This window comes from Bacteroidota bacterium (assembly GCA_013360915.1).
Lineage (GTDB): Bacteria > Bacteroidota > JABWAT01 > JABWAT01 > JABWAT01 > JABWAT01.
Map to the genome: position 1 here is coordinate 56,606 of JABWAT010000004.1, position 110,318 is coordinate 166,923.

Sequence of the window (110,318 nt, forward strand, 5' to 3'; positions counted from 1 at the left end):
GCAGGAACCAGATAAAAGACGGGAGCCAGTTCAATATATACCAGCATGGGAAGGTCTGGAACCTGCATCTGAAGTCCGGCAGAACCCCTGATTCCCAAAGAAACACCCGACCCCGAAATCAGTTTGGCACCAACCCCGTAAAAGGCGGTCAACGGATCATTCCGGAGGTCAATCCATTTGTCATTGTGTTGTTCAATACCAAAGAACATCTGAGTCTGGGCATTTTTTCCCGATGTCAGTGCCAGTCCGGTATGAAACCCCAGATCGGATTTATCGGCAAATTTGGCAGACAGTCCAGTGGGTGAACCGAGCAGCGCCCCTGCCGACCAGCCGGGTTTCTGGGCATGGGCATTGCTGCAGATTGCAAAAAGAAAGGTAAACAGAAAGAGGGATTTCCCTGAGAAAATGGTCATGAGGGTCTCAATGTTGTTGAATCAATCCGATCGATCACCAACGGTCGTTTTTCCGGTTGGTGATGGCCAATGCTTACTGTGTTTCTTAACCGCGATATGATGGAATCGAGCCCGTCATCACTGGCGGCGTGAATGGTGAATAACGCATCGCCTTTTTTAACGGATTCACCTGTTTTCCTGTGAAGGGTCATTCCGGTCAACGGGTCAATCGGGTCTTCCTTCCTCATCCGGCCTGCTTTCAGCATGATGCCGGTCATTCCCACTTCTCCTGCATCGATTCCGGTGATGTAGCCTTCCTGGTCGGCGGTTACCTGAACCTGTACCGGGGCCTGACCCCGTTTTGCCGGATTTTTCAGATAGGATGAATCGCCGTGTTGCGCCTCGGTAACCCGAATCAGGACGTCCATGGCTTTCCCTGACCGGATGGCTTCCCGGCATAACGATTCACCTTCCTGCTGAGTTCCGGCTTTCCCGCCGAGGACCAGCATTGTTCCGCCCAGCAGGTAAGTGAGTTCCATGAGGTCCCCTCCATCGGCTCCATTGAGACAGTCGATGCATTCCCTGATTTCCAGCCAGTTTCCGACCTGCCAGCCGAGGGGTTCATCCATCCGGGTCAGCCAGGCAACGGTGGTTTTTCCAAAGCCCTGACCGATGGAAACCAGCCGTTCGGCCAGTTGCCGGGCATCGGCTTCGGTTTTCATGAAGGCACCTTTGCCGGATTTCACATCAAGAACCAGCGCATCAATGCCTTCGGCCAATTTTTTCGACATGATTGAACCGGCAATCAGGGGGATCGATTCCACCGTTCCGGTCACGTCGCGCAATCCGTACAATTCCTTATCAACCGGGGCCAGATCGCGGGTCTGTCCGATCAGCACGGTTCCCAGGCGTTTCAGCTGGGCCCGGTATTCATCCAGTCCCATCTGAGTTGAAAAACCGGGGATGGATTCCAGTTTGTCGAGTGTGCCGCCGGTATGCCCCAATCCGCGACCCGAAATCATGGGAACAGGGACCCCGCAGGCGGCCACCATCGGTGCAAGTATGATGGAGACTTTATCTCCCACGCCACCGGTACTGTGTTTATCAACCTTGATGCCCGGGGAATCGGACAGGTCGAGAACCACTCCCGATTCCATCATGCATCGGGTGAGATGTACCGTTTCCCGATCGGTCATTCCGCGGAAAAAGACAGCCATCAGAAAGGCCGACATCTGGTACTCAGGAATGTGGCCGGCCGAATAGCTTAAAATCAGCCATCCGATTTCATCGGGGGTCAGTTCGGCACCCGATCGTTTTTTTAAGATCAGTTCTACAGGATTCACAGGGTTCTGTCCGTTTTTTCGTCAGGCATGGTATAAATAAATGTGAAAGAAAACATGACCATATCGGCATGAACCGATCTGTTGATCTGCTCGGCGGTTCCCTGCCGGATCCTCTGATCGAACCGGGAAAACCGGTACTGAACCGAGAATCCCATGGTAAATTCACGGGTCAGAAACCGCTCGGTTCCGGTGGTCAGTGAAAATCCCGAGCCACTGAATCCATCCGACTGCTGATCGACCAGTTCAAAGATTCCGACCCCAAGTTCAGTATAGTACTGATTGCGTCCATACGGATTGAATTTGATCCGGAACGCACCGTGAAATCCATCAAAACCCGCTTGTTCGCTGTTGATGGTGGCCACCGGTTCGTTTGAATGACTCAGTGAAATGAATCCGGCATAGGCCGACAGGTAATCGGTAAACCCATAACCAACGCCGAGGTTAAAGCCAAAACCAGGCATGATCTTCGCCTCGGGAATGCGGATATCCCGGCTGATGGGAAACTGAAGAGCCGCATCGAACCGCAGCTTCAGCCCCGTGTGCTGCAAATCGGGTTTCAGACGCTCAAAGAGCAGGGCATAGGTTTGCCGCAGGCTATCCGCACCCGATTGCTGGGCCCGCAACTCGCCAACCAACGGTCCCGTGATCAGCAGAAACAAGGCCGGAAGCAGCAGGTGTTTCATCTGCGGATATTATTTAAACACCCGGGATCCGGGTTTGACCAACGGCAGATTGGTTTTGCACAGCGGACAGTCATCGGGTTGCCAGGCAATGGCATCGAGAGTCATGACCGAGAAGTACGGAATGCCAAAATCGGCCTTTCCGTTGCTTCGGTCCACGATAGAGCCGATACCCACCAGCGTTCCTCCCATCGGCTGAATCAGTTCCATCACTTCTTTCACCGAACCGCCGGTGGTGATGACATCCTCACAGATCAGAATCCGGTCCTCCGGAAAAATCTCGAATCCCCGCCGCATGGACATGACGCCGTTCTCGCGTTCGGCAAAGATGGTTCTCACACCCAGCTGACGGCCGGTTTCCTGCCCGACCACGATGCCGCCGATGGCAGGGGCAATCACCAGACTGATGTTGGATGGCCGGTAGTGGTCGGCAATGGCGTGACAAAGGGTGCTGGCATGAGATGGGTATTGAAGGACCCTTGCACATTGAAAGTATTGGCCCGAGTGTTTTCCGCTGGTGAGCCTGAAATGTCCGTCGAGCAAGGCGCCCGAGGAACGGAACATGTCTAAAATGTCGGTTTGTGTTGTCATAAATCCACAGGAATGGTGGTTTCAAAAGTATAGCCGGCTGGTGAAAAGGCCACACGGGCAGCGACCGGCTGAACGCCGGCCCTGACTGCCTGCCGCAGGGCAGATCCGTAAGCCGGATCAACGGAGTCTGCCGGGGAAAATACCCGGGCATCCGGACGGTTCACAAGATAGAACATGAGGGCTTTATTTCCCATCTGAACCAGGCTCATCAGAACCTCCAGATGCTGGCGTCCCCGTTCGGTCACCGCATCGGGAAAGGAACACCGTCCATCGGAATCACCCAATGTGGCATTCTTCACTTCAATCCACAGATCGGGGTGGTTTGCGGCGGTGGCCAGCCAATCCATCCGGTGATGGGAACCGGCCTTGACTTCGGGTCGGAACGTGGTGTACCCGCTTGTTTCACTGATCGGTCCCGATTGAATCAAGGTGCCGGCAAGTGCATTGGTCCGGTGAGTGTTGACGCCGACCCAGACCGAGCCGGTGTGGATGGCCTCCAGCGTCCATTTCAGTTTCCGGTCCGGATTGGGGGCAGGAACCACCGCGGCCAGTCTTCCGGGCTCATAGACCGAGGCCATGCTGCCGGTATTGACACAGTGGGCGGTAATGACCTCTCCATCGGTCAGCCGGATATCAATAAAAAACCGCTGATAGCGGCGGATGATTTCACCGGTTACCAGCGGTTCAGAAAAAGTGTGTAGCTTCAATTCAGACGAATGCAGATATCCTGAAGCAGCTTGATCTGATTTTCCTTGTCGATTTTCAGCTTTTCATAGTGGGTGTTCAGTGCAATGGTTTCGGCGTATGACAAATGCAGATAAATCGCGGCCAGGGATTTGTTGTTCTCAAGAAGAATATTCAGGATAAAAATGCGCTTGTGATAGTCGGTTGGAAGCGAGCTCAGGTCAACGGCAGGCAGCCGGACCGGACGATCAATCTGGTTGCTGGCCAGTTCAATCTCGATCTGACGGCTATTGGTGGCCTGCGCCGACTGCAGATCGGTGGTTTTTTCCACCAGAAACGGATACCGGATCATGGGAACGAGCAGGGGATACAGGTCCAGATTCTGATGTTCCATCTGCCAGGCAGACTGGAAATAGTCTCTGATGCGGCTGTCGTCGGAAACCGGCGGTAACCATTGTCTGATTTTTTCCAGGAATCCGGCCATAACTTCTCCTTACAAACAAATACGATTCAGGCTGGCAAAGGTAGCAAATCCGGTTGGATAAATAAACCCGGTCCGGTTCATGCCGGATCCACATCCACGATCAGCCGGGAAGCCGATGGCCAGTCTGAACGGGCGGTCTCCAGAATGGACCGGATCACCGGGGCCACCTGTTTGTTGACCGATACCTGCCGGGGAAGAAACAGAAGAATCTGCTGACGGTACCAATCGGATATGCGTCCCACCACCGGTTCGGCTGGTCCTCTCAGATCCGTGGCTGGAAAGGACCTGCTCAGGGTCTCCCGTAGCTGAGTGGCCAGTGTAAGGGCCAGACCGGCATCACGGGCTTTTACTTCGAACAGAATCAGCCGGCGGAAGGGGGGATATCCCAATTCCTTCCTCGTTTCTATTTCCGACCTGAAAAACGCATCAAAGTCATGACGGATCACGTCGCCGAATAACGGCTGGTCCCGGTCTCTGGTCTGAATCAGAACATCCCCCGGGATCCGGCCGCGACCGGAACGACCGGCAACCTGAGTCAGTAACTGAAAGGTCCGCTCAGTGGCCCTGAAATCGGGTGCATGCAATCCGCGATCCGCATCGAGAACTCCAACGAGGGTGACTTCGTGAAAATCGAGGCCCTTGGCAATCATCTGGGTACCCAGCAGAATGGCAGGAGCCGAGGCACGGAACTGATCGAGAAGAGCAGTGTGAGCTTTTTTACTGCTGGTGGTATCCTGATCCATCCGGATCACCGTGGTTCCCGGAAAGGACGCCGATAATACATCCTCAACCTGCTGGGTCCCGGCTCCGACCGGTTTCAGGTCCACCGATTGACAGCGTTCACAAACCGACGGAATGGCCGACGAGTAGCCGCAATAATGGCACCGAAGGTGATGTCCCTGCCGGTGCCAGACCAGGGTGATTGAACAATGCGGACAGCCGGGAACCCATCCGCAGTCACGACATTCAAGAAAATGGGAATATCCCCGGCGGTTCTGCAACATGATCACACTCTGACCGGCTGCCAGACGGGTCCCGACGGCTTCCTTCATGATTTCCCAGACAGGACCCCGGTCGGTCAGCTTCCGTTCCGGTAATTGAACGGTGGGTAAAGTGGCCGTATCGGCCCGGTTCTTCAGCAACAGCAGATGGTACTTTCCTTCCTGCGCATGCTGATAGGATTCAAAAGAGGGAGTGGCGCTGCCCAGAACCACCGTGCATGTATTCAGAAATCCACGGTAAACGGCTGTATCCCGTGCCTGATACCGGGGAGCAGGTTCATTCTGTTTATACGATCCGTCATGTTCTTCATCCACAATGATGATTCCCAGATTGGGAAGTGGTGCAAACAAGGCCGATCGCGGACCGATGACGATCCGGTGCTGACCCGCCAGAATCATACGCCACTCCCGGTAGCGCTCGGCCGGACTTCTGCGTGAATGCAACACACCGATCCGGGTGCCGAACACCACTTCAAACCGCCGGACGGTCTGCGGGGTCAGGGCAATTTCTGGAACGAGAATCAGTCCGGTCTTTCCCTGCCGCAAGGCCTCGCGCAACGCTTCGATGTACACCAGCGTTTTTCCCGATCCGGTAATGCCAAAAAGAAGAAAGGTTTTATACTCACCGGATTTCACCGATTCCCGGATGGCCTGAACGGCGGTGTGTTGTTCCTGAGTTAAGGTATAAGTGGGTGAAAGGGGTTCGGTTGGCTCCTCTTCTGCGGAAACCAGCCGCGATTCAAGGAAAACCAGTCCATCCTGTAGCCATGAGTCCAGCCGTGACCGCAGAAGTCCGAAGGATTTCAAAAGGGATTTCAGCGCAAATCCCTCCGGGAAGTCGGCTTGCCTTTCAATCAGATAATCCCGCAGCCGGCGCAGATTCCCCTGCCGCAGGGAGAGACCCGCCAGCCGTTCCGGCTCTTTAACTTTCAGAAAGTCGGTTTTTACACGCGTTCCGCGGGTCTGCAGTCTGGATTCTTCAGACAAGACTTTCTGTCTGATCAGCGTGGTCAGATGGGTGGCGGCGCCGGGAATTCCGGCCAGGGATTTCAGCAGGTCGGACCGGTTCCATTCTGGCTTTTCCCTGAAACGGGAAAGAACCACATCTCCCCAGCCCAACTCATGGTCGGGTGGCTGGAGCAACCGTATTTTAACAATGGGTCTGATGGAACTGTCGGGAGGGTAAAATGCCTGAAGCACTTCCCCGACCGAGGCCTGATAGTAGCCGGCCATCCAGCGGGCAAGGGCCAGTTGCTCGGCGGTCAGGATGGGTTCATCATCCAGCAGAGACTCCACGGATTTCAGTCCGCTTTCATCCCCCTCCGATACCGCCGTGACATACCCGGCAACTTTTCGCTTTCCGAAAGGAACCAACACCCGGTAACCGGCACGGATGAATGCACCAAAGGCACCTGGTGCATAGTCAAAGTCGGATTTTACCGGAATGGGAAGGGAAACAGTCAGTCGCATGAATTAAAGGTAAGGGCCGTCAGGCTGTGAAGCTAAACCAACCGGCTTCTGATTGAAGCATCAGGCAAAGGACAGGAGGGGAGATTGTTAACCAACAGGTACCGGTTCCGGGCAATGATCCGGTAAAGCCACCCGTTAAACGAACCGGGAAGCCACCGGCCGGCCAGTAACAAACGCCACCAGCCTTTTAATGTCCCGGCCACGGTCAGCACGGCCCCGGGTCCGGTTTCGACGGTTTCCTGCTCAGAACCCGGTGACCGGACCACCACCACCGAATCGGTTCCGGCCAATTGCGGATGGCGTGAAAAAACCGCTCTCATGGCCGGTCCGTCCAGCGGACTGATTCCGATCCTTTCCTTCCGGTCAGACCGGATCACCCACCGGATGAACCGGTTGCACAGCGGGCAGGACCCATCATAGCCGATGATCAGTTCAAACCGGGACGGATTCACCGTTTTCGTGAATAGGTAAAGAGAAATTCCTTTTCCTCGGCTGTCAGGGCGGCATACCCACCCTCGGCAATCTTGTCGAGAATTTCATCGAGGCGCTGCGCATCGGACTTCGCCTCACCTGAGGAAGGTTTGGTGTCGGATTTTCCGGTGCCAGGCATGTTATAAATCGGGGTTGGTCCCTTTTTAGGCGCACCGGCCGGTTGATTGACCGAGGCGATGAACTGTTTCCACCACCGACTGAAATCGCCGCCCTTCTGCCAGTATTTTATCAGGAAGAACCCGAATAACATTCCTCCGAGATGCGCAAAATGCGCCACATTCGACCCGGATCGGGTCAGTCCGCTGACAAGTTCAATGGCTCCGTAAATGATCACAAAATACTTGGCCTGAATGGGTATCAGAAAGGAGAAAAAGATGATACGGTTCGGGAACATCATCCCGAAGGCCAGCAAGACGCCATAGACAGCACCCGAGGCTCCCACCGTTGGCGCACCTGAGCCCGAGAGTGCCTGCACAATCAGCTGGATGACGCCGGCCCCGATACCAGTGATCAGATAAAAGGAAAGAAACCGTTTACTTCCCCAGTAATTTTCCAGTTCCACCCCAAACATCCAGAGTCCAAACATGTTGAAGAGAATGTGAAAGAAACCACCGTGCAGAAACATGTAGGACACCAGTTGCCACGGCCAGAAATAGGGGGTGTCGACTCCCCAGAGGGCAAACAGCATCAGGATGTAATTCCGGACTTCCCTGATCGCCAGAATGTCGGTGATGATAAAGACAGCCACGTTGATGATCAGCAGGTTTTTGATCACCGGGGGCATGTAGGTGAATCCGCCACCAAAGGGATTATACGGTTCTCGGTAACTCATAAGTAAAAAGGATTCCGTTCTGTTGGGGACTAAACATCCGAAAGGAAAAAAAGATTCACAAACGGGAAAAGAGTCGGGATGGAGTAAAAAAGGCGCCGGTGCCTCCCGGCACCGGCTTGATCTTTATCTGCGGCGATAAATTCCCGAGTTACCGCAAATAAAGAGGATTTACTTTTCGGTCAGGGCTGCAACGCCTGGAAGAACCTTTCCTTCCAGGAATTCGAGCGAGGCTCCGCCACCGGTCGATACGTGAGTCACCTTGCTGTCCAGTTTGGCTTCGGCAATGGCAGCTGCGCTGTCACCGCCACCGATAATGGTAACAGCACCTTTAGCGGTGATGTCGGCCAGCGCCTGGGCAATGGCAAAGGTTCCTTTTGCATAATTCGGCATTTCAAACACACCGGCGGGTCCGTTCCAAACCACTGTTTTGGCATCGGAAAGAACTTTCTGAACCGCTTTGATGGTCTCAGGACCGATATCAAGTCCCATCCATCCATCGGGGATTTCGGTGTATTTTACCACTTTGTGATTGGCTTCGTTCTTAAATTCATCGGCCACAACCACATCAACCGGCAGTAACAGGGTCTTGCCCTTGGCTTTGGCGGTATCGAGCAGATTTTTGGCCAATTCAATCTTGTCCTCTTCCACCAGCGATTTTCCAACTTTAAGCCCCATGGCTTTGTAGAAGGTGAAAATCATTCCACCGCCGACAAAAATGGTGTCAACCTTGTCGAACAGGTTCTGAATCACATCGATCTTGCCCGAAATTTTCGAGCCACCGAGGATGGCTACAAACGGCCGGACGGGTTTTTCAACGGCATCGCCCAGATATTTCAGTTCTTTCTCGATCAGGTAACCGGCGGCGCACTGTTTCAGGTAATGCGTTACCCCTTCGGTTGAAGCATGGGCGCGGTGCGCCGTTCCGAAGGCATCGTTTACGTACACGTCGCCATAGGAAGCAAGGGTTTTGGCGAATTCAGGATCGTTTCCTTCTTCCTGTTTGTAGAACCGCAGGTTTTCGAGCAACATAACCTCGCCGGGTTTTAGGGCGGCTGCTTTGGTTTTCGCATCATCACCCAGGCAGTCATCGGCCCAGATCACCGGCTGACCCAGCAGCTTGCTTAAATGCTCCTGAACGGGTTTGAGACTGTATTTCAGATCCTTTTTTTCCTTCGGGCGACCCAGATGGCTCATCAGAATGGCCGAACCACCCGAACTCAGAATCTTTCTGATCGTCGGAAGTGATTCCGCAATGCGGCGATCGTCGGTGATTTTCAGGTTTTCATCGAGCGGAACATTAAAATCCACCCGGACCAGAACCTTTTTTCCCTTCAGGTTCAGATCATTCAACGCCAGTTTCATGTTGTCTCCTCGGTTAAATCAAAATAAACAGATGCAAAGGTACAAAATGTCTTCCCGACTTGCCCCTGATGCCAATCCGGCTTAATGGAAGTTTAATAACGGGCAGTCAGGGTCGGGGAATCTCGAACAGATCGGTGACCCTGCAGTAAAAGTTGCCGGCCAGACGACCCACCGGACGGATCTGATGAAGATCCAGCCGGAAATTGCTGATAATCGGATCGGATACATGAATCATCTGCACTTCACCGATCACCACCGTTCCGCCGCCGGGCCCGTCATTCCCTACCGGAACCAGGGTTTTCAGTTTGCACTCAAAGCTGACCGGTGATTCGGCCACCCGGGGGGCTCGGACGGTCACCGAGGGAGCCGGGGTGAGACCTGATAACTCGAATTCATCGACACCGGGAGCCACTTCGGCCGAGGTCTGGTTCATTTCCTTCACAAAGGATTCCGACACCACATTGATCACATACTCACCCGTCTGCTCAATATTAATAAGCGTGTCCTTTTTGGAACCATCGGCACTGCGCCGGGTCGGACAGAAGATCAGGGTGGGCGGCATGGAAGCCCCGACTGTGAAAAAGGAGTAAGGGGCCAGATTCAGAATTCCATTCGGGTGTCGGGTGGAAACAAAGGCGATGGGGCGCGGAACCACACTGCCGATCAGAAGTTTGTAGGCTTCCTGCTGAGAAAGGGTTTTGGGGTCGATGATCATAACTGTGACCGTTTCTGTGGAAAAAATGCGACGGGAAGTGCACCGGTAAGCCGAATTCTGTTCCTGTCCGTCTCCGTCGCTGAAACCGGACAGGTGGTAACCATTTATCTGTTCACAGCATTGCTGCCGGAATCAAGCGGCCCACCCTGGAGCATCGGGCGAGCAGCCCTTAATCGCTCCTTTACTTGGCCTTGCTTCTGCCGGGGTTTACCGAGCTTCCGGTGTTACCACCGGAACTGGTGGTCTCTTACACCGCCGTTTCACCCTTACCCCGAGGTTATCGGGGCGGTTTGTTTTCTGTGGCACTGTCCATGACGTCACCGTCTCCCCGACGTTATCGGGGCGGCATGCTCTGCGAAGTTCGGACTTTCCTCCCCGGGTCTTTCACCGGAGCGGTTACCTGGCACACTTCCCATTCAAAGGTAGCGGATTGCCGGCTGACTGTCGATGGGTCAGGCGCCGAAGATCTTGTTGTAAAAGTCTTCAGAAACCACAATCCGGCCGCAATGTTCGCAATGAAACACCTTCACGGCTTTTTTTATCTCGGCCTGACGCTGTAGCGGAATGACTTTCCAGCATCCGCCGCAGGCACCCCGCTTAAGAGTGACGATTACCTTTCCATCACGGGCACCGCGGATCCGCTCGTACTGATCGAGCATTTTCTTTTCACACTTCTCCACGATCTTTTTCCGCTCGGCAATGATCACCCGCTCTTCATCTTTCGTGTCCCGGGTGATTTCCTCGAGCTGTTTCCGGCGTTCGGCCAGTTCGTTCTTCAGGCCCTCGATTTTGGGACCCGACGCTTCGATGGTGGTCTTGCTGGTTTCCTTCTGTGCCAGGGTGTCGGCAATTTTCTTCTCGGTTTCTTCGACAAACCGGCCCTGAGCATCAATTTCCTTGGTCAGCGCATCGTATTCACGATTGTTCCTGACTTCGAACTGCTGGCTTTTGTATTTCGATACCCTGGATTTCGACTGCTCGATTTCACCCTTCAGGAAGTCAACCTGATGATCGGCTTCCTTCAGGAATTTTTCAGCCTGACGAACACCCGTTTCGGCTCCCTCCAGTTCGGCCTCCAGGTCTTCAATCTGTTCGGGCAGATCGCCGCGTAGAAATTTTAGTTCGTCTAACTGGAGATCCAGTTTCTGAAGTTGTACCAGCAGTTGTAACTTTTCCAATGTCTCGTCCCCTTACTTGATTGTCATGACTGGATTGGTGTTAATCGTTGTTACCTGCACCGGCAAACCAGGAAAAGCCCTGGTCAGGGTGGATTTCAGTGGTTCTAAAACCACCGATTCGGTTTCGTAATGTCCGGCATCGATCAGACCGAAACGGTCGTCCGATTCAAAAAACTGATGGTATTTCAGGTCGGCCGTCACCAGACAGTCTGCACCCGCCTGACGGGCTTTGCCAATCAGGTCCGAACCGGCCCCGCCGCAAACTGCGACCGTTTGTATTTTCTGATCGGGATTTCCTGCATACCTTAATCCCGCCGATGGCAGGGTGTCCTTAATCTGCCGGGCAAAATCAGCCAGGGTAACCGGCGAGGGCAGCGTGCCGATGGCTCCTGCACCCGTATCGGTTGAATCATTACCGGTGGCCAGAATCTGATAAGCTGGTGTTTCATAGGGATGGGACCGCCGCAGAGCTTCTGTTACAGCAGATTCTTTCCAGACCGGATAAACCATTTCAAGCCGGATTTCCTGAACCGTTTCGGGTACCCCGGCGGTACCGATGGTTGGGTTGCTGTGCTCATCTCCGAGAAAGGTTCCTGTGCCCGCTGACCGGAAGGCACAGTTTGTATAGTGACCGATCCGTCCTGCACCTGCCTCTGAAAGGGCCCGCTGAACCTGGTCCACAGCACCTTCAGGAATGTAAACCTCCAGTTTCCGGGTCTGCCCCTTTCCGGGATCCAGTATTCTGATTCCGGAGAGTCCGAGTTGCCCGGCCAGAACAGTCGAAACCCCGCCGAAGATAAAATCGAGATTGGTGTGGGCGGCGACAATGGTCAGATGGTGAACCAGACAATTCCGGATGATGGTGGCGCGGGGGGAGGTGGAGTTGAGTCGGGAAATCGGGTTGAACAGGAAGGGGTGGTGGGCGATAATCAGATTTGAACGGGTCCGGATGGCTTCCTCAATTACCGGTGCGGTGACATCCAGACAGAGCAGGATTCCCGTTACCGGTTGATCCGGATCGCCGACCTGAAGGCCGATCCGGTCACCTGGCATCCCGATCTGCTCGGGAATCCAGTCATTCAGAAACTTAAGGACATCTCGTATTCCGGTCATTTAACCCCGAAAAAAAATGCACGGCTTCCCGTGCATTCTTTTGTGTTTGTGTTGTGCCCAAGAAGGGATTCGAACCCTTACACCGTCACCGGCACTAGACCCTGAACCTAGCGTGTCTACCAATTTCACCACCTGGGCATATTGAAAAGGACTACAAAAATAGGTCAGGCAGGTGATTGAGTCAACCCACTTGATCAATTTGTTGTAACCGCTTTCCCTCGTTCGGAAAATTCGTAATAACGTTCCGGAATGGCATTACGATTGTTCCTGAATCGGGTGACGGGTTCGGAGACAAAAATTTATTAAGAATATTTAAACATCAGAGACGTTTCGATGAAAATCCGGGCCTGAGAGTTGATTGGCCTTTCTGATTGTATACTTAAAGAAAATCTAACCGGATACTCCTTGAAAACTGGCACAGGCATTGTATCTTTGTTGCGATGGTCGTCGCTACTTAGCTGCTGCGGCGGCCTTCACACCTAAAAAAACCTCGCTTAAAAAGCCTACCTTATACTCGGGATCAAAAGTCGGGTTGTGCAATGCAACCCGACTTTTTTTTTACCCGTTTCTAAGCTTCCCTGCATTTTTTCCTGTCCGAATTGTGCAATCATTCGTCAAATCTCTTCCTTCCTTTTTAACTTAGGGAAACACCAATCAGTTTTCAGACTCTGGAAGGAAGATTATCATGGCAGAAAACGCAACGTTACAGCTCGGGGGTCAGTCTTTTGATCTGCCGGTGGTCACCGGTACGGAAAACGAAAAGGCCATCGATATTACCCAGCTTCGGGCCAAAACCGGGTATATCACCCTGGATAATGGCTACATGAACACAGGAGCCACTCAATCCTCCATCACCTTTCTCGATGGGGAACAGGGCATTCTGCGTTACCGGGGAATACCGATTGAACAACTGGCCGAACATTCCACCTTTGTCGAGACCGCTTTTCTGCTGATTTACGGAAAGTTGCCAAATCGTGAAGAGTTGAATAAATGGTCCCGGTCGCTGACCGAAAATTCCTATCTCCACGAGGATATGAAACACTTCTTCGATGGATACCCTTCCACTTCTCACCCCATGGCCATCCTGTCCTCCATGGTGAATACGCTGTCGAGCTACTACCCCATGGCTCTGAAGCCTGATCTGAATGAAGAGGAAAAGTATAAACTGTTCGTGTTGCTGCTGGCGAAGATGCGCACAATTGCTGCCTATTCTTATAAGAAATCGGTGGGTGAACCGTATATCTACCCGTCGGATGACCTGAAATATTGCGCCAACTTCCTGAACATGATGTTTGCACACCCGAGCCGCCGGTTCCGGATTGATGAAACGCTGGTTCGCGCACTCGACCTGATTCTGATTCTTCATGCCGATCATGAACAGAACTGCTCCACCTCGACCGTCCGGCTGGTGGGTAGCTCGAAAGCCAATCTGTTTGCCTCGGTTTCTGCCGGCATCTGCGCCCTGTGGGGTCCGCTTCACGGGGGTGCCAATCAGGAAGTGATCGATATGCTGATCGAGATTAAGGAACACGGCGGAAACGTGAAATCGTGGGTCGAAAAGGCCAAGGATAAAAATTCCGGATTCCGTCTGTTCGGATTCGGTCACCGGGTCTACAAGAACTTCGATCCGCGGGCCCGTATTATCAAGAAGGCTGCCGATGATGTGCTCGATGCTCTCGGAATCGATGATCCGCTGCTCGACATCGCCAAGGAACTGGAAGCTGCCGCACTGAGCGATCAGTACTTCATCGATAAAAAACTGTACCCGAATGTGGACTTCTATTCGGGCATTATCCTGAAAGCCATGGGCATACCGGTGAAAATGTTTACGGTGATGTTTGCCATCGGTCGTCTGCCCGGCTGGCTCGCGCACTGGAAGGAAATGGGTGAAGCCCCCGATTTTAAAATCGGTCGTCCCCGCCAGATCTACACCGGACCCAATCAGGTCGATTACGTGCCCATGGATCTGCGGTAACAAGGAAAACACCTGTTCTCAGCTCTTCGACTTTGTCATTGAGCTCAGTCGAAGTACCGATTAAGAACCAAAAATTTAAAACCCGGTGATGAGCCGGGTTTTTTTATGTAATTGCAGGCACCGGCCAGCCGACACCATTGTGAGCGAAGAACCCTTTAAGACCAATGTTGTTGTCTGAAGCCCGATTGATCGGGACGAGTTCAATTGTTTTCCGATCCGGAGTGCTACGAACAAATAAAAAATCGGCCGGCCGTGCAGGTTCCCGATCAAAGCCGCCGGATGTGAACTTTTCAGATGAAAAAGTATCCCTGCAGTGCAAACTACATTTGCAGGTTCCTTGTGTGACGGGTGCAAGAATAAAAATCCGCCCTTCTCACCTCCCCACCGAAACAACTTTTTCTGGCGGAACGAGAATTGGCTCGATTCCCCCTAATCTGAAACCCCGCCATCCACATTCCGTATGCCCGTCCTTTCACCTGATAGATGGATGCTGATGCGGGTACTTCTCCTTTTCTTTTTATTGCTTTTAACCGCCTGCACACCCGAGGTGCCTGTTACCGACCAGGAACGCCTTGCTTCACTGACTCCTTACCTGTCGCCCATCCGCAGCATCGATCCCACTGATGATGATTTCTCCGATCTGCAGCCCGTCAAGGACATTCTGAAGGATAAATCCATTGTTCTGCTCGGCGAACAATCGCACGGGGATGGTGCCACTTTTCAGGCGAAAATCCGGTTAATCCGGTTTCTTCATCGGGAAATGGGCTTTTCCGCCCTTGTCATGGAGAGCGGATTGGCAGATTGTGAACTGGCTGAACGGGCGATGAATGGCGGAATACCGGCCTGGGATGCCATGAGCCATTCTGTCTTCGATATCTGGACCGGAAGCAGGCAGGTCCAACCATTATTTGCCCTCATCGATTCCGCCCGGCAAGCCGGAAATCCAATCCGGTTGGCGGGCATGGATCTTCAAATCACCGGCTCTTTCGGCCGCGATTCGCTTAATCTGGTTCTGAACCGGTATTTCCGGAGCCAATCCCTGCCCGACACCCTTACCCGGCCGGTGCTCTCAGTTGTCGATTCCATGCTGATTCATAAACGTCCGGCAAAAAAGGTATCCGATCAGGCGGCAGACCGCTTTCAGGTTTCGGCTCAGCACGTATTGACCTTAACCGCTGCCGATTCATTGCGTTGGGAGCGCCAGGTTCTGAAAAGTTTTCTCACCTTCTTCCGGTTCAGCCGGCTTGCCGATTTTAACAAACCCGATCCTGCTATATTCAACCTTCGTGATCAGCAGATGGCGGACAACCTGAACTGGCTGATAAAATCCGGTCTGAAGGGTAGGAAAATCATGGTATGGGCAGCGTCTTCCCACCTTTCAAGAAACCGGCATCTGCTGATGGGACGCCAGGATCCCGATACGGCCATGATTCCCATGGGACATTTACTCTGGCAGATGCATGGTGAAAAGGTCTATTGTCTTGGGTTCTCTGCAGGTGATGGGAAAGTCGCCATCCGCGACCGGATTTTCTGGGACCTCGCCTTTCCGCAACCCGGTTCACTTGAGTCGGTCCTGATGGCATCACCCGGCCGCCATCTGTGGCTCGATTTTTCATCACTTCCCGATGGTCACTGGCTGCATCAGCCCTTGCGAGCCCGCCCTTATGGATACTCCGTCATGACCGGAAAATGGACGGGAATGATGGATGGCCTTTTCTTCATCCGGACGATGACACCCAGCACCGGAATTCACTGAAAAACTACAGGAACTCATTTTCATGATCACTCTAAATCAGGTTCGTTTTCTTTATGATCAGACACCCGTGGTGCGGGATGTGTCTTTGCACGTTCCCAAGGGATCCATCTTCGGATTTGCGGGTCCGAACGGAGCCGGAAAAACCACCACGCTTAAACTGATTCTGGGTTTGCTTCAGCCTGACACCGGTTCCATCCGGATCCGGAATCTCGATCTCGCCCATCACCGGAAGGAAGTGCTGTCAAAAACCGGCTCACTGATTGAAACGCCTTCCCTGTACCCGCATCTGACCGCTGCTGAAAACCTGGAAATTTCACGTCGTGTATACCGGGTCCCGGTGTCACGGATTGATGAAGTACTCAGTCTGACGGGCATTCATGCGGCAAAACATAAAAAGGTGAAGGCCTTTTCACTCGGAATGAAACAGCGGCTGGGAATTGCCCTGGCTTTGTTGCATGAACCCGACCTGCTGATTCTCGATGAACCCATCAACGGACTCGATCCGGGTGGGATTCTGGAATTCAGGGATTTACTGAAATCACTGGTGGAAGAAAAAGGAATGACGGTGCTGATTTCAAGTCATATCCTTTCCGAACTGGAATTGGTGATCACCCATGCCGGTATCATTTCCGAAGGAACCATCCGTTTTCACGGCACCATGGCTGACCTGCAGTCACTCAGCCGTTCCCGCTTGATTCTGGAGGTATCCGATCCTTCCTCTGCCGCAGAGATGATTGGTAAGATCACCCCGTGTTTTTCCGATCAGTCGAGGCTCATCATCCCCGAAGGAAGCCGGGAAATGGCGGCCCATCTGGTGCGCGAGCTGACCGCGGCCGGGCAGTCGGTTTATCAGGTCGTCGCCGATAAACCAAATCTTGAATCGGTTTTTCATGAACTAATCAGGAAGGATCCTGAACATGTCTGATTTTCTTACGCTGGTCTCCTGCGAGCTGATTAAACTGCGGCGGAATCTGGCTCTCTGGATGGTCGGAATTGCCCCCCTGTTTGTAGTGTCGCTTCAGGCGCTCATCTGGCTGAATTTGAAGGAAGGGCTTGGATTTGATGCCGACCTCTGGCTGACGTTTTTCTCCAACATTCTGTCCATCTGGAGCCTGTTCATGTTCCCGATGTTTACATCCCTCGTGGTGGCTTTGATTTATCAGTATGAACATACCACTGGTGGATGGCTCCGGACGGGAACGTACCCGGTCCCATCATGGATGATTCTTGCAGCCAAACAACTCTCTGCGCTGATTCTGCTGACCGGAAGCACCATTCTTCTGGTCGTTTTCACGGTGCTGGGTGGCTGGATCACCGGTTACTTTCACCCGGTGATTGAGATGCCCGCTCTTATTCCCTGGCCCGAGGTGCTGGTGCGGACTGCCAAAATCTGGTCAGCATCCCTCCTGGTGCTTGGTATTCAGAATTGGGTCAGTTTACGCTGGACATCCTTGTCGGTTCCCATCGGAACGGGAATTGGCGGCACCTTTGTCGCCTTGTTCGCCACCAGTTGGAAGTATGGCTATCTGTATCCATGGCTGCTGCCGCTCAACAGTATTTACGGAACCGATGGTCGTGATCAGATTGCCTTTCTGACCGGAGCCATTGGGGGAATGACGGTACTGATCCTGATGCTGATCACCGAACGCAATACCCGGAAAGGGTAGACGCGACCTAGTCACCGGGTTAGCGGGAAATGAGAGGGGATTGATGCAGACCGTGTCTGCGGTTATTTGGAATCCGCCTTCATGGGGGCGGGAAATGCGACCGTTTCCCTGCGCAGGAACAGATTTGAGTTAAATGAAAAAACCCGGTTCGTCACCGGGTTTTTTCTATTATCAATCACGGTCTCAGGGGGAAGCCGTCGGGCTTCTCATTTAAACCGGTCGAAGGCTTCCTTGGCTTTGTCATTCATGCCAAGTGCCGTATACACCTGCCCGAGAACGGTCCAGAAAACCACATCATCGGTGCGCGAGTCTTTGACTGCTTCCAGATAAGGAAGAGCCTTTTTGAAATAGTCGAGATGGCTCTTATCCTGAGCAATCTTTTCTTTTTTCTTACGATCCTTTTCTTTGCTGTAGGCTTCTTCAATGGCATCCTGACGCTTTTTACCTAACCGCAGATAGGCAACACCCAGGTTGTAGCTGGCTTCTTTGTAATCGGGACGGATGGCAAGGGCCCCTTCGAAGTATTTTACCGATTCTTCATAGGAATCCTTATTCAGCAGCAGAACCCCGACGTTGTACTTCATGACCTCATTGGACGGATTGGCGTCCGAAGCATCCATAAAGGCCTTCAGGGCATCATCGGCACGGCCTGCATCAATGTAAGTCTGAGCGATGGTCTCGTACAGGTAATTCTGGGTTACATATTTTGATGATTTATATTTCTCGAGAAATGCAATGGCTGAATTGTAGTCAGATAAATTCTTATAAGCCTGAACAGCCAGATTGAGGATGGCCTCATCTTCATGTTTTTTACCAATGTACGTCTGGACCGATGCAGGAACCTCGTTGTACAATTTAGCATTGAACTGAGCAATGGCAATGTACTGATAGGTCAGTGCTGAGTCGGGTTGAATCTCGGCTGCGATTTTAAACTTTTCAATGGCCTTCAGGTAGTTTTCCGGATTTTCCTCGGCAGTTTGAACCAGTTTGGTTCCATTGTTGATTTCGTTGGCCCAACCGTTCTGAATACGGGCTTCGGCATCCTTCTTTTGTTCCGGTTTGAAACCGACCTTCAGTCCCTCGCGGAAGGCAGCGGCCATTTTCACGGTTTCCTTCATATCATAAAGAATGATACCCTTGTAATAATAGGCTTCGGCATTGGTGGGATTTTTGGCAATCTCGGCATTGACCGAACTGAGCGCTTTATCCAGTTGTTTCTGCTGGATGTACAGTTTGGCGGATGTCATTTCCTTGGAACCGCCGCAGCCGTCGATGCCCATCATAAGGTATCCGGTTGCCAGAATACCCGTGGTGAGCAGGATGGATTTGAGTGTCATGAACAGTTACTCCTCGTGTTTGTCAGGTTAATTAAGATAATAGAGTTTTTTAGTCAGATGATCAACCGGGCTCCGAAAAAAGATCGGCGCCCCCTTTGGGTCGGGGTTTCAGTCCAAGCTGCTCACGGGCCAGCCGGGTGATTTCGCGTCCGCGGGCGGTGCGGACCAGATAGCCTTCCTGAATCAGGTAGGGTTCATACACTTCTTCAAGGGTGCCGGCCTCTTCGCCCACTGCCACGGCCAGAGAGTTGATCCCGACCGGTCCGCCCGAGAATTTGTCGTTCAGGGTGACGAGAATCCGTTTATCCATCTCATCGAGTCCGAGATGATCCACATCAAGGGCATTCAGGGCCATGTCAGCAATGGGCTTGTCAATGCGGCCTTTGCCCTTCACTTCGGCGAAATCGCGGGTGCGGCGAAGCAGACGGTTGGCGATACGGGGGGTTCCCCGGGAGCGTCTTGCAATTTCCATGGCGCCATCCGGATCGACCGGAACGCCCAGCAGTCCGGCTGACCGGTTGATGATCTTATAGAGAAGCTGATGATCGTAGTAATCCAGACGGAAGTTGATCCCAAACCGGGCACGAAGGGGTGCAGTGAGCAGACCGGACCGGGTGGTAGCTCCAACCAGGGTGAATCGGGGTAATCCGAGTTTCACACTGCGGGCATTGGGGCCTGCATCAATCATGATATCGAGCTGAAAATCTTCCATGGCCGAATACAGATACTCTTCGACCACCGGATTGAGACGGTGGATTTCATCAATAAAAAGCACATCGCCGGCTTCGAGATTGGTGAGCAGGCCTGCCAGGTCGGAAGGTTTATCCAGCACGGGGCCCGATGTTGAAACGATCCGGGCGTTCATTTCGTTTGCGATGATGTACGACAGGGTGGTTTTCCCCAATCCCGGCGGACCGAACAGCAGCACGTGATCGAGCGCTTCTCTGCGACGGCGGGCGGCGGTTACAAAGACCGTCAGGTTATCAATGATCTTTTGCTGACCGACAAAGTCATCGAACGATTTCGGCCTCAGGGCCGCTTCGGCATCTTTTTCCTGAGTGGAAACCGTTTTGTCGAGCAGGGGTGAAACAGACATAACCACAAAAGTCAGGTTTTTTAAATAACTTATCAAATCGAACCCGGTTTACTGTAATGATGTTTTAATCTGACACCCTTTCAGATACCATTTTAAATCGGGAAATTAGCTTCCTATCATTTTTGCCTATGTTCTATTCCAAAAAGACTGAATATCTCATCAGGGCCCTGCTGGTAATCGGTGATCCCTGGCCCGCCCCCACCTTTGTATCGGTGGAAACCATCCTGAAGCAAACCAAACTTCCCCGGGCCCTGACCCTCAAATTGCTGAATCAGTGCGTCAAACAGGGACTGCTCGAATCCATTATCGGGAAATCGGGTGGTTACCGTTTTCTTCGGAAACCCGATGAAATCACCCTGCTTGAAATCAAACTCCAGTTCGATCCGGCCAACCATTGGGATGGATGCGCGCTTGGACTTGCCTTCTGCTCAGAGGCCAATCCCTGTGCCCTTCATAATCAGTGGAAAGCGCTTCGTGAACCGCTGATCCGGTTTATTTCGGAAACCACCTTTGATCGTCTGATTGCCGAGTACCGCAAAAACCGCAGCCTGATCCCATCCCTCGTCCGGCTTCTTCCTCCGGGTTGACTTTTCCCGGCCCGGTTTCCCGATCTTTGCAGACCATCCGGCCAATTGTGTGTGTAATGGCAGGCCTTACTGGCTGCAAGATTTAAAGACAGGATTTCCTCTATGCGTTTACGATCCATTCCGGTGATCCGGATTGCTTTGTTCATTTGTATCAGTTCCGCCAGCGGGTTGCTTGCACAGCCAGTTGCGACCCCACCGCCAGCCACCCCCCTTTCCGGGCTGGATATCAGCATGCAATGGTTTCTGGGATATGTGGCCGGGACCGACAAACAGTCGGCAAAAGATGAGTTCCTGCTGAAACGTGGTTACGTGGATATCCGGAAAAAAATAGACGACACCTTTTCCGGTAAAATCACCACCGATATCACAGTGGATAAGGAAGGTGACGGTAAAGGCGATGTGGAAGTCAGGTTAAAGTATCTGTACCTGAAAATGAATCTGGAATCGATGGCGCTTTTTCACAAACCCTACCTGGAGTTTGGAATGGTTCACACTCCCTGGATCGACTTTGAACAATCGATCAACAGGTACCGGGTTCAGGGCACCATGTTTATGGAACGGGCAAATGTGGTGGGATCGGCCGATTACGGCATTGTACTGATGTCAATGCTCGGGGGCGAAATGGATGAAGAGTATCAAAGGACGGTTCAGTCTTCCAACGCAGGCCGGTGGGGAAGTTTTTCGGTCGGCATCTTTAACGGAGGCGGCTATCATGCTCTGGAAGAAAACGCCAACAAGACCGTTCAGGGCCGTTTAAGTCTCCGTCCGGTTCCTGATTATGTACCCGGATTTCAGGTGTCGGTTCATGGGGCGAGCGGCAGGGGGAATACCGAGTCAGCGCCGGACTGGCATTATCTGAGTGGGTTTCTTTCCTGGGAGTCGGCCTGGTTAACGCTGACGGCTGAACAGTTCTCGGGGAAAGGAACCTATGGCGGCGAGGTTGTGGAAACCGGACGTCCGAAAGATGCAGTTCCCATGATTGGTTATTCTGTTTTTGGCGATGTGAAACTGTGGGAAACCGGATTGAGTGTTTTCGGTCGTCATGATCATGTGGAAAAGTCGGGAACCCTGGTTAACGAAGAAAGCAACCGGATGATTACCGGCCTGGCCTGGACTTTTAAAAAGGGAAGTAAAATGATTCTGGATGTGGACCTGCTGAATCATTCGAAAGGTGCTGCCAAGGAATCCCGGCTGGCCGAACTGGTCATTGAACTGAGGTATTGAGGGATAAAACAAAAACGGCCAGTTTTCACCAGCCGTTTTTTGTAGCCTGTACGGGATTCGAACCCGTGTTACCGCCGTGAAAGGGCGATGACCTAAACCCCTAGTCGAACAGGCCGTTATGTCAAATCCAATCAGTGGGGTGAGCAATGGGAATTGAACCCACAACCTCCAGAGCCACAATCTGGCGCTCTAACCAATTGAGCTATGCCCACCGTGGTGTGTGCTCGCATGCCCGACAGGAGTCGAACCTGTAACCCTCAGCTTAGAAGGCTGATGCTCTATCCGGTTGAGCTACGGGCACAAAGGACTGCAAAGATAGATAACAAAAATTTCCGACGCAATACCCCTGGCCACGTGTGGACCGAGTGGTCGGGGTGCCGAGATTCGAACTCGGGACCTCCTGCTCCCAAGGCAGGCGCGCTAACCAGGCTGCGCTACACCCCGTTTTTAAAGGGAGCACAAAGATACGGGAATGATTTTTTTATGTCAATAGAATTTTTCAGTTCCGGAAATGATTCTTAAGTGGTTGTCATTCAATGAGTTAGGTGGTTTTTCGGGGTGTTTCATGCTCTCTTTGGCGATTGGTTTGCTTTGACTTTATGCCAAATCCCTTCTAATTTAGCAGGTTACGATGGAAAATTGTTTCCACTGAAAACGGGTTTACCAGATGTCCTTTTTCAAAAAGCTTCAGAATCCGGGCTCAGACCGGATGCCGGATCAGGAGCAGCCCCATGCGGGGAGCTTTGCGGAAGGGGTGAGTCAACCCAGGCCTTACCGGCCGGGTGAAGGTCCGGGCGCGGCTATAAAGCCGCCGGTGTTTAAGACCGGAAGAGAGTCGGGTTCCGACATCAACAAGGCCCTTGAGCAGGTGCTTTGGATTGTGAAGGAATCCCTTGATGTTCATTCGGTTTTTCTGTTCTGGGTGAACCGCAACCGGAAACAGTTTGTCCTGGAGTCGTCCATTACCGATTCGGGTGTTTTTTCGGCCGAGGAACGCCTTCCTTTTATAGAAGGTCAGTTTCTTCAGATGGTGGCAGACGGCCGGAAACCGGTGATCCGGTTCCGGTTAACGGCAGAAGAAGCCGCCCGGTGTGCAGGGTATTATTCCTTTCCCGAAAAGATTCAGTCTTTTGCAGGGGTGCCGGTCTTTTTCGGCGAGGAAGTCTGTGCGGTGTTCGGGGCAGACAGCCTGCGGGCCGACTGTTTTGGCGGCGAAGAATTGTCGGTCTTTAACCGGCTGGCCGATCTGGTGTCGCATCTGGTCTATATCTATTCCGGTAAAGATGATCTGGAATTTACCGGAAAGGCAGCACGGCAGACCAGTCTATATATGATAGAACTGGGTCGTGAGCGTGAAGTTTCCGGCATTATCCGCCAATTGGCGGAACTCATTGGTGAACTCATGGAGTTCTCCTATGCGGCCGTGGTCTGTTTTGATGAGGAAGGCCGTTTATCGGTTCAGAAATCGATCAGTCGCGGTGATCAGCCCTGGATTGAAGAGGGCAGTGACATTGCACTTGATCACAGCATCATTGGTGGCGTCATGCGATCGCTGCGCCCGGTGGTTCTGAAAAGCACCGAAGCCAGCCTGGATGGCCGGTACCGGTTTCATCCCGGCGAGGCCATTGCAATGAACAACAGCCTGCTGGCTGTCCCGGTTTTTTCGAACCAGAAATGCTATGGAGCTCTGTTACTGGAACATGAAGTGAGAGGGTGGTTCACCCATGCTCATGTTCAGGCACTTGAACAGACCGGTTATATGACGGGTCTGGCCATTGAAAATCTGTTACTGACCGCTCAGGTGAATCACCAGCGGATTTATGATGAAACAACCGGCTTGTACGGATTGGGATTTTTCACCGAACAGGTATCGGTCGAACTGGTACGGGCAGCCCGGGTCGGATATGACTGCTGTCTGGTCCTTTTTGAAATCGACCGGTTTGAAGAACTGGAATCGGAACACGGACCACTTATCGGAGAGGAAGCGCTCCGCTTGCTGGCGCGGATTCTGAATCTGAATCTGCGCAATTTCGACTGGCTTGGCCGTGTGGGCCCTGCCACCTTCGGGGCGCTGATGGTTCATACTGAAGCCAATTCGGCTCACCTGATTTCCGGAAAAATCAGGGAAAGTCTGGCCAGTACACCGGTTCGTCTGGACCGTACCGAGCTGGCTCTGACCGTCAGTGTGGGAATTTCGCGTTTTAAACGGGAAAAACCATCACTGGAAGCGATGATGACCGGCGCGCGCGCGGCCCTGGACCGGGCCCGTGAACAAGGCGGAAACAATATTAAAACCACCTGATCGGGGAAACCGGTCGGGATTGAAAAACTAAACTGAACGAAAATCCGGAAGGAATACAACCATGGCAAAGAACCAGTTTGCAGATAAGACCGCAAAGGCAGCTTCCAAAAAGAAAATCTGCCCGGTATGCAACTCAGAAATCACCCCGATCAAATTGATCAATGCATATAAAGATGATCGCAGCGGCGGTGTGAAATTCGGAGAGCGTTTCCACAAAGTCTGCAAGTGTAACGAAAAAGAAGTTTTCGCCTGATCGCGGCCGACCGGCATGATCATCGGTAAGGTTGTCGGAACCGTTTGGGCGACCCGGAAAGATCCCGGGCTGACCGGTATGAAACTGCTGGTAATACGGCAGGCCGATCTGCATTACCAACTGCAGGATAAGTTTGTTATAGCGGTCGACAGTGTCGGGGCCGGAGTGGGTGAAATGGTACTGGTCGCTTCGGGTTCTTCGGCGCGCCAGACTGACATCACCCGCAATAAACCGGTGGATGCGGTGGTCATGGCCATAATCGACAAACTGGATGCGGAGTGGACCTGAGTGTTTTACGCTGAGGTGATCGGATCCATCTGGGCAACCCGAAAGGATTCCCATCTGACCGGCAGCAAGATGCGGCTGATTCAACCCCTGACGTTTTCAGGTCAGAAGGACGGACAGCCGGTGATTGCAGTCGATACCATTGGTGCCAGCATCGGCGAACGTGTTCTGGTGGTGACCAGCAGTGAAGCGGTGATCCCCATGAAAGTGGACATGGCACCCGTCGATGCCTCCATCGTCGGAATCGTTACACGTGTGGATATGAGTGAAAGAGTGGATTAAGGGACTATGCGTCAGTTAAAAATCAGTAAACAGATTACCAACCGCGAAAGCGCCTCTCTCGACCGTTACCTTCAGGAAATCGGTCGGGTCGAGCTGCTGACCCCAGATGAAGAAATTGATCTGGCGGTCCGGATTAAAAACGGCGACCAGATCGCGCTTGAAAAACTGACCAAGGCCAATCTGCGTTTCGTGGTATCGGTTGCAAAGCAGTATCAGAATCAGGGTCTTTCTCTGGGTGACCTGATCAATGAAGGAAACCTGGGTCTGATTAAAGCCGCCAAGCGGTTCGATGAGACCCGCGGATTCAAATTTATTTCCTATGCAGTCTGGTGGATCCGTCAGTCCATTCTTCAGGCTCTTGCCGAGCAGTCCCGGATTGTCCGGCTGCCGCTGAACCGGGTAGGCGCTCTCAATAAAATCGGAAAGGCCTTCTCGAACCTCGAGCAGGAATTCGAACGGGAACCCAACGCCGAGGAGATTGCTGAACAGCTCGACATGACCCAGTCGGATGTGGCCGAGACCCTGAAAATTGCAGGAAGACACCTGTCGGTTGATGCACCTTTTGCACAGGGTGAAGACAACCGTCTGCTCGATGTTCTTGCCAATGACCACCAGCCGGCTCCCGATTCATCACTCGAAGTGGAATCCCTGAAAATCGAAATTGAACGGGCTCTCGGAAGCCTGAGTGAACGGGAAGCTGAAGTGATCCGTCTGTATTTCGGATTAAACCGTGAACATTCTCTGACACTTGAGGAAATCGGTGAACGGTTCAGCCTCACCAGGGAACGCGTCCGCCAGATCAAGGAAAAAGCCATCCGCCGGCTTCGCCATGCATCACGAAGCAAAGCGCTGAAATCCTATCTTGGGTAATCTGTTCTTCCAACGGGGCTGACCGATACCGGAAAGCCCCGGTTTTTTCCTTCCTGTCAATCCTCTCCTTCGGGATCCTTTTCAGCTCCACTGACTGATCAGCGGGTTATCTTTCCTGCGCCTTGCATGGCTTCCCTCCGATTGCCCATCCAGATTCTGGCCAGTAATATTGTATGATCATGACCCATGACCTTGTGCGGCAGGCCGCAGAACGATTAAAGCCATTCCTCGATCCAACGCCGGTCCTCCGGTCGGATTCCCTGACCAGACGGCTGGGTTCTCCGGTATTTATTAAATGTGAATTGTTTCAGCCATCCGGATCCTTTAAGATCAGGGGGGCCTTGAATGCCGTTTTATCGCTTTCTCCGGAGGAAGCCAGCCGTGGAGTGATCACCCATTCATCAGGCAATCATGGTACTGCCCTGGCGGTGGCTGCGGCCAGCCGTGGATTACCGTGCACCGTGGTAATGCCGCAAGCTTCACCTCAACGGAAAATCAATGCCGTCCGTGAAGCTGGCGCCCGTGTGGTTTTCAGCGGTCCGTCTGTGGCTGAACGGGAAGAAATCTGCCATGGTGAAATGGAGTCGACCGGGGCGGTCTTTATTCATCCCTCAAACGATCCAGGGGTCATTGCCGGGCAGGGGACTGCGGTTCTGGAATTGCTGACCAGTCAACCCTCCATCCGTACAGTACTGGTTCCTGTGGGAGGAGGAGGATTACTGGCGGGAACGATTCTGGGAATTCAGGCTTCCGGGTCGGAAACGGTGGTGGTGGCTGCCGAACCGGCACGCGCCGCCGATGCCTACCAGTCCCTGAAAACCGGACAGTTGGTTCCGGTCCAGGCACCCGATACCATTGCCGATGGGTTGCGGTCCCAGTTGGGGGATGTGAATTTTCCCATCATCCGTCAGGGAGTCGGACGGATAGTTCTGATTGAGGAAGACGAGATCAGGCAGGCATTGTCCTTTTGTGTGAATGAACTCCGTTTACTGGCCGAGCCATCCTCGGTGGTGCCACTGGCGGCTCTGCTAACCGGAAAAGTGGAAAGGGAGGAGGGCCCAGTGGGAATTATTCTCACTGGTGGCAATCATGCTCTGAAAGATCTTTTGGCCCTGATTTCCTGATCAGGGAACGACCCAGGTCCCCTGAAACCGGGAATCGGACCAGAGCCACTGTGCACGGAGGTGGCCATCCACTGACAGTTTCAGCCAATCAATTTCGGTGATAAGCACATCGATAATTCCGAGATTTTCCATGGCCTCGGGTATGACTTCCTGATAGGCATCCTGATAATGGGTGACGGGTGTTCCCGGTGAAAGCCGGGTACGGTAATTCAGTTTACTTTCCGGCTTCAGTTGTTCCCAGATTGTACGGATGGATTTGGTGGGAACTCTGAGGGAGGCAGTGCCCTGTACACGAACCTGAATGCCTTCCTGCATGTCCCAGAATACCAGACCCACATCGGGGAATTTCCTGATCTGATTCACCTTGACCGACCGGATGTCGGTATAAATTCCAAGCTGACGGCTGGCTTGTGACGATTCCCTCAGGACAACGGTGCGACCAACCGGTTGCCTGCCGTTAAAGGTGGTCAGAACCGGGAAATGGAAGGGATGCCGGGAAAAACTTGACCCGAATTCCAACGCCTCCCACACCTTCTGTAACCAGTGATTTAATTCTGCATCCGACGAGACCATGTGTTCCTTCCGACTGGTGAAAAAAAGATAAGGAAGGGTATTGGTTTGTTCAATGCAGTATATTTGCCTGTGAATTAAAATACGGTTACAGTTTACGGGGAACTTATGTCAACCTTCGCACGCTTAGGACTGTTCGTCAGCGCACTGATTATGAGTAGTTGTTCACAGACACCCACCTATCCGGAGGCTCAGCGCGGAGCTGTGCAGGATACCTTTTTCGGAACCATCGTCGCCGATCCCTACCGGTGGATGGAAAATCCGGCCGATTCATCCACCATGGCCTGGGTCGATGCCCAGAACGTCCTCACCCGATCCGTTCTGGATGGCAGCGGAAAGCGTGAGTCCATTCATTCCCGCCTGACCGGATTATGGAATTACCCGAAATTTTCTGCCCCATCCAAAAAGGGAAGCCGGTATTTCTTTTTCAAAAATGACGGACTTCAGAATCAGTCGGTTCTGTACTGGCAGAACGGACCCGGTGGTGAGCCTCAGGTTCTGCTCGATCCGAATAAACTGAGTGAAGATGGAACGGTTTCGCTTTCCCTTACCTCATTGTCTGAAGGCGGCGCCTATCTGGCTTATGGATTATCATCGGGTGGAAGTGACCGTCAGGAAGTGAAGATCCGGCGGGTAGCCACCGGAGAAGATCTTGAGGATGTGATTAAATGGTGTAAGTTCACCTCCATTGCCTGGCTTCCCGATAATTCCGGATTTTTTTATAACCGGTATCCCGAACCCGGCACAGTTGCCAAAGAAGATGAAAACATGTACAGCCGGGTGTATTTCCATAAACTCGGAACACCCCAGTCTGAAGATCAGCTGGTCTTTGAACAACCCGAGTTTAAAACCCGCGGGTTCAGTCCCATCATCACCGAAGATGGAAATTATCTGATTCTGTACGTCTGGGAAGGAACCGATCCCCGCAACCGTCTGTACATCCGCGACCTCAGAAACAACAAACCGTTTATTAAACTGCTCGATAAAAAAGATGCCAGCTATTCCCCGGTTCACAGTTCGGGCACTCTTTTATATGTGATGACCAATCTGGATGCACCCCGGTACCGGCTGGTCGCCATTGATCTGACCAAACCCGATCCGTCCCAGTGGAAAACGATAATCCCCGAACAAACCGAGGTGCTCGATAACATCACTGTGGTGAATAACCAGTTTATCGCCACTTACATGAAGGATGCCCGTCATCAGATCCGGGTTTTCTCAACCGAGGGAACCGGTATCGGTGAGATCGGACTTCCGGTTCCCGGAACCATCAGCCTGAGTGCCTCTCGATCAACCGATCGGGAAATGTTTATTACCCTGACGTCATTCACGTATCCATCCACCATCTTCCGGTACGATTTTATCGCCGGAGCCATGACCGTGTTCCGTCAGCCGGATATCCGGTTCGACCTGGCGGCTTATGAAACCAAACAGGTGTTTTACCCATCGAAGGATGGCACTAAAATCCCCATGTTCATCGTTTACAAAAAGGGACTCGATCTGAATGGTCAGAATCCGGTGCTGCTGTACGGCTATGGCGGATTTAACGTCAGCCTGACTCCCTCCTTTTCCATCGGACGGCTGGTCTGGCTTGAAGCCGGGGGTGTGTATGCGCTGGCCAATCTTCGTGGCGGTGGTGAGTATGGCGAAGATTGGCATCAGGCGGGCATGCTCGGGAAAAAACAGAATGTTTTTGATGACCTTCATGCCGCTGCAGAGTATCTGATTGCAGAGAAATATACCTCACCTTCCCTTCTGGCAATCAACGGAGGAAGCAATGGCGGCCTGCTGGTTGCAGCAGCCATGACCCAGCGCCCGGATCTGTATGGGGCGGTGGTTTGCCAGGTGCCGGTGATTGACATGTTGCGCTACCATCGCTTGTCGGTGGGTCATTACTGGATTCCGGAATATGGCAATGCAGAAAATTCCAAAGAGGAGTTTGATTTCATGATGGCGTACTCGCCATTGCACAACATCAGACCCGATGTGAACTATCCAGCAACCCTGATAACCACTGCCGATACCGATGACCGGGTGGTTCCGGCCCATGCAAAAAAATTTGCAGCAACCCTGCAGCACACCTACAAAGGAAAAAATCCGATCCTCATCCGGGTGGAAACCCGGGCAGGACATGGCGCCGGGAAACCCACTTCGAAGGTGATCGATGAAACGGCTGATATTTACACGTTCCTGTTTGACCGGTTTGGCATGACTTCCCCGGCGGTGGCTGAATGAGCACCATTCTGGTTACCGGCTGTGCCGGTTTTATTGGTTCTCACCTGACCGAAAAGTTGCTGGCAGATGGTCATGATGTGGTTGGGGTTGATAATTTCGATCCGTTCTACCCCCGCACCATCAAAGAACGAAACATGGCGGGATTCCACCAGAATCCGCGCTTTCAGTTTTTCGAAATCAATCTGGCCGATCCCGGTATGGTGAACCGGTTACCGGTTGATGAAGTGGATGTGGTGGTGCATCTGGCCGGGAAGGCGGGTGTTCGACCATCGATTCAGGATCCGCTTGGCTATATCGATGCCAATATAACAGCAACCCAGAATCTGCTGAACCGGATGCGTGATGGCAAACGGAATAAACTGGTTTTTGCTTCCTCTTCTTCAGTTTATGGAAACACACCAGAGACACCATACCATGAAGACATGGATGTGAGCAATCCGATTTCGCCATATGCTTTTACAAAAAAGGCGTGCGAATTGCTTAATTATACCTACCATCATCTGTATGGGATCGATATGATCAACCTGCGGTTCTTTACCGTCTACGGTCCCCGTCAGCGCCCCGATCTGGCCATTCACAAATTCACCCACCTGATCCGGACGGGTCGGCCCATTCCGGTTTTTGGCGATGGCAGCACGGCAAGGGATTACACCTTTGTGGCCGACACGGTGGATGGCATTTCCCGCGCCATCCGCTACGTAACCGATCACCAGTCGGTGTATGAAATCATCAATCTGGGAAATCATACCCCTGTTTCGCTTTCTGACCTGATACACCACCTGGCCCTGGCAACCGGGACCACGCCCGTCCTCGACCGGAAACCCATGCAACCCGGCGATGTGAACATCACCTTTGCTGATATTTCCCGTGCCAAATCCCTGTTGGGATATGACCCGAAAACCCAGCTTCAGGCCGGATTGAAGGTATTTGTTAACTGGTACGATTCGGTTTACGGCATGTAAAGCTTCACGTCCCGGTGTAAAGCGCGGCTTTACAGGCTTGTAAACCACGAACAGGCCGACCCTTCGTTTTTCCTGCTTCTGGTCCATTTCTGCCGTTTGGCACACCGTTTTCATTACAGTTGATCGTCTGTCAATAAACAAAGGAGACGATCATGAAAACGTTACTCAGCCTATCGCTGATTCTTGCAACATCCACCCTGTTTGCACAGGAACCCACCCCATCTGAAACCCTTCTGCTCAAAAAATCCCGCTGGGTCTGGGGTGCTGGTCTTGCTGTGTCTTCACTGCCGGTTGCCGATGCCGATTTTAAAATGGTGCTGAGTGATCTGCACTATGAGTATGTGTTTACCGAAATGAAACCGATCCTCGGAATGAAACCCGGATTGAACGTCGGGGTGATTGGTCTGAACGGGTTTATTCCCCTGCCCATGATGGAACTGACCGGTACCATCAATTATGGTGAGGGACTTGCCGGCCGTTTCGGGGTTGGCGGATTTTACGATGTGCTCATTGCCGGTCACTCGGGTTTGACGCTGAAGGCGGGTGTGTTATTTGATGATAAATATGAATTTGCGGTGATGAGTGTACCGGTTGGCGGTCAGCCGGTGAAACCGTATTCCGAGTTTATAGAAAATGGACCGGATATTGTTAAACTGCCATACTTCGCTCTGATGATCACGTTCCGCTGAGTGAGAACCAGAAATGATGAAAGGCCAATTTATGAACATCCGTAATGAATTTTCCATTTCGCCTTCTGGTCTGCTGGCACTGGTATTATTGATCTTGTCCTTCTTCCACCTGATTGCCTGTGCTCCCATGAGTGAAACCCGTCAGGACCTGACTGCCGGTTTAAATGGTGGTTTTGAAGTGTTTCAGGATGGTTTGCCGGTAAACTGGCAGGTGTATTCTCCCAAAACGGTTCCCGATGCAGAGTTTTCACTGCGACCCGATACCATCGAAAAAAGGGAAGGCCGTCAGTCAATCCGGTTCGATGTCGATCACTGCCGGTCGCTGGGTGGCCGGTTGTCACCTGGTCTTGCAACAGAGCTTCCTGTGACCCCGGGTGAAATGATTACCGTTTCTTTCTGGATGAAGCAAACCGGCGTGGTATCGATCAGGTCGGGCGCCGTATCTGCACACGAAGGACGCGTGACAGAAAAAATCCGGCAGAAAGGGAGCAGCAATCAGTGGGCCCGATACACCGTAACCGATTCCATTCCGGAGCCATTTACGACTTATCGGTTTGAACTGTCTGTTCTGGAGCCGGGAACAGTATATTTCGATGATTTCCGGATGGAACAACCCCAGCCGTCATTGAGCAAATAAACTGGTTGGCAATCTGATAAAGAACCGTTTACTTTCACAACCCGTATGAACGAAACACTTCAGCCACTTATTGAACAAACCAGTCCGGTCTGGTCGGTGGCAGCCATCGCCATAAATGGCTATCTGGCCGTTCTGATCCTGCTCATGAGTCCGGGGAAGGATTTGAACCGCCGGTTTGCCTTTCTTTCGGCCATTCTGGCTATCTGGAATCTGGGTTTACTCGGCGATACCCTGGGTTGGCATCCGGCCTTCCGGATTGTCATGTTTCAAAGCATCCCATGGATTGGTACCGCATCCTGGCTGTTTACGGTCCGGGTGATTCAATCACCGAAGCCACTCTGGATTACCGGACTGTTTGCGGGTTTATCGGCCGGATTGACGGTCTATGCTCTTTTACCCGGGATGGTGGATCCAGGTTCTCCGCAGTTTGGTGGTTTCACCCTGGTTCTCATGGGATGCCTGTACCTGATGATCGGTTCATCGTTGTGGGTTTTTATCAGAGAATACCGGTTGCTGACCGATTCTCGGGACCGCCAGATGTACCGCTGGTTAATGGTGGCTGGTCTGATTGGTCTGGTCGGTGGTTCTTCCGATCTGATTGTTCCGGGTCCCGCTTGGTGGGAAGCCGGGAATCTGGCGGTGGTTCTGACCTCGCTTATAATTGTCTGGGCCATGTTCCGCTTTCGCCTGTTCAGCACCCGGGGAAAAACTCCGGTCCGGAGGGTGATGCTGCTCTGGGTTGTTTTTCATCTGTTGCTGATGACCGGACTGGCCCTGATTCCCGAGCCTGAGGGCTGGTGGTGGTTTGTACTTGTTCCCGTTATCTGGATGAACACAGCGATCACCCGGCAGGTGTATGCCATGGAAATTCATGATGAAATCACCAGGTGGTTGTTCAAGGAAGCCTGGCGGCAGCAGTTGGCCATGAATGCACTGGACCGCCAACTGATCACGGTTCCTGCGTTCGAGCCGGTTATGTCCCTGTATCGCGAACTGGTTTCCAAACATGCCGGATTATCGGTTCTGGTGATTGGCTACCGGAATCAGGCAGGTGAATTCCGGTATCTGCCTGTATCTGGTTCTTCCCTGCAATGGAATCACCTGGTCTGGTCTGCCGGCACACCGCCGGTCTTTCCTGCAGATCTGACCGGTTCGGTTCCGGTCTGGTGGGTGCAGGTGGTGGAATATGAGACTGATACGTGGTATGTGGTGGTGGAAAAACCAATGCAGCGACGGTCCAGACTGCCGGTGAATGAAACAGTGCTTCAGCAGGCTACCGCCCGTCTGATTCCCTGGATTCAGCAATTGGATCTGTTGGAAAAGGCCGCCCGGCAGCAACGGTTGGCAAAACTGGGCGAGCTGGCCCTCACCCTGGCCCATGAAATCCGGAATCCGCTTTCAAGTATTCATCTGGCTGTCACCACTCTCAATATGGATAACCAGGAACGTTACCTTCCGATTATCCGCGAGGAAACCGACCGGCTGAACCGCCTGGTCGAATCTCTGATGCAATTCGGACGGCCGGTCCGGGCTGATCTGCATCCGGTTGCTTTGCGTGACCTGCTGACAAAGCTTGAACCGTTGTATCCGCAACTGGAAATCTCGGTTCCCTCCGATCTGATCATCCGGGCGGATGGATCCCTGCTTCTCCAATCCCTGCAGAACCTGCTGAACAATGCACTGGAAGCCGGTGGTCCCGGTGTCCGGATGGAAATCCATTCGGAAGGAGAGAACCTGATCGTCTCTGATTCCGGTCCCGGGATTCCACCCGGTCAGCGGGCCAGGTTGTTCGAACCCTTTGTCACGTCCAAATCAACCGGCACGGGCCTCGGACTGGCCCAATGCCGTCGGTATCTGGAAGCCATGGGAATGACCATCCGGTTGGATGACGGTCATGTTACAAAATGGATTATTTCGCTTTCTGAAAGGGCGCGCCTGTGAAAACAGAAAACCAGACACGTATGCGTCTGTTGTTGGCTGATGATGAGAAAAATCTGCGGTTGCTTTTATCTGATCTGCTGACCAAGGCCGGCTATCAGGTCGATACAGCCGAAAACGGAGATGAGGCTCTGCGAAAACTCGCTTCCAATCCGTATGATCTGCTCCTGACCGATCTGAAAATGCCGTATGTTTCCGGCATGGAAATTATCAGAGAACTCAGCACCCGTAAAGATGCTCCGGTCATGATCATGATGACGGCTTTTTCCACCGTGGAAGTCGCAGTGGAAGCCATGAAGCTCGGGGCCTTCGATTTTATCGTGAAACCCGTTGATCCCAATCAGTTGCTTCAGATTCTTGAAAAAGCATCGGCCGTTTCCAGTCAGCAGGCACCGGCCCGTCCTGTCCGGACCGGTACGGGCAAAAAGGTGGCTGGCCAGCTGGTGGGTGATTCACCTGCCATGACCACACTAAAGGACCTGATTGCCAGAGTCGCCCCCGTTGATGTTTCGGTTCTGATACAGGGTGAAAGCGGGACAGGAAAAGAATTGGTAGCCCGGGCCATTCATGCAGCCAGTGGTCGTGCCAGTGGTCCGTTTGTAGCCGTGAACTGCGCCGCTTTAAATGAGAATTTGATTGAAAGCGAGTTTTTCGGTCATGAAAAAGGGGCCTTTACCGGTGCGGCTGACCGCAGGATCGGCCGGTTTGAACTGGCCGATGGCGGCACCATCTTTCTCGATGAAATCGGGGACCTCCCCTTTTCGCTTCAGGCTAAATTACTGCGTGTTTTACAGGAGCGTCAGATTGAGCGGGTCGGCGGGGTTCAAACCATTCCGATCAATGTTCGGGTCATTGCTGCCACTTGCCAGGATCTCAAGAAAAAGCTTGTGGAAGGGACCTTCAGAGAAGATTTGTTCTTCCGCCTGGCAGTGTTCCCGCTGGTAACCCCGCCCCTCAGAAACCGGCCGGAGGATATTCCCGTTCTCACAGGCGTTCTGCTTGGCAAACTGGCCGGACAGTTGGGTGTGAAAGTCCCGCAGCCGGGGAAGAATTTTCTGGACAGTTTAGCCGGGTATCACTGGCCCGGAAATGTGAGGGAACTTGAAAATCAGCTGATGCGGTTGCTGATACTGCAGGCCGATAAACCGGAATGGAATGAGGCGGTTCAGATGGAAGGTGTGACCCAGAAATCCACCCCGGTAGTTTCGGAAGATGAACTGCTGGTCACCACACTTCGCAGGACCAATTGCAACATCAGTCAGACTGCCGAGAAATTGGGTGTCAGCCGTGTGACCATCTATGCCCGGATCAAGGCGTTACAGCTGAATCTTGCCGAACTCAGGGGGTAACCACCGAAAGGGCTGTTTCCCACACCCGAAGAAAGTTCTCTCCGAGAATTTTCCGGATGTCTGTTTCTGAATACCCGCGCCGCATGAGTTCGGCTACCAGATTGGGGTAAGTCGCAGCCGTTTCCAGGCCGGCCGGAAGGGTTGGTCCCACACCGTCATAGTCAGATCCCAGGCCAACGTGATCGATTCCAGCCAGCCTGACCGCATGATCAATGTGGTCGGCCACATCTGAAATGGTGGCTCTCGGGTATGGATTTTCCTTTTCCCATCGTGTCCGTTCTGCTTTCACGGCCGGATCATCGCGTTTGGTGATCGCATTTTCTTTTATAAAACGGTCGAGGTGTTCCCTGCGGCGGTCTCCGTAGGAATTTCCGGCCCTGGTCAGAAAATACGTTCCGAAATTGATCATGATAATGCCATCCTTCCGGGCCAGCGCCTTGAGCATGTCATCACTCACATTGCGTTCAAAACCCGGAGTGAAATGACGGCAGGATGAATGTGAAATGACAGGTGGGGCCTTTGTTTCCCGAAGGGCCTGATAAAAGGTGGAATCGGTGACATGAGCCAGATCGACGAGAATTCCCAACCGGTTCATTTCCGAAATAACCGTCCGTCCGAATTCCGTCAGGTCCCGGCCTGTCGGGGAAGTGTCGTATGATGAACCACCGATCTGGTTATGGGTTGCATGAGTCAGGGTAATGTACCGGACTCCCTTTTTATAGAAATACTCCACGTTTTCAGGATTTCCTTCAATCGGAGAGCCATTCTCCATACCAAGCGGAAGTGATATCAGTCCGTTGGCTGTGTTTGAACGGATATCGGCCGGAGATAAGGCTTTCGCAACCACCCCCGGGTTCCGGGTGATGACACTATCCACCAGACGGATCAGCAAATTGGCATGTTGGAAACTGGCTCCAGGGGTTTTCTGAAGTCCGGATGGCGTGTAAATCGACATGAATGGTGCATCCAGCCCCCCTTTCCGGGCAAGCGGAATGGAAAAATCGGAACAATTCCGACCGGTGATCATATCGGTTTCACGGTTGGATTCAATCAGACTTGGTGTGTCGATATGCCCGTCCACAATGATGGCTGATTGGCAGAGTGCGGTGGCTGCCGCCAGGTGAGTGGTATCGGGTTGAAAGCTGAATGATGAAAGCAGGAAAAGAAGAAACATGGGAAGGGTGTCTGAGTTGAAACCTTCCGGACCGGCAACCGGCCCGGAGGTTTAGAGGAAGTGAAAGATCAGAAAATAACCGAGACCCCGATATGCCAGGAGATGAAATCGGTTTCTGATTGCGTGTTTTTAGTGGTCCAGCTCGAGGTGTTGTTGTCGAAATAAATATCTGAGGCTTTATTCAGGTACTCGGCTGAATTGCCAAAGGTATTCTTCACTTTCAGGTCAACAAAAATGGCGCCTGGTTTGGGCAATTGCATGGAATTACCCTCATCCTTCCAGACCTGAAACAGAATTCCGGCACCGTAGCCTGAGCTGAAGGTCAGGTCATCCTGATTCGTATCACTGATGATCTCTTCATCCTTGTTCCTGTCTTTTACCGAAGTGACAGTGCTGAAGAAAGTTCCACCGATAAATCCTTCCACGTATGGACGGAACATTCCTTCCGGATACTGGAGACGGCCGACCAGATGGATCAGCAGGGCCTGATTGGTAATATCAACATCTGCGTTAACGGGAACGCCCTGAGGGCCGCCGAGTGAACGCTGAAACGATTCCCCGCCCCGATAGAGATATCCGATGTTTAATCCGGCATTGGCCCATCCCAGGCCTGCAAATCCTTCAATGGATCCACCCCACATGAGTTTGTTTCCGGTGGCTTTTTCGAATTCACCTTGTGGATTGCCGGCCATTCCGTTCAGTCCGACTGTAAATTGCTGGGCAGAGCCGGTGGTGAATACCAGAAGGGTAAAGAGCGATAAGATAATAGATTTCATGAGACACCTTTTTTAAAAATTGTTGCGAAGGTACCGACTAAATAGCCCGATCTCCAATAAACGGATCATTGTTACGACGAAAACAGGGGCCCGGTTACTCCGAATTGACAGTGGAGTTACTCATCTGACCGATTAAACCCCTACTTTTGTAACCATGAAAATAACCGGACTGACTTTATGCTGATCCGCCCAAGACGTAACCGTGCATCGGCCGGAATCCGTTCCCTGGTGCGGGAAACCACCCTCACCTGTTCCGATCTGATCATGCCCTTGTTCGTCATCGGCGGGACCAACCGCCGGGAACCCGTTCGTTCTATGCCGGGTATCGACCGGCTGTCACCTGACCTTGTGGTGGAGACCGCACGTGAACTAAGGTCACTGGGCGTTCCTGCGGTGGTGTTGTTCCCTGCCATCGAGGAGGAGAAGAAGGATAAAACAGCCACAGAAAGCACCAATCCGGATGGTTTGTACCTGAGCACCATCCGGTTGCTGAAGCGTGAAATTCCCGACATGGTCATCATCACCGATGTGGCAATGGATCCGTACAGTTCTGATGGACATGATGGGTTGGTTGCCGACAGCGGGGAAATTCTGAACGATGAAACGCTTGAAATCCTGGCCCGGATGTCAGTGGCACAGGCCAGGGCCGGGGCCGATATCATTGCTCCCTCCGATATGATGGATGGACGGGTGGAATACATCCGCCGGTCACTCGATGCGGAAGGCTTTACTGGTGTCGGCATTCTCAGTTATTCAGCCAAGTATGCGTCTGCCTTTTACGGACCGTTCCGCGATGCACTGGACAGTGCCCCGAAAAAAGGAGACAAAAAAACCTACCAGATGGATCCTGCCAACAGCCGGGAGGCCCTCCGCGAGGTGTTTCTCGACATCGCTGAAGGGGCAGACATGGTGATGGTCAAGCCCGGACTGCCTTATCTGGATGTGGTTCGCCAGGTGGCAGAAGAATCGGAAGTGCCGGTGGCGGTTTATAATGTATCGGGTGAATACGCCATGATCCGGGCCGCTGCCGCCAATGGCTGGCTCGATTACCGCTCCTGTGTGATGGAAACACTCACCGCCTTTAAGCGGGCAGGAGCCGATCTGATTTTAACCTATCACGCATTGGAAGCGGCCCGGTGGATAAACGGAAAAGTCTGACCATAGCCGGTGCCATGTCGGGCACCTCCCTGGATGCCATTGACTGGGCCACAATCCGGATTCCGGCTGATTTCCCCGATTCATTCATTGATATTCTTTCGACCTCATCCTGGCCGATTCCCGGCGAACTGAAGGAACGGCTCCGGTCCCTGGCGCTGGGGCAACCGGCTTCTGCCTCGGTTTTTCTTCATACCGAAGAAGCATTGACCGATGCCTATCTGGAGTCGTTGCAGGTCCACTTGTCAAAATCAGGAATCAAACCCGAGTTTCTGGCCTGCCACGGACAAACCATCTATCACGATCCGGCACCAGTCAACGCAGACCATCCTTACCGCGGCACCTGGCAGATACTCAATGGCCAGCGGCTCGCGCTTGAATCGGGAATACCGGTCATCTGGCAATTCCGGCAGGCCGATATGGCAGCCGGAGGACAGGGTGCACCGCTGGTTCCGGCGGTTGACCGTCTGCTTTTCAGCCGGTTCAAACCCTGTGCTGTGCTGAATATCGGGGGGATTGCCAATCTTACTTTCCTGCGCAGGGATGGATCGGTTACCGGTTTCGATTGCGGACCCGGGAACATGGTGATGGACTATCTGGCACGCAAATTCATGGACAGACCTTATGATGCCGGCGGAGATATTGCCTCCATCGGAAAGGTTCATCACGGTCCGCTCGACATGGCGCTGGCTCACCCATTTTTTTCCAGTCCGCCCCCGAAATCGACCGGCCGGGAACTGTTCAGCGATGACTGGATTGAGGAGTGGATGGATCACTTTCCGATGAAAACCCTTCCCGCCGATTATCTGGCCACCGCGGCCGAGTTGACGGCAAGGTCCATTGCCGATTCGGTCCGGTTGTTCGCACCCGAGGAACCCACCTGTCTGTTTGTTTCGGGCGGGGGAAGCCGCAATCCGTTTCTGATGAGAAGACTGATCCGGTTACTGCCCAATAATCTGTACCCCGATCCTACCGATTCGGCGGGTGTTCCGGCCGATTGGAAAGAGGCCATTGCCTTTGCCATTCTCGGTTGGATGAGAATCAATTCCATGCCGGCCAATCAGCCCGAGGTCACCGGAGCATCCCGGCCGGTGTTGCTGGGTGTGGTGACCAATTAACTATAATCCGACTTTTTTATGAGCTTTACTCCGATTTCACTGCAGGATGGTGGGGCCCTTACCCGCAAAATTCAGTCCTGGGTGCCTGCAGACCCTTCCATCCTTGTGGTGTCCCTTTCCGAGGAGGCTGCGGTCATCCGGATTCCTGAAGGTGATCACGTGATCACCGCCTCGGGACTGATGATTGAAGGAATTCATGCCGATCTGACCTACCAGTCCATGGCCCATCTGGGTTTTAAATCAGTTTCACGGGGCCTGGGTTCGCTGCTGGCAATGAACGGACAGGGTGAGTGGATCACACTGAATCTGGCCCTCCCGCGGAAAATCTCGCTCGAATTGCTCGAGGATTTTTTTTCGGGGGTTCGGGCAGCCTGCCGTGAATTCAGGCTGTCCGTGGCCGGGGTGAACCTGAGTCCGACATCGGCCAATCTGGTGATCGGTTACACGGCGGGCGGTAGGGTTTCGCCAGACCAGCTGATCAGAAAAGGGGGATGTGCTGCAGGTGATCTGATTGCAGTGACCGGATACCCGGGTCGCAGTTTTTCGGGACTGAAGGTGCTGCTGAGGGAGAAGGCCATTTATCTGTCGCAGCCGGAAGGATATAGTCCTTCTTTTCAGAATGAATCCTGGCTGATAGAAAGTTACCTGACTCCTCGTCCGCCTGTTTCCACCACCAGCTGGATGTCTGCCAATCAATTGAAACCCACGGCTATGGCTGGTCTTACCGAGGGATTGGCCGGGGGACTTTATCAGCTGATTTCTGCCTCGGGGTTGGGGGCTGATCTGGAAGAAAACCTCCTGCCTTCTCATGAACAGATCCGCGATCTGGCTACCAGACTTGGTGATGATGATCTTCAGTATGTCCTGTATGGCGGAGACGATCCCGGCCTGATCATGACCTTCCCTCCATCAGCGGCTGACAGGATTGAGTCCTGCGAAGATCTGACCGTGATCGGAACCATCACCTCTTCACATCAGCACCTGATGCTTGTCAATCCCATCGATGGTGCCCGTCCTGTCGATCCGATCGGGGGCTGGCAGAACGAATGAGTCCTCTGACCCCCTCTCATCCGCTGGCGGATACGTTCGGAAGATTTCACCATTATCTGCGGATTTCGGTGACCGATCGTTGTAACCTGCGATGCCGGTATTGCATGCCAGCCGATGGGGTTCCCCTCGTTCCCAAATCGGACCTGCTTACCTTCGAGGAAATCACGCAGCTGGTCGGGTGGCTTGCCGAAGCCGGAGTGTCAAAAATCAGACTCACCGGCGGGGAGCCCACTGTCAGAAAAGGCCTGCCAGACCTGCTGGGTCAGTTGAAGGCCATCCCCGGAATCAGAACATTGGCCATGACTTCAAACGGACTCCTGCTCGGCCCCGTTCTGGATCAATTGGTGGAAAACGGACTCAGTCAGTTGAATCTTTCTCTGGATGCCCTGTCACCGGCAGTGTTCAGAACCATCACCCGGCGGGAGGGTCTGGAAAACGTTCTCTCCGTGATTGATCGTGCTCTCAGCCTGAAGGAACTCGAAGTAAAAGTCAACATGGTGGTCCTCAGGGGAGTGAACGACCATGAGATTCCGGACATGGTTTCCTACTTCACAAAAAGACGTGCCGAACTCAGATTCATTGAATGGATGCCTTTTTCGGGCAATGAATGGACGGGGGACCTGCTGGTTTCAAAGTCGGAGATCCTTCAGCGGATTTCACAACTGGAACCCATTCAGCCGGTTGGATACTCGGATGCCGGAACCGGAACAGCCGACCAGTTTATCCTTCCGGAATCCGGACTCAGAATCGGAATCATCTCCAGCATGACCGACCATTTCTGTGCAACCTGTTCCCGTATCCGTCTGACTGCAGAAGGAATGTTTAAATCCTGCCTCTTTGAAAACAGCGAAATCGATCTGCGGACTCCTCTAAGAGCAGGTGCAACACGGCATGACATTCTGAATCTCATTTCACGGAAAATAAAAGAAAAAAAAGCCGCACACGGAGGCATGCACATGATTGCACAAAATCCTGGCCGCCCCATGGTAGCAATCGGAGGTTAAATGGCGGGCTTTTCTCATCTGAATGAACAAAACCGGCTTCACATGGTCGATGTGAGCGGGAAGCCCGATACCCATCGGCTGGCTCGGGCAACCGGAACCATTGATCTGGAAGAAGCATACACCGCGGCCCGTGATCAGCACCTGGCCAAAGGAGACCTGCTGACCACGGCCACCATTGCCGGAATTCAGGGAGCCAAAAGCACCTCCGGTCTGATTCCTTTGTGTCATCCGCTGCCTCTTTCCTCGGTCAGTCTCGACTTCCGGTTTTCCGATGAAACACGTCAGCTGACGGTGACTGCCACAGCCATCACCACTGGTAAAACCGGAGTTGAGATGGAAGCGCTCACCGCCGTGTCTGTTGCGCTTCTGACGGTTTTTGATATGTGCAAGGCCATCACACACCGGATGACCATTCATTCGATCCGCATCCTCAGAAAAGAGGGCGGACGGTCGGGAACCATGGACTTCACAGGAGAACAGCCATGACCACAACCCCGATCCGGGTGGCTCTGATCATTGTTTCCGATCGGGCCTTTTCGGGGATCCGTCCCGATAAAACGCTGCCGATTCTGCGGCCTCTCTTTTCCGAATCTTCGCGGTTTATCCTGACGGGGGAGCTGATTATTCCCGATCAGACCGAGCAGATCCGCAATGCCCTGGCCGGCCAGTGCGACCATGCCGATGTGATTTTTACTTCTGGAGGAACCGGATTGGCCCAGACCGACCGAACTCCCGAGGCAACCCTGTCAGTTTCTGACCGGATCGTCCCGGGAATTTCTGAATTCCTTCGCCGGAAATCCGAGGAGAAAACCCCTCACGCCATTCTCTCCCGGGGAGTGGCTGTGACCCGCGGAAAGTCACTGATTATCAATCTGCCAGGGAGTCCGGCCGGTGCAGCCGACTGCGTTCAGTGGTTGCTTCCCCTGCTTCCGCATGCGGTATCGCAACTGACCGGCAATCCCGATTTTCTTCACCCCTGATCTCCGATTTAACGGATATCTAATCCACCGACAGGTGGAACCCCTTGCATCACTTCCGGGTCGGATTGTAACTTCAACCCCGGATCCGGTAACCATATACCGGAGATATGCAATCAACAGGGAGGAAGATATGGTTACCATTCAATTAAACGAACAGGAAGTCGAACTGCTGCACGACATTTTTGAAAGCTATTTCAATGATCTGCGGATGGAAATTTCCCACACAGACCGCATGGAATTCCGTGATTATCTGAAAAGCAAAGAAGCCCTTCTGCGCCGGCTCATGAAAGAGCTCGAAGCAGACATGGCTAAAAAATAAATAAACGGGTAAGCCCCGCCCCCATCTCTCCGCCGGGTTGAAATCCCGTCAGATGGCAAACCATTCCTGTCGTGAGGTAATGGAATGTGGCTGACAATGGATTTCAACCCTTTTTTTTGCCTGGTTGAAACCGTTATCTGCACGTAATTGTTAACTTGTGCCAGATACAGGAAGGAATCCATGGCTGAATCCCGCAGGCTGATTATTCTGCCGAAAACCCCCGTCGAACGTTTCGTCCAACCATTTAACTACTTTTTCCAGGTGGAATCGGCCGGCGGTCTGTTGCTGCTGACCGCTGCGTTGGTGGCTCTGATCTGGTCCAACTCCCCATGGGCGGTTGCCTACCAGGATTTATGGCACATCAAACTGACGATTGGTTTTGGCGATTGGCAATTGAGCAAATTCCTGTATCTCTGGATCAACGATGCATTGATGGCCGTCTTTTTTCTGGTGGTTGGCCTGGAAATCAAGCGGGAATTACTGGTCGGCGAGCTGAATTCGCTTAAAAAAGCCTCCTTCCCTCTGACGGCAGCCCTGGGAGGAATGGTGGTGCCGGCTGCGCTTTTTACAATGCTGAATATCGGCACTCCCGGAGAGTCAGGCTGGGGAATTCCCATGGCCACCGACATTGCCTTTGCATTGGGTATTCTCAGTCTGGTTGCCCGCGGTGTACCGGTCAGCGTAAAGATTTTTCTCACCGCCCTTGCTATTATCGACGACCTGGGGGCCGTGATGGTGATTGCGCTTTTCTATACCGGAGACCTTCACATCCCCAGTCTGATCGGGGCCGGATCGGCCATGCTGGTTCTGATCCTGATGAACCGGGTGGGTGTCCGGAATCCTTCCATCTACTTTCTGATTGGCATGATCATGTGGTTCGCCCTGCTGAAATCGGGCGTTCATGCCACACTGGCCGGCGTCCTGCTGGCGACAACCATTCCTGCCAGGACCCGGCTGAACAGCACCGACTTCTCTTCGTCAATCGACAAACTGATTGGTTATTTCCGGAAGGCGGGGAATGAAGGATCCCATGTGATTCCCAATGCCGACCAGAATGCGGGTCTGGTGGCCATTGAAACCGCAGCCCGGGAATCACAAAGCCCCATGCAGCGGATGGAAAACCGTCTTCATCCGTGGGTGGTTTTTGTTATCATGCCCGTCTTTGCCCTGGCCAATGCAGGAGTGGCGCTACCATCCGATCCGATCGGCATGGTGTTGAGTCCAACCGGCCTGGGGGTAATCGCCGGCCTCTTTATCGGTAAACCGGTGGGAATCCTGCTGTTTACCTGGGTGGCTGTCAGACTGGGCTGGACTCAGTTACCCGATGGGGTCACATGGGCTCCCATTGTGGCGGTTTCTTTCCTGGCTGGTATCGGATTTACCATGTCGCTGTTTATCGGGAATCTGGCGTTCCCTGAAGGCTATCTGCTCGATGCGGCAAAAGCCGGAATCCTGATCGGATCCCTGTTGAGTGGTCTGGCCGGCTGGTTCCTTTTCCGGCGGATTTCTACCGGAAAGTGATCATCAGTGCACCACTGCCACCTTTGTCGGGGGGTGCGTTTCTGACCTGCTGTATATCGTGCCGGTAACGGCTTCTCAGCAGGTCCTCGATGGCCGGTTTGATTCTTGACTGAAATCCGGGAGAACCCAATCCTTTTCCGGTGATGATCATGGCCCGTCTGACCAGACGCTCCTCAATCAGTTTATCCAGGAATTCGATGGTCACTTCGATGGCAGTGCCCACTGTCATCAGATGAAGGTCCAGAACCGGCAACTGATTCGGTACAGTTACCACCAAGTCGGGTTCCTCTTTGCCGTCCTCTGGGTGATCCGGAACCGATTCCATCAGATTTTTCAGGTCTTCCTTGCTCAGATCCTTCTTTTTGGGCTGAAAAGTGGTTTGCTTGTATGATTCATCCCTGTTGCCCGGCGATGGAGGCAGATACCCCTCCATCATGGCCTTCAGATCCTGGTCCTCATCTCTTCCTGGTTTCATTGGTCAGTACCGCCGGGCCTCTTCGCACAATGCACAGGTCCAATACTTTCCCCGAGGGGGTTCCGGGTGGTCTTCCGATTCCAGAAAATCGTGCTTCCGGTGAAAATGCCAGGCTTCACACAGCTGGTTCCAGGCAGCCTTGTCTGATGGTGCAGCCTTGAAATCAAAAAAATCGTACTTCGGGTGGATCGACTTCACAAGCGCACCAGCCAGATCGGCCACATCCATTCCCAGTCGTTTCACATCTCCCTTTTTGTTCAGCAGCTTGTAGATTCCCGGTGTCGGTGTGGGCAGTTGTTTCCGTATCTCTGCTTCAGTCAGTGGCAACATGGTTGTTACTCCTCTAAGAGAAAATCGTCGCTGTAGTCAAAAAAGAACCTCACCGTCGCACGCATGCTGTTCAGATCCCCGACCGAAAACAACCGGAGCTCGCGGTTCTGCCGGTCCAGATTGGGGATAAGATCCATCCTCAGATCAAAACTGAACCAATTGTGACTTTCCGGCAGGTACAGAAAATTCATACCCAGAATGACCACCAGGGTCGGATTCCATTGCCGGTAAACCACCGTTTGTTTTGACAGCAGGGTCGTTCCCGGCTGACCGCTGATCGCTCGTGTAACTGTGTGTGTGCCTTCCTCTTCATGATAGGAGCCTCCGACGGCCAACCCGCCATAAACATACCTCAGCGGACCAAACGGGGACCGGTAATCGCTGTACAGGATGGAAAGAAGCAATTGATTCACATTCAGCGAGGCATCACTCACCTGACTTACAGTGGTGGTGGTATCCGATAACAGGACCTCAACCTGACGGGAAAAAACATAACTGGCATTCTGATTGAAACGCTGGTAGGAGTAGGATACCTCAGCCAGAAATCCGGACCGGTATTTGACACCCCCCAGAAACCCGAATCCCAAAAATCCGGGGTAACTCGATTTAACTTTTTCCTGAAGAATGGTTCCAAAATCGAAGTGAAAACCCAGAAACGGATGACCATACGCCGATGAGACCGTGAAAATCGGCTGCACAGGAGAAAGTTGATTCCGCCGCTGATAAAAATCGGTGGTATCCTCCCGGATTCCCTCTCTGGGAAAAACCAGAATCCGGGTCGAATCAGTGACCGGTTGCGCAGACAACACGGAGACAAACAGGCAAGAGACCATCAGCAACACAGATCGTTTCATACAGTAAAGATATCAAACAGCCCGATGGCTGTCAGGTTCAGACCGGAAAATTAGAAGGGCATTAGTAAATTAGATTTATTCCAAATAACTTGACAGAAAACGAAAACGTCCTTAACTTAGATTTGTTCTAAATAAAGGAAGTTATTCTTGAAACCAATTGCATTTGCAAGTGTTTTACTCATGGTTGCCGGGGTGGCATTTGCCCAGGGAACCACCTCCATCGGCGGATATGGAGAGTTACATTTCAACAAGAACACCTACTCGCCGGGCAAACCGGAAAAGGACAGGGTGGGACTCTTCGATTTCCATCGGTTTGTGCTGTATGTCGGTCATGATTTTAATGATTGGGTCAGTTTTAAATCGGAACTCGAACTTGAACATACTCAGGTGAAAAGCTCAAATTCCCAATCTGAAGTTGCACTGGAACAGGCCTTCATTGATCTGAAGTTTTCGAAACCCATCGGATTCAGGGCTGGTATTTTCCTCATTCCGGTGGGATTTATCAATGAATTTCATGAGCCAAACACATTTAATGGTGTGGAACGACCCTCGGTGGATCGTGTTCTGATTCCCACCACCTGGCGTGAGGCGGGCATCGGGATCTATGGTGAAGTGATGGAAGGAATCAGTTACCGGTTGTATTATGTTGCCGGTCTGAATCCGCAGAAAATGAATGAAAAGGGAATCCGGGATACCCGCCAGAGCGGGTATTATTCTCAGGCCGATGACATGGCGCTCACCGGTCGGATAGAATTCCTGCCCCTTCCCGAGCTGAAAACCGGCTTTTCCTTCTATACCAGTTCACTGGAATTGAATTCTGTATATGCAGATACCCTTTCCGGCTCCCGCTTTACCTTGCTGGAAGGGGATGTCCGGTACCAGGTGGGTGATCTGAGTCTGAAAGCCGTTGGGGTGTATTCCATGGTGAGCGAGGCGACCAAACTGGTGACTGAGCTGAAGAAAAACATCGGGGACTCACAGATGGGATACTACGTGGAAGCAGGATACAACATCCTGCCCGCTTTTCTGCCCGACAGTGAACAATCACTGACTCTGTTTACCCGCTTTGAAGAGTACAACACTCAGTATTCCCTGTCGGCCCCGGCTGTGAAAGTGGCCGGAACCGATGTAAATGAATTTACCGCAGGGATCACCTGGCTTCCGCATCCGAATGTCGCCCTGAAAGCCGACTATCAATGGATCGATGCAAGTGGTTCACCTGACATGACTCAAAAACTGAATCTGGGAATTGGTTATTATTTCTACTGATTGGATTGCACGACGACGACAACGACCGCGATACAAGGATCGGCATCCGGCTGTAAAGGCCGGGTGCCGGTTTGCGTTTATCCTTTGCTTGCTTTTATCCCCCCAATGGCTGCAGGCTGGTGCCCGGTTAACCCTGACCTATCAGGATCTGGCCCGGCAATCGGCTGAACGCATCGTGGGAGAGGTGAGCGGTTGGGAACTTGACTCATCGGGACAGGTAACGTTTATCCGGTTTAAATCGGGTGGGGAACCATACACAGCCTTTATCGATGAGGTGAAGGGGAAAACCCAGCTGATTACTTATCTGCTCCTGCTCAATGGTAGGGGTGAGGTGGTCGATGTGGATGTGCTGGTTTACCGTGAATCGTACGGCGGCGAAATTGACTACCCGGTTTTCAGGAAACAATTTGCAGGAAAATCCGGAACGGAACCTCCGGTCTGGAACCGGAACATCCGGAATATCAGCGGAGCAACAATATCCTGCCGGAGTATCACTGCCGGCGTGGCCCGCCTTCTGAAATTTAATCAATTGCTTCTGACGACGAAATGATGCTTATCCGCCAATGGCCGGCTGCCATACGCCGGTTTATTTTTATTTACATGCTGATCACCACCACCGGTCTGATGATTGGTCTGGCCTTCGTCCGGAATGAAACCAACCTGTCATCAGCCGGGATCAGAGAGCATTACAACGGGACCGATCCGCAGGATGATCTTAATGATGATATCAAATTTGAAAAATCGGCAAAGGATCTGTTGCTGACCACTCATAATCACATTCTTGGTCTCAGTTCGGTCTTTTTCATCACAGCCGCCCTGTTCTGGTTTACCGGTTGGTTCAGTGAAACCTGGCGTCTGGTGATTATGGCCGAACCCCTGGTGGCTCTGGTCACCACCTTCGGCGGCATCTGGGTGCTTCGGTTCATTTCGGGAATGGAGTGGATCACCTGGTTTATCATGCTCAGCGGACTTTCCATGTTTATCACCTTTGGTCTGATGTCGGTGGCTATCCTGACTGAAACGATCCGGAAAGGGAAGTCCGCGTGAACCGTCGCGATTTCCTGCGGTTGGTGGGTGTGGCCGGATTGTTGTTCCCGGTCGCGCGGGTGGCTTCAGGATGGGTTCCCGATGTACGGATTCATGGTGAGCGGCGGACGCTGGTGACCCGGCAGGTGTTTGTGATGGGGTCGGTGTTCCACTTTCACCTGCTCACTCCCGATGAAAAATCAGCCTGGCAGGATCTGAACCGGGTGGTAGCCCGGCTTCGATTTCTTGAATCGGTCTGGTCGGTGTATCTGCCAGAATCTGATCTTTCCAGATTAAATGCCTCTGCTGGCACTGATCCGGTTACCGTTGATTCATCCACCCGTCGGCTTCTTGAAACAGCAAAAGAACTGCATGCCCTGTCGGGCGGACTTTTTGATCTGACCGTTGAACCGGTGATGCGGCTTTTCGGATTTCGCAAGGATCCCGATCAGCTGATTGATCGGCCAACAGATAAAGAATTGGCCGCTCTGGAATCGGCCATCGGAATCGGTAATGTGGAAACAAAGGGATCTCTTGCTGCATTGAGGAACGGTATGTCGGCTGTGGATCCCGGCGGAATCGGATGTGGCCTGGCTTTGGATGAATCGGTATCCATGCTTCGGTCGGCAGGTCATGACCGGGCCTTCCTGAATTTCAGTGGCGATGTGTTTGCATTGGGTTCTGATCCGGATGAAAACGGGTGGGAAGTGGAAATTCTGAATCCGACCATCCCCGATAAGAATGAAATCCTCCGGATCCGTGATACAGCGCTTTCCACCTCGGGGGCGTATGAAAACCGACGGGGAAATGGTCTGGTCAGCTGGGGACATATCATCCATCCGCAACACCGCCGGCCCGAAGAACCGGTTCAATCGGTTACGGTCGTGGCAAAGTCGGCCACCATGGCCGATGGTCTTTCCACGGCTGCCTTCCTGAAACCCGACCTGCTTCCTGTCTGGAAGTCCTCGGGCTATCTTACCGACTTTTCCATCCTGCTCTGACGGATTCCGGTCAGATCCTGACCATCAGGCTTTTACTCATACCCGGGTACCAGGAACTGAACGAGCCATCGAGAATGCGGCGGCGTGATTCCTTCACCAGCCACAGATAAAAATGAACGTTATGAACGCTCGCCATCATGGGACCGAGCATTTCCTGCACCGAAAACAGGTGACGGATGTACGCACGTGAGTAAGTGCGGCAGGCATAACAGGTGCAGGATTCATCCATGGGACGTTCATCGTCGGTAAACTTCACATTCCGCATGTTCATCGTTCCCTGACTGGTGAACACATTGGCGTTGCGTCCATTCCGGGTCGGCATCACACAATCGAACATATCGACCCCGCGGGCAATACATTCCAGTATATTGGCCGGGGTTCCCACACCCATCAGGTAACGTGGCTTTTCGGCCGGTAATTTTGGCGTCACCCATTCAGTCAGCTCATACATGATGTCGGCCGGCTCGCCCACAGACAGACCCCCGATGGCATAGCCTTCAAAATCCATATCAACCAGCGTGCCCGCCGAGGATTCCCGCAAATCCTTGTAAATCCCGCCCTGCACAATGGGAAAAAGAGCCTGATGAAAACCATAAAGGGGCTCAGAGTCCCGGGCGGCAATCTGACAGCGTTTTGCCCACTTCATCGTGATGTCATTCGAGGTTTTTGCGTACCGGTGATCGCAGGGGTAGGGCGGACATTCATCGAGCACCATCATGATATCCGACCCGATGGCCCGTTGGGTTTCTATCACGTTTTCGGGAGTGAACCAGTGATAAGATCCATCAATGTGCGACTGAAACCTCACACCATCCGCCGTCAGTTTTCGCAATTCCGAGAGGGAAAAAACCTGATATCCACCCGAATCGGTCAGAATGGGTTTTGACCAGGCGTTAAACCGGTGCAGTCCGCCGGTTTTTTTTAAGATGTCGGTACCGGGTCTCAGATACAGGTGGTACGTGTTTCCGAGAATGATATCGGCTCCGGCCGCTTCCAGGTCGCGGAGCGGAACTCCCCGGACGGTGGCACGGGTGCCGACGGGCATGAAGATGGGGGTTTGAATGGTGCCGCGGGCGGTGGTGATTTCACCCGCCCGGGCCATGGAGCCCGGGTCGGTTTTTAAAAGGGAAAAGGAGAACAAATGGAAGCTTTCAGGAAAGATGACTTACTGTACCCCGTACTGATCGAGCAGGATCACGAATATGGCCATGGCAACCGCGCCCAGTTCCAGTTCGCGCTCGTTCACATTGTCGATGGTATCCATAGCCGAGTGATGATAGTCGAAGTAACGGTGTGAATCTGGCAAAAAACCGAATAATTGGGTGCCGGTATCACCAAGCGGTCCGATATCAACCCCGCCATAGCCCTTCACCAGTTTATCGGCTCCGATGTGCTCGAAGTATTTTGCCCAGGACTGATACTTTTGCACTTTGGCTTCATCCGCCTGGATGGAAAATCCGCGGGGGGTAAAACCGCCCCGATCCGATTCAATGGCTGCGATGTGTTTCTCGTTATTCCAGGTTGCCATGCGGGCGTATTCAATGCCGCCGATTCCACCCATTTCTTCTGCCATAAAAAGGACACCCCGAATCGAATGTTTGGGTTTGTACTCAATCTGACGCAGCAATCTCAGTACTTCAATGACCTGAACCGATCCGGCACCATTGTCATGGGCCCCTACCGATAAATCCCAGCTATCCAGATGGGCACCAACCAGAATGATTTCAGTGGGAAAGTCGGTACCGGTCAGTTCGGCAATCACGTTGTTTGAAATAACGGGATCATCCTTTTTACTCCTCAGATCAATCATGAGACGAACGGGTTTTTCTCCGCCGAACTTCGAAGCCAGACGGTCGGCATCAACAGGAGAAACGGCTACACAGGGAATGGGGGCAATGCTATCGGGAAACTGGGTCATGCCGGTCCGCGGATTGTCATCCGACACAGCAGTCATGGACCGCACAATGGCACCAACCGCACCGTAATACGAAGCCAGCGCCGGACCTCTGCCTCGTTGCTGGGCAGCCTGTCCGTAGGCCTGAAACGTATTGATCAGACCTTTGTCGAATTCGCCGTTGAAGAAGACGATTTTGCTTTCCACCCCACGTCCGATCGAATCGAGTTCGGCCAATGACCGGACCATTACAACCGTGTCTTCAACACCCCCGCCGGGTGTGCGTTCACTGTAACCGAGAGCGGTTACACTCAGTGTGTCGGTCTTCCAGTGCACCTTCGCAACGGCCACTTCTTTTCGTCCACGTGACCAGCGGGGAACCTCGACTGGTTGTTTCCAGACATAGTCAAACTCGTAAGACCGCATTTTTCTAACGGCCCATTCCACGGCACTGTCTGCACGGGCGGTTCCGGTCATTCTCGGTCCGATCTTTAACAGGTCCTTCAGGTCACTGTAGGCCCTTCCTGATTCCAGGCCCACTCTTGCCAGTTTGTGAGCCAGTGTCATCAGGCTGTCAGCCGTTTGACTAAAGGCAGGTAAGGCAAGTCCGGTGAGTAAAAGTCCGGCAACAATCCGTTTCATTTCAACCCCATTTCATTCAGTAAATAGTCTGCTTTTCCAATGGTCTTTAATACCCAGATCATGTAGCGAACATCCACACCAATGGACCGGCTGTAGGATTCACTCCAGGCATAATCATTGATGGTGGCTTCCCATGCTCTGTCAAAGTTAATGGCAACCAATTCTCCCCTTGAATTCATTACCGCACTACCCGAATTACCGCCCGTGGTATCGGTGTTGTACAGGATGGCGACCGGTGTCTGATGAATCGCCGCGGCGGTTCCGGTGGCATCTGGCTGGTAATAACCGAGAACCGATTCGGGTAGATTGAAATCAGGCAGCGTGTTTGCCTTTTCCAGAAGTCCCGAAATGGTGGTGACCGGGTTATACCAGGCACCATCGTAAGGTTCATATCCGCGTACTTGACCGTAGGTCAGCCGAAGGGTTCCATTGGCATCCGGAATAAAATTCTGTCCTTTCCAGTTTTGCTTGAGTGTCACCCAGCGGGCCTGGAGAGGAACCAAAGTCTGATCGGTCTTTTCACGGGTTTTCAGAATGTGCTGAATGGCCGGATCAAGCCAGGACGCATCGCGTACGATCGGGTGGCTGGTGAATGGTGTCAGAGGCCGTGTTCCCCGGATGGCGGCTATAACACTGTCCGGATGAAATGGTTCGCCGCCGGAAAACCACACTGCGGTCAGCGAATCAACGTTGGCTTCACGAAGCAGGGATGGGCGCCAGGAGGATGGAAGAACAGCCCCATCGGTCAGCAGCCGGCGGATGTACCGTTCTTCAAGCGGAAAGTGGAGCGTGGCCCGTTGTCTGGTCAGCTGAGCAGCCAGAGAGGCCCGGTTCGATTGCCGGTATAGGGCCGGCCGCAGTGAATCAGGCAATGTTTCTGCTGCATTCAGTCCCTGAATCAATCGTGCCGCGTTCAGATAAAAACTGGTCCGGTAAACCTGCTGGGCCCAGAAGGGGGCAATTCCCATGGATTCCAGCTGCCGGTAGAGTGCCGACATGGAATCGGCCAGCTGCCCGAACTGACCTTTCCTTGTTGGATCCGCATTGATAAAAGCCAGTAAGGCCTGTTCCTCGGCCCGTTTCTGATCGGTAAGGGCCAGCCGCCGGAGCCCCTTCAGCTGTCCATCCGACTTTTTCTGAACATTGGCCAGACTCTTTGCACGCGCACTCTGCTGAAGTTCCAGTGCAGGATTGGCGGCCCAAAGGGATTCCATCTGGTCAATCTGCCAGCGATAGAAATTGGCAATGTAGGGCAGTTCAATCCGTTCCTGTATGGAAACAAAGTCGGCGGGCTGATGCCGGAATGTGCGTCCCGGATATCCCATGATAAAAACGAAATCACCTTCTTTGGCCCCTTCCGGATTCACTTTCAGATGCCGGCGGGGTTTAAACGGAACCATGGGGGAGGTAGGATCGGCCGGATCGGAAGGAACCCAGGCCCTGATGAAGGAAAAATCACCTGTGTGCCGCGGCCAAACCCAGTTATCCGTTTCTCCGCCGAATTCCCCAATCGAACGGGGAGGAACATAAACCAACCGTACATCACGGATGACCTCGTAAAGAAACAGGACATAGACTTTACCCGGCAGCATATCCGATACCTGGGCGCTGAAAGACGGATTGGATTCCACCGCTGCCTTCTCCAACCGGGAAATGATTTCATTCCGTCTGGTATTCCGCTCTTCAGGATCGGTGATTCCCTGTAAACCCTTCAGAATCTCATCCGAGACATCCCGGTACCCGCGTGTGATCCGGACGGTGATTCCCCGGGCTGGTATCTCCTCTTCACGGCTTCCGGCGCGGAACCCGTTTGTTACCAGATCATTGTCAACAGTACTTGCAGACTGAACAGCATTAAACACACAGTGGTGATTGGTGACAATGAGACCATCGGCCGAGACAAAGGCCCCCGAACAGCCACCCACATTCACCAGGGCATCCACCAGACTGGATCCATCCGGATTGTACAGCTCCTTCAGATCCAGTTTCAATCCAGCCTTTTTAAGGTCCTTCCCGATCCGTTTCAGTTCACTTAACGGATACATGCCTTCCTCGGCAAAAGCAGGTCCGAGGATCAGCAGGGTCATGAGAATGGTGAAAAGCGGTTTCAAATTCAGTTTCCTCCGAAACAGCAAAGATATCCTTTTTTCGCTGTGTCTGAAAGACACAACCGATTCATGCCGTGTCCTGATTGGATTTTGTCTGAATCCGGAGGAAATTAGCCTCCTTTTTGAAACAGAGAGTCAGAGCACTATTCTGTTCACCTGTCAGGAGGATCCTTTGGAACACGGTCGGTATGGGCAGCCTTCAGGTTATCTGTATGCAGCCCTGGCCTTTTTGGTTTGGGGTTTGTTTCCGGTTTACTGGAAATTTCTTCTGCATGTACCGGCCACAGAAATTCTGGCCCACCGGATCGTCTGGTCATCGGCCTTTGTGGCGATCCTGCTGCTGATTTTCAGAAAAAAAGCATGGTTTGCCCCTCTTTCCTCGCTCAGGACTACCCTGGCATTAACCGGCGGAAGTTTGTTTCTGGGCTTTAACTGGTGGCTATACATCTGGGCGGTAAACTCGGGACAGATTGTGGAAACCAGCATGGGTTACTACATCAATCCGCTGGTCAGTATTCTCTTTGGAGTGGTCATTGTCCGGGAAAAGCTTTCCGGCCTTCAGTGGCTTGCGGTGGGTTTTGCAACAGCAGGCGTCCTGGTGATGACTCTGGTTTACGGACAGTTTCCATGGATTGCCCTCTCACTGGCAGTATCCTTTGCGCTGTATGGTCTGCTTAAGAAACTCGTGCATGTCGAGGCGCTTAACGGACTCCTGCTCGAAACGCTGACCCTCTTTCCGGTGGCTGCCGGCTGGCTGTTCTGGCTGGATGGAACCGGGCAGGGACACTTCCTGCGGACGGACCTGCTCACCGATGGTCTTCTGGCAGTGGCTGGCGTGGTCACGGCCCTTCCGCTGATCTGGTTTGCCGAGGCCATCCGGCGGATTCCCCTTTCCATGGTCGGATTCATGCAATACATCGGACCAACCATCGCTCTGATGCTGGGAGTGTTCGTCTATGGGGAGGATTTTGGTCCGGCCCGCCTTGCCAGTTTCTCCCTGATCTGGATCGGACTCGCTTGTTTCATCCTGTCTGTCACCGGTGTTCTGTCAAAAATTCCGGTTTTAAAGCGCTGGATCGGCTGATTACTAAGAAATATTTAATTTTTGCGACTGCTTATCAGTTGGATTTCAGAAAAATTGGTCCCATCTTGCCATCGACCGGGTAAGATGAAATGCCCTGTCACTGGTCCGGATACGGAAAAATGGCCAGCGAAGGATACTGATTCGGTTAAGCACGATCCCGTTCCCGCTACAACGCCCGCTTGATGACCAGTTCAACACTGAACAGATACGAAAGGTTATGATACTATGAAATTGTACGTTGGGAACCTGCCTTACAGTACCACCAATGAATCCCTGGCTGCTGCTTTTGAAGCGTATGGCGAAGTTATTTCTGCCAGCGTGATTAAAGATAAGCTTACCGGCCGTTCCAAAGGATTTGCGTTTGTTGAAATGAAAGATTCTGATGCCGGTTCTTCCGCTATTCAGGGTCTGAACGGCAAACCGTTCTCCGGACGGAACATCACCGTCAGCGAAGCTCGTCCGAAGGAAGAGCGTCCGGCTTACCGCCCCCGCTGATCGGTTACACCCATTGCTGATAGACATCCCCGTACCGTCCGGTTTCCGGTCGGTGCCGGGGATTTTTTATTTTACTCCGAACCGGTTCTGACCGGATGATATTCACCAACTGATCCCGCCAATCGGTTTCTTTTTCCACCCAGACGTCTGTCTGACCGCCGAACAATTCCCTGAAAACGGGAATGTCACTTAATATTACCGGTGTGTTCAGATGCAGGGCCTCCGCAACCGGCAGTCCGTATCCTTCATACAGTGAAGGAACCAACAAGGCTCTGGCCTGCTTCATCAGTGACCATATCTGCTCATCGGGAAGATAGCCAGTGAACCGGATGTCTGGGTCATTGGCAAAGCGAGCCAGATCCGGCCACTGATTTCCCGGTTCTCCGGCCATCACCAACCGGAAGCCTCCCCGGTCAGCCGCCTTCAGTGAGGTAAAAGCCCTCACCACTGCAAGCGGATTTTTCCGGGCATTCAGATTTCCGACAAAAAGCAGGTAAGGGTTGGGCGCCGGTCGCAGATCGGAGAACTGATCACTCCATTGGTAAAAATGCCCGGGAAGATCGGGGGGGATCACCCAAAGCCTTGCCGCAGTACCCGGAACCAGACCAGCGAGATCGTCTGCAGTGGTTTTACTGACACAAAAAAAGGCGTCCGCTTCCTTCAGGCTGCGATTTATGTGCCAGCGCAGAACGGGTTTTTCGGGAATGTGACGGTACCCGGGAAGCAGAAGGGCCAGGTCATGAATGGTCAGAACCTTGATCCGGGGCTGCAGTCCCGGATGAAAAACCGGGAACATGGCATTGGTGCCATGCCAGATATCGGGCTGGCGATCCAACCAGGGAAGCCACCAGGATCCCCATCGGGAGTGAAGCGGAATCGGATGGTGTGGAACCGGAGAGGCGACCATCAGGTCGCGGTGACTGACGGTTACCACTTCCGCGCGAACCCGGGGATCTGCTGCCAGTGCTTCCAGATGACTGAGGGTCACTTTTCCGATACCCGATAACCGGTGGGTCAGCGGCTGCCCGTCGAGCAGAACCGAGATCAAGGACTTCATGGGGTAAAAATAGCGATTCAAAGCCGGTTTTAATATTTTCGCCGGGCCGGCAGGATCGTTCTGATTCCGGGCAGCAAGGGGAGCTTTCTTGGATTGGTTGATGTGGGTATCGGTGGCACTTGGCGCTTTGTTGCTGGCAGGTGCCATCCTGAAAATCTGGGGATTTCTCCTACCCGATACGGTTTCCTGGTCGGATGAAGTCACTTCCAACCGGTTTTATCATGAACTGAAACCTCTTCTGTTCCAAACCGATTCCATGATGGCCTGGTTTCCCCATCGCCAGATGGCCAACCAGTCTCTGACCAGCCTTCTGATCAACGAAAAGGAAAAAACACTCACCGCCCGGTTCGGGAATCTGGTTCAGATTTATCAGGTCGAAAACTGGTCTGTTCAGCCGCCGCTTGCGCTTTCCCTTTCAACCCATTATCCGCTCGGTCCTTACCGGATCAGCTACCGTCTGGACCTGACCATCCGCAGCGATCGGGCAGGATCGGTGGTGTCCGTGGCTGAATCCTTCAGAATACCCGATCCGAACCTGAGAGTGGGGTATTTCCGGGTGCTCAAACCACAGTATATGGCCATGCATAGTGATCTGGTTCAGTATTGGAGCAATCCCTCATGATCTGCCGGATACTTTCCATTGCCGGGCTCTCTCTTTTGCTGCTGAGCGGATTTCAGTGTTCCCCTCCTTCCTATACCGAGAAGATTCACGTTTATTTCAATCAGGATTTTTCCATCAGGGTTCTGGCCACGGTTGAAACCAATGGCTATCAGCCCGTTTGGTCTGAAGAGGCCAAGGCCTATATAAACCGGTACCAGACGGTTCAGGACTCGCTGATGCGCCGTCATTGGGCTGTGGATGTCAGGAAACTGGATGGTCAGTGGGATGATAAAATCCGGATTTACGCGGTCGAGGGCATTTTCAGAAATGACTACGATTTCATGAACTACCTGGCTCCGGATAACCAGTTGTGGGACCTGATTCTCGGACGGAATGATTCCATCTGGCGTATTACGTTTAATCTGCGGGCTTACCGGGATGAACTGGCCAAATACGCCTGGGCCTATCAGGTGGTGTCGAGGGAAATTATCCGGTCTGGTAAAATTACCTTTACGGCTGCCGGAATCGATTCCTTCTATCTGGCAAAGGTGCAGCCCGCTGTAAAAAGAGAAAGCCTGGAACTTCAGACCATTGCTCACCGGGTGACCTGGGGAATTCTCTCTGAATCTGAACGGATCGTCATGCCGTTTAATCAGACCCTGTTCAGTCTGCAGAAATACCGGTTCCATGTGGGAGGCATGGCCTATGACATTTCCTCCCCGTATCTGCGCCAGGATGTGGATGGATCCCTGGTTTATTTTCCGTATCCTGAATACAGTGACAATGTGCTGAAGTATGCCATCTACTCTCCCTTTCGTCCCGATTTCGGATTGGAGCGGATCCGGGAAGCAGTTTATGAAGAGGTTCCGGAAATCATTTCATTCAAATGGAGACGGTACAAGCCCGGATCCGGGCTGGGTGATGCCGACCGTGTGCGGATCATCCCGGTGGGTGAGCCGGTGGCTCAATGAACCGGTTTGCCCAGCTGATCACCTTTGATGATCTGGTTCATTTCTCTCCCGATTTTATTGAAGCTCGAAATCTTGCCAACCGGGTTGCGCCATCCGGAATCTCTGTTTTTATCACGTCTGAACCCGGATGTGGTTCCTGGCAGCTGGCGTCCCATATTCACAACCGATCTGTCCGGCGATTAAATCCCATTCAGCTGTTTCAGCCTGATAAGCTGACCCCTTCCGGGCAGATCAGGCAGTTATTCGGATTCGAGGAGGCTGGGGTCCTCTGGCCCGGCCTGCTCGAACAGGCCGATGGAGGAACGCTGGTGATTGAACCGATCGAAGCGCTGGCGCCCGAAAGTCAGGTGAGATTATTCCGCGCACTCAATTCCCGGGAATTTGTTCCCGAAGGGTCCCAGGCCTGGCAACGGATGGATCTCCGGTTTATTGCCGTCAGCCGCTTCTCGCCGTCCGATGTCAGCCGGCTGGGGATGGTCAGGGACGAACTGCTTTTCCGCCTGGAGGGGGTGCCCGTCGGATTACCGGCCCTTCGTTTTCGGGTCCGGGATATCATTCCGCTGGCCCGTCGGTTTATGGATCGGCTGGCTGCAGAAAACGGGCAGGTATCCCGCAGTCCGGACCGGTCCGCAGCCGAGGCATTGATTGGTTACTCCTGGCCGGGCAATGACGAGGAATTGTTTCAGGTGATGGAACGGGTGATGACCCTCGGGGACCACACAACACTGAAGGCCTCCGATCTGGTGTCACCGGTGACGGGCCAGTCCATTTCTGCACCGGTGGTGAATACCGATGTGTTCACCATGGAAAATGACCGGCTGATTACCCTGAATGAGGCGCGGGAGTTCCTGTTCCGTAAAGCCATGAAACTGACAGGAAACAATGCCGATGAAGCAGCCCGGCTTCTCGGAATTGGCCGTGCCACGGCCTTCCGCATGCAGCGAAAAGAAAAAGGAGACGGCAAATGAACACCTTGTGGCTGGCAACCGGCAATCAGAAAAAAGTAGAAGAACTGCAGGCCATGCTCCGGGGAATGACTGTCACGATTCTGACAGTGCGGGATTTAGGACAATCATTTGAGGTGGAGGAAGATGGGGAAACATTCCAGGACAATGCCCGGAAAAAGGCAGAGGCGCTTGCCGCTTTGACGGGCGGATGGTGCCTGGCTGATGACTCAGGACTGGAAGTGGATGCACTGAATGGGAGACCGGGGGTCCGGTCTGCACGATTCGCCGGTGAGCCTGCATCCGATGCCAGGAACAATGAGCTTCTGCTTCGGATGATGCGTGAGGAATCCAACCGCCGGGCCCGGTTTCGTTGTGTTCTGTGGCTTACGGATGGTCAATCCCATTATCAGACTTCCGGCCAGATTCAGGGGACCCTGGCCCTTCATCCAGCCGGGTCTGGTGGTTTTGGATATGACCCGCTTTTTGTCCCGGATGGCTACTCTTCCACCTTCGCCGAACTGGGTCCGGACATAAAAAACACCCTCTCACACCGGGCAAAAGCCCTCAGGGAAATGCTCCCCATTCTAAGCCGGCTATTTGCATGATAGTCATGGTGGTAAGCGCTTCTCACCCATCTTATCATAATTCCTATAATATTGATAATCAATGTAATAAGTGCCTTCACATCCAGTAGTATCATAATGATACATTTTTGGGGATAAGTCCTGTTGTTTTAACTTGCCCCGTATTCTGTTTTCGTCTTACCTTCGTACTGCTTCTCAAAATTCCCCAAGGGAAAGCCGGCCGTGGCCGGATCATCGCAGGAAGCCTCATCCCGGTCTGAACCCGGCGGTTTATTTACAGGTTGGTGGATCGTTCCAGATTGGTTCCGCTGTATCCGGACTCAGGTGAGTTTTTGTCGCAATGCAAATCTGGAGTCAGGTGTTATGTCCGATTTTTTTAGTCCCCAGGACGATTACGAAGTAGGAGAAATGGTGTCCCCCGCCATTGAAGATGTTATTGACGCTCAGCCGGTCCGTGAAGGTCGCGGTCTGACGGTCCACCGCCGGTTCACCCGTGAAGGTGTGGATCCGTTCAACACTGTGGAATGGGAACTGCGGTCTGCAGTGATTGCCAACGACAAAGGCGAGGCGCTTTTCGAACAGAAGGATGTGGAAGTTCCGGTTTTCTGGTCCCAGACCGCGGTGAACGTGGTGGTTCAGAAGTACTTCCATGGCGCAGTGAACAGTCCTGAACGCGAAAAATCGGTCCGTCAGTTGATTAACCGGGTCACCCGCACCATTGCAAACTGGGGATCCGATGCCGGGTATTTCGCAACACCAGCCGACGCAGAGGCTTTTTACGCCGAACTGACGTACATGGTGCTTCATCAGATTGGCACCTTCAATTCACCCGTCTGGTTTAATGTTGGAATCGAAGCCAAGCCCCAGTGTTCGGCCTGTTTTATCATGTCGGTTGATGATACCATGGAATCCATCCTGACCAATGCCGTTCATGAGGGTCGTCTTTTTAAATGGGGTTCGGGAACCGGATCCAACCGATCAAAACTCCGGTCTTCACGCGAAGGCATTTCGGGCGGCGGGCGGGCCAGCGGACCGCTTTCCTTCATGCGTATCTATGATTCTGTTGCCGGATCGATTAAGTCGGGCGGAAAGACCCGCCGGGCTGCCAAGATGGAAATTCTCAATGCCGACCATCCCGATATCATGGACTTTATCAAGGCCAAGATGGATGAAGAACGGAAAGCCTGGGCCCTGATCGAACAGGGTTATGACGGTTCCTTTAACGGAGAGGCATATGCCTCGGTCTTTTTCCAGAATTCGAATTTTTCCGTCCGGGCCACCGATGACTTCATGAAAGCCGTTGAAAACGATGAACAATGGCAGACCACCGAGGTTTCTTCAGGTAAACCATCGGTTTCTTACCCTGCCCGCGACATGATGCGCGCCATCGCTGAGGGAACCCACATCTGCGGCGATCCCGGAATGCAGTTTGATACCACCATTAACAAGTGGCACACCTGCAAAATCAGTGACCGGATTCATGCTTCCAATCCGTGCTCTGAATACATGTTTCTCGATAATACCGCATGCAACCTGGCCTCCATCAACCTGATGAAATTCAGAAAACCCGATGGCCGTTTCGATGTGGATGCTTTCCGCCATGTGGTGGATGTGTTTATCACCGCTCAGGAAATTGTGGTCGATCCGGCCTCCTATCCGACACCTGAGATTACCCGAAACTCGAAAAATTACCGTCCGCTCGGGCTTGGTTATGCCAACCTTGGTGCGCTGCTGATGGCCAGCGGACTTCCTTATGATTCGGATGGCGGTCGTGCACTGGCTGGTGTGATTACTGCCATCATGTCCGGAGAGGCATATGCACAATCTGCCCGGATGGCCCGTGAGAAAGGAGCCTTCCGCGAGTATGCCCGTAACGCTGAGTCCTTTATCTCCGTGATTGAAATGCACCGCAATTCACTGTCCTCCATCCAGAAGAGTATGGTGGATAAGAAACTCATGGAAGCCGCCATCAATTGCTGGGACGATGCCCTGGTCATTGGAAAGGATGCCGGATTCAGGAATGCACAGGTGACCGTTCTGGCCCCCACCGGCACCATTGCCTTTATGATGGATTGTGACACCACCGGTATTGAACCGGATATCGCCCTGGTAAAATATAAAAAGTTATCGGGTGGCGGACTTCTGAAACTGGTCAATGGCACCGTTCCGCTGGCCTTGTCTGTACTTGGATATACCGAGGCAGAAATCAGACAGATTACCGATTACATCGATGAGAAGGATACGATTGAAGGAGCACCAGGAATCCGGGAAGAGCATCTTCCGGTCTTCGATTGTGCCTTTAAGCCGATGAACGGAACCCGCAGTATTCATTACAAAGGTCACATTCGTATGATGGCTGCGGCCCAGCCCTTCCTGTCTGGTGCCATCAGCAAGACCGTTAACATGCCCACCGAATCGACGGTGGAAGAAATCATGCAGACCTATATTGAGTCCTGGAAACTGGGCCTGAAAGCCGTTGCCATTTACCGCGATGGCAGCAAGCGCAGTCAGCCGCTGAATACGAGCATGGATAAAAAGGCCACTCAGCCTGCTGCCGGCGAACCGGTCGTGACGGCGGCCCGTCCGTTCAGACGCCGCCTGCCTGACGAACGGCATTCGGTTACCCACAAATTCAGTGTCGGCGGACATGAAGGATACATCACAGCCGGACTCTACGAAGACGGACAACCGGGTGAAGTCTTTATTACCATGAGCAAGGAAGGGTCTACCATTTCCGGATTCATGGATGCCTTTGCCACTTCAATATCCATGGCTCTTCAGTATGGCGTGCCGCTGAATGTGCTGGCGAATAAATTCACGCACATGCGGTTCGAACCTTCCGGGTTTACCGGTAACCGTCAGATCCCCATGGCTAAATCGATTATTGATTACATTTTCCGTTGGCTGAGCCTCAAGTTCATCCCACAGGAAAATCTGCCTGGTGAACCAACCATTACCAGTGCTGAGTATCATTTACCTGCGAAGAACGAACTCAACCATGTTCACGAAGTGCATTCTCAACTGGAAACCGAAGAGAAGCGTGTGTTTAAAGCACAGGCCGATGCACCTCCCTGTACCGAATGCGGAAGCATCATGGTTCGCAGCGGCTCCTGCTACCGGTGTCTGAACTGCGGGGCAACGAGTGGGTGCAGTTAAGGTTAAGAGTTAAAAGTTAGAAGTTAAAAGTAAATGCTTCATACCGATCTGGAGGTCTGGAAGCGATCAATAGAATTGGTAACCTCGGTATATAAATTAACCGAACAAATTCCTTCTGATGAACGATTTGGCCTGACGGGTCAAATCAGACGGGCGGCAGTCTCTGTTCCTTCAAATATTGCAGAAGGTGCCGGCCGTCTTCACAGAAAGGAACTGGTTCAATTTCTTAACATTTCAACCGGATCACTTTCAGAATTAGAAACACTTTTAATTATTGCGAGAAATCTGGGATTTATAAATCAAAATGAGATCCCTGCTGATGAAATAAACAGTATCAGGAAAATGCTTGTAGGACTCACAAAAAAAATTCAGAATCAAAATCAATTCTGAGTTTCAGAATGGTAATTGCGCACTCGTCTATAGCCAGGTGTTTAATTTCCCCAAACTTTTAACTTTTAACTTTTAACTGTATTTCCCAATTCATGGAACCCATACTGACACCCAATCCGAAAAGATTCGTGCTGTTCCCCATCCGGCATGACAAAATCTGGCAGATGTATAAACAGGCCGAAGCCAGTTTCTGGACAGCCGAGGAAATTGACCTGTCGCAGGATCTGACTGACTGGAAACGGCTGAATGCGGATGAACGTCATTTCATCTCGCATGTTCTGGCCTTTTTTGCTGCAAGCGATGGCATTATCAATGAAAATCTGTGTCTGCGCTTCAGCACAGAAGTACAGATTCCGGAAGCCCGGTGCTTTTATGGATTTCAGATCGCCATCGAAAATATTCATTCGGAAACCTACAGCCTGCTTATCGATACCTACATTCAGGATCCATCCGAAAAAGACCGGTTGTTCAATGCAATTCAGACCGTTCCTGCGGTGACGAAAAAGGCACAATGGGCTCTTAAATGGATCGACAGTCAGGAATCATTTGCAAAAAGACTGCTGGCCTTTGCGGCTGTGGAAGGGATCTTTTTCTCGGGCAGTTTCTGTGCCATTTTCTGGCTGAAGAAGCGCGGTCTCATGCCCGGTCTCACCTTTTCAAATGAACTGATCAGCCGCGATGAAGGACTGCACAGGGATTTCGCCGTTCTGCTGCATTCCATGCTCAACGAAAAACTGAGCAAGGAAACCATTTATAAGCTGATCGGTGAAGCAGTGGAAATCGAAAAAGAATTTGTCACCGATGCGCTGCCGGTTTCCCTCATCGGCATGAATGCCGCGATGATGAATCAGTACATCGAATTTGTAGCCGATCACCTGATTACGTCGCTCGGATTGCCTAAAAAGTACAATGCTGCCAATCCCTTCGATTGGATGGAACTGATTTCGATGCAGGGGAAAACGAACTTTTTCGAAAAACGGGTCGGTGACTACCAGAAAGCGGGAGTTATGGCCGATAAAAATGATATGACCTTTAGCCTGGATGAGGATTTCTGATGTTTGTAGTGAAGCGGGATGGACGGCGGGAAGAAGTCCACTTTGATAAAATAACAGCACGTATTAAAAAAATGGTCTACGGACTCGATCACCGGTATGTCGATCCGGTTCGGGTGGCCATGAAAGTGATTGAAGGGTTGTATGACGGGGTGACCACCGCCGAGCTCGATAATCTGGCAGCGGAAACCTGTGCATCGCTTACCACCCGGCATCCGGATTACGCCATTCTGGCGGCACGGATTGCGGTGTCGAATCTGCATAAGAATACCAGCAAATCTTTCAGCGAGACCATCGATAAACTATATCGGTATATCGATCCGAAGACCGGTGACGGGGCCTCGATGATTGCCGATGATGTGCACTCGCTTGTTATGCTGCATGCCGATGAATTCAATTCGGCCATCGTGTATGACCGCGATTTTAATTACGACTATTTCGGATTTAAAACACTCGAAAAATCCTACCTGTTAAAAATTGACGGAAAAGTGGTTGAACGCCCGCAGCATCTGCTTATGCGGGTCTCGGTGGGAATCCATAAAGCGGATATTGCTGCAGCCATTGAGACGTACAATTTACTATCGGAAAAATGGTTTACGCATGCAACGCCGACCCTGTTTAATGCAGGAACGCCCAAGCCGCAGATGTCCTCTTGTTTTCTGCTCACCATGAAGGATGACAGCATTGAAGGCATTTATGAAACCTTGAAGCAAACCGCACTGATTTCCCAGTCGGCCGGTGGAATCGGACTGTCCATTCACAACATCCGGGCCACCGGATCCTACATCAAGGGAACCAACGGGACTTCCAATGGAATTATCCCCATGCTGCGCGTCTTTAACAACACGGCCCGATACGTCGATCAGGGAGGTGGTAAGCGGAAAGGTGCGTTTGCGGTTTATCTGGAACCCTGGCATGCCGATGTGTTTGAATTTCTCGATCTGAAGAAGAATCACGGGAAAGAAGAACAGCGGGCCCGTGACCTGTTCTATGCCATGTGGATCCCCGACCTGTTTATGAAACGGGTTGAATCTGATGAGCATTGGTCGCTGTTCTGCCCAAATGAGGCAAAGGGACTTCCCGATACCTGGGGGGATGCATTCGAATCCCTTTATCTTCAGTACGAGAAGGAAGGAAAAGCCCGTCGGGTGGTGAAAGCCCGTGATTTGTGGTACCAGATCATGGAATCGCAGATCGAGACCGGCACGCCGTACATTCTCTACAAGGACGCCGCCAACCGGAAATCGAACCAGCAGAATCTGGGAACGATCCGGTCATCGAACCTCTGTACCGAAATCATCGAGTACACCAGTCCGGATGAAGTCGCAGTATGTAACCTGGCCTCTATTGCACTGCCCCGGTTTGTGAATGAGGAAACGCGGTCCTTCGATCATCAGAAACTGTATGAGGTCACCAAGGTGGCCACCCGGAATCTGAATAAGATCATCGATCTGAATTACTATCCGGTGGAAGAAGCCCGCCGGTCCAATTTCCGGCATCGCCCCATCGGTTTGGGTGTACAGGGGTTGGCCGATGCTTTTATCCTTATGCGGTACCCGTTTGATTCGGATGAAGCAAAAGCACTGAACCGCGATATTTTCGAGACGATTTATTTCGCTGCCTGTGAAGCATCCATGGAACTGGCAGGTCAGCATGGTCCGTACGAAACCTTTGCGGGATCCCCTGCCAGCAAGGGAATCCTTCAGTTCGACATGTGGAATAGTTCCCCGTCTGCACGATGGAACTGGGATAAGCTGAAGTCGGAAATTGTTAAGAACGGACTCAGGAATTCACTGCTTCTGGCACCCATGCCGACAGCTTCCACCAGTCAGATTCTGGGGAACAATGAGTGCTTTGAACCATACACCTCAAATATCTACTCACGCCGTGTGCTCTCGGGTGAATTTGCGGTGGTGAATAAACACCTGATGAAAGATCTGGTTGATATGGGAATCTGGAATGAAGGTCTGAAGAATAAAATTCTGGCCGGAAACGGATCCATCCAGCAGATCAGGGAAATTCCCGATGAGTTGAAGGCCTTGTACAAAACCGTATGGGAAATCAAACAAAAGGATCTGATTGACATGGCCGCCGACCGCGGGGCCTTCATCTGCCAGAGCCAAAGCCTGAATCTGTTTGTCGAAGCGCCCAATTTCGCCAAACTGACTTCCATGCATTTCTATGCCTGGAAGAAGGGTCTGAAAACGGGAATGTACTACCTGCGGACCAAAGCGGCGGCTGAAGCAGTGAAATTCACGGTGGATGCCAACGCCCTGAAGGAACCGGTGGCCGAAAAGGCATCCGAACCCGTCCACGCTCTGGCGGCGCTGCCGGTGGAAGATGAATCGGTTAAGGATAATTACAGTGATCTGGCCTGCTCCCTCGACAATCCTGATGCATGTGAATCGTGCTCGGGATAATGGCTCAGTTCACTGACTGACAAAAGGCGCCTGGTCCCCCACGAGGCGCCTTTTTTTTGCTGCGCCTATTCAAGTGATTCGGGTCCGGGTCGTGGGAAAAACAGTCCTCAGGTGGAAGGCTGTTCCCTGATGACATCCATTATCAGGGAACCGAAAGGATCAGCAGAGCGGAAGACGGGGATCGAACCCGCGACGTCCAGCTTGGGAAGCTGGCATTCTACCGCTGAATTACTTCCGCATGATCCGAAAATAGTCCCGGTAACCGTCTAATTCAAGCGATATAAACCCGGATTTACCCAATATTGAGAATGTAGTTGCAATATGCTGACTATGTGAGAATATTGTTCCCGTTGATCGTGTTTCGTATTTTCAGGGAAAATCAAGGACCAACCATGATGACCACCGACCTGACCACTTCGACTGACTTTATCCAACTGGAAGACCGCCTTGGTGCGCACAATTATCACCCGCTCGATGTGGTGATTCACCGAGCCGGGGGAATCTGGGTATGGGATGTGGATGGAAAGCGCTACATGGACTGTCTGGCCAGCTATTCGGCTGTGAATCAGGGCCATTGCCATCCTCGCATTCTCGACACTCTTCAGAAGCAGGCGGCCACGGTCACGCTTACTTCCCGGGCTTTCCGGAATGATCAGCTGCCGCTGTTATACCAGAAATTGCATGATGTCACCGGCATGACCATGTTTCTCATGATGAACTCGGGAGCGGAAGCCATAGAAACGGCTGTCAAAGCAGCCAGGAAATGGGGTTATACCCGTAAAGGCATCCCCGATAATCAGGCCGAGATTATTGTTGCAGCCAATAACTTCCACGGTCGTACCACGACGGTTATTTCCTTTTCAACCGAACAACAGTACCGTGATGGATTTGGTCCTTTCACGCCGGGTTTCAGAATCGTTCCCTTCGGTGATGCCGCGGCTATCCGTGAGGCAATCACACCCAACACCGCAGCCGTTCTGATCGAACCCATTCAGGCTGAAGCGGGAATCCTGATTCCACCCGATGGTTATCTGCGTGAAGTTGAAAGCATCTGCCGGGAAAATCAGGTTTTATTCATCGTGGATGAAATACAGACCGGATTCGGCCGGACGGGACGTCTGTTCGCCCATCAGCATGAAGGGGTGACTCCCGATATGATTGTGGTTGGAAAGGCGCTTTCGGGAGGATACTACCCGGTTTCGGCCGTACTGTCCACACCAGAGGTACTCGGTGTATTCCGGCCCGGGGACCATGGGTCCACTTTCGGCGGCAACCCGCTTGGATGTGCGGTTGCCTGTACTGCCATCGACGTAATTATGGATGAGAACCTGGTTGACCGCTCCCGTGAAGTGGGGGCCTACTTCCTTTCCCGGCTTCAATCCATCCGTCACCCGAAGGTGAAGGAGGTGCGTGGCCGTGGTCTTCTGATCGGATTTGAGCTGACACAAAAGGCCCGTCCGCTGGTACTGAAACTGCAGGAATTGGGTGTACTCTGCAAGGATACCCATGAGACCATCATCCGTTTTACCCCGCCTCTTGTGATTTCACGTGAGGACATTGACTGGGCCGTTGAGCAGGTCCGGATAGCCCTTCAGGACTTCTGAACAAAGCCGGATTGGTAACCTGGTTTCAGAAATTTCGTAGAAATCCCTATTTTTAAAGATTTTTAAGGGGATTTCATGCTTAGTTCGCATCGGATCGGGGTGATAGGTGCCGGGGTGATGGGTCAGGCCATGATCAACGGAATGATTTCGGCCGGGTTGGTAAAGCCAGAGCAACTCTGGGCATCGGTCCGGTCAGAAGCGAGCCTGGCCCGCGTTCAGCAGGGAAGTCCGGTGCGGGTGGTACGTGATTTCTCGGCAGAAATTTCCCAGACCACGATTTTCCTGATTTGCACCAAGCCACGTTATGTGGGACCGGTTCTCGAAACGCTGAAGAATTCAGGTCAGTTAAATTCAGACTCTCTGATTATTTCCATTGCAGCCGGCGTGACCATTTCCCGTATTCAGCAAATTATTGGTCCGTCCAGTCCCGTGATCCGGGCCATGCCAAATACACCCTGCCAGATCAATGAGGGAATCACCGTAATTTCTCCGGCGGCCGGCGTTACCGAGGCCCAACGGCAACTGGCCAAATCTATTTTCTCTGGTGTTGGTAAGGTGATTGAACTCGAAGAAATTCATATGGATGCCGTGACGGCTGTCAGCGGATCGGGGCCTGCCTATATTTTTCTGATGATGGAGGCGCTGGCCGATGGGGCGGTCCGGGTTGGAATTCCGCGCGATGTGGCCCTTCAACTTGTTTCACAAACCGTTCTGGGTTCAGCTAAAATGCTTCAGCAATCGGGAAAGCACCCTGCTGCACTTAAAGATGATGTCACCACACCCTCCGGAACCACCATTGCAGCCCTTTTGACCATGGAAGATGGAAAAATACGCTCGGTGCTGGCCCGGGCCGTCGAAGAAGCCACCCGAACTGCCCGCGGTCTGGCCGATCCGTATAAAAAGGATTAGGAATGTTCAGGTTTCTTCTGCTTTCTGCATTGGCAGGACTGTTTTCTTCTGCCTGGGCCGGATCCGATTCCACGGCGACCATCAGGGTTGGAAAGTTTTGGGTCATGGGAAATGACCAGACCGACTCCTGGGTGATTGAAAGAGAACTGCCTTTCCGGTACGGTGATCTGATCACCGAGGACGAACTGGAATTCACCCGTGCACGCATTGAGGCGACAGGCCTTTTTAACCGGGTGGTAATTGTGAAACGTCCCGGTATTCCGGTAGGATATACCGATCTCGAAATTCAGGTGACCGAGACCTTCTACCTGTATCCGGTGCCGGTGTTCGATTTTGTGGGTGGACGCTTTTCCGATATTAATTACGGTGGTGGGCTTATACACCGGAATTTCAGAGGAAATGCCGAAATTCTGGGGTTCACCGGCTGGCTGGGGTATTCGCCCGGATTTTCTTTCTATTATGAGAATCCCTGGATCGGTGGAAAAAGCAGACACTTTCTATCTGCAGAAATCAGCCGGTACTCTGCACCGTCCCGGACGATGACGTGGGCTTCGTTCGATGAGTACTGGTGGAAACTGAACCTCTTTGTCAAAAAATACACCAACCGGTACTTCTATCTCGGTCTCGGTCTTTCCGAAAATCATATCCGGCTGGCGACTGCTGAACCGGTAAACGGAAACGGTCCAACCGAATTCTGGTTTTTTGCTCCCTACCTGGAAGCCAGCTATGACAGCCGTGACTTTCCGGCTTATGCCCACCGGGGAATGCTTGCCAAGCTGAGGGTGACGAAAAACGGAATCAGCAATCCGGATATAAATAACTGGATGGTAGCCGTCGACGGCCGGTATTTTCTGCGGCTGGCTGAACGGCAGGCCATCGGGTTTAACAGCGCTCATCTGGTCACAATCGGTTCCCCCGAAGTTTTCCAGTATAATTATCTGGGTTACGAAAACCGGCTCAGAGGCTATTTTTACGATGTGGTTGAATCGAAAAACCTTACCCTTACTCAGGTTGAATATCGGTTTCCTGTCAGTAAAATCTGGTACATCAACCCCGGACTGGCGAACAGCACCACCGGACAGGCCACTGAAAACCTGAAGTTTGGTTTTTCGGGGACCTTGTTTGCCGCACATGCCATCAGCTGGGACTCACCCGACAATGTATCGGTGCGGAATACCCGCAGCGGATATGGTGCAGGACTGAACATTATTGTACCCTATCTGGAGGCCATCCGGCTGGAAGCGGCCTTTAATGACAAGGGAACGTTTAATGCGGTGTTTGCGCTTGGGGTATCTTTCTGATGGGGGGACTGGCATGTCTCCGTTCCCTGAGCAATTGAAGACAACCCTGTGTGACAATCCGGTTCCAGTGATGATAGGTCGCTGCCTCGCCGGGAGGTGAGGTGATCGGATTCCCGTTCAGGTCGGTCACCTGAGTTTCCTGCGTGCTCAGATTCAGAAAACTGATCTGATTGCCCCACAATACGGCATTGTAGTCATTGGTATTCCAAAGCGCCATTCCTGAATCGGGATGCACCCGGTTGAGGTCACGTCCCCATGATTGAACGGAAAAGGATCCTTCCATTAATCCCAGCACCGTTGGCATCAGATCGGGCTGACCCCCCGGTGTGGTAATAACGCTCCCGCTGACTGGTAGGACCGGGCCAGCAATTGCTGCAGGGATGTGAAAACGGGCGTGGGACAGCACCGGATCATCAAATTTTTTGGTATGATCAGCCACCAGGATAAACAACGTGTTTTTATAAAAATCCTGCTCGCGGATCCGCGAGAAAAACTCTCCCATGGCTGCATCGGAGTAATGGACCAGATTGTAAAAATACCCCCGATCCAATGAATCAACCCGGCTGAGTGGGACCAGATCGGGTGGCCGGGTAAAGGGCTCATGAGTGGTCAGAGTAAAAAGCACACTGACAAAGGGCTCCTTCAGCTTTCCCAATTCAACGGCGGCCCGGCGGAACATGGCGCGGTCACTCGCTCCCCAATGGTTTCCATAATCGGCCGGATCGAAATCCTGAACACCGATGAACCGGTTGAATCCGTTTGCCCTAAGAAAAGACCGCATATTATCAAAGTCGGGATCACCTCCATACAAAAACAGGGCATCTTCCCAACCCAATGGTTTCAGGGTAGTGGCTATGGTGGGAAAATGAGTCAGGGAGGTCACATGTTTCATCACCGAGCTTCCGCGGTAACCGGGAAAACCGGTGGTGGTTGAAAGAATTCCCCGGTTCGACCGGATACCGGTGGCATAAAACCGGCTGAAACGCATACCGGTGGCCGCAACACTGTCAAATACCGGGGTGACGTTCAGGGGATCTCCGTATGAACCGGTCATATCGGCCCGCCAGCTTTCCAGAACGATGAAAACAAGATTGGGCTTTCCTTTAATGGTTCCGTTGCCGGTGATCACCCGCTCAAGCGGATAGTCAGGTCCGGTTGGCTGATCGCCTGTTTGATGAAGACGGGACATGATTTCCCGAGATAGTTTTTCCCGGTCCGGTTCATAAACCGGGCCGTCGGGTTGCTCACGCCAGGCACTGACGAGGGTGAAAACCGGATTCAGTCCCAACTGATTGGCGAACTCATGATCAGAAAAGTAAGCATCGCCCCACTGTACAGGAACCGATCGCCAGGTTCCGCGGAAACCCAGAAAGACGAGTGAGGCAGTCAGAAGAAAAGTGCCGGCAGTAAGCCACGTAAAACGGGGCCGGGGTAACCCCTGCGGTTGCAAATTCAGCCAGCGATGCCGGATCCACCAGAATCCTGTTGCGAATGCTGCAAACAGAACCAGATAAGTCACCACCGGAAATTGTTGCCAGAGCATGGGAAGAACTTCGCCGGGTGAATCAAGATAATCAAATGCAAAATGATCAAGGTGGGTGGCAAAGAACTCGTAATACTTAATATCGGCCAGGGCCAGTGCAAAACCGGTAATGGCCAGGGTGGTGACCCAGCCTCTGGAAATCCTGAAAAAGAGCAGGGCGGTGCGGCCGACCGAAGAAAAAAGCAGCAAAACCGGAACGATGAGAATGGCCGAGACGAAAATGCTGTCGAACCAGACTCCGATGACAAAGGCTTTTACAAAATCGAAGCGGGGGATGCTGCCCCAGAAGGCAGAATGGAACAGAAAGAAGGCGACCCTGATTGCAGAAAAAACACCGAGAATGATCAGGTATTCCAGAATCAGGTAACGAAGAACACCCCATTCTGTACGGATGGTGTTCTTTAATGCCAAGGAATATCCTCAAGAAAGAAAGTTTTCAGATACATACTTTCAGGAATCTGCAACACCCAGGGATGGTCATCCGGCTGAAAGGTAATGGATTGCACGCGGAGAAGCCGGTTCACATCATTGCTGGCAATCCGGATGGCTTCAGCAAGCATGGGTTGGCTCAGATGGTAGGCACAACTTGAAACCACCAATCGGCCACCCGGTGTCAGGATTTTGAGTGCGCCATTCACCAGCCGCCAGAACATCCATTTTTCGTTATCGGCTTTGGCTTTCTTTTTTGCCATGGCGGGCGGATCGATAATGATCACCGTATATCGCTCAGAAAGCGTGGCTGCAGTTTCCAGCCAGGAAAACACATCGTTGGCTTCGAACCGGCAGGTATGAAAACCATTCAGTTCTGCATTTTTAATGGCCAGCCCGATGGCGGCCGGATCGAGATCCACGCCCAGGACACGGGCACCTGTCCTGGCAGCAGCCATGGAAAAACCGCCGTTGTAGCAAAACAAATCCAGAACACGGTCCTCAGAAGTAACCATTTTCCCCAGCGTTGCACGGTTATCCCGCTGATCGGCGTAAAATCCGGTTTTATGTCCGCCCAGCAGATCGGCATAAAACTTCAGCCCCTGCTCATCAACAATGACCGGGTCTTCGGGGGCCGAGCCCGCCAGAACGCCTTTCACCTGTTCCAGATCTTCATCGGCACGGGAAGGCATATCGGATCGTTCGATGACACCTTTGAGCCCGTAGTCAGACAACAGAAAACGGGCAACGGCCGCCTTGATCCGGTCGGTACCAGCCGTCCGTGATTGAAGAACCGCATAATCACCGATGCGATCAATGATCAGACCGGGACATCCATCTGCCTCGGCATGGACCCAACGCAGGGCAGAGGTATGGGAAACCAGTTCCTGCCGACGCTGAACAGCGGACCGGATTCTGTTAATCCAAAAATCGATGGTGGGAATAGAATCGTTTAATGTCAGCACTCTGACGCAGAGGGATGCCTTTGGGTTGGCATAGCCATAGCCAACAAACCCACCGGAATAATCCACGACCCGAACCAGATCGCCCGGACGGGGACGGCCTTCCCATCCGCCGGTCTCGTCGCGGAAAATAAACGGGTAGCCGTTACGGATTTTCTTTTCTTTTCCTTTTAAAAGGACTACCTGACTGAGGGGTGCGGAGTCATCGGTCATTCCCGAAGATACAATCGCGGCGGAAAAAACTGTGTCGGGTGGGTGTTAATAATACTCGTAGGTGTAACGAACCAGTTCGACCGGTTCATTTAAAACGGGATCGTACTTGATCCAATGAGTGCGGTTTCCGTGGTTATCGTAGGCAAAGGTTTCCTTGTTGTACATCAGCGAGCCAATGTCACCATTCTGGCGGGCAACCAGACCATCTGAGTTGTAGAAATTAACCCCGCGATGCTCAATGATGCCATCTTCCCGTTGTTTGGCAGTCAGAACCAACCGACCTTTCCGGTCATACCGGTAAACAACCTGCCAGGACAAAGTGCCATCGGGGAAATAGCATTCATCGGCGACTTTTTTCCCCTGATCATTGTACTGATAGGCGAAAATCTGACGAACCGTCCCTGAAGGAAAATAATCAAACCGTTCTGAAATCTGTCCCAGTTCATTCAGGTGAAGGATTTCCCGTTTGGTGATAAGACCACCACCTTCAATGGTTTTGACTTCCACTTTCTGATTGTCATCGGAGTACAGATAGGAGGTTTTCCAGAGAATGGTGCCATCCGGTCCGTAATAAACTGTTTCGGCAACCAGATTGTTGGATCCGTAACGGATGACCTCTGCATTCATGATTGTGCCGGTTTCATCGTACTCTGTATTGCGGATATGGCGACCGAGATCATCATAATTGAGAACAATCCGGGATTCGAGCAATTGATCCTGATTGTAGTACCGGGTTTCGATCAGTTGATGCAGGTGGTTGTAAATGTAATTGACCTGAGACCTGAGTTTCCCTTCCAGATTCAGTTTCCGGTGAATGGTGATGTTCCCGTGCGGATCGAAGTGCTGAATGTCGGTTAATAGTCCATTCTCGGAAGGGGTGCCAAACTGGTAGGCATGGGAATACTGATAAACCGTTTTGGCTTGACGGAGAGAGGATTCCCGTCCGGAATAGGTACTGTTTTCCAGTCCGGATGAACATCCGCCGGTGAAACCGGAGATAACCAGCAAGGTAAATAGGAGTCCGTTTAACGTTTTCATATAGGTTTCAACTGTCAAAGATACCAGTCTTGTGGTCTCCGCACTGTGACTCATCCGACAAGTTTCAGGGGCATCCCGATTAAACCGGACGGAAAGTGTTTTAAGGAAAACGATTCAGAAAGACCACCCGTTCCAATGGGACAGAAGTGGTTGGTAACCTTAATTAATTAAGTGATTGCGCCGATAGGCTTTATATTCTGAATTGCTGGTGGCATTTACAAGCCTCAGACCAGTTTCGGGACGATTTTTTACCAATCCTGTCAAGTCTTAACTGAAAAAAAATTAAAGGCGCAGATTGTAACCTTCCGGAAACGTTGACGTTAAAAGTGAAGTTTAACCACGAAACCGAAAGGATGATACATGCGTTTTCTGCTTTTTTCAGCGCTGACCCTGTGGGGAACGGTGGCCTTGGCCCAACCGGAATCCCGGATGATGCGGTTTCCCTCGGTCAGTCAGGACCAGGTAGTCTTTACGTTTGCCGGTGATTTGTACACCACCGGGCTTCAGGGAGGTCTGGCCCGCAAGCTGACCAGTCATTCCGGAGATGAATTGTTTCCGCGGTTATCTGCCGACGGAAAATGGATTGCCTTTTCCGGTCAGTATGATGGAAATACCGAGGTCTATGTGATTCCATCTGAAGGGGGTGACCCACGAAGACTGACTGTCACCGCCACATTGGGCCGCGATGATGTGGCCGATCGCATGGGCCCGAATAACCTGGTCATTGGTTGGGCACCCGATGACAAAGGAGTGCTTTTCAGGTCGCGTCTGAAGGAATTCAACGACTTTAAAGGTCAGTTGTTTCTGGCAAGTCTGACGGGTGAGATTCAGAAACAACTTCCGCTTCCCCGTGGTGGATTTGCAACCTACAGTCCCGATGGAAAACAGCTGGCTTACAACCAGGTATTTCGTGAGTTCCGTACCTGGAAGCGGTACAGGGGTGGTATGGCTGATGATGTCTGGATCTATGATTTCGGATCCAAACAAACGGTTAACCTGACTGATCATCCGGCACAGGATATCATTCCCATGTGGATCGGAGACAAGATCTACTTCCTCTCTGATCGTGATAAAAATTCACGGATGAACCTGTATGTGACCGATGTAAAAACCAGGACGGTTACCCAATTAACTTTCTTCACCGACTTCGATGTGAAATTTCCATCGGCAAATGCCGGGAAAATTGTATTCGAAAACGGTGGATTCCTGTATCTCCTGAACACAGCCGATTCAAAACCGGAAGCAAAAAAGCTGAACATCCGCATTCCGGATGACAACATCTGGGCTCGTCCGGCCTGGGAAGATGTCTCACGCACCGTGTCCAACTTTGAAATTTCTCCCGATGGAAACCGGATTATTCTGGGTGCCCGCGGTGATGTGTTCACCCTGCCGGTTAAAAATGGCCCCACCCGTAATCTGACCCAGTCTTCCGGAGTCCATGAACGAAACAGCAAATGGTCTCCGGATGGCAAATGGATTGCCTATGTTTCCGACCGCAGTGGTGAGGATGAAATCTATATAAAAGCACAGGATGGCAGCGGAGCCGAAATGGCGCTGACGTCGGGTGGATCCGTCTATAAATATGAATTTCTCTGGTCCCCCGATTCGAAAAAAATTCTCTATACGGACCGGAATCAGGTCCTGTCGGTGGTGGATGTTCAATCGAAACAAACCAAAACCGTTGCAAAGTCGGCCATCTGGGAAATCAGAGATTTTGCCTGGGCACCCGACAGCCGGTGGATCGCCTATGTGAATCCGGAAGTGGATATGATGAACCGGATTTTCCTCTACTCTCTCGATCAGGATAAAGCGTGGCCGGTAACCGATGGATGGTACGAGTCTTCGTCGCCTTCCTTCAGCCGTGATGGAAAATACCTGTTCTTTGTCTCGAACCGGGATTTTAATCCGATTTACAGCTGGACCGAATGGAATCATGCCTATCAGGACATGTCCCGCATTTATCTGGTCACCCTTTCTGCCGCAACCGACTCACCTTTTAAACCAAAAAGTGATGAAGTCGCAGTGAAGAAAGATGAACCAGCGGCCGGGAAGGATCAGAAGAAGGATGCCGGGACCGAACCTGTGAACGTCAAGGTGGATATTGATGGAATCACCGCACGTGTGGTGGCTCTTCCGGCTGCGGCTTCCGCTTACCGGAATCTGCAGCATGTGGGGACCCAGTTGTTTTACATCCGCCAGGGAAGCAAGGACTCACGTCCTGTCCTGATGGTTACCGATCTGAGCACCGAAAAGGAAACCCAGGTAACGCAGGCCAGCGGATTTGAACTGTCAGCTGATGGCAAAAAAATGCTCATCGGAACGGATGGAAAGTACCATGTCATTCCGGTTCCCTCGGGTAAAACCGATCTGACCGAGGCCGTGAGTCTGAGTGATATGAAGGTGCTGGTGGACCCGAAGGCGGAATGGATCCAGATTTTTAATGAAAGCTGGCGTCAGATGCGTGATTTCTTCTACGCTCCCAATATGCATGGGAACGATTGGAAGGCACTGAAAGAGAAGTACGGTTCGCTGGTTCCCCATGTGAGACATCGTAAGGATCTTACCTATATCATCGGGGAAATGATTGGGGAACTGAATGCCGGTCATGCGTATGTGGGCGGCGGTGACTACCCGGATGTGGATCGGGTCAAAACCGGCCTGCTTGGAGCAGAACTGGTCCGCGATGGATCGGGATATTACCGCATTGCGCGGTTGCTGGGCGGACAGAACTGGAGTTCCTCACTCAGGAATCCCTTACGTGAGATTGGAGTCGATGCCAGAGAAGGCGACTTTATCATTGAGGTGAATGGTGTTTCCGTAAAGTCGATGACGAATCTGTACACCTCACTGATCGGCACCGTTGGTAAGCAGGTCACGCTGACACTGAACTCGAAACCTTCTCCGGAGGGGGCCCGCCGGGTAGTGGTTATTCCCATTGGCGACGAGGCCGATCTGTATTACCATGACTGGGTTCAGACCAACATCAAAAAGGTGAATGAGGCCACCAATGGCAAAGTGGGATACATTCATGTTCCCGACATGGGTCCGGCCGGATTGAATGAATTTGTCAAACATTTTTATCCTCAGCTGACCAAAAAGGCACTCATTATTGATGTCAGAGGAAATGGGGGAGGCAATGTGTCGCCTATGCTGATTGAACGGCTGCGCCGCGAGGCGGTCATGATCAACATTGCCCGTAACGGGACGCCAAACGTGAATCCGGGAGACATGGTCTGGGGACCGAAAGTGGCGCTTGCTGATGAGTTTTCTGCTTCGGATGGCGACTTGTTCACCTACCGGTTCAAGGCACACGGTTTGGGTCCGGTGATCGGAAAGCGGACCTGGGGCGGAACGGTGGGAATCAGGGGCTCGCTTCCGTTTATCGATGGCGGATCGCTGAATAAACCCGAATTTTCACGCTATGACCTGGCAGGGAAAACCTGGATCATTGAAGGAACCGGTGTCGACCCCGATATCCGCGTGGATAATGACCCTGCACAGGAGTTTGCAGGAAACGATCAGCAGTTGAACAAAGCGATTGAAGTGATTCTGGATAAACTCAAGACGGAAGAAAAAACCATTCCGCCGGTACCTGAGTATCCGAAACGGTAATCCGGTCCGGGTAGTAAATAAAAAAGGGGCTGTTTTGCAGCCCCTTTTTTATTTCAGACTTCTTCTTCTTTCGCTTCCGGTTGTTCCTCGGTGGGCACCGACATGTATTCGTCGGTTACGTCGAGATTGCGGGCAACTGAAACCCCTCTGAAATCATTAAAGTGAATGGTTTTATCACCAACAATGGAAATGTGCATCAGATAGCGGAACATCCATTTGTAACGGGTTGAGAACACAGAGCCGGCGTTAAGGGTATCCGCCACCGAGGGATGGGTTCTGAGTTCAAGTTTCCGTTCGCCGGTGGTGGTCTTAAACCGCTGGATCCACCGTTCAATAGAAGTAATGGTATTCGATTTTGTCTGAACAACACCGGTACCGGCACACATGGGACAGCTTTCCGAGATGGTGTGCAGAACGGAAGGACGGATCCGCTGACGGGTAATCTGGATCAGACCGAATTCGGTCATGGGGACCACGTTGGTTTTTGCGCGGTCTTTCTTGAATTCCTTTTTCAGTTCGTCGTAGATTTTTTTCTTGTTCTTTTCATCCTGCAGGTCAATAAAATCGATTACAATGATGCCCCCGATATCGCGGAGACGAAGTTGACGGCAGAGTTCGCGGGCTGCTTCCAGGTTGGTTTTAAGCGAATTGAGTTCCTGTTCCTTCTTGGCGGCGTACCGTCCCGAGTTCACATCGATCACCACCATGGCTTCGGTTTGCTCGATGATGATGTATCCGCCCGACTTGAGCCATACTTTACGGGAAAAGGCACTTTCGACATCTTTCTCAATGCCAACTGCATCGAAAATGGGTGATTTGCCTTTATAATAGTAAATCAGGTCTTCTAATTGGGGAGCGGCCCATTTCACGTAGCTTTTAATCTGCTTATAGGCCTTCTTATCATCGATGACCACCCGGTCCACATCATCATTCAGCAGGTCACGGGTCATGGAGGAAATCATAGTCGCATCTTTATACACCAGCTGAGGGGCAACAGCCGTCTTCAGACCTTCCTCGATGGCTTTCCACTTATCCATGAGCATGGAAATATCCTTGCGGAATGCTTCCTCTTCCACGCCCTCGGCATTGGTTCGGATGATGGCTCCAAAGTTGTCTTCAAGCAGGTCACTGACAATGCGGCGCAGCCGTCTTTTTTCCTTGAAATTGTAAATCTTTTTGGAAACACCAATGGATTTTGAAAAAGGCATCAGGACAATGAATCGGCCCGCAAGGGTGATGTTGGTCGTGATTCTGGATCCCTTTTTGGCGATGGGCTCCTTGATGATCTGAACCAGGATTTCCTGGTCCTTCTGCAGATCGGGGATAAAGTCAGATTCCTGGCGGCTGGGTTTTCCGGTAGAGAGTTTAGGTTCAGCCGGTTTCTGTTCTCCGTCGGCCGGATCGTTATCGTCATCAGAAAAATCCATTTCGTCGCCGATCAGGGAGGAAAAGGAATCGGTGTTATTGGCGACATCAGAGAAGTGAAGAAATCCATCGATGGGTTGCCCGATGTTGACAAAGGCGGCCCGGATGCCAGGCATGACTTTCTGGACTTTTCCGAGATAGATGTCGCCGACGGTCCGGACTTTCTCGGGGGTTTCGACGCTGAGTTCGACCAGTTTGTTTTCTTCGGTGATGGCAATGCGCATTTCATTGTCATTCACGTTGATAAAGATTTCTTTTTTAGGTTTATACCTGTTTTGGTTCTGATAGGGGCGGTTGGATGGATACACGTATGGCTCCGTTAACAATGAACTGATTCCGGGCAAAGCCAGGATTCAGCATGGGTTGTGGTTAAGTTCCCGGCAGAAAAGTGCAGGGAAGGCGGCGTGTTGGAGCGGGGGTCGGGCCGGGTGATTCCCAACTGAGGAAGCCGGCTTGCAGATAAAGAACTAAAATGGGTCCGTCGCTGGTAGTCGCATGCGGCCCTTGGAAAAATTCCAGAATTTGTCAGGTCCCAGATCCAACACAGATCATAGAGAGAACAACCCGATTAAAGTCCGTACAATGACTGAGCTGGTTCTGCATCCCGTCACGTCTTGGAAAAACGCTGATGGATATGGTAAATCCGGCCTAAGCCGGATGGAACATCGGAGTTCCGGGAAGAGAGACCGCTCCGGGTCGTTATCTTTTTAATAATGCCAATACAATATACGGCGGGATCAGGTTAACAGTCAAACCAATAAAAAAAGTCCGGCCTTTCGACCGGACTTCCCAAAAACCAAAACCAGAGTCTGATTAATTAAAATCCAACCGAGGCTTCGATCATAATACCATTGAATTTGCCTTTGTACTTGGTATCGGTGGTGGCCCATTTATCGCCATAGTCCTGAGAGACATATTCGATCTTGGCCATGATGGCATCTGTCATGAACCAGCCAAGGCTGGCAGCGATACGGGAAACTTCAACTTCCTGTGTGTATTTGAAAGGTTTACCGGTTGCGGTATTGTAACGGGCACCAACCCAGAATTGTTCGGTGGATCCGAAGCGATAAACCACATCACCAGCGATCTGCATCCACTCGCGTTCTTCCAGTTGAGCAGTGCGGGTAGCAGAGTCAGCTTTGGTGGAAGTTGGGGTCAGAACCAGGGCGTTGTCAGCAGATTTAGAAGTACCGTTAGCGAATTCGATGTTTCCGAAGAGTTCCAGACCCTGGAATTTTACGAACGGGTTGATTACAAAAGCGGTCAGTTTGGAATCCAGGTTCGGATTGATCCGGCCGGAGGTGAATTGAGCGGTAGCAGAAGCTGCAGCATTTTCCAGAACATAATAGTAGTGGGAACCACCGCGGTCACCATCATACAGGGTACCGTTGGAAGCTTTTTCTGTCATATAGAGGGAACCAGTCAGACGAACACGAAGATCTTCGTTCAGTTGAGCATCATATCCACCTTTGAACAGGAATGCAGGAGCTTTGGTCTTCGGACCACCAACATCACCCTTGATTTCACCGTTGGTGACACCAACCAGACCGAGGAATCCACTGTGGCGGACCAGAACTTCGGCACCGATTTCGGTAGCAAATGCATCGAGAAGATAGTTTTCAACGAATGGGTTATAAACCACGTTACCGTTATCTGACCGACGGAATTGAGCATCACCGTAGTTAACCTGCATGTGACCAACACGGATGGTGGTGTATTCCATTACATCTTCTACAAAACCGAAAGGAAGGAAAGGAAGTTCATCAAACTGGATGAATCCGCCTTTTACCCATGTTTCCTGATGGTGACGGGCAGAGAGATAGGTGGTTACCGACAGACGAACACCTTTTGCAAGCTGTGCATCGACGTTCCAGTTGGCAACGGCTGTGTTGAAATCAGTACCGATTTCTTTCAGAGTTGTGGCTGCAACGGTTTGGCTGGCACCTGATTCGTGCTCGAGCATTTGCAGAGGTTGAACGAAGTTAAAGCCCATTCTCCAGCGGAGACCATCAAAATCGGAAGATGATTTCGGTGATTCGAACACATTGATACCAGACTTATCATAGGGTCTCAGGTTATCGATGGTTGCGTTTTGGGCAAGGGCTCCGGCAGAGGCCAGAACCATGGCGGCCCCGGCAAGTGCCAGGCGTAGGGTAGCTGTTTTCATGGTTGTCTTTCCTGTTTGTGTTTGGGTTATCGTATGCATAGTTGTTGAATTACTTCTTGTTGGCCATGACCATGTCGAATACCAGGGTAATGGCATCGCCGGTGGTGATGGAACCGAACATGAACGAAGGCGGGGTAACCTTGAAATCGGTCATTTTAAGTGCCTTCTCGCCCCGGATACGCAAAAAGTCGTTTTCGATTTCAGTGGCCACGCCATCCACAACCATGTCGCGCGTCGTGCCGGCGATGGTTACGGTGAAAAGGGCACTGATTTTCTTTGTAACGGGGTCGATTTTATTCAGCTGTTTCATTTTAAAGGTAATAACCGGGTGCTTTTCAGCCTTGAGGGCATCGTAGCAATTTCCATCCATGCCCGGTTTTCCGCTTTTCAGCGATTCAACTTTTACGGTGCCGACAAAATCGTTCAGGTTAACCAGTTTCTGGTCTTCCATTAATACAGATGCGACGGCTTCCACCTTCTCGGTTTTCATCTCCCAGTCGTGAATGGTCGATGTTCCCTTGATGGTCATGGTGCTTTGTGGCTGTGCTGTAAAGGCAGAAATGTAGGTGTATCCTGCCAGCCATACCCAGTAGCCGATTGAAATCATTGAGGTCATCATGTTGCTGTCTCCGCGTTTGTTTCTTGTACAGATGCAAGTTATCAGCTTTTTTTTTTAGGGGGGGTTAGATAAAAGTTAAGCCAAATCGGCAGAAAACAGGACAAAAAGGCAGGATAAAAAGACCCTAAAGTCCTTACTTATGATTCTCTAATGAAATAAAAACAAACAGCTTCTGGTGGATTAGAAACCGATTGAAAAAGGGTCATATACAGACAGAGGACTCTTTTGTATCTAAAAAATTTCTAATTAACCAGACAAATCGGAAGATTATCGGGAATGAAAGCCGATTTTTGAAGTGTTATCAGATGTAACCGATTTTCGTTTGGAATCCAGCATGAAACCTTATCACAACCTTCGTGACTACCTCGCTGCCCTGAAACAACGCGGGGAATTGGTCATTATTGACCGGCCGGTGAGTACCCGGTTAGAGATTACTGAAATCGCCGACCGGACGTTTAAGAAAACGAGACGGTCCCCGGCCCTTCTGTTTACCAACGTAACAGATCATACCATGCCGGTGGCGATCAACCTTTTCGGAACTGAAGAGCGGACCGCCATGGCATTGGGCGTTCAATCATTGGATGACATCGGGGGACGGATTGCCGACCTCACCCGTCCGGATCCTCCGAAGACCCTGATGGCCAAAATCAAAAAGGGACTTCAGTTTGCCTCTGTGCTGAAAAACAAGCCCAGGTTGGTTAAAGAGGCACCCGTTCAGGAAGTGGTGCTCACCGGTGAAGCCGTCAACCTTCACCGTCTGCCGGTTCTGACCTGCTGGCCCGATGATGGAGGCCCCTTTATTACTCTGACTGCGGTGGTTTCAAAGGACCCGGATTCGGGCCTGCGAAACATTGGTATGTACCGGGTCCAGGTGTTTGATGAAAAGACAGCCGGTCTTCACTGGCAAAGGCATAAAGGCGGAGCCGCCCACCATGAAAAGTACCGGAAGTCCGGCGGAAAGATGGAAGTGGCTGTCGTGCTTGGGGGCGATCCGGCTACTATATACAGTGCATCGGCTCCCCTTCCTCCTGTGGTGGACGAATGGTTTTTCAGTGGTTTTCTGAGGAAAAAACCAGTGGATCTGGTAAAATGCAAAACGGTGGATCTTGAAGTACCCGCTCAGGCAGAAATCGTTCTGGAAGGATATGTCGACCTGAATGAGCCACTCCGGATTGAAGGTCCCTTTGGTGATCATACCGGTTATTACTCGCTGGCCGATTATTACCCGGCCTTTCATGTTACTGCAATTACCATGAGGAAGGATGCCATCTATCCCACCACCATTGTCGGGGTTCCGCCAGTCGAGGATGAATTTCTGGGAAAAATCACCGAACGGGCTTTTCTGCCCCTCATGCAGGTGGTGCTGCCCGAAGTCAGAGATTATCATCTGCCAACCGAGGGTGTCTTTCATAATCTGGTGTTCATCTCTGCCAGGAAATCCTACCCGGCCCATGCCTGGAAAATCCTCCATGGCGCCAACGGACTTGGACTGATGATGCTGTCGAAAGTGATGATTGTGGTGGATGAGCAGGAGCCGGTGACCGATCCTGCCCATTGCTGGAAACTGGTTATGAAACATGTTCACTTTAAGCTGGATGTGGCACTCAGTCGTGGTCCGATTGATGCGCTTGATCACGCTTCACAATATTTTACCTACGCCGGAAAGTTACTCATCGATGCCACCCGCAAATGGGATGGCGAGGGCCGGAGTCTTTCCCGGGAACCCGAGGTGGCTGTTTCGGCAAGTCAGATTGAAGAGATAACCAGCCGTCTGCTGGCCATTCCGGGGGTTAAACAGATTCACTGGCCCTATCTGGTAGCCGGTCAGTCAGGCTCGGGCTCTCCGCTTTTTATTAAAATTGAGAAGTCAGTAGCCGGGGAAGGGCATCGGGTATTGGAGGCCGCCTTGTCGCTGAATAATGCCTGCGGATTAAACCGGTTTGTGGTTGTGGTGGATGACGTTGATGATGTGACCAATCCGTACGACTGCTGGTGGATTGCCCTGAATAATCTGGATCCGCTCCGTGATGTGGTGTTCAAAGATTTTCCGCTGCCTTCCCCGGGTTACCGGGTTCCTGGCTACTACCCTTCCGATGCCAGAATGGGTTGGGACAGCACCACCAAATGGCCTTCTGAGGGATTTACCCGTGAATGGCCGTGGAAGGTTAAAATGGACGACTCTGTGGTGAAAAAAGTGGATGAATGGTGGCCTTCGCTGGGAATAGACTGATCAGGTGCCAATCATCTCATCTGACATTTCATCAACGGTCATGTATTTTTAAGCCATGATCAAGCAGATTATTTCCTTCCTTTGCCTCCTGCCTTTGGTGTCGGCATGTGGAGTTTACAGTTTTACCGGTGCTTCCATTCCCCCTCATCTGAAAAGGATTGACATTCCGGTCTTTCAGGACAAAAGCAATTCGGGAATTCTGTCACTGAAAGAAACGATCACCGATGAGGTGACCAACCGGATTATCACTCAATCTTCTCTGGAGCTGGCTTCAGGTACTGGCGCTGATTGCCGCCTCTCGGCCAGCATCGTCAGTTATTCAAACCAGCCTTATGTGATAACACAGGGCGTGGCCTCTGCCACCAACCGGATCAGCATCCGCATACAGGTCACCTACCAGGATCTGGTGAAAAGGGAAACCATCTGGGAACAATCCTTCGATAGCTGGGAAGACTATTCAGTGGGAAACCGGTCTGCCGAAGAGGAGGCGTTGAAAAATGCGATCACCAAATTGTCTGATGATATATTTTCGAAGGTGGTATCTAACTGGTGACAGGACAGTTACGGTCCGGAATGATTTGAGCAACACGGCAGAATGGCTATATTGAACCTCTGAATGGGGTAAAGGAAACCAACAGGTATGACTGCAGATCAGGTCCAAACAAAAATTGGTCAGCTTGAACTGGCTATTAAATCGGAAAAGTACGACGAAGCCGAATCCATTATGAAGGAGTTCATGACGGATTTTCCTGACTACCACACCCCGCTGATTCTGTATATCAATCTTCATCCATATATCGATGTGAGCAATCCCTTGTATGCTCAGATTCTGGACCTGACCCGTCAATATCAGCAATTCCAGGATTTTCCGGCCGATCTGGTGCCGGCCTGGTATAAAAAAATCAGCACAAAAAACCTGAAACTGGCCTCAGATGAAGAGACTGCAGTCGCGGTGGAATCCTCTGAGACGGGAGAATCGGTGGATCTGGGTGATCAGGCCGATGTCATTGATCAGATGTTTCCTGAAACGGCTCCTTTCGAAGAAGAAGCCGAACCCGAAATACATCTGGTTGATCCCCATTCACTGGTCGAGGATGATGAAATCAGCGACGTGATTGAAGAGGAAGCCCCGGCAGCAGCCGCGGAGGAACATCCCCATGATCCCGATGATGAAATCATGATTGCATCGGAAACGATGGCTGAGATTTTTGCCCAGCAGGGCAAGTTTTCCAAGGCGATCAGGGTCTACGAAATGCTGATTCAGGAGGAGCCCGAGCTGGCGGATGAGTTCAATCAGCGGATTGGCCAGCTCAAGTCGCTTCAGGCTGCAAAATGACCCTCTGGCTGGCCAGAGTACTGTTCTTTACAGGAATTCTGGCGCTACCGGTCACCGGACGTACTCAGTCGGGATGGTCCATTGCCATTCACGGCGGAGCCGGCACCATACCTCTCACAACCCCCGATTCGGTTTCCCAACAGTACTATCAATCCTTGTTCCGGGCTCTTGAAACCGGCAGAGCGCTGCTCCAGAAAGGCTTACCGGCCATTGAAGTGGCCGAAGCAGTGGTGATGGTGATGGAAGATGATCCGCTGTTTAATGCCGGACGCGGATCGGTCTTTACCTCGGCAGGGACACATGAACTGGATGCAGCCATCATGGACGGCCGTACGCTGGCCTGTGGAAGTGTGGCCGGTGTTACAACCATCCGGAATCCCATCCGACTGGCCCGTTATGTCATGGAGAAAACCCCGCATGTGTTTTTTGCCGGCAACGGTTTAAAGGCTCTTGCCGATTCATCCGGATTGGAGCAGGTTGCTCCTTCCTGGTTCGATACCCCACGGCGTCTGAAACAATATCTCTCCTGGAAAGATCTGCAGAAAGGAACGGTTGGTTGTGTGGTCCGCGATCAGAAGAGAAACCTCGCTGCTGCCACTTCAACGGGAGGAACCACCGGAAAGCGCCCCGGGCGGGTGGGTGATGTGCCTGTAATCGGAGCTGGTACGTTCGCTGATAATCGGACAGCGGCCATTTCCTGTACGGGCCTGGGAGAACAATTTATCCGTCATACAGTGGCCCGCTCGGTGACAGCCCGGATGGAATGGGGGGGCCAGTCCCTGCAATCGGCCGCCGATTCGGTGGTATTCGGGGTTCTGAATCCGGGTGATGGCGGATTGGTGGCGGTATCAAGGGAAGGTACTATCGTTTTCAGTTTTAATTCGACCGGCATGTTCAGGGGAGCCGCCACATCGGAAGGCCGATTCGAAGCCGGCATCTGGAAAGAAATGATTTCACCGGCTGACAGGCCGGCTCATCAAAAGGAAAAGCAATGAAACGGGTTTTATTCGTCTGCCTCGGAAACATCTGCCGGTCACCGGTTGCCGAGGGCATTTTTATGCATAAGGTGCGGGAACGGGGGCTGGAGTCCCGGTTAACCGGAGACAGTGCCGGGACAGCAGGTTATCATATCGGGGAACCACCCCATACCACCTCCTCTTCTGTTGCTCGCGAATACGGTGTGGCGCTGAATCATCGGGCCCGTCAGTTTCAGCAGGCTGATTTTGAACGGTTTGATCACATACTATGCATGGACCGGTCGAATTATGAAACCGTCCGCCGGCTGGCCGGAACCACCCACCTGCAGTCAAAGGTCGGAATGATCGGTCAGTTTCTGTCTGGTCCGGTTCCCGCTCCTGTGGAAGGTGCTCCGGAAATCCCCGATCCGTACTACGGACCGGTGGCCGGCTTTCATGACGTTCACCAACTGCTTGATACAGCCACCTCGAATCTGATCACCCATCTTACCTCTGCTTCCTGATTAGATTGGTTTAATGATTGATAATCCCGACTATTTATTGTAAAAAGTCGGGATTGTTTTATTTCTTTTTCTCATTTCACCTGCTAAAACCCCTTCCATTCGAAACTTTTTAAGTCAATCTGGCGTACTATTGTCGACTTTAACAGGATAATAGTCGGGATTAATGGAAGACAAACGCACCGCAATCGTTCAGCAAGCGCTCAATCAGTTTATGGAAAACGGGTTATCGGCGACCTCGATGGAGGACGTGGCCCGGGCTATGAATCTTGGAAAAGCCACCATTTACCATTATTTCGACAGCAAGGACACTTTGTTCTGGGCTGCAGTGGATCTGGAAGTTTCCCAGATGGAGGAAGCTTTTCTGCAGGAATTGAAAAAAGAAAGGTCGGGTCGGGACAAGCTCTTCCGGTATCTGGACCTGCTCTTTACCAGAATTGAAGAGCGGTATGATGTAGCTGAGAAGCGGCTGAACTTCTGGCGCGAACTGGGTCCGAAGTACTTTGATGTGATTCAGCGGTTTTCGCGCAAGGAAGCCGAAATTCTTTCCGGCATTTTCATTTCCGGAATGGCAACCGGAGAGTTCCGGCAGACCGATCCGCTTAAACTGGCCACCATGGTCACTTCTCATTTGTGGGGATTGCATTTCTCGGTCCTTCACGGCAATTGCTTTGATGGATTTACGCATCCCGAAACACCTGCACTTCGCGAAAAAGCCCGTTTCTTTATCAATACAATTATCTATGGAATCAATCAGTCACGATCAATTACGGAGTAAAGCACCTATGAACCGATATCTGACAGGGACCGCCGTTCTTTTGACGGCCGTACTGTTATCGGCCCGGCCGGCCATGAGTCAACCGGTCAGACAACTTACCCTCCAGGAAGCCATTGCTCTGGCACTGGAAAAGAATCCAACCTTCCAGATCGCCAAAGCCGACGTGGAAAAGTCGGAAAGCCAGATCAGGGAAGCCTATGGTCTGGCCATGCCAACCATTGAAGGGTCCTTACAGTATACCCGCAATCTGAAAAAACCGGTGTTTTTTCTGCCCGACTTTAACAATCCAAACTCGGGTAAGGTGACTCCGATCGAAATCGGATCCAATAACTCTTACACAGCCAGTCTGAGTCTGACGCAGGCTTTGTTTTCAAAAACCGTCGGAACTGCTCTGGAAGTGGCCGAGGTGTATCAGGATTATACAACCGAGGGAGTCTCTGCCTCTAGGTCTCAGACCATACTGGATGTTAAAAAGGCCTATTACGGATTGTTGCTGGCCCGTCGCATGCAAACCGTTATCGGGAAAGTGTATCAGTTGACAGAGGCCAATTACCAGAATGTAAAAGCCATGTATGAACAGGGACTGGCCAGTGAATTCGACCAGTTGCGCATGTCGGTTCAGCTGGCAAACATGAAACCATCGGTGGTTCAGGCAGAAAACGGCGTCCGTCTGGCCGAACTGAACCTGAAAAACACCATTGGCATACAGGAAACGCCGGTTCCGGCGGATGACTTCGATTTTGCGGTTCTGCCCGATGATCAGATTCAGCGTGGTGAGGATGCTGCCATTCAACTGAATCCCACCATCCGCCAATTGCAATTTCAGAAAACGCTTCTCGAGAAAAACAAAGAAATCAAGGAAGCTGGTTACTGGCCCAGTTTATACGGATTCGGAACCTGGCAAACGCAGACCCAATCGGAGGACTTCAAATTCGGTTCCTATACATGGGTCGAATCTGCTTATATCGGACTGAACTTGTCCATTCCCATTTTCAGCGGATTCCAGACCACGGCCCAGGTTGAACAGGCCGATCTGGAAGTGAGGAAAATGGATCTCACCATTTCACAGGTTCAGAAAACGATCACTCTGGGTGTCAGGAATGCTGCTTTGAAAATGTCCGAAGCCCGTGAACGGGTCGAGGCACAGCAGGCAGCCATTGGTCAGGCAGAGAAGGCCTTGTCCATTGCAGAAATCCGGTTCAAGTCTGGAGTGGGTATGCAGCTGGAGGTTCTCGATGCTCAGGTGGCCCTCAGTCAGACGCTGACCAACCATGCTCAGGCCGTTTATGATTATCTCGTGGCCCGTGCCGACTGGGAACAATTGGTCGGTACCGGAAAGTAATCCTTTATCATCAAATAGTATATATAGAAAGAAATCTCCATGAAACTCTATGTTGTCAGTCTTCTTCTGCTGGTTACGACCAGTCTTTTCCTGAGTGGCTGCACTCAAACAGAAAGCGATGCCATCGTTCCTGAAAAAAACAATGAATTGCTGGTCGATGTAGCAAGGCCTGCGGTTGGTTCCCTCATTCAGGAGCTCAATTATTCAGGAACGGTTTCCGGTTCTGAGGAAACGGTGGTCCGGGCGCGCGTATCCGAGACGGTTCTGGCCATTCCTGTATCCATCGGACAGCAGGTTGAAAAGGGGGCCGTCCTTGTCAACTTCGATGTCAGTACCGGTTCGGTACAGTATGATCAGGCCAAATCAGGCTATGATCTGGCAGTAAAAACCTACGAGCGGTACAACAACCTGCTCAAAGCGGGTGCCATTTCGCAGCAGATGCTCGATGAAATCAAAGTGAATCTGGATGTGGCCGAGGCCAACCTGCGAAGCGTGAAAAACCTGGTGATGCTCGAATCTCCCATTTCCGGAACCATCACCGCCATTCATGTCAATGAAGGTGACTTTGTAACAGCCGGTTCTGCGGTGGTAACCGTGTCGAAATTGTCTTCGCTGAAAACCAGCATTGCCCTCAGTTCTGCCGATCTGCAAAAGTTGAAGGTTGGGACCCAGGTAAAAGTAAAGCTGACCGATGACCCGTCCGTCCTCTCGGAAGGAACCATTTATGAAATCGCCAAAGCTGCCGACCCGGCCACCCGGACTTTTGAAGCAAAAATCCGCTTGTCCTCTCAATCCGGTTTTCGTTCCGGGCAGTTTGTGGGAGTAACCATCTATATCAGCAACGGAGAGAAAACCCTGCTTTTGCCTGTCAACAGTCTGACAACCAAATTGGGCAAACAGGCCGTTCTGGTGGTTAATCCGGATAGTTCCCTGTCGGCTGTTCAGATAACCACCGGTTACCGGACCACCGAAACCGTATCGGTCCTTTCAGGTCTGTCACCAGACCAGAAGGTGGTCATCTCGGGTACACTTCTGCTCAAAGAAGGTGATAAAATCATTCCGCGGGAAGCGAAATAAAACGGTCTGAAAGAAAGAAAAGACGATGTCATTAGCAGAATTATCAATCAAACGACCGGTCTTTATGACCATGGTCACGGTGGCCCTGCTGGTTGTGGGGTTACTCGGATTCAGCCGGATGAAAATGGAGTTGTTTCCGAAGGTCGATTTCCCCATCGTGGTGGTGAATACGATTTACCCGGGTGCCGGGCCGGAACAGGTGGAAACGCAGGTAACCGCCAAACTGGAAGAAGTGATCAACTCGATTTCGGGTATCAAGCACATCACCTCGGTTTCACAGGAATCGTTCAGTCAGATTGTGGTGGAGTTCGATCTGGATGTCAATTCAGTGACGGCAGCGCAGGACGTGCGCGAAAAGGTTGCCACGGTTTTGAACAGTCTGCCCGCTGATATAGAAGATCCGATTGTGTTGCGGGTCGATCCGGCCGCCGCCCCCATCATGAGCATGGTGGTTTCTTCGGAGAAGCTGGATCAGCAGACCCTGACCGAATACATCAAACGCGTGATCAAACCTCGGCTCGAAACCGCTGCCGGAGTCGGGCAGATCAATCTCCTGGGAGGCAGTGAACGCCAGATCAATGTGAAGGTTAACCTTCAGAAATTGAATGCCTTCGGTCTTACCATGCAGGATCTGGCCATGAAAATTCAATCGGCCAATCTGGAATTTCCGGGTGGCCGGTTTAATGAAGGGAGCCGCGAGTTGCTGGTCAGAACCGCAGGCCGGTATCAGACCCCCGAGGACATGGAATCCCTTGTGGTGAAAACAGTTGGCAGTCAGGTGGTTCGCCTGGGTGATGTGGCCGATGTGGAAGATGGCATCGTTGAACCCCGTACGTATTCTGCTCTGAACGGTCAGGCCGCCATCGGGATCACGGTAATCAAGCAATCGGATGCCAATACGGTGGAAGCTGCCGGCGAAGTGAATAAGTTGCTGAAGGATCTGACTGCACAGGTTGAACGGGATGGAGTGAAAATCACGCTGGTCGATGATACCTCGGTTTACATCAAACAGTCCGTGGCGGCCGTTGAGGAAGACATCATCATTGGTGGTATTCTGGCGGTGCTGATTATTTACTTCTTTCTGGTGAATGCAGGTTCGACATTTATTGCCGCACTTGCCATTCCCACATCGATTATCGCCAGCTTTGGTTTCATGTACTTCATGGGCTTTTCGCTGAACTTCATGACGCTGCTGGCCTTGTCGTTGGCGGTTGGTATTCTGATTGATGATGCCATCGTAGTCATCGAAAATATTTACCGGCACCTCGATGACGGAGAAACCCGGGTGAATGCCGCCATAAATGCGACCAAGGAAATCGCACTGGCGGTCATGGCAACCACTTTTTCTCTGGTGGCTGTGTTTTTCCCGGTGGCTACCATGGAAGGCATCGTCGGGCGATTCTTCTGGCAATTTGGTATCACGGTTTCCATTGCCGTCATGGTGTCCCTGTTTGTGGCGTTTACCCTCACGCCCATGCTGTCGGCCCGTATTCTCACGAAGGAAACCCATCTGGGACCCGATTGTAAGTGGTATCAGAAACCGTTTTACTGGTTTAACCGGCTGTTTGACCGGCTGAACGATGCCTACCGGGGAACACTGAACTGGGTTCTCGGACATAAATGGATTACCATGGGAATTGCAACCATTGCCTTTTTAGCCGGTCTGCTGATTCCCACCTTCCTTGGCTCAGAATTTATTCCGAATCAGGATCAGGGTCAGTTTACTGTGACGGTGAAAGCCCCTCCGGGTACCAGCCTGAACCGGACCATTGAATATGCAGCGATGGTCGAATCCAAAATTAAAACGTATGACGGAGTCGCCAATACCTTTACCACCATCGGGTCACAGAATCAGCCGGTGAACATGGCCGATATTCTGGTGCTCATGAAGCCGAAAAAAGAACGCAGCATGGATGTATTCATGCTGATATTCAAGATGCGGAATGAGTTGAAGGATCAGATTCCCGGTGTGCAGCTCTGGTATGGATTGCCATCGGATGTGGGTCCGCCCCAGAAGCCCATCATGACATCTGTTCAGGGGCCCGATCTGGCTGTTTCCAAAGCAATTGCAGACTCGGTGATGGCCATTTTCAGAACCGTTCCCGGACTGGTCGATCTGGAATCCTCGCTCGAGGAAACCAAACCAGAAGTCCAGATACGACTGAAACGCGATGTGGCCGCCAACGCAGGTGTCGATGTTTATGCCGTTGCCTCGACGGTACAACAGATGATCGATGGCGTAAAGGTTTCTGATTTTCAGGAAGGAGATCAGCAGTATGAGGTTCGTCTGCAATTGCGGCCCGAAGACCGGGTGAATTACCGTGAATTGAATCAGGTGCTGATCAAATCCCATAACAAGGATGAATTTGGTCAGGATCTGTACATTCCGCTGTCGACAGTGGCCGACATTTCGGAAGGATACGGGCCTTCGAAGATTACCCGTTATGACCGTCAGCGCCAGATTGTGATTTCGGCTAACCTGGCTGGCAACCTGTTGGGGAATGCCGATGCAGAAATCATGAGCAAGGTAGAACGCCTGAAGGTGAACGGAACCATTCCCCCGGGATACTTTGTGGGATCGGTTGGAATGGCAGAGGCCATGGCCGAATCCTTTGGTTACATTGGAATCGCCCTGTTGCTGGCCATCATCTTCGTTTACCTGATTCTGGCCTCCCAGTTCGAAAGCTTTATCCATCCCGTGTCGATCATGGTGTCATTGCCTCTGTCGCTGGTAGGAGCCTTTCTTGGGCTTCTCGCATTCGGCAGCTCCATTTCAATCATGTCACTCATCGGGGTGATAATGTTGTTTGGTCTGGTGACGAAGAATGCCATTCTTCTGGTGGATTTCACCAATCAGTTGCGTCGGGAGGGATATTCACGCAACGAGGCGCTGCTGAAAGCGGGACCGATCAGGCTACGCCCGATTCTGATGACCACCTTTGCCATGATTTTCGGGATGTTACCAGTGGCTCTTGCGGTTTCGGAAGGATCTGAAACGCGGGCACCCATGGGACAGGCGATCATCGGTGGACTCATTACTTCAACGGCGCTGACCCTTCTGGTGGTGCCGGTGGTGTACTCCATGCTGGATGATATTTCTGTCCGGTTTGGTCGTCTGATCAAAAAAGACAAGTACGTGATCGAATCCGAGCCCTCCCGCGGGTTGCAGGAGGAAGGGCTTCCCTGAGCCTTTTCATTAATTTTCATTAAAAAGTCCGGCCCGTCCGGACTTTTTTATTTAAGAAAGTGCGTCACATCACATGTGTTTGATTGGGTAAGTCACTTTAAAACCCTCAAAATCCCTTGTTTTTGCATGTATTGTCAATATATGTCACGAAATAGGTGTGTGGAAGCCATTCTACAGAGGTATTGACAACAAATTTTTACAAATCTACCTTTACTCCCGTTAACATAATGAAAGCGCAACCGGATTCGGGCCTTTCTGATAAAATCGCAATCACCGGGTCTTTGCCCGGATCATGTTAAACGACATACAAGGAAGGTTCGCCATGAAAAAATGGTTCTTAGCACTTGCAGTACTGGTTACTCTGTTTGCCGGAGTCCAGGCTCAGAATCCATGGAACGGAAAAGTCGTTCTGCAGGGATTCTGGTGGAATTACTGGAACAACAATTACTCAAACGCCTGGGCTGACTATCTGACCGAACTCGCACCACGGCTGCGTGACAATGGTCTTGATGGAGTCTGGATTCCCCCCACACCAAAGAATGCCGGAACCAACAGCGTTGGTTACTCGGTATTTGATCAGTATGATCTTGGTGACAAATTCCAGAAGGGTTCTGTTACCACCCGTTTCGGAAACAAAGATCAATACCTCCGGTCGGTTGCTGTTATGAAGGCCAACGGACTTCAGGTCATTCAGGACGTGGTTCTGAATCACACCAGTGATGCCGGATCTGCCAACAGCGGAACCGGTGGTCAGGACCCCGAACCCACCTATTCCATGCGCAACGAAGGTGGTTATAAAAATTTCCGTTATGTTTCTTATGGCAAACCTGCCCCTGCAGCGTCGGTACCCGGAAACACTTCAGCAGAAAATGCCACTGAATACTGGGCCCGTTCAGGCCGCTGGTCAAAGAACTATACCAATTTCCATCCGAACCAATGGGTAAACTCAACCAGCGGTAACTGGGCACAAGGCGGCTGGGGACCCGATATCTGCTATCAGGATGCCCGTGCTTACGGTCCGTCGACCAATGCAACTGGTTTCAATCCTGCTCAATACAGCGATTACATGCGTACCGAAGCACGCAACTGGATCGTTTGGCTGAAGAAACAGACGGGCGTTGATGGTTTCCGCTGGGATGCTGTCAAACATTTCCCTCATTACATCGTTCAGGACCTCAGCTACAATGTTAAATACAATGCCGGCTGGGCCAACGGTGGTTCTGAAATGTTCAACGTCGGTGAATATGTCGGTTCCGCCTATGAAATGGATCAGTATATCAATGATGTGAAGTATTCGAACGGTGGATCGGAAGACATGATCGGAACCTTTGATTTTGCTCTCCGTGAAGGATTGTACGGCATTATCACCGGTGGTGGATTCTATGATCTGGGTTCCATTCCCGGAAAGCAGCAGGGCAACCGCTATCGCACGGTTCCTTTCGTCAACAATCATGATACATTCCGTCCAGCCAGTTTCAACGCCTCGGGTGATTATGCATCCTGGAACACAGGCGATGAATTGGCTCCTCACATTCATCCGGATGATCCACGTATTCAGGTTGCTTACGCCATTGCCATGTCGGTTGATGGATCCCCTCAGATTTTCTTCGAAGATTTGTTCAAGATCAATACCACCAAACGGTATACGCACCGTCCGACCAACACCACCGATCTTCCCACCCGTGATTATCTGGTAAACCTGATCTGGTGCCATCAGAAACTTAACTTCAAAGCCGGTGCCTATAAAGTCCGGTGGCAGGCTGGTGATGCGCTGGTTATCGAGCGTTCCGGTCGTGCCATCATTGGTGTGAATGATACCTGGAGCACCTGGCAATCTGTTACCGTTCAGACCGACTTTGGTGCCAACCGTGAGTTGAAGGACTATTCGGGCGCCAACAGCGGTACCATCTGGACCGATGGTTCAGGTCGTGCAACTATCTGGATTCCTCCCTGCGATGGTTCCAACATCCGCCGCGGTTATACCGTCTGGGCCCCTGTTGGTACCACCGGCGGATTTGCTCCTGCCGTTCGGACCACCACCCAGGAATGGGAAATGGCCAATGATCTCGGCGACAGCCATGCCTCTTCCCTGAAACAGGGTGGCGCACTTCCTGCCAGTTCACAGGCTCTGCGTTATGCAGGCCGTGTCTTCTCTGAAGGCGGAAAAACCATCACAGTTCAACTGTATCAGTCTGCTTCCCCTCTCAAGAGTGTGGCCATTCAGCTTTACAATGCCAGCGGCAGCAGTATTCTGAAGACCGTCACTGGTTCAACCAATCCGATTACCCTGACCTACACACCTGCGTCTACAGGTTACTATCAGATTAAGGTTCGGAATAACAGTTCGACCAATCCGTCACAAAAGGTGTGGGTAAAAGCCACCTACACTGCACCACGTGTGGTTGCCGTTGCCAGCTTTACCAAGGATGATGCCGATATGGGCATGACCGAAGGTGAAGACACCGAAGTGGCCAACAGTCTGTCGCTGAACCAGAACTACCCGAATCCGTTTAACCCGACTACGAATATCACCTTTAACCTGCCCTCCGAAATGGCAGTCAAACTGGTGGTCTTCAATGCATTGGGTCAGGTGGTTACCACGCTGGCTGATGAAACCATGCCATCCGGTACGCACACCCGTCAGTTTAATGCAGAAGGTCTGTCTTCAGGTGTGTATTTCTACAAACTCATTACCCCGGTTGGCACACAGAGCCAGAAGATGATTCTGACGAAGTAAACGTCTCCCCGGTATGTCGTTAAAAAAGGCGGTCCTCTGACCGCCTTTTTTGTTTCTGTTGGAACCAGACGGGACCAATTCTGAATTCAGGTGGTAACTTTCTACCTTTATTCACCATGTTTTACTGGCTTGAAATCACCGGAACTGTTGTATTTGCCATTTCAGGCGTGATGGCAGCTGCCGAAAAGCGGCTCGATATTTTCGGCGCGCTCGTTATTGCCTTTGTCACCGCACTGGGTGGGGGAACCATCCGTGATCTTCTCCTGAACAAGTACCCCATTTTCTGGATGGATCAGTCCCTGTATCTCTGGCTGATTCTCGGGAGCACCATTGCCGTCTTTTTTTTCGTGAGAAATCTTCAGCCGGTTTATCATTACTTTCTCATTCCGGATGCAGTCGGACTGGGGTTGTTCACCCTGATCGGAATTCAGAAGGCCGAATTATTGGGGGCGGTTCCCTCGGTCTGTGTGATTATGGGGGTGATTACGGCTGCCGGAGGTGGGATTATCCGTGATCTGCTTCTGGGCACGACTCCTGCTATTTTTCACAATCGCGAGATATATGCCACGGCCTGTTTTCTGGGTGCCGGTGTGTATTTTTCCCTTCAGAAAACCGATCTCTCCCCCGAATGGATCAGTCTGCTTACGATCGGAGCCATCACCTTAATCCGGTTGGCGTCTTTATATTTTGGCTGGCGGATGCCCCGCCTGAAAAAGGTAACCCGTGACAGTGGCTGATTGGGCTCTCCTGCTTCTTTTTGCGGGATGGCTGGTCGCCGTCTGGAAGTTTTTCCGGTTGCGGCAGGTCTGTCCGGTACCTGGCCAGCGTGGGACCGAAAAAGCCGTCCTCCTGCCCCGGGTGTCGGTGATCATGGCTGCCCGAAACGAAGCAGGTAAACTGGAACCTGCCCTGAAAAGCTGGCTGCTGGTTACCTATCCCGACCTTGAATTTATCTGGGTGGATGACCGCAGCACCGATGCCACGGGCGAAATCATGGAACGGCTGGCTGCTGCTGATAAGCGGGTTCAGGTGATCCGCAATCAGGTGCTGCCACCGGGATGGCTTGGCAAGAACCACGCACTTAGTCTGGGTGCCGCGAAGGCAACGGGTGACTGGCTGTTGTTTACCGACGCAGATATTCATATCAGACCCGATATGCTGAATCAGATTCTCACCGACGCCGAGCATCACAAGGAGGATTTTGTCTGTGCATTCCCAGCCTTTGTGGCCCGCCATCCGCTGACCATTGCCTTTAATCTGGCTTTTGCCGCAGCACTGGTTCTCAGTCAGCACATGGACCGGGTTCATCTGCCCCGAAGCAGGGCGTTTGCCGGTATCGGTGCCTTTAACCTGATCAGACGGTCCTTATATGAAAGGGTTGGAACACACCGTGCCTTTCCAATGGATGTGGCAGATGATATGGTGCTGGGCAAACTGGCCAAGCAATCTGGTGGTTCCTGCAGGCTTTACAATGCCCATCAGCACCTGGAAGTGGAATGGCAGGCCGATCATCCCTTGTCGGCCATGAAAGGAATTGAGAAAAATGCGTTTACCGGATTTGGTTACTCCTGGATCCGCATGATTGCAGGCTTATCGGCCTGGCTGTTTTTTACCTGCGGTCCGTTTCTGCTGTTCTGGCCGTCGCCCGGTTCGGCCATCCCGGTTATTCTTCTGATTCTCACTGCATTTTTTATCTACAATCCCTCCTTCCAGAATAAATCGGGCTGGTGGGGGCTATTGTTGCCGGTTGGTGCGCTGCTGGTTTCCATTGCCATCCTTCGGTCTGCCTGGGTAACCACCCGGCAACAGGGGATCCGCTGGAGGGAATCGTTTTATCCGCTTCACGACCTGAAATCGACCAATCATTTCTAATGATCACGTATCCTGTCGTTATTCACCACCTTTTTACTTCTGCCGGCCATGCCTACTTCGGGAATTCCACTTCCGAGCCGGGTCCCCATGCCATGACTTCGCATCCGTCGGTTTTTCTCGAAGTAGGAAAAGGGATTCCGGGAGACCGGTTTTATAACCGGAAACCCGACTATTCAGGCCAGGTGACCCTGTTTTCCATGGAAGTCTATCATGAATTGCTGGTTCACCTGAAGTTGACGGATAGGTCCCCTGAATTTTTCCGTCGGAATGTGTTAATCAGCGGAGTGCCGCTCAATGAGCTGATTGGTCTGGAGTTTGAAATAAATGGTATCCGGTTGTCCGGGTCCGGCCATTGCACCCCCTGCCGGTGGATGGATGATGGGTTTGCCCCGGGAGCGTGGACTTTTCTGAAAGGCCGGGGCGGACTTCGTTGCAGGATTCTTTCATCTGGTTATCTATCCACAGGCCCGGCCAATCTGATCAGTCCGGTTCACCTCAATCTGAACCAGGTGACCGATCCCATTGAAGGTCCTTCTTTGCCGTAATTGGCTTTCCGGGTAATCCAGAGGAACTCTTTAGCTGGAAAAATTAAGCGGTTTCTTACCCAATCCGGACTCTCTTATACCAGAAAGCATGCGATAGTCGGGCAAAACGCATTCCATTCCGGTGAAACGGTTGGCGAAATCATCGATTTTGAATATTTTTGCCCACTTTCACTTTCCGGAGCTGCCAGCGATACTTTGCTACCGACAGGATCCGGGCCAATAAGGGCCTGAATCACCAAATCACCTAATAAACGCTTACGTGGGTTTTAAACAGCATTTCAGGATCACCGTATCCCAACGGGTCGTGTTTGGTCTTTTGGCGGCAGCAACCGTTTTAGGACTCAGTTCCTGCATTCCACAGCAGGAAGCCGCTCAGCGACGTCTCGTCCCTGACTGGAACGATTTACCGGATCGCGGCCGGCTTTATACTGCAGATACCTCCCGGTCCGATACGGTTCCGCCGCCCCCGGTGCCTGTTCCTGCCGATTCGATTGTTACTTCCAGACCTGATTCCATGGTGGCTCCAACCGACTCCATTCTGGCCCGTCCCGATTCGGTGGTGGTTCCGCGTCAGAAAACCTGGGAAGAAAAACTCGCCGATTCGCTTCAGTTCACCACTGATTCCACTGCCCGAATTGAACAAATGACCTTCCGCCGACCGCAATCGTTTGTTCCGGATCCTGCGATGGATATACGGTACAATCTGTTTCTGTCCCAGCCGAACTCCATTCAGAAGAAAGTGGAAATCGACAGTTCTCTTTCTACTGTGATCATCAGGGAAACCATTGGTGACCTGACGTTGCGTGGTCCCATTGCCATGCCGTATGAAAACTATGTGAACGAGCGGTTTCAGTCGAATATCCGTTCTACCTGGACAACGTTGACAGGAACCCGTGTGGTCACAAAAAAGGCCGATGCCATTGAGGAATTGTTTTCAAAAATCACCAATGTGGATATCTACGTTCCGACCGGAGGCAGTGCCCTGTTCCGGACCATTTTCGGTCCCCCCAGAATCAACATCCGGGTCAATGGTTCCATTGATGTTAAGGCTGGTTGGGCCACCCGTTTTAACTCCATCAATGAATCGACTACAGGAACCGGAACAACCAACGATCCGGTATTTGACCAGCAATTTCAGATGAATGTGCAGGGCACTGTGGGTGATAAACTTCAGATCAGTGCAGATTGGTCAACCCAGCGGACGTTTGAATATGAAAACAGTCTGCGGGTGGTCTATACCGGGTATGAAGATGAAATTATCAAGAAGATCGAAGCCGGTAACGTTTCGCTGACCACTCCCAGTACCTATGTGTCGGGTTCTTCTGCATTGTTTGGTATCAAGTCCACCATGCAGATGGGCCCGCTGACCTGGACGTTTCTGGTTTCTCAGCAAAAGGGAAAAACCGAAAAACGATCCATTACCGGTGGCCAGCAGAAGAAGGAAATCAATATTCCGGTCTGGCAGTATGATTACGACCGTCACTTTTTTCTGTCCCGCTACTACCGCGAGTTTTATGAAAAGGCCTTTGTTCCCACCCTTCCTTCTCTTTTGCAATCGGATGCACCGATTATTCAATACGAAGTCTGGAAACAGAAAACCACCCAGGGGACTCCCAAGGAGGAACTGGAAGCTGTCGCCCTTTTAAAACTGGGAGAGAATCCAGGAATCAAACCAGGAGAACTGGTGGGTCTGCCCGGAGGTGATGGTCCGTTTACTGCCGACCAGCTAACACGCCTTCGTAACCGGACAGCCACTCCAATCGACCTGGGAATCAGTAATAAGGAGTATGCGATCGGTACCTTTATCAAACTGCAGGAAGGCACTGATTATGAAATAGACAAAGAAACCGGGATTCTGCACATCTATACACAGATCGAACAAACCGCGGCCATTGCTATTGCGTATGAAGTTCAGATTGCCGGATCAAACCAAACCGCCCGGATTGGGGACTTTGCCATTTCTGCTGGTCAGTCGGGTGAGCAAAGAAACCGGTTGGTTTTAAAACTGGTAAGGCCACAATCCCTGAATAATACGAATACCGAAGCCTGGGATCTGATGCTGAAAAATATCTACAGCCTTGGCAGTGCCGATTTTATTGAAGCAGATCTTGATTTGGATCTGACGGTTCTCGAGAGCAATCAGGCGCAACGTTCATTGCCAGGAAGCAATAACAACCTTCTCGATGTGCTTGGATTGAATGTCCAGGGGCCGAATGCCAGTCCGCAGAAAGATGATAAATTTGATTTCCGTCCTGGAATTACGGTTCGTCCCCGCCGCGGTGAAATTGTTTTTCCGTTTCTGGAGCCCTTTAATTCAAAACCACTGATTGATGAAGTAAACGCTTTGTCACTGCCGGATGATAAAAAGGAAGATTATCTGTTTTCCGAGTTGTATGACACCACCCAGCAGGCAGCAAAAATTTCTGATGATAAATATTACATCAAGGGATCGGTAAAAGGGTCTATCAGTGACCGATATACCCTTGGAGCCTTTAATCTGGTTGAAGGATCGGTAAAAGTACTCTCAGGCGGAATACCACTGGTACCGAATGTGGATTATGAAGTCGATTACCAATTGGGTTCACTTCAGATAAAGAACCGGGCGTATCTGACTCCGGGAAGTAATATCTCGGTGGAATTTGAATCGAATGATCTGTTTACCCTGGCATCTAAAAATTTCATCGGCTCGCGCTTTGACCTGGATCTGACCGATGATTTAAAACTTGGATTCAGTTGGTTGCGTTATTCCGAAAAACCGCTGACCGATAAGGTCAGAGTTGGTGAGGAACCCAAATTAAACAATATTATTGGGATGGATGGCCGATGGTCCACCGAGGCCCGATGGCTTACCCGTGCGCTGAATGTTCTGCCGGGGGTTAAAACCTCACAGGTTTCCGAGTTCAGTATCAGTGGTGAGGTGGCCCAGATTATTCCTGGACACCCCGACGAACTCAATACCACGCTCGATCCGGATGGAGTGGCTTATATTGATGATTTTGAAGGATCAAAAAAGGCGATTACCGCAGGTCTTAATTACACTTCCTGGAGTTTGTCCACAGTTCCTGATACCAGTCTGGTCGGATGGAAAAATCTGCCGGTGACCGATTTCAGAAAAGTCGATTCAACCCTGACCAATTACCGCGCCTGGCTGAAGTATTATAATGATTATGCCCGCCGGATTCCCATTCAGGATATCTGGCCCGATCGGTCTGTTTCATCCCGTGATAATTCCATCACACCGTTCGTGTTTGATTATCAACCGAAAAAACGCGGACCTTTTAATTACTCAACCCGGCTTGATCAGACCATTTATAATACCTCTGGCGAAACTTGGGCCGGAATTCAGAAGGCCATGCCTTCCTACATGACCAATCTGGCAGCCGAGAATATCGAATTTCTCGAATTCTGGTTCCAGGTAACCGACAATGAAACTTCTGCCATTTATACCGACACCAAGGGAGGATTTCTAAATATTGATCTTGGGTACATCAGTGAGGACATTTTACCCGACGGACAGTTAAATACTGAGTTGGGAATTTCCCAGCAACGGAACTCAACGGCAAGTACATGGGGCCGGCGGCCGATCAGCACCTCTGCTTCCCAATTCTCTGAAAATGATGATATCGGTCTGGATGGTCTTAAAAATGAGGAGGAAACAACCTTTTATAGTGCTTTCAGAGCTTCCCTGGATGCCATCGGAATCGATCCGGCCGAGAAGGAAAGAATTCTGGCCGATATTTCCGGTGATAATTATTCCTTCAACCAGGGAAGTTATGATTTTACCCGGATTAACGGATCGGAAAGCAATACAAGTGTCCAGGGATCTCAGGATCGTACTATTCCAGATAGCGAGGATATGAATGCATCAACCTTTCTGGATCAGGCCAATGATTATTACAACTACAGGGTTGCCATTCATCCCGATTCATTGAAAGCAGGTGTCGGTTACGTTGTCTCAGGAAATGAATCCAGTAAATGGTATCAGGTTCGGATTCCCCTTACAGAATTCAGAAAAAAGGTGGGAACCATTGAAAACCTCGGTGATATCCGTTATATGAGAATCTGGCTGGGCGGATTCGAAAATCCGGTATATATGCAATTTGCCACCATCGATTTTGTCGGGAATCAGTGGCTGATCACAAAAAATGAAAAAAATCAACGTGATAGTGTCCTCTCTGTTGCTGTAATCAACATCGAAGAAAATCCGGATAAATATAATTCACCTCCGGGAATTCAGCGGGAAAAAGACCGGACCCGTCCTGATGAAAATATTCAGTTAAATGAGCAGTCTCTTGAGATCTCAGCATTTCGTCTGGAAGATGGAATGGAACGTTCCATTCAGAGGAATATCGGTGGAAACACCGGAATGAACATTACCAATTACAAACGGTTAAAGATGTTTGTTCATGGCCCCGATGAAAACCCGACAGGGTCTGATACTCCCGTTTTATTCGTGGATACAACAAATTACGATGCCGAAGTGTTCATTCGGTTTGGATCAGACTCGAGAAGCTACTATGAGGTTGCACTTCCCCTTCATCCCGACAAGAGAAAAGGAGCAAGCGGACCTGCTACCTGGAGTCCGGAGAACACCTTCGATATTGATCTTGCCGCGCTTACTGCATTAAAAACCAGAAAAATTGCCGGAAGGGATAGTCTGATCGTCAGAAACCCGATTGGCTATCCGGCTGGTACAAGAATTTTGCTGAGAGGAACGCCAACCCTCACCCAGATCAAACAAATCAATATTGGTCTCAGGAATCCGGCAGGTAAAGGGTCGGCCTTGCCCTTGAATTTTTCGATCTGGGTGAATGAATTGCGGGTATCGGGTTACCGGGAAGAAACAGGTTGGGCAGCCAAGACTGCGCTTGGTGTCAAATTGGCTGATATCGGAACGGTGAATTTCTCCATTGAGCGCACCGATGCAGAGTTTCGTCGGGTGACCGAATCGATCAGTAACAACAAAGAGACCAGGACCAGTTGGTCAGTCGGTGCACAATTCGGGTTGGAAAAATTCCTGAATAATAATCAGGATGTGACCATCCCGCTCAGCATCAGACATTCCGAATCGGTTTCAGAACCAAAATTTCTGGCCGGTTCAGATATTCAGCTGAGCGAAGCTGCCAAACTGGATTCAAATGGGGCCCGGCTGATTGACCGTAATCGTACGGTCAGTGTTTCGAATGAGATTTCACTGAATGGAATAAAAAAGGTCAAACCTTCCGAAAATCCGTTGCTCCAGGCGACCATAGATAAAATCACCCTGGACTTTTCATACTCTAACGATTATTCCCGTTCACCACAGGAGGATTGGAGGCGGTCCTGGGACTGGAGATCGCGTGTGGATTACAGTTACCGGTTCGCACAGGATTTATACTGGGAACCATTTGCACCCTTAGAAGACCTGATGGGCAAAGATTATTTTCTTCTTGATGATGAAACGATAAAAACCTGGGCTGGTACCCGGATTTTTCTGAAGCCACAATCGATTGGTTTTGGTATGAGCATCAGTCGTTCAAGATCTCAGGTGAAATCAAGGGTGAAAGGAAAACCCGATGAACCCAGTTTGCAGTTTACCGCCAATCATTCTTTTAATCTGGCATTTCCCTTCACTCAGGATCTGACTTTTTCAATGTCGGGAAATACAGCTTCCACACTGCAGGATTTGTTAGTGGATACTGAAAATCAGGAACGGCCTGAAAGTGAAATTGTGGGGGATCTTTTTTCACGGATGGCCCGGCTTGATCTGGGGCGTGATTTGTCTTACACACAAAGCATCGGTCTCGGTTATAAAATTCCGGTGATTCGATGGGCCAACCTGACAACCTCTTATTCATCCCAGTACTCCTGGCGAAATCCCAACGCGAGTGCACGCGGGACGAGTACCAATTTAGGAAATTCTGCTGGTTGGGCCACTTCCTTTTCGCTGAGATCAAATATTGATCTCCGATCTCTCCTGTCGTCATCAGATGGTCCTGTTAAAGCAGGAAAGGAAGTGAAACGGGATTCTCTGGCAGCACATGAAAAATTGTGGAGTGATATTCAATCCATTGGTAAAATGTTCCTTGCTCTGGATGCAATCGGAATCAACTTCAGTCAGCAAAACAGTTTTACAACCAACGGACTGGCCGGACAGTCTGGATTTCTGAATTTTTATCCATTTAATGCAGACTGGTGGCCAGACGGATTTGGCTTTTATAAACCAAATGTGATCCGTGGCCCGGGGCTTGCATTTCAGTTGGGTTTGTCAAAGGATGCTGGTCCAAGACTGAGATATTTGGAAGGGTCATCAATCAAAGTCAATCCAACCGAAAATTTCTCTCAGTCCAATTCTCTGGATTGGCGTACCGGATTCCAGCCATTCGAAAATGTTAAAACAGAATTGTCATGGAAAGTGACCTGGAATTACTCGCAGGAAGCAAAATTGAATGCGTCCACATTCAATACAGAGCAGCTTACCAAGAAGGGAGGATTCACCCGTTCATTTATTTCCATTTTCGGAGATTTTAAAAGTATCCAGAAAAACATTCCGACCAACAAGGAAACCGGAAATTACATCACAGGAAACAACGAGATGGTGGCGGCCTTCCGCGATGGATTGGAATTATTTGGTTTGTCTGAGAAAATCACCAATGTAATGGGTCTTGGTATTTTTACAATACCGGGTGAATGGCAGGATCTGATTCCATTGCCGAACTGGACCATCAGTGTGACGGGTCTGGAAAAGTTTCCCTTGTGGTCCTCCTTTTTCAGGACGGTGACAATGAATCACTCGTACTCCGGTGACTATCAGACCAGTTACGGAATCCGACAGGATGCAGGAAAACCGTATGTGAATCCAAACAGTCCCTTAGATACCCTGTTTGTTCCAAGGAAGGAATTTCAGTCACCGCGTGTTTCTGAACGATTTGCACCGCTGGTCGGATTTACCTTCGCGTTCAACAAACCACTGACGGCCAGACTCAATTTTAATATGGCAAGGAATATTTCACTTTCCACCGTCAACTATCAGCTTAATACACAGAACACGCGTGAGCTTTCAGGATCCTTGTCTTACAGTCAGAGTGGTTCCACATTGCTTAATTTCTGGCCGTTTAACGGAAATACCCTGAAGAATGACATTGATTTGTCCATGACCGGGTCTTATGCTGTTGATGAAACGGTGATCGAACCGCTGACAGCCGATCAGGCCTCGGCGGCACCTCCCAGCGGAACCACACGGATTACCATTGAACCGAGGGTGGGATATGCAATTTCATCACGGGTGAATGCATCGGCCTTCTGGCGATACACCAATTCTAAACCCATTTCGGGATCGCTATCCTCTCCGGAAATCTCCGCTTCGGAAATCGGTGTGAATATTCACATCAGTATTCAATAATCAATCAGAAAAACTGTTTTCCAAATGGAAGACTGATGGTAAAGCAGGCGCCCTCTCCCGGTTTGCTCTCCAGTGTTATGATTCCGTTGTGCATTCTGATGAGTTCAGCAGATATGGAAAGCCCCAATCCGGATGAATGTTCGCCAGCCGTGGGGCGAGCAGATAATTTTTCAAACCGGCCGAATAATCGCTTCTGATCATCTTCAGAAAAGCCGGGTCCCTCATCCCTGATCCAAATCTGATATCCTGTTTCCACTCTGTTCAATCCAAGTTCAACCATTGAACCTGATGGTGAAAATTTGATGGCATTTGACAGAAGATTTTCCAGAACCAACTGAATTTTTGCCTCGTCAGCAAACACAGGTAATCTTGACCCGGCTGGCAGATGAAGCCGGACTGAAATCTGCTTCTTCTCTGCCATGATGTGGTTGGCTTCCGTTACAAACCGGAGTACATCGGGCAGATTAAACTCCGATTTGGTCAATTCCATCTTTCCATCCTCAATGGCAGTCAGATCCAGAAGGGAATTGATGGTTTGAACCATACGGATACTTGCCGACCGGATAAATTCTGCCCGTTGAATAACTGATTCAGGCTGATCGGATCTGGCAATGATCATTTCTGCTGTTGTGGTAATTGCTGTCAGCGGATTTCTGAGATCATGGGCTGCTATGCTGAGCAGCTGCGATTTCTGGCGACTTAAATCGAACAGGGCCTGGTTGGCCGATTCAACTTCCTGAGCATACCTCTCCAGATCATTTGTACGCTTTCCCACCTCTGCTTCAAGCATTTGTTTTTGTTTTTCAATTCTGCCGACCCGCAGAAAAATCCATCCTGTCAACCCTCCGGAAAAGAATAAGGCAGAAAGGGTGATAAACCACCAGGTTTGCCAGAAAAAGGGAAGAATGATAACTGGCACCGAGTGGACCGTTTCACCCCAGTCTCCGTCGGGATGTTTGGCTCGCAATTCAAACTGGTAAGTTCCTGGAGAAAGATTGGTATACTCCTTTTCCCGGGAATGCGAAAGTGGGGACCATGTTTCATCCAATCCGGACAGACGGTAGGAGAAGACGGTGGCTTCGGGAGCACGAAAATTTAACGCGGTGAACTCAAACCGAAGATTTGAAGTGCCAGGTGGCAGTTGTACCGGTACACCTGATTCCGTCAGCGTGTCGGGATGAAAAAACCGCTCATGATACACGGGTTCTGAGTGGCTGAATATGCGGGTAATCACCGGTCGGAACGGAGCAAGCGGAGTTTGTAATATCTGCCAATCGGCAACAGTAAGACCATCAACCAAACCGATCCAGAGACGTTGCAAGAAATCCAGGATGATGGAGGATCCGGTGGTCACTTCGTTTCCGCCAAGACCGTTCTGCCTGTTCAATCGTCTGACCACACGCCCATTAAATCTTGTCGGATCATCCGGTGCCTGAAATCGTAAAATATCCAGTCCTGTGTTGTGACCCACGATCAGACTGCTATCCGGACCGAACTGAACCGAGGTGCAAAACCCAGAGGATAATCCGTCCTTTACTGAGAAAACCGAATATTGGAAGGAATCTCCATCCGGAATGATTCTGATAAGACCAACGGAATTGGAAACGGCCCAGATGGTTCCATTTTTACTAACCGTCAGATCCCAGATACTCTGATCGGGAAGTCCGTCTTTTTTGCTCAGATTAGACAACCGGCCATTTTTCAGGAAGGAAATACCCGATGAGGGAGAGCAAGTCCAAATGCGGCCATCAGGACCGGGTGCAACCGAGTAGAAGGTATTGGAGGAAACACCTGCGTTTAGCCGGTACTCTTCGAAATAGGAGGCCTTTCCGGTTCTGTCCAGGCGAAAGGTCCATAATCCCTGACCAGTGGCGGCCCAATATGTCAGGTCAGGTGTGGCAACCAGATCGATCACGTTTGCTGCAGGAAGTCCTTCAACCGCATGAAATCGTGGATATTTGAAGAGATGAATTCCTCTGGAAGACCCCAGCAGAGTTCTTCCGGTTGGATCGGTATAGATTACCAGTTTCTCTGTGGCAGGAACTCCGGCAGATTCAGAGTACGATTTAAAATTCCGGGTCCCTTCTGTCAGCGAGATGTGGGTTACCACTTTATTGGTGACCGCCCAGACGCCTGATGAATCAGGAGAAAGAGAAAAAATGGTTTTCTCATTTTCGAATCCCGGGATCGAAAAATGCCGGATTTGCCGGGTGGTCAGTTTTGAAAATCCTGTCAGGTGTCCGATGTAAAGAATTGAATCAGGATCCACATACAAGGACCAGGGTTTTTCGTTGGCAAGACCATTGTCAACCGACCATTTTTCTTCAGTCACCAGGTTAAAATCGTCGTCAAACCGGAGCAGGATAATGCCATCGCCAAAAATCGCACATGAGACCAAACGATCCGACAGAAAAGCCAGATCATAGACATCGTGTCCGGCCAGAATGGGCGCTGAGTTAAATCTGCCTGACTGATTCCTCTTGAAAAAAACGCCTCCGCCCCGTGTCGCAACCCAGATATTTCCGGTTGGGTCCCGTCTGATTTTTTTAATCAGATGTTGCTTCCCGATTGCAGTCAGGTCGGGAGTGGTGATGTCGTGAACGGTACCATCCCGGGCAACAGCCAGTTTTTTTACTCCGTGGTTCCTGGTTCCTACGAGAAGCGTGTCCTTTGTCAGGGGTAAAACGGACAGGACCGATTGATCAGACAAACCACCAGGTAATGAATGTCTGATGAACTGGGTGCCATCAAAGACCGTCAGGCCGCCTTCGGAGGTGGCAATCCACATGCTTCCATCCTGGGCCCGGCTGATTTCCCACACAATGCCTGCTCCGATTTGCTCGCCCGAAGGATAATTTTTAAAACGAAATCCATCAAAAATTGAAATTCCTGAATCGGTACCTATCCAGATCTGTCCGTGGTTGTCTTCTTCAAGGCAACGGATACTGTTGGCAATCAGTCCGTCCGTGGTGGTTAACACCCTGAAACGGAAGCCATCGGTGATGGAAAGGCCGTTGTAGTTGGCTACCCACATGTATTGGCGGCTGTCCCGTAGAAAAGCCGTTACCGGTGAACCTGGTAAGCCGTGATCCTGATTATAATGAACAAATGGATAATGTTGCCCGAGGCTGTCTGGAAGGCAGGAAAAGGAAAAAGCCGTCAAGCAGATACAGAACCGATGAATGGTTCTGCGGATTAACTCCATGGGTAGTTGCCTGATGTTGTTGGTTGATATAAATAAAGCAAAGTATTTACCGAATCACAAGGACAGTCGGTTTCAATGGGTTGTTGAGTGTTAAGAGTGCTCTGCTGCCTTACATTTCTTGACATTCAACCTGATTGGAGATATTTTTGCCTTTCCTAAAATAATCAGGTACCCTTTGTTTGGCTGATTGAATATACGTGTGAAACAAAGGATGTCTGGTTTTGAAATTTTAGGGCTATAGCTTGAGCTGGGAGAGCGTCCCGATGGTAATCGGGAAGGTCAGCGTGGTTATGGTTCATAGGTAGTTGAAATTTTGGGGCTATAGCTCAGCTGGGAGAGCGTCCCGATGGTAATCGGGAAGGTCAGCGTGGTTATGGTTCATAGATAGTTGAAATTTTGGG

90 protein-coding genes, 6 tRNA genes and 1 other RNA gene (1 of these 97 cut by a window edge) are annotated in these 110,318 nt (G+C 51.5%); 58 read left to right on the forward strand and 39 right to left on the reverse strand.

Translation table 11 applies throughout. The features are described from left to right. The 15 genes from HUU10_07500 to HUU10_07570 form a co-directional block, all read right to left on the reverse strand. Positions 1 to 413, reverse strand: the 5' portion of a protein-coding gene (locus HUU10_07500) for a hypothetical protein (GenBank protein NUQ81443.1). Its footprint begins 49 nt before the window's first position; the window shows 413 of its 462 coding nt (coding positions 1-413); the start codon lies at positions 411 to 413; its stop codon lies beyond the left edge, outside the window. Further along, positions 410 to 1,735: a thymidine phosphorylase gene (locus HUU10_07505; protein NUQ81444.1), complete on the reverse strand. Its 1,326-nt coding sequence runs from the start codon at positions 1,733 to 1,735 to the stop codon at positions 410 to 412. The genes HUU10_07500 and HUU10_07505 overlap by 4 nt, the downstream gene beginning before the upstream one ends. Further along, positions 1,732 to 2,418, reverse strand: a complete 687-nt coding sequence (locus HUU10_07510) for an outer membrane beta-barrel protein (GenBank protein ID NUQ81445.1) — start codon at positions 2,416 to 2,418, stop codon at positions 1,732 to 1,734. Before HUU10_07510 ends, HUU10_07505 begins: the two co-directional genes overlap by 4 nt. Before the next feature lie 9 nt (positions 2,419 to 2,427). After that, entirely contained in the window at positions 2,428 to 3,006 is a 579-nt protein-coding gene (locus tag HUU10_07515; GenBank protein NUQ81446.1) for an orotate phosphoribosyltransferase, read from the reverse strand. Next, positions 3,003 to 3,713 (reverse strand): DNA/RNA nuclease SfsA, encoded by a 711-nt coding sequence (gene sfsA, locus HUU10_07520; GenBank protein NUQ81447.1) that lies wholly within the window; start codon positions 3,711 to 3,713, stop codon positions 3,003 to 3,005. The genes HUU10_07515 and sfsA overlap by 4 nt, the downstream gene beginning before the upstream one ends. Beyond that, complete coding sequence (locus tag HUU10_07525) at positions 3,710 to 4,174, reverse strand: hypothetical protein (GenBank protein NUQ81448.1); 465 nt, start codon at positions 4,172 to 4,174, stop codon at positions 3,710 to 3,712. The genes sfsA and HUU10_07525 overlap by 4 nt, the downstream gene beginning before the upstream one ends. A gap of 77 nt (positions 4,175 to 4,251) precedes the next feature. Further along, positions 4,252 to 6,645: a primosomal protein N' gene (gene priA / locus HUU10_07530; GenBank protein NUQ81449.1), complete on the reverse strand. Its 2,394-nt coding sequence runs from the start codon at positions 6,643 to 6,645 to the stop codon at positions 4,252 to 4,254. Between the two features lie 32 nt (positions 6,646 to 6,677). Next, entirely contained in the window at positions 6,678 to 7,097 is a 420-nt protein-coding gene (locus tag HUU10_07535) for a DUF393 domain-containing protein (GenBank protein ID NUQ81450.1), read from the reverse strand. After that, positions 7,094 to 7,969 carry a rhomboid family intramembrane serine protease gene (locus HUU10_07540; protein NUQ81451.1) on the reverse strand — a complete coding sequence of 292 codons (876 nt, stop codon included), beginning with the start codon at positions 7,967 to 7,969 and terminating at the stop codon, positions 7,094 to 7,096. Before HUU10_07540 ends, HUU10_07535 begins: the two co-directional genes overlap by 4 nt. A gap of 168 nt (positions 7,970 to 8,137) precedes the next feature. Then, positions 8,138 to 9,331 (reverse strand): phosphoglycerate kinase, encoded by a 1,194-nt coding sequence (locus HUU10_07545; GenBank protein ID NUQ81452.1) that lies wholly within the window; start codon positions 9,329 to 9,331, stop codon positions 8,138 to 8,140. A 106-nt stretch (positions 9,332 to 9,437) separates the two neighbouring features. Beyond that, entirely contained in the window at positions 9,438 to 10,046 is a 609-nt protein-coding gene (locus HUU10_07550; GenBank protein NUQ81453.1) for a flavin reductase family protein, read from the reverse strand. A 30-nt stretch (positions 10,047 to 10,076) separates the two neighbouring features. Then, an RNA gene (gene rnpB / locus HUU10_07555) (RNase P RNA component class A) lies at positions 10,077 to 10,458 on the reverse strand. A 40-nt stretch (positions 10,459 to 10,498) separates the two neighbouring features. Beyond that, positions 10,499 to 11,224, reverse strand: coding sequence for a hypothetical protein (locus HUU10_07560; GenBank protein NUQ81454.1), 726 nt, complete (start codon positions 11,222 to 11,224; stop codon positions 10,499 to 10,501). Between the two features lie 12 nt (positions 11,225 to 11,236). After that, a complete protein-coding gene (locus tag HUU10_07565) occupies positions 11,237 to 12,337 on the reverse strand; it encodes a Nif3-like dinuclear metal center hexameric protein (protein NUQ81455.1) in 1,101 nt (366 codons plus the stop codon). Between the two features lie 54 nt (positions 12,338 to 12,391). Continuing rightward, positions 12,392 to 12,475: transfer RNA gene (locus HUU10_07570), tRNA-Leu, on the reverse strand. 547 nt (positions 12,476 to 13,022) lie between these two features. Here HUU10_07570 and HUU10_07575 point away from each other — a divergent pair. The 4 genes from HUU10_07575 to HUU10_07590 all read left to right on the forward strand — a co-directional run bounded on the left by HUU10_07575 (position 13,023) and on the right by HUU10_07590 (position 17,735). Beyond that, positions 13,023 to 14,312, forward strand: coding sequence for a citrate synthase (locus HUU10_07575; protein NUQ81456.1), 1,290 nt, complete (start codon positions 13,023 to 13,025; stop codon positions 14,310 to 14,312). A 493-nt stretch (positions 14,313 to 14,805) separates the two neighbouring features. Continuing rightward, positions 14,806 to 16,068 carry an erythromycin esterase family protein gene (locus HUU10_07580; protein ID NUQ81457.1) on the forward strand — a complete coding sequence of 421 codons (1,263 nt, stop codon included), beginning with the start codon at positions 14,806 to 14,808 and terminating at the stop codon, positions 16,066 to 16,068. A 22-nt stretch (positions 16,069 to 16,090) separates the two neighbouring features. Continuing rightward, positions 16,091 to 16,993: an ABC transporter ATP-binding protein gene (locus HUU10_07585; protein NUQ81458.1), complete on the forward strand. Its 903-nt coding sequence runs from the start codon at positions 16,091 to 16,093 to the stop codon at positions 16,991 to 16,993. Next, positions 16,986 to 17,735 (forward strand): ABC transporter permease, encoded by a 750-nt coding sequence (locus HUU10_07590; GenBank protein ID NUQ81459.1) that lies wholly within the window; start codon positions 16,986 to 16,988, stop codon positions 17,733 to 17,735. Before HUU10_07585 ends, HUU10_07590 begins: the two co-directional genes overlap by 8 nt. A gap of 206 nt (positions 17,736 to 17,941) precedes the next feature. Here HUU10_07590 and HUU10_07595 read toward each other — a convergent pair whose 3' ends face one another. Together HUU10_07595 and ruvB are read right to left on the reverse strand one after the other, a co-directional pair. After that, the gene (locus tag HUU10_07595) at positions 17,942 to 19,072 is read right to left on the reverse strand and encodes a tetratricopeptide repeat protein (protein ID NUQ81460.1); all 1,131 of its coding nucleotides are present in this window, start codon (positions 19,070 to 19,072) and stop codon (positions 17,942 to 17,944) included. Between the two features lie 61 nt (positions 19,073 to 19,133). Further along, positions 19,134 to 20,168: a Holliday junction branch migration DNA helicase RuvB gene (gene ruvB / locus HUU10_07600; protein NUQ81461.1), complete on the reverse strand. Its 1,035-nt coding sequence runs from the start codon at positions 20,166 to 20,168 to the stop codon at positions 19,134 to 19,136. A 128-nt stretch (positions 20,169 to 20,296) separates the two neighbouring features. On the opposite strand from ruvB, the gene HUU10_07605 reads away from it, so the two are divergent. Next, positions 20,297 to 20,755 carry an Rrf2 family transcriptional regulator gene (locus HUU10_07605; protein NUQ81462.1) on the forward strand — a complete coding sequence of 153 codons (459 nt, stop codon included), beginning with the start codon at positions 20,297 to 20,299 and terminating at the stop codon, positions 20,753 to 20,755. A gap of 102 nt (positions 20,756 to 20,857) precedes the next feature. Further along, on the forward strand, positions 20,858 to 21,979 hold the full coding sequence (locus HUU10_07610) for a hypothetical protein (protein NUQ81463.1): 1,122 nt from the start codon (positions 20,858 to 20,860) through the stop codon (positions 21,977 to 21,979). Between the two features lie 42 nt (positions 21,980 to 22,021). On the opposite strand, the gene HUU10_07615 is transcribed toward HUU10_07610, so the two are convergent. From HUU10_07615 to HUU10_07630, 4 genes are all read right to left on the reverse strand, one after another. Continuing rightward, positions 22,022 to 22,094, reverse strand: a tRNA-Glu gene (locus tag HUU10_07615). 20 nt (positions 22,095 to 22,114) lie between these two features. After that, positions 22,115 to 22,191 (reverse strand) — tRNA-His (locus HUU10_07620). A 15-nt stretch (positions 22,192 to 22,206) separates the two neighbouring features. Next, positions 22,207 to 22,280, reverse strand: a tRNA-Arg gene (locus tag HUU10_07625). Positions 22,281 to 22,345: 65 nt separating this feature from the next. Further along, positions 22,346 to 22,423 (reverse strand) — tRNA-Pro (locus tag HUU10_07630). 223 nt (positions 22,424 to 22,646) lie between these two features. Between HUU10_07630 and HUU10_07635 the strand changes: the two genes are divergently transcribed. From HUU10_07635 to HUU10_07660, 6 genes are all read left to right on the forward strand, one after another. After that, positions 22,647 to 24,281 (forward strand): diguanylate cyclase, encoded by a 1,635-nt coding sequence (locus tag HUU10_07635; protein ID NUQ81464.1) that lies wholly within the window; start codon positions 22,647 to 22,649, stop codon positions 24,279 to 24,281. Between the two features lie 61 nt (positions 24,282 to 24,342). Then, entirely contained in the window at positions 24,343 to 24,534 is a 192-nt protein-coding gene (locus HUU10_07640) for a hypothetical protein (protein NUQ81465.1), read from the forward strand. A 15-nt stretch (positions 24,535 to 24,549) separates the two neighbouring features. Next, complete coding sequence (locus HUU10_07645) at positions 24,550 to 24,822, forward strand: EutN/CcmL family microcompartment protein (GenBank protein NUQ81466.1); 273 nt, start codon at positions 24,550 to 24,552, stop codon at positions 24,820 to 24,822. Next, positions 24,823 to 25,101, forward strand: coding sequence for a EutN/CcmL family microcompartment protein (locus tag HUU10_07650; protein NUQ81467.1), 279 nt, complete (start codon positions 24,823 to 24,825; stop codon positions 25,099 to 25,101). A 6-nt stretch (positions 25,102 to 25,107) separates the two neighbouring features. After that, positions 25,108 to 25,971 carry a sigma-70 family RNA polymerase sigma factor gene (locus tag HUU10_07655; protein ID NUQ81468.1) on the forward strand — a complete coding sequence of 288 codons (864 nt, stop codon included), beginning with the start codon at positions 25,108 to 25,110 and terminating at the stop codon, positions 25,969 to 25,971. A gap of 179 nt (positions 25,972 to 26,150) precedes the next feature. Further along, complete coding sequence (locus HUU10_07660; protein ID NUQ81469.1) at positions 26,151 to 27,095, forward strand: threonine/serine dehydratase; 945 nt, start codon at positions 26,151 to 26,153, stop codon at positions 27,093 to 27,095. On the opposite strand, the gene HUU10_07665 is transcribed toward HUU10_07660, so the two are convergent. Then, entirely contained in the window at positions 27,096 to 27,668 is a 573-nt protein-coding gene (locus HUU10_07665) for a pyridoxamine 5'-phosphate oxidase family protein (protein ID NUQ81470.1), read from the reverse strand. It abuts the gene before it with no gap. A gap of 150 nt (positions 27,669 to 27,818) precedes the next feature. On the opposite strand from HUU10_07665, the gene HUU10_07670 reads away from it, so the two are divergent. The 6 genes from HUU10_07670 to HUU10_07695 all read left to right on the forward strand — a co-directional run bounded on the left by HUU10_07670 (position 27,819) and on the right by HUU10_07695 (position 35,475). Next, on the forward strand, positions 27,819 to 29,900 hold the full coding sequence (locus HUU10_07670) for a S9 family peptidase (protein NUQ81471.1): 2,082 nt from the start codon (positions 27,819 to 27,821) through the stop codon (positions 29,898 to 29,900). Beyond that, positions 29,897 to 30,862, forward strand: coding sequence for a GDP-mannose 4,6-dehydratase (locus tag HUU10_07675; GenBank protein NUQ81472.1), 966 nt, complete (start codon positions 29,897 to 29,899; stop codon positions 30,860 to 30,862). The genes HUU10_07670 and HUU10_07675 overlap by 4 nt, the downstream gene beginning before the upstream one ends. 152 nt (positions 30,863 to 31,014) lie before the next feature. Further along, on the forward strand, positions 31,015 to 31,551 hold the full coding sequence (locus HUU10_07680; GenBank protein NUQ81473.1) for a hypothetical protein: 537 nt from the start codon (positions 31,015 to 31,017) through the stop codon (positions 31,549 to 31,551). A gap of 13 nt (positions 31,552 to 31,564) precedes the next feature. Then, on the forward strand, positions 31,565 to 32,188 hold the full coding sequence (locus HUU10_07685; GenBank protein NUQ81474.1) for a hypothetical protein: 624 nt from the start codon (positions 31,565 to 31,567) through the stop codon (positions 32,186 to 32,188). Between the two features lie 45 nt (positions 32,189 to 32,233). Further along, on the forward strand, positions 32,234 to 34,129 hold the full coding sequence (locus HUU10_07690; protein NUQ81475.1) for a hypothetical protein: 1,896 nt from the start codon (positions 32,234 to 32,236) through the stop codon (positions 34,127 to 34,129). Between the two features lie 20 nt (positions 34,130 to 34,149). After that, a complete protein-coding gene (locus HUU10_07695) occupies positions 34,150 to 35,475 on the forward strand; it encodes a sigma-54-dependent Fis family transcriptional regulator (GenBank protein ID NUQ81476.1) in 1,326 nt (441 codons plus the stop codon). Here the strand turns inward: HUU10_07695 and HUU10_07700 are convergent. Together HUU10_07700 and HUU10_07705 are read right to left on the reverse strand one after the other, a co-directional pair. Continuing rightward, complete coding sequence (locus HUU10_07700) at positions 35,465 to 36,649, reverse strand: membrane dipeptidase (GenBank protein NUQ81477.1); 1,185 nt, start codon at positions 36,647 to 36,649, stop codon at positions 35,465 to 35,467. The genes HUU10_07695 and HUU10_07700 overlap by 11 nt on opposite strands. A 68-nt stretch (positions 36,650 to 36,717) precedes the next feature. After that, positions 36,718 to 37,425, reverse strand: coding sequence for a hypothetical protein (locus tag HUU10_07705; GenBank protein ID NUQ81478.1), 708 nt, complete (start codon positions 37,423 to 37,425; stop codon positions 36,718 to 36,720). Between the two features lie 177 nt (positions 37,426 to 37,602). Here HUU10_07705 and hemB point away from each other — a divergent pair, with 177 nt between their 5' ends. From hemB to nhaA, 8 genes are all read left to right on the forward strand, one after another. Beyond that, positions 37,603 to 38,583, forward strand: coding sequence for a porphobilinogen synthase (gene hemB, locus HUU10_07710; protein NUQ81479.1), 981 nt, complete (start codon positions 37,603 to 37,605; stop codon positions 38,581 to 38,583). Further along, complete coding sequence (locus tag HUU10_07715) at positions 38,562 to 39,698, forward strand: anhydro-N-acetylmuramic acid kinase (GenBank protein NUQ81480.1); 1,137 nt, start codon at positions 38,562 to 38,564, stop codon at positions 39,696 to 39,698. The genes hemB and HUU10_07715 overlap by 22 nt, the downstream gene beginning before the upstream one ends. A gap of 18 nt (positions 39,699 to 39,716) precedes the next feature. Beyond that, entirely contained in the window at positions 39,717 to 40,748 is a 1,032-nt protein-coding gene (locus tag HUU10_07720; GenBank protein NUQ81481.1) for a thiamine-monophosphate kinase, read from the forward strand. Beyond that, a complete protein-coding gene (gene moaA, locus HUU10_07725) occupies positions 40,745 to 41,752 on the forward strand; it encodes a GTP 3',8-cyclase MoaA (protein ID NUQ81482.1) in 1,008 nt (335 codons plus the stop codon). Before HUU10_07720 ends, moaA begins: the two co-directional genes overlap by 4 nt. Then, the gene (gene moaC / locus HUU10_07730; protein ID NUQ81483.1) at positions 41,753 to 42,238 is read left to right on the forward strand and encodes a cyclic pyranopterin monophosphate synthase MoaC; all 486 of its coding nucleotides are present in this window, start codon (positions 41,753 to 41,755) and stop codon (positions 42,236 to 42,238) included. After that, positions 42,235 to 42,732, forward strand: coding sequence for a MogA/MoaB family molybdenum cofactor biosynthesis protein (locus HUU10_07735; protein NUQ81484.1), 498 nt, complete (start codon positions 42,235 to 42,237; stop codon positions 42,730 to 42,732). Before moaC ends, HUU10_07735 begins: the two co-directional genes overlap by 4 nt. 130 nt (positions 42,733 to 42,862) lie before the next feature. Further along, on the forward strand, positions 42,863 to 43,051 hold the full coding sequence (locus HUU10_07740; GenBank protein NUQ81485.1) for a hypothetical protein: 189 nt from the start codon (positions 42,863 to 42,865) through the stop codon (positions 43,049 to 43,051). Positions 43,052 to 43,231: 180 nt separating this feature from the next. Next, positions 43,232 to 44,572: a Na+/H+ antiporter NhaA gene (gene nhaA / locus HUU10_07745; protein ID NUQ81486.1), complete on the forward strand. Its 1,341-nt coding sequence runs from the start codon at positions 43,232 to 43,234 to the stop codon at positions 44,570 to 44,572. On the opposite strand, the gene HUU10_07750 is transcribed toward nhaA, so the two are convergent. From HUU10_07750 to HUU10_07760, 3 genes are read right to left on the reverse strand one after another with little or no spacing between them, the layout of a single operon-like run. Further along, entirely contained in the window at positions 44,559 to 45,047 is a 489-nt protein-coding gene (locus HUU10_07750) for a Smr/MutS family protein (GenBank protein ID NUQ81487.1), read from the reverse strand. The two genes, nhaA and HUU10_07750, sit on opposite strands and share 14 nt — an antisense overlap. A 3-nt stretch (positions 45,048 to 45,050) precedes the next feature. Then, positions 45,051 to 45,377: a hypothetical protein gene (locus HUU10_07755; GenBank protein ID NUQ81488.1), complete on the reverse strand. Its 327-nt coding sequence runs from the start codon at positions 45,375 to 45,377 to the stop codon at positions 45,051 to 45,053. A gap of 5 nt (positions 45,378 to 45,382) precedes the next feature. Next, complete coding sequence (locus HUU10_07760) at positions 45,383 to 46,231, reverse strand: hypothetical protein (protein NUQ81489.1); 849 nt, start codon at positions 46,229 to 46,231, stop codon at positions 45,383 to 45,385. A gap of 147 nt (positions 46,232 to 46,378) precedes the next feature. On the opposite strand from HUU10_07760, the gene HUU10_07765 reads away from it, so the two are divergent. Genes HUU10_07765 through HUU10_07780 form a run of 4 tightly spaced genes read left to right on the forward strand, consistent with a single transcriptional unit; the run spans position 46,379 to position 49,527 of the window. Further along, entirely contained in the window at positions 46,379 to 47,500 is a 1,122-nt protein-coding gene (locus HUU10_07765; protein ID NUQ81490.1) for a porin, read from the forward strand. After that, positions 47,481 to 48,050 (forward strand): FMN-binding protein, encoded by a 570-nt coding sequence (locus HUU10_07770; GenBank protein NUQ81491.1) that lies wholly within the window; start codon positions 47,481 to 47,483, stop codon positions 48,048 to 48,050. Before HUU10_07765 ends, HUU10_07770 begins: the two co-directional genes overlap by 20 nt. Further along, complete coding sequence (locus tag HUU10_07775) at positions 48,047 to 48,547, forward strand: hypothetical protein (GenBank protein NUQ81492.1); 501 nt, start codon at positions 48,047 to 48,049, stop codon at positions 48,545 to 48,547. The genes HUU10_07770 and HUU10_07775 overlap by 4 nt, the downstream gene beginning before the upstream one ends. Then, on the forward strand, positions 48,544 to 49,527 hold the full coding sequence (locus HUU10_07780) for an FAD:protein FMN transferase (GenBank protein ID NUQ81493.1): 984 nt from the start codon (positions 48,544 to 48,546) through the stop codon (positions 49,525 to 49,527). Before HUU10_07775 ends, HUU10_07780 begins: the two co-directional genes overlap by 4 nt. A 10-nt stretch (positions 49,528 to 49,537) precedes the next feature. Here the strand turns inward: HUU10_07780 and tgt are convergent, their stop codons facing one another. The 3 genes from tgt to HUU10_07795 all read right to left on the reverse strand — a co-directional run bounded on the left by tgt (position 49,538) and on the right by HUU10_07795 (position 54,174). Beyond that, entirely contained in the window at positions 49,538 to 50,629 is a 1,092-nt protein-coding gene (tgt, locus tag HUU10_07785) for a tRNA guanosine(34) transglycosylase Tgt (GenBank protein ID NUQ81494.1), read from the reverse strand. 63 nt (positions 50,630 to 50,692) lie between these two features. After that, positions 50,693 to 52,063 (reverse strand): M28 family peptidase, encoded by a 1,371-nt coding sequence (locus tag HUU10_07790; protein NUQ81495.1) that lies wholly within the window; start codon positions 52,061 to 52,063, stop codon positions 50,693 to 50,695. Beyond that, complete coding sequence (locus HUU10_07795) at positions 52,060 to 54,174, reverse strand: S46 family peptidase (protein ID NUQ81496.1); 2,115 nt, start codon at positions 54,172 to 54,174, stop codon at positions 52,060 to 52,062. Before HUU10_07795 ends, HUU10_07790 begins: the two co-directional genes overlap by 4 nt. On the opposite strand from HUU10_07795, the gene rarD reads away from it, so the two are divergent. Both rarD and HUU10_07805 read left to right on the forward strand, forming a co-directional pair. Then, positions 54,155 to 55,255: an EamA family transporter RarD gene (rarD, locus tag HUU10_07800; GenBank protein NUQ81497.1), complete on the forward strand. Its 1,101-nt coding sequence runs from the start codon at positions 54,155 to 54,157 to the stop codon at positions 55,253 to 55,255. The genes HUU10_07795 and rarD overlap by 20 nt on opposite strands. A 225-nt stretch (positions 55,256 to 55,480) precedes the next feature. Further along, positions 55,481 to 55,750, forward strand: a complete 270-nt coding sequence (locus HUU10_07805) for an RNA-binding protein (protein NUQ81498.1) — start codon at positions 55,481 to 55,483, stop codon at positions 55,748 to 55,750. A gap of 4 nt (positions 55,751 to 55,754) precedes the next feature. Here the strand turns inward: HUU10_07805 and HUU10_07810 are convergent, their stop codons facing one another. Continuing rightward, positions 55,755 to 56,807 carry a glycosyltransferase family 4 protein gene (locus HUU10_07810; protein ID NUQ81499.1) on the reverse strand — a complete coding sequence of 351 codons (1,053 nt, stop codon included), beginning with the start codon at positions 56,805 to 56,807 and terminating at the stop codon, positions 55,755 to 55,757. Positions 56,808 to 56,895: 88 nt separating this feature from the next. Between HUU10_07810 and HUU10_07815 the strand changes: the two genes are divergently transcribed. From HUU10_07815 to HUU10_07850, 8 genes are all read left to right on the forward strand, one after another. After that, positions 56,896 to 57,429, forward strand: a complete 534-nt coding sequence (locus HUU10_07815; GenBank protein ID NUQ81500.1) for a hypothetical protein — start codon at positions 56,896 to 56,898, stop codon at positions 57,427 to 57,429. Continuing rightward, on the forward strand, positions 57,426 to 58,379 hold the full coding sequence (locus tag HUU10_07820) for a hypothetical protein (protein NUQ81501.1): 954 nt from the start codon (positions 57,426 to 57,428) through the stop codon (positions 58,377 to 58,379). Before HUU10_07815 ends, HUU10_07820 begins: the two co-directional genes overlap by 4 nt. Further along, positions 58,376 to 59,347, forward strand: coding sequence for a sigma-54-dependent Fis family transcriptional regulator (locus HUU10_07825; protein ID NUQ81502.1), 972 nt, complete (start codon positions 58,376 to 58,378; stop codon positions 59,345 to 59,347). The genes HUU10_07820 and HUU10_07825 overlap by 4 nt, the downstream gene beginning before the upstream one ends. After that, positions 59,344 to 59,931, forward strand: coding sequence for an RdgB/HAM1 family non-canonical purine NTP pyrophosphatase (gene rdgB / locus HUU10_07830; protein ID NUQ81503.1), 588 nt, complete (start codon positions 59,344 to 59,346; stop codon positions 59,929 to 59,931). Before HUU10_07825 ends, rdgB begins: the two co-directional genes overlap by 4 nt. A 387-nt stretch (positions 59,932 to 60,318) precedes the next feature. Beyond that, entirely contained in the window at positions 60,319 to 63,066 is a 2,748-nt protein-coding gene (locus tag HUU10_07835) for a vitamin B12-dependent ribonucleotide reductase (protein NUQ81504.1), read from the forward strand. Between the two features lie 33 nt (positions 63,067 to 63,099). Then, positions 63,100 to 63,456, forward strand: a complete 357-nt coding sequence (locus tag HUU10_07840; GenBank protein ID NUQ81505.1) for a four helix bundle protein — start codon at positions 63,100 to 63,102, stop codon at positions 63,454 to 63,456. A gap of 92 nt (positions 63,457 to 63,548) precedes the next feature. Next, positions 63,549 to 64,511: a ribonucleotide-diphosphate reductase subunit beta gene (locus tag HUU10_07845; protein ID NUQ81506.1), complete on the forward strand. Its 963-nt coding sequence runs from the start codon at positions 63,549 to 63,551 to the stop codon at positions 64,509 to 64,511. After that, positions 64,511 to 66,928, forward strand: coding sequence for a ribonucleoside-diphosphate reductase subunit alpha (locus HUU10_07850; GenBank protein NUQ81507.1), 2,418 nt, complete (start codon positions 64,511 to 64,513; stop codon positions 66,926 to 66,928). Before HUU10_07845 ends, HUU10_07850 begins: the two co-directional genes overlap by 1 nt. Before the next feature lie 166 nt (positions 66,929 to 67,094). Here HUU10_07850 and HUU10_07855 read toward each other — a convergent pair. After that, positions 67,095 to 67,166 (reverse strand) — tRNA-Gly (locus HUU10_07855). Between the two features lie 157 nt (positions 67,167 to 67,323). On the opposite strand from HUU10_07855, the gene rocD reads away from it, so the two are divergent. The 3 genes from rocD (at position 67,324) to HUU10_07870 (ending at position 70,742) form a co-directional block, all read left to right on the forward strand. Beyond that, the gene (gene rocD, locus HUU10_07860) at positions 67,324 to 68,532 is read left to right on the forward strand and encodes an ornithine--oxo-acid transaminase (protein NUQ81508.1); all 1,209 of its coding nucleotides are present in this window, start codon (positions 67,324 to 67,326) and stop codon (positions 68,530 to 68,532) included. Positions 68,533 to 68,607: 75 nt separating this feature from the next. Then, positions 68,608 to 69,441 (forward strand): pyrroline-5-carboxylate reductase, encoded by an 834-nt coding sequence (gene proC / locus HUU10_07865; protein NUQ81509.1) that lies wholly within the window; start codon positions 68,608 to 68,610, stop codon positions 69,439 to 69,441. Positions 69,442 to 69,443: 2 nt separating this feature from the next. Continuing rightward, positions 69,444 to 70,742 carry a hypothetical protein gene (locus HUU10_07870; protein ID NUQ81510.1) on the forward strand — a complete coding sequence of 433 codons (1,299 nt, stop codon included), beginning with the start codon at positions 69,444 to 69,446 and terminating at the stop codon, positions 70,740 to 70,742. On the opposite strand, the gene HUU10_07875 is transcribed toward HUU10_07870, so the two are convergent. Genes HUU10_07875 through HUU10_07885 form a run of 3 tightly spaced genes read right to left on the reverse strand, consistent with a single transcriptional unit; the run spans position 70,708 to position 74,927 of the window. Continuing rightward, positions 70,708 to 72,696 carry a sulfatase-like hydrolase/transferase gene (locus tag HUU10_07875; GenBank protein ID NUQ81511.1) on the reverse strand — a complete coding sequence of 663 codons (1,989 nt, stop codon included), beginning with the start codon at positions 72,694 to 72,696 and terminating at the stop codon, positions 70,708 to 70,710. The genes HUU10_07870 and HUU10_07875 overlap by 35 nt on opposite strands. Continuing rightward, a complete protein-coding gene (locus HUU10_07880) occupies positions 72,687 to 73,889 on the reverse strand; it encodes a class I SAM-dependent rRNA methyltransferase (GenBank protein NUQ81512.1) in 1,203 nt (400 codons plus the stop codon). The genes HUU10_07875 and HUU10_07880 overlap by 10 nt, the downstream gene beginning before the upstream one ends. 45 nt (positions 73,890 to 73,934) lie before the next feature. Continuing rightward, complete coding sequence (locus HUU10_07885; GenBank protein ID NUQ81513.1) at positions 73,935 to 74,927, reverse strand: hypothetical protein; 993 nt, start codon at positions 74,925 to 74,927, stop codon at positions 73,935 to 73,937. 360 nt (positions 74,928 to 75,287) lie between these two features. Here HUU10_07885 and HUU10_07890 point away from each other — a divergent pair, with 360 nt between their 5' ends. Beyond that, a complete protein-coding gene (locus tag HUU10_07890) occupies positions 75,288 to 78,539 on the forward strand; it encodes a PD40 domain-containing protein (GenBank protein ID NUQ81514.1) in 3,252 nt (1,083 codons plus the stop codon). Positions 78,540 to 78,592: 53 nt separating this feature from the next. Here HUU10_07890 and HUU10_07895 read toward each other — a convergent pair whose 3' ends face one another. The 3 genes from HUU10_07895 to HUU10_07905 all read right to left on the reverse strand — a co-directional run bounded on the left by HUU10_07895 (position 78,593) and on the right by HUU10_07905 (position 82,750). Next, the gene (locus HUU10_07895; protein ID NUQ81515.1) at positions 78,593 to 80,188 is read right to left on the reverse strand and encodes an Rne/Rng family ribonuclease; all 1,596 of its coding nucleotides are present in this window, start codon (positions 80,186 to 80,188) and stop codon (positions 78,593 to 78,595) included. A 593-nt stretch (positions 80,189 to 80,781) separates the two neighbouring features. Then, positions 80,782 to 82,131: a hypothetical protein gene (locus tag HUU10_07900; protein ID NUQ81516.1), complete on the reverse strand. Its 1,350-nt coding sequence runs from the start codon at positions 82,129 to 82,131 to the stop codon at positions 80,782 to 80,784. A gap of 49 nt (positions 82,132 to 82,180) precedes the next feature. After that, a complete protein-coding gene (locus HUU10_07905; GenBank protein NUQ81517.1) occupies positions 82,181 to 82,750 on the reverse strand; it encodes a YceI family protein in 570 nt (189 codons plus the stop codon). 334 nt (positions 82,751 to 83,084) lie between these two features. On the opposite strand from HUU10_07905, the gene HUU10_07910 reads away from it, so the two are divergent. The 14 genes from HUU10_07910 to sprA all read left to right on the forward strand — a co-directional run bounded on the left by HUU10_07910 (position 83,085) and on the right by sprA (position 106,712). Continuing rightward, the gene (locus tag HUU10_07910) at positions 83,085 to 84,980 is read left to right on the forward strand and encodes a menaquinone biosynthesis decarboxylase (GenBank protein NUQ81518.1); all 1,896 of its coding nucleotides are present in this window, start codon (positions 83,085 to 83,087) and stop codon (positions 84,978 to 84,980) included. 55 nt (positions 84,981 to 85,035) lie between these two features. Next, positions 85,036 to 85,533: a hypothetical protein gene (locus HUU10_07915; protein NUQ81519.1), complete on the forward strand. Its 498-nt coding sequence runs from the start codon at positions 85,036 to 85,038 to the stop codon at positions 85,531 to 85,533. Between the two features lie 87 nt (positions 85,534 to 85,620). Further along, positions 85,621 to 86,316, forward strand: coding sequence for a hypothetical protein (locus HUU10_07920; GenBank protein NUQ81520.1), 696 nt, complete (start codon positions 85,621 to 85,623; stop codon positions 86,314 to 86,316). After that, the gene (locus HUU10_07925; protein NUQ81521.1) at positions 86,313 to 87,311 is read left to right on the forward strand and encodes an isoaspartyl peptidase/L-asparaginase; all 999 of its coding nucleotides are present in this window, start codon (positions 86,313 to 86,315) and stop codon (positions 87,309 to 87,311) included. The genes HUU10_07920 and HUU10_07925 overlap by 4 nt, the downstream gene beginning before the upstream one ends. Next, positions 87,308 to 87,796 carry a low molecular weight phosphotyrosine protein phosphatase gene (locus HUU10_07930; protein NUQ81522.1) on the forward strand — a complete coding sequence of 163 codons (489 nt, stop codon included), beginning with the start codon at positions 87,308 to 87,310 and terminating at the stop codon, positions 87,794 to 87,796. The genes HUU10_07925 and HUU10_07930 overlap by 4 nt, the downstream gene beginning before the upstream one ends. A 163-nt stretch (positions 87,797 to 87,959) precedes the next feature. Beyond that, positions 87,960 to 88,571 (forward strand): TetR/AcrR family transcriptional regulator, encoded by a 612-nt coding sequence (locus HUU10_07935; GenBank protein NUQ81523.1) that lies wholly within the window; start codon positions 87,960 to 87,962, stop codon positions 88,569 to 88,571. A gap of 7 nt (positions 88,572 to 88,578) precedes the next feature. Next, positions 88,579 to 89,913 carry a TolC family protein gene (locus HUU10_07940; GenBank protein NUQ81524.1) on the forward strand — a complete coding sequence of 445 codons (1,335 nt, stop codon included), beginning with the start codon at positions 88,579 to 88,581 and terminating at the stop codon, positions 89,911 to 89,913. A 39-nt stretch (positions 89,914 to 89,952) separates the two neighbouring features. Next, a complete protein-coding gene (locus HUU10_07945) occupies positions 89,953 to 90,990 on the forward strand; it encodes an efflux RND transporter periplasmic adaptor subunit (protein NUQ81525.1) in 1,038 nt (345 codons plus the stop codon). Between the two features lie 25 nt (positions 90,991 to 91,015). Continuing rightward, positions 91,016 to 94,177 carry an efflux RND transporter permease subunit gene (locus HUU10_07950; protein ID NUQ81526.1) on the forward strand — a complete coding sequence of 1,054 codons (3,162 nt, stop codon included), beginning with the start codon at positions 91,016 to 91,018 and terminating at the stop codon, positions 94,175 to 94,177. Positions 94,178 to 94,499: 322 nt separating this feature from the next. Next, complete coding sequence (locus HUU10_07955) at positions 94,500 to 96,914, forward strand: DUF1939 domain-containing protein (protein NUQ81527.1); 2,415 nt, start codon at positions 94,500 to 94,502, stop codon at positions 96,912 to 96,914. 116 nt (positions 96,915 to 97,030) lie between these two features. Further along, positions 97,031 to 97,651: a trimeric intracellular cation channel family protein gene (locus HUU10_07960; GenBank protein ID NUQ81528.1), complete on the forward strand. Its 621-nt coding sequence runs from the start codon at positions 97,031 to 97,033 to the stop codon at positions 97,649 to 97,651. Further along, positions 97,638 to 98,786 (forward strand): glycosyltransferase, encoded by a 1,149-nt coding sequence (locus tag HUU10_07965; protein ID NUQ81529.1) that lies wholly within the window; start codon positions 97,638 to 97,640, stop codon positions 98,784 to 98,786. The genes HUU10_07960 and HUU10_07965 overlap by 14 nt, the downstream gene beginning before the upstream one ends. Then, the gene (locus tag HUU10_07970; GenBank protein NUQ81530.1) at positions 98,786 to 99,331 is read left to right on the forward strand and encodes a molybdenum cofactor biosysynthesis protein; all 546 of its coding nucleotides are present in this window, start codon (positions 98,786 to 98,788) and stop codon (positions 99,329 to 99,331) included. Before HUU10_07965 ends, HUU10_07970 begins: the two co-directional genes overlap by 1 nt. A 304-nt stretch (positions 99,332 to 99,635) precedes the next feature. Continuing rightward, positions 99,636 to 106,712 (forward strand): cell surface protein SprA, encoded by a 7,077-nt coding sequence (gene sprA, locus HUU10_07975; GenBank protein ID NUQ81531.1) that lies wholly within the window; start codon positions 99,636 to 99,638, stop codon positions 106,710 to 106,712. A gap of 4 nt (positions 106,713 to 106,716) precedes the next feature. Here the strand turns inward: sprA and HUU10_07980 are convergent, their stop codons facing one another. Further along, complete coding sequence (locus HUU10_07980) at positions 106,717 to 109,875, reverse strand: hypothetical protein (protein ID NUQ81532.1); 3,159 nt, start codon at positions 109,873 to 109,875, stop codon at positions 106,717 to 106,719. Positions 109,876 to 110,318 lie beyond the last annotated feature (443 nt).

Coding starts and splice junctions, on each gene's coding strand:
- HUU10_07510 (NUQ81445.1), bottom strand. CDS start 2,418: ATGAAACACCTGCTGCTTCCGGCCTTGTTTCTGCTGATCACGGGACCG.
- HUU10_07515 (NUQ81446.1), bottom strand. CDS start 3,006: ATGACAACACAAACCGACATTTTAGACATGTTCCGTTCCTCGGGCGCC.
- HUU10_07525 (NUQ81448.1), bottom strand. CDS start 4,174: ATGGCCGGATTCCTGGAAAAAATCAGACAATGGTTACCGCCGGTTTCC.
- priA (NUQ81449.1), bottom strand. CDS start 6,645: ATGCGACTGACTGTTTCCCTTCCCATTCCGGTAAAATCCGACTTTGAC.
- HUU10_07540 (NUQ81451.1), bottom strand. CDS start 7,969: ATGAGTTACCGAGAACCGTATAATCCCTTTGGTGGCGGATTCACCTAC.
- HUU10_07545 (NUQ81452.1), bottom strand. CDS start 9,331: ATGAAACTGGCGTTGAATGATCTGAACCTGAAGGGAAAAAAGGTTCTG.
- HUU10_07550 (NUQ81453.1), bottom strand. CDS start 10,046: ATGATCATCGACCCCAAAACCCTTTCTCAGCAGGAAGCCTACAAACTT.
- HUU10_07565 (NUQ81455.1), bottom strand. CDS start 12,337: ATGACCGGAATACGAGATGTCCTTAAGTTTCTGAATGACTGGATTCCC.
- HUU10_07575 (NUQ81456.1), top strand. CDS start 13,023: ATGGCAGAAAACGCAACGTTACAGCTCGGGGGTCAGTCTTTTGATCTG.
- HUU10_07580 (NUQ81457.1), top strand. CDS start 14,806: ATGCGGGTACTTCTCCTTTTCTTTTTATTGCTTTTAACCGCCTGCACA.
- HUU10_07585 (NUQ81458.1), top strand. CDS start 16,091: ATGATCACTCTAAATCAGGTTCGTTTTCTTTATGATCAGACACCCGTG.
- HUU10_07590 (NUQ81459.1), top strand. CDS start 16,986: ATGTCTGATTTTCTTACGCTGGTCTCCTGCGAGCTGATTAAACTGCGG.
- HUU10_07595 (NUQ81460.1), bottom strand. CDS start 19,072: ATGACACTCAAATCCATCCTGCTCACCACGGGTATTCTGGCAACCGGA.
- ruvB (NUQ81461.1), bottom strand. CDS start 20,168: ATGTCTGTTTCACCCCTGCTCGACAAAACGGTTTCCACTCAGGAAAAA.
- HUU10_07605 (NUQ81462.1), top strand. CDS start 20,297: ATGTTCTATTCCAAAAAGACTGAATATCTCATCAGGGCCCTGCTGGTA.
- HUU10_07610 (NUQ81463.1), top strand. CDS start 20,858: ATGCGTTTACGATCCATTCCGGTGATCCGGATTGCTTTGTTCATTTGT.
- HUU10_07635 (NUQ81464.1), top strand. CDS start 22,647: ATGTCCTTTTTCAAAAAGCTTCAGAATCCGGGCTCAGACCGGATGCCG.
- HUU10_07640 (NUQ81465.1), top strand. CDS start 24,343: ATGGCAAAGAACCAGTTTGCAGATAAGACCGCAAAGGCAGCTTCCAAA.
- HUU10_07645 (NUQ81466.1), top strand. CDS start 24,550: ATGATCATCGGTAAGGTTGTCGGAACCGTTTGGGCGACCCGGAAAGAT.
- HUU10_07655 (NUQ81468.1), top strand. CDS start 25,108: ATGCGTCAGTTAAAAATCAGTAAACAGATTACCAACCGCGAAAGCGCC.
- HUU10_07660 (NUQ81469.1), top strand. CDS start 26,151: ATGACCCATGACCTTGTGCGGCAGGCCGCAGAACGATTAAAGCCATTC.
- HUU10_07665 (NUQ81470.1), bottom strand. CDS start 27,668: ATGGTCTCGTCGGATGCAGAATTAAATCACTGGTTACAGAAGGTGTGG.
- HUU10_07670 (NUQ81471.1), top strand. CDS start 27,819: ATGAGTAGTTGTTCACAGACACCCACCTATCCGGAGGCTCAGCGCGGA.
- HUU10_07675 (NUQ81472.1), top strand. CDS start 29,897: ATGAGCACCATTCTGGTTACCGGCTGTGCCGGTTTTATTGGTTCTCAC.
- HUU10_07680 (NUQ81473.1), top strand. CDS start 31,015: ATGAAAACGTTACTCAGCCTATCGCTGATTCTTGCAACATCCACCCTG.
- HUU10_07685 (NUQ81474.1), top strand. CDS start 31,565: ATGATGAAAGGCCAATTTATGAACATCCGTAATGAATTTTCCATTTCG.
- HUU10_07690 (NUQ81475.1), top strand. CDS start 32,234: ATGAACGAAACACTTCAGCCACTTATTGAACAAACCAGTCCGGTCTGG.
- HUU10_07695 (NUQ81476.1), top strand. CDS start 34,150: ATGCGTCTGTTGTTGGCTGATGATGAGAAAAATCTGCGGTTGCTTTTA.
- HUU10_07700 (NUQ81477.1), bottom strand. CDS start 36,649: ATGTTTCTTCTTTTCCTGCTTTCATCATTCAGCTTTCAACCCGATACC.
- HUU10_07705 (NUQ81478.1), bottom strand. CDS start 37,425: ATGAAATCTATTATCTTATCGCTCTTTACCCTTCTGGTATTCACCACC.
- hemB (NUQ81479.1), top strand. CDS start 37,603: ATGCTGATCCGCCCAAGACGTAACCGTGCATCGGCCGGAATCCGTTCC.
- HUU10_07720 (NUQ81481.1), top strand. CDS start 39,717: ATGAGCTTTACTCCGATTTCACTGCAGGATGGTGGGGCCCTTACCCGC.
- moaA (NUQ81482.1), top strand. CDS start 40,745: ATGAGTCCTCTGACCCCCTCTCATCCGCTGGCGGATACGTTCGGAAGA.
- moaC (NUQ81483.1), top strand. CDS start 41,753: ATGGCGGGCTTTTCTCATCTGAATGAACAAAACCGGCTTCACATGGTC.
- HUU10_07735 (NUQ81484.1), top strand. CDS start 42,235: ATGACCACAACCCCGATCCGGGTGGCTCTGATCATTGTTTCCGATCGG.
- HUU10_07740 (NUQ81485.1), top strand. CDS start 42,863: ATGGTTACCATTCAATTAAACGAACAGGAAGTCGAACTGCTGCACGAC.
- nhaA (NUQ81486.1), top strand. CDS start 43,232: ATGGCTGAATCCCGCAGGCTGATTATTCTGCCGAAAACCCCCGTCGAA.
- HUU10_07750 (NUQ81487.1), bottom strand. CDS start 45,047: ATGAAACCAGGAAGAGATGAGGACCAGGATCTGAAGGCCATGATGGAG.
- HUU10_07755 (NUQ81488.1), bottom strand. CDS start 45,377: ATGTTGCCACTGACTGAAGCAGAGATACGGAAACAACTGCCCACACCG.
- HUU10_07760 (NUQ81489.1), bottom strand. CDS start 46,231: ATGAAACGATCTGTGTTGCTGATGGTCTCTTGCCTGTTTGTCTCCGTG.
- HUU10_07775 (NUQ81492.1), top strand. CDS start 48,047: ATGATGCTTATCCGCCAATGGCCGGCTGCCATACGCCGGTTTATTTTT.
- tgt (NUQ81494.1), bottom strand. CDS start 50,629: ATGGCCCGGGCGGGTGAAATCACCACCGCCCGCGGCACCATTCAAACC.
- HUU10_07790 (NUQ81495.1), bottom strand. CDS start 52,063: ATGAAACGGATTGTTGCCGGACTTTTACTCACCGGACTTGCCTTACCT.
- rarD (NUQ81497.1), top strand. CDS start 54,155: ATGGTGAAAAGCGGTTTCAAATTCAGTTTCCTCCGAAACAGCAAAGAT.
- HUU10_07805 (NUQ81498.1), top strand. CDS start 55,481: ATGAAATTGTACGTTGGGAACCTGCCTTACAGTACCACCAATGAATCC.
- HUU10_07810 (NUQ81499.1), bottom strand. CDS start 56,807: ATGAAGTCCTTGATCTCGGTTCTGCTCGACGGGCAGCCGCTGACCCAC.
- HUU10_07820 (NUQ81501.1), top strand. CDS start 57,426: ATGATCTGCCGGATACTTTCCATTGCCGGGCTCTCTCTTTTGCTGCTG.
- HUU10_07825 (NUQ81502.1), top strand. CDS start 58,376: ATGAACCGGTTTGCCCAGCTGATCACCTTTGATGATCTGGTTCATTTC.
- rdgB (NUQ81503.1), top strand. CDS start 59,344: ATGAACACCTTGTGGCTGGCAACCGGCAATCAGAAAAAAGTAGAAGAA.
- HUU10_07835 (NUQ81504.1), top strand. CDS start 60,319: ATGGTGTCCCCCGCCATTGAAGATGTTATTGACGCTCAGCCGGTCCGT.
- HUU10_07840 (NUQ81505.1), top strand. CDS start 63,100: ATGCTTCATACCGATCTGGAGGTCTGGAAGCGATCAATAGAATTGGTA.
- HUU10_07845 (NUQ81506.1), top strand. CDS start 63,549: ATGGAACCCATACTGACACCCAATCCGAAAAGATTCGTGCTGTTCCCC.
- HUU10_07850 (NUQ81507.1), top strand. CDS start 64,511: ATGTTTGTAGTGAAGCGGGATGGACGGCGGGAAGAAGTCCACTTTGAT.
- rocD (NUQ81508.1), top strand. CDS start 67,324: ATGACCACCGACCTGACCACTTCGACTGACTTTATCCAACTGGAAGAC.
- proC (NUQ81509.1), top strand. CDS start 68,608: ATGCTTAGTTCGCATCGGATCGGGGTGATAGGTGCCGGGGTGATGGGT.
- HUU10_07870 (NUQ81510.1), top strand. CDS start 69,444: ATGTTCAGGTTTCTTCTGCTTTCTGCATTGGCAGGACTGTTTTCTTCT.
- HUU10_07880 (NUQ81512.1), bottom strand. CDS start 73,889: ATGACCGATGACTCCGCACCCCTCAGTCAGGTAGTCCTTTTAAAAGGA.
- HUU10_07885 (NUQ81513.1), bottom strand. CDS start 74,927: ATGAAAACGTTAAACGGACTCCTATTTACCTTGCTGGTTATCTCCGGT.
- HUU10_07890 (NUQ81514.1), top strand. CDS start 75,288: ATGCGTTTTCTGCTTTTTTCAGCGCTGACCCTGTGGGGAACGGTGGCC.
- HUU10_07895 (NUQ81515.1), bottom strand. CDS start 80,188: ATGCGCATTGCCATCACCGAAGAAAACAAACTGGTCGAACTCAGCGTC.
- HUU10_07900 (NUQ81516.1), bottom strand. CDS start 82,131: ATGAAAACAGCTACCCTACGCCTGGCACTTGCCGGGGCCGCCATGGTT.
- HUU10_07905 (NUQ81517.1), bottom strand. CDS start 82,750: ATGATGACCTCAATGATTTCAATCGGCTACTGGGTATGGCTGGCAGGA.
- HUU10_07910 (NUQ81518.1), top strand. CDS start 83,085: ATGAAACCTTATCACAACCTTCGTGACTACCTCGCTGCCCTGAAACAA.
- HUU10_07915 (NUQ81519.1), top strand. CDS start 85,036: ATGATCAAGCAGATTATTTCCTTCCTTTGCCTCCTGCCTTTGGTGTCG.
- HUU10_07920 (NUQ81520.1), top strand. CDS start 85,621: ATGACTGCAGATCAGGTCCAAACAAAAATTGGTCAGCTTGAACTGGCT.
- HUU10_07925 (NUQ81521.1), top strand. CDS start 86,313: ATGACCCTCTGGCTGGCCAGAGTACTGTTCTTTACAGGAATTCTGGCG.
- HUU10_07930 (NUQ81522.1), top strand. CDS start 87,308: ATGAAACGGGTTTTATTCGTCTGCCTCGGAAACATCTGCCGGTCACCG.
- HUU10_07935 (NUQ81523.1), top strand. CDS start 87,960: ATGGAAGACAAACGCACCGCAATCGTTCAGCAAGCGCTCAATCAGTTT.
- HUU10_07940 (NUQ81524.1), top strand. CDS start 88,579: ATGAACCGATATCTGACAGGGACCGCCGTTCTTTTGACGGCCGTACTG.
- HUU10_07945 (NUQ81525.1), top strand. CDS start 89,953: ATGAAACTCTATGTTGTCAGTCTTCTTCTGCTGGTTACGACCAGTCTT.
- HUU10_07950 (NUQ81526.1), top strand. CDS start 91,016: ATGTCATTAGCAGAATTATCAATCAAACGACCGGTCTTTATGACCATG.
- HUU10_07955 (NUQ81527.1), top strand. CDS start 94,500: ATGAAAAAATGGTTCTTAGCACTTGCAGTACTGGTTACTCTGTTTGCC.
- HUU10_07960 (NUQ81528.1), top strand. CDS start 97,031: ATGTTTTACTGGCTTGAAATCACCGGAACTGTTGTATTTGCCATTTCA.
- HUU10_07970 (NUQ81530.1), top strand. CDS start 98,786: ATGATCACGTATCCTGTCGTTATTCACCACCTTTTTACTTCTGCCGGC.